Annotated in this window: 100 protein-coding genes, 1 tRNA gene, 1 pseudogene and 1 riboswitch (2 of these 103 only partly in view); of the genes and pseudogenes, 53 read left to right on the top strand and 49 right to left on the bottom strand. The window is 39.6% G+C overall.

Annotation, left to right across the window (positions count from 1 at the left end; translation table 11 throughout):
• A protein-coding gene (locus tag IEE83_RS01550; protein WP_194118884.1) for a hypothetical protein crosses the window boundary here: on the bottom strand, positions 1-415 show its 5' portion. The gene continues 152 nt to the left of window position 1, outside the view; the window shows 415 of its 567 coding nt (coding positions 1-415); the start codon lies at positions 413-415; the stop codon falls past the left edge of the window.
• A gap of 134 nt (positions 416-549) precedes the next feature.
• Here IEE83_RS01550 and IEE83_RS01545 point away from each other — a divergent pair, with 134 nt between their 5' ends.
• On the top strand, positions 550-897 hold the full coding sequence (locus tag IEE83_RS01545; RefSeq protein ID WP_194118883.1) for a winged helix-turn-helix transcriptional regulator: 348 nt from the start codon (positions 550-552) through the stop codon (positions 895-897).
• Positions 898-1,116: 219 nt separating this feature from the next.
• Positions 1,117-1,998, top strand: a complete 882-nt coding sequence (locus IEE83_RS01540) for a DUF808 family protein (RefSeq protein WP_194118882.1) — start codon at positions 1,117-1,119, stop codon at positions 1,996-1,998.
• A gap of 48 nt (positions 1,999-2,046) precedes the next feature.
• Here the strand turns inward: IEE83_RS01540 and IEE83_RS01535 are convergent, their stop codons facing one another.
• From IEE83_RS01535 to IEE83_RS01525, 3 genes are all read right to left on the bottom strand, one after another.
• The gene (locus IEE83_RS01535; protein ID WP_438821031.1) at positions 2,047-3,030 is read right to left on the bottom strand and encodes an ISAon1 family transposase; all 984 of its coding nucleotides are present in this window, start codon (positions 3,028-3,030) and stop codon (positions 2,047-2,049) included.
• A complete protein-coding gene (locus IEE83_RS01530) occupies positions 3,026-3,397 on the bottom strand; it encodes an ISAon1 family transposase N-terminal region protein (RefSeq protein ID WP_194118881.1) in 372 nt (123 codons plus the stop codon). Before IEE83_RS01530 ends, IEE83_RS01535 begins: the two co-directional genes overlap by 5 nt.
• Positions 3,398-3,612: 215 nt before the next feature.
• Positions 3,613-3,684, bottom strand: a tRNA-Glu gene (locus IEE83_RS01525).
• Positions 3,685-3,940: 256 nt separating this feature from the next.
• Between IEE83_RS01525 and IEE83_RS01520 the strand changes: the two genes are divergently transcribed.
• Positions 3,941-6,430 (top strand): M14 metallopeptidase family protein, encoded by a 2,490-nt coding sequence (locus IEE83_RS01520; protein WP_194118880.1) that lies wholly within the window; start codon positions 3,941-3,943, stop codon positions 6,428-6,430.
• A 7-nt stretch (positions 6,431-6,437) separates the two neighbouring features.
• On the opposite strand, the gene aroQ is transcribed toward IEE83_RS01520, so the two are convergent.
• Entirely contained in the window at positions 6,438-6,854 is a 417-nt protein-coding gene (gene aroQ, locus IEE83_RS01515) for a type II 3-dehydroquinate dehydratase (protein ID WP_194118879.1), read from the bottom strand.
• A gap of 49 nt (positions 6,855-6,903) precedes the next feature.
• Here aroQ and xerD point away from each other — a divergent pair, with 49 nt between their 5' ends.
• A complete protein-coding gene (xerD, locus tag IEE83_RS01510) occupies positions 6,904-7,800 on the top strand; it encodes a site-specific tyrosine recombinase XerD (RefSeq protein WP_194118878.1) in 897 nt (298 codons plus the stop codon).
• A gap of 66 nt (positions 7,801-7,866) precedes the next feature.
• Here the strand turns inward: xerD and IEE83_RS01505 are convergent, their stop codons facing one another.
• Both IEE83_RS01505 and IEE83_RS01500 read right to left on the bottom strand, forming a co-directional pair.
• Positions 7,867-8,070: a hypothetical protein gene (locus IEE83_RS01505; protein ID WP_194118877.1), complete on the bottom strand. Its 204-nt coding sequence runs from the start codon at positions 8,068-8,070 to the stop codon at positions 7,867-7,869.
• Positions 8,070-8,579, bottom strand: coding sequence for a SixA phosphatase family protein (locus IEE83_RS01500; protein WP_194118876.1), 510 nt, complete (start codon positions 8,577-8,579; stop codon positions 8,070-8,072). Before IEE83_RS01500 ends, IEE83_RS01505 begins: the two co-directional genes overlap by 1 nt.
• Positions 8,580-8,790: 211 nt before the next feature.
• Here IEE83_RS01500 and sppA point away from each other — a divergent pair, with 211 nt between their 5' ends.
• Entirely contained in the window at positions 8,791-10,557 is a 1,767-nt protein-coding gene (gene sppA / locus IEE83_RS01495; RefSeq protein ID WP_194118875.1) for a signal peptide peptidase SppA, read from the top strand.
• A gap of 108 nt (positions 10,558-10,665) precedes the next feature.
• Here the strand turns inward: sppA and IEE83_RS01490 are convergent, their stop codons facing one another.
• The gene (locus IEE83_RS01490) at positions 10,666-11,583 is read right to left on the bottom strand and encodes a YihY/virulence factor BrkB family protein (RefSeq protein ID WP_194118874.1); all 918 of its coding nucleotides are present in this window, start codon (positions 11,581-11,583) and stop codon (positions 10,666-10,668) included.
• Positions 11,584-11,656: 73 nt separating this feature from the next.
• On the bottom strand, positions 11,657-13,462 hold the full coding sequence (locus tag IEE83_RS01485; protein ID WP_194118873.1) for a hypothetical protein: 1,806 nt from the start codon (positions 13,460-13,462) through the stop codon (positions 11,657-11,659).
• Positions 13,463-14,108: 646 nt separating this feature from the next.
• Between IEE83_RS01485 and IEE83_RS01480 the strand changes: the two genes are divergently transcribed.
• From IEE83_RS01480 to IEE83_RS01470, 3 genes are all read left to right on the top strand, one after another.
• Complete coding sequence (locus IEE83_RS01480; RefSeq protein WP_194118872.1) at positions 14,109-14,609, top strand: hypothetical protein; 501 nt, start codon at positions 14,109-14,111, stop codon at positions 14,607-14,609.
• 699 nt (positions 14,610-15,308) lie between these two features.
• Positions 15,309-16,118, top strand: coding sequence for a sensor histidine kinase (locus IEE83_RS01475; RefSeq protein WP_194118871.1), 810 nt, complete (start codon positions 15,309-15,311; stop codon positions 16,116-16,118).
• A 33-nt stretch (positions 16,119-16,151) separates the two neighbouring features.
• Positions 16,152-16,808, top strand: a complete 657-nt coding sequence (locus IEE83_RS01470) for a response regulator transcription factor (protein WP_194118870.1) — start codon at positions 16,152-16,154, stop codon at positions 16,806-16,808.
• A gap of 83 nt (positions 16,809-16,891) precedes the next feature.
• On the opposite strand, the gene IEE83_RS01465 is transcribed toward IEE83_RS01470, so the two are convergent.
• From IEE83_RS01465 to metH, 3 genes are all read right to left on the bottom strand, one after another.
• The gene (locus tag IEE83_RS01465) at positions 16,892-18,130 is read right to left on the bottom strand and encodes a NupC/NupG family nucleoside CNT transporter (protein ID WP_194118869.1); all 1,239 of its coding nucleotides are present in this window, start codon (positions 18,128-18,130) and stop codon (positions 16,892-16,894) included.
• A gap of 193 nt (positions 18,131-18,323) precedes the next feature.
• Positions 18,324-18,857, bottom strand: a complete 534-nt coding sequence (locus IEE83_RS01460; protein WP_194118868.1) for a nuclear transport factor 2 family protein — start codon at positions 18,855-18,857, stop codon at positions 18,324-18,326.
• A 233-nt stretch (positions 18,858-19,090) separates the two neighbouring features.
• The gene (gene metH, locus IEE83_RS01455; protein WP_194118867.1) at positions 19,091-22,915 is read right to left on the bottom strand and encodes a methionine synthase; all 3,825 of its coding nucleotides are present in this window, start codon (positions 22,913-22,915) and stop codon (positions 19,091-19,093) included.
• A 221-nt stretch (positions 22,916-23,136) separates the two neighbouring features.
• Here metH and IEE83_RS01450 point away from each other — a divergent pair, with 221 nt between their 5' ends.
• Both IEE83_RS01450 and IEE83_RS01445 read left to right on the top strand, forming a co-directional pair.
• Positions 23,137-23,616 (top strand): Lrp/AsnC family transcriptional regulator, encoded by a 480-nt coding sequence (locus IEE83_RS01450; RefSeq protein WP_137340294.1) that lies wholly within the window; start codon positions 23,137-23,139, stop codon positions 23,614-23,616.
• A gap of 21 nt (positions 23,617-23,637) precedes the next feature.
• Entirely contained in the window at positions 23,638-24,555 is a 918-nt protein-coding gene (locus tag IEE83_RS01445) for a bestrophin family protein (RefSeq protein WP_194118866.1), read from the top strand.
• Between the two features lie 62 nt (positions 24,556-24,617).
• Here the strand turns inward: IEE83_RS01445 and IEE83_RS01440 are convergent, their stop codons facing one another.
• A complete protein-coding gene (locus IEE83_RS01440) occupies positions 24,618-25,244 on the bottom strand; it encodes a hypothetical protein (RefSeq protein WP_194118865.1) in 627 nt (208 codons plus the stop codon).
• 383 nt (positions 25,245-25,627) lie between these two features.
• Between IEE83_RS01440 and IEE83_RS01435 the strand changes: the two genes are divergently transcribed.
• The 3 genes from IEE83_RS01435 (at position 25,628) to IEE83_RS01425 (ending at position 28,898) form a co-directional block, all read left to right on the top strand.
• The gene (locus tag IEE83_RS01435; protein ID WP_194118864.1) at positions 25,628-26,242 is read left to right on the top strand and encodes an RNA polymerase sigma factor; all 615 of its coding nucleotides are present in this window, start codon (positions 25,628-25,630) and stop codon (positions 26,240-26,242) included.
• A complete protein-coding gene (locus tag IEE83_RS01430) occupies positions 26,232-27,917 on the top strand; it encodes a hypothetical protein (protein ID WP_194118863.1) in 1,686 nt (561 codons plus the stop codon). The genes IEE83_RS01435 and IEE83_RS01430 overlap by 11 nt, the downstream gene beginning before the upstream one ends.
• Positions 27,918-28,013: 96 nt before the next feature.
• The gene (locus IEE83_RS01425; RefSeq protein WP_194118862.1) at positions 28,014-28,898 is read left to right on the top strand and encodes a Ppx/GppA phosphatase family protein; all 885 of its coding nucleotides are present in this window, start codon (positions 28,014-28,016) and stop codon (positions 28,896-28,898) included.
• 36 nt (positions 28,899-28,934) lie between these two features.
• Here the strand turns inward: IEE83_RS01425 and IEE83_RS01420 are convergent, their stop codons facing one another.
• The 7 genes from IEE83_RS01420 to IEE83_RS33240 form a co-directional block, all read right to left on the bottom strand.
• Positions 28,935-29,303 carry an SxtJ family membrane protein gene (locus IEE83_RS01420; RefSeq protein WP_194118861.1) on the bottom strand — a complete coding sequence of 123 codons (369 nt, stop codon included), beginning with the start codon at positions 29,301-29,303 and terminating at the stop codon, positions 28,935-28,937.
• Between the two features lie 101 nt (positions 29,304-29,404).
• A complete protein-coding gene (locus IEE83_RS32790; RefSeq protein WP_015812275.1) occupies positions 29,405-29,554 on the bottom strand; it encodes a DUF5989 family protein in 150 nt (49 codons plus the stop codon).
• A gap of 80 nt (positions 29,555-29,634) precedes the next feature.
• Positions 29,635-30,756, bottom strand: a complete 1,122-nt coding sequence (locus IEE83_RS01415; protein WP_194118860.1) for an SGNH/GDSL hydrolase family protein — start codon at positions 30,754-30,756, stop codon at positions 29,635-29,637.
• A 42-nt stretch (positions 30,757-30,798) separates the two neighbouring features.
• The gene (locus IEE83_RS01410; protein WP_194118859.1) at positions 30,799-32,661 is read right to left on the bottom strand and encodes a carbamoyltransferase family protein; all 1,863 of its coding nucleotides are present in this window, start codon (positions 32,659-32,661) and stop codon (positions 30,799-30,801) included.
• 278 nt (positions 32,662-32,939) lie between these two features.
• Complete coding sequence (locus tag IEE83_RS01405) at positions 32,940-33,338, bottom strand: acyl-CoA thioesterase (RefSeq protein ID WP_194118858.1); 399 nt, start codon at positions 33,336-33,338, stop codon at positions 32,940-32,942.
• A 72-nt stretch (positions 33,339-33,410) separates the two neighbouring features.
• Positions 33,411-35,732, bottom strand: a complete 2,322-nt coding sequence (metE, locus tag IEE83_RS01400; protein WP_194118857.1) for a 5-methyltetrahydropteroyltriglutamate--homocysteine S-methyltransferase — start codon at positions 35,730-35,732, stop codon at positions 33,411-33,413.
• Between the two features lie 61 nt (positions 35,733-35,793).
• Positions 35,794-35,922, bottom strand: coding sequence for a hypothetical protein (locus tag IEE83_RS33240; RefSeq protein ID WP_262893214.1), 129 nt, complete (start codon positions 35,920-35,922; stop codon positions 35,794-35,796).
• 157 nt (positions 35,923-36,079) lie between these two features.
• Positions 36,080-36,279, bottom strand: a riboswitch (cobalamin riboswitch).
• Positions 36,280-36,507: 228 nt separating this feature from the next.
• On the opposite strand from IEE83_RS33240, the gene IEE83_RS01395 reads away from it, so the two are divergent.
• A complete protein-coding gene (locus IEE83_RS01395; protein ID WP_194118856.1) occupies positions 36,508-37,863 on the top strand; it encodes a hypothetical protein in 1,356 nt (451 codons plus the stop codon).
• Positions 37,864-38,145: 282 nt separating this feature from the next.
• Here the strand turns inward: IEE83_RS01395 and IEE83_RS32785 are convergent, their stop codons facing one another.
• Positions 38,146-38,376: a PIN domain-containing protein gene (locus IEE83_RS32785; protein ID WP_228101626.1), complete on the bottom strand. Its 231-nt coding sequence runs from the start codon at positions 38,374-38,376 to the stop codon at positions 38,146-38,148.
• A 449-nt stretch (positions 38,377-38,825) separates the two neighbouring features.
• On the opposite strand from IEE83_RS32785, the gene fumC reads away from it, so the two are divergent.
• The 15 genes from fumC to IEE83_RS01315 all read left to right on the top strand — a co-directional run bounded on the left by fumC (position 38,826) and on the right by IEE83_RS01315 (position 54,921).
• Entirely contained in the window at positions 38,826-40,226 is a 1,401-nt protein-coding gene (gene fumC, locus IEE83_RS01385) for a class II fumarate hydratase (protein WP_194118855.1), read from the top strand.
• A gap of 93 nt (positions 40,227-40,319) precedes the next feature.
• Positions 40,320-42,692: a glycoside hydrolase family 95 protein gene (locus tag IEE83_RS01380; protein ID WP_194118854.1), complete on the top strand. Its 2,373-nt coding sequence runs from the start codon at positions 40,320-40,322 to the stop codon at positions 42,690-42,692.
• 308 nt (positions 42,693-43,000) lie between these two features.
• Entirely contained in the window at positions 43,001-43,516 is a 516-nt protein-coding gene (locus tag IEE83_RS01375; protein WP_194118853.1) for a HEAT-like fold family protein, read from the top strand.
• 162 nt (positions 43,517-43,678) lie between these two features.
• Positions 43,679-44,620, top strand: a complete 942-nt coding sequence (locus tag IEE83_RS01370) for a D-2-hydroxyacid dehydrogenase (RefSeq protein WP_194118852.1) — start codon at positions 43,679-43,681, stop codon at positions 44,618-44,620.
• A 60-nt stretch (positions 44,621-44,680) separates the two neighbouring features.
• Positions 44,681-45,874, top strand: a complete 1,194-nt coding sequence (locus tag IEE83_RS01365) for a galactokinase (protein ID WP_194118851.1) — start codon at positions 44,681-44,683, stop codon at positions 45,872-45,874.
• Positions 45,875-45,899: 25 nt separating this feature from the next.
• On the top strand, positions 45,900-47,063 hold the full coding sequence (locus IEE83_RS01360; protein ID WP_194118850.1) for an aldose epimerase family protein: 1,164 nt from the start codon (positions 45,900-45,902) through the stop codon (positions 47,061-47,063).
• The gene (locus IEE83_RS01355; protein WP_194118849.1) at positions 47,063-47,314 is read left to right on the top strand and encodes a hypothetical protein; all 252 of its coding nucleotides are present in this window, start codon (positions 47,063-47,065) and stop codon (positions 47,312-47,314) included. The genes IEE83_RS01360 and IEE83_RS01355 overlap by 1 nt, the downstream gene beginning before the upstream one ends.
• 354 nt (positions 47,315-47,668) lie before the next feature.
• Positions 47,669-48,292 (top strand): hypothetical protein, encoded by a 624-nt coding sequence (locus tag IEE83_RS01350; RefSeq protein WP_194118848.1) that lies wholly within the window; start codon positions 47,669-47,671, stop codon positions 48,290-48,292.
• Between the two features lie 191 nt (positions 48,293-48,483).
• Positions 48,484-49,107 (top strand): PspC domain-containing protein, encoded by a 624-nt coding sequence (locus tag IEE83_RS01345; protein WP_194118847.1) that lies wholly within the window; start codon positions 48,484-48,486, stop codon positions 49,105-49,107.
• Positions 49,108-49,213: 106 nt separating this feature from the next.
• Positions 49,214-49,396 carry a LiaI-LiaF-like domain-containing protein gene (locus IEE83_RS01340; protein WP_194118846.1) on the top strand — a complete coding sequence of 61 codons (183 nt, stop codon included), beginning with the start codon at positions 49,214-49,216 and terminating at the stop codon, positions 49,394-49,396.
• Positions 49,397-49,401: 5 nt separating this feature from the next.
• Positions 49,402-50,448, top strand: coding sequence for a toast rack family protein (locus IEE83_RS01335; protein ID WP_194118845.1), 1,047 nt, complete (start codon positions 49,402-49,404; stop codon positions 50,446-50,448).
• A gap of 64 nt (positions 50,449-50,512) precedes the next feature.
• Positions 50,513-51,217 carry a M15 family metallopeptidase gene (locus IEE83_RS01330; RefSeq protein WP_194118844.1) on the top strand — a complete coding sequence of 235 codons (705 nt, stop codon included), beginning with the start codon at positions 50,513-50,515 and terminating at the stop codon, positions 51,215-51,217.
• Between the two features lie 210 nt (positions 51,218-51,427).
• Entirely contained in the window at positions 51,428-52,048 is a 621-nt protein-coding gene (locus tag IEE83_RS01325) for an RNA polymerase sigma-70 factor (protein WP_194123247.1), read from the top strand.
• A 2-nt stretch (positions 52,049-52,050) separates the two neighbouring features.
• Complete coding sequence (locus IEE83_RS01320; protein ID WP_194118843.1) at positions 52,051-53,082, top strand: FecR family protein; 1,032 nt, start codon at positions 52,051-52,053, stop codon at positions 53,080-53,082.
• Positions 53,083-53,118: 36 nt separating this feature from the next.
• A complete protein-coding gene (locus tag IEE83_RS01315; protein ID WP_228101625.1) occupies positions 53,119-54,921 on the top strand; it encodes a peptidase associated/transthyretin-like domain-containing protein in 1,803 nt (600 codons plus the stop codon).
• Positions 54,922-55,035: 114 nt separating this feature from the next.
• On the opposite strand, the gene nadE is transcribed toward IEE83_RS01315, so the two are convergent.
• A complete protein-coding gene (gene nadE, locus IEE83_RS01310) occupies positions 55,036-57,069 on the bottom strand; it encodes an NAD(+) synthase (protein ID WP_194118842.1) in 2,034 nt (677 codons plus the stop codon).
• Between the two features lie 217 nt (positions 57,070-57,286).
• Here nadE and IEE83_RS01305 point away from each other — a divergent pair, with 217 nt between their 5' ends.
• Complete coding sequence (locus IEE83_RS01305; protein ID WP_194118841.1) at positions 57,287-57,931, top strand: hypothetical protein; 645 nt, start codon at positions 57,287-57,289, stop codon at positions 57,929-57,931.
• Between the two features lie 190 nt (positions 57,932-58,121).
• Positions 58,122-59,357 carry an ABC transporter permease gene (locus IEE83_RS01300; RefSeq protein WP_194118840.1) on the top strand — a complete coding sequence of 412 codons (1,236 nt, stop codon included), beginning with the start codon at positions 58,122-58,124 and terminating at the stop codon, positions 59,355-59,357.
• 118 nt (positions 59,358-59,475) lie between these two features.
• Here the strand turns inward: IEE83_RS01300 and IEE83_RS01295 are convergent, their stop codons facing one another.
• Both IEE83_RS01295 and IEE83_RS01290 read right to left on the bottom strand, forming a co-directional pair.
• Complete coding sequence (locus tag IEE83_RS01295; protein WP_194118839.1) at positions 59,476-60,639, bottom strand: methionine aminotransferase; 1,164 nt, start codon at positions 60,637-60,639, stop codon at positions 59,476-59,478.
• A gap of 103 nt (positions 60,640-60,742) precedes the next feature.
• Complete coding sequence (locus IEE83_RS01290) at positions 60,743-61,360, bottom strand: redoxin domain-containing protein (protein ID WP_194118838.1); 618 nt, start codon at positions 61,358-61,360, stop codon at positions 60,743-60,745.
• 197 nt (positions 61,361-61,557) lie between these two features.
• On the opposite strand from IEE83_RS01290, the gene IEE83_RS01285 reads away from it, so the two are divergent.
• Entirely contained in the window at positions 61,558-63,705 is a 2,148-nt protein-coding gene (locus IEE83_RS01285; protein WP_194118837.1) for a glycoside hydrolase family 31 protein, read from the top strand.
• Here the strand turns inward: IEE83_RS01285 and IEE83_RS01280 are convergent.
• A complete protein-coding gene (locus IEE83_RS01280) occupies positions 63,698-64,189 on the bottom strand; it encodes an NUDIX hydrolase (protein ID WP_194118836.1) in 492 nt (163 codons plus the stop codon). The genes IEE83_RS01285 and IEE83_RS01280 overlap by 8 nt on opposite strands.
• 13 nt (positions 64,190-64,202) lie before the next feature.
• Positions 64,203-65,243, bottom strand: coding sequence for a LacI family DNA-binding transcriptional regulator (locus tag IEE83_RS01275; protein ID WP_194118835.1), 1,041 nt, complete (start codon positions 65,241-65,243; stop codon positions 64,203-64,205).
• Between the two features lie 278 nt (positions 65,244-65,521).
• Between IEE83_RS01275 and kduD the strand changes: the two genes are divergently transcribed.
• The 8 genes from kduD to IEE83_RS01235 all read left to right on the top strand — a co-directional run bounded on the left by kduD (position 65,522) and on the right by IEE83_RS01235 (position 73,986).
• A complete protein-coding gene (gene kduD, locus IEE83_RS01270; protein WP_194118834.1) occupies positions 65,522-66,292 on the top strand; it encodes a 2-dehydro-3-deoxy-D-gluconate 5-dehydrogenase KduD in 771 nt (256 codons plus the stop codon).
• 156 nt (positions 66,293-66,448) lie between these two features.
• Positions 66,449-67,279, top strand: a complete 831-nt coding sequence (gene kduI, locus IEE83_RS01265) for a 5-dehydro-4-deoxy-D-glucuronate isomerase (protein ID WP_194118833.1) — start codon at positions 66,449-66,451, stop codon at positions 67,277-67,279.
• 515 nt (positions 67,280-67,794) lie between these two features.
• Positions 67,795-68,139: a cupin domain-containing protein gene (locus tag IEE83_RS01260; RefSeq protein ID WP_194118832.1), complete on the top strand. Its 345-nt coding sequence runs from the start codon at positions 67,795-67,797 to the stop codon at positions 68,137-68,139.
• Positions 68,140-68,177: 38 nt separating this feature from the next.
• On the top strand, positions 68,178-68,612 hold the full coding sequence (locus tag IEE83_RS01255; protein ID WP_194118831.1) for a cupin domain-containing protein: 435 nt from the start codon (positions 68,178-68,180) through the stop codon (positions 68,610-68,612).
• Between the two features lie 48 nt (positions 68,613-68,660).
• Positions 68,661-70,574: a glycoside hydrolase family 88 protein gene (locus IEE83_RS01250; protein WP_194118830.1), complete on the top strand. Its 1,914-nt coding sequence runs from the start codon at positions 68,661-68,663 to the stop codon at positions 70,572-70,574.
• Between the two features lie 34 nt (positions 70,575-70,608).
• Positions 70,609-72,138 carry a tagaturonate reductase gene (locus IEE83_RS01245; RefSeq protein ID WP_194118829.1) on the top strand — a complete coding sequence of 510 codons (1,530 nt, stop codon included), beginning with the start codon at positions 70,609-70,611 and terminating at the stop codon, positions 72,136-72,138.
• Between the two features lie 59 nt (positions 72,139-72,197).
• Complete coding sequence (locus tag IEE83_RS01240; RefSeq protein WP_194123245.1) at positions 72,198-73,478, top strand: MFS transporter; 1,281 nt, start codon at positions 72,198-72,200, stop codon at positions 73,476-73,478.
• 73 nt (positions 73,479-73,551) lie between these two features.
• On the top strand, positions 73,552-73,986 hold the full coding sequence (locus tag IEE83_RS01235) for a nuclear transport factor 2 family protein (RefSeq protein ID WP_194118828.1): 435 nt from the start codon (positions 73,552-73,554) through the stop codon (positions 73,984-73,986).
• A gap of 433 nt (positions 73,987-74,419) precedes the next feature.
• Here the strand turns inward: IEE83_RS01235 and IEE83_RS01230 are convergent.
• A pseudogene (locus IEE83_RS01230) lies at positions 74,420-74,947 on the bottom strand (transposase); the annotation flags it as partial.
• Between the two features lie 329 nt (positions 74,948-75,276).
• On the opposite strand from IEE83_RS01230, the gene IEE83_RS01225 reads away from it, so the two are divergent.
• Positions 75,277-76,359: an alkaline phosphatase family protein gene (locus IEE83_RS01225; protein ID WP_194118827.1), complete on the top strand. Its 1,083-nt coding sequence runs from the start codon at positions 75,277-75,279 to the stop codon at positions 76,357-76,359.
• A gap of 28 nt (positions 76,360-76,387) precedes the next feature.
• On the opposite strand, the gene IEE83_RS01220 is transcribed toward IEE83_RS01225, so the two are convergent.
• The 3 genes from IEE83_RS01220 to IEE83_RS01210 form a co-directional block, all read right to left on the bottom strand.
• The gene (locus tag IEE83_RS01220; RefSeq protein ID WP_194118826.1) at positions 76,388-76,939 is read right to left on the bottom strand and encodes a hypothetical protein; all 552 of its coding nucleotides are present in this window, start codon (positions 76,937-76,939) and stop codon (positions 76,388-76,390) included.
• 288 nt (positions 76,940-77,227) lie between these two features.
• The gene (locus IEE83_RS01215; RefSeq protein ID WP_194118825.1) at positions 77,228-78,442 is read right to left on the bottom strand and encodes an ATP-grasp domain-containing protein; all 1,215 of its coding nucleotides are present in this window, start codon (positions 78,440-78,442) and stop codon (positions 77,228-77,230) included.
• A gap of 209 nt (positions 78,443-78,651) precedes the next feature.
• Positions 78,652-80,043: a leucyl aminopeptidase family protein gene (locus IEE83_RS01210; RefSeq protein WP_194118824.1), complete on the bottom strand. Its 1,392-nt coding sequence runs from the start codon at positions 80,041-80,043 to the stop codon at positions 78,652-78,654.
• Between the two features lie 175 nt (positions 80,044-80,218).
• Here IEE83_RS01210 and IEE83_RS01205 point away from each other — a divergent pair, with 175 nt between their 5' ends.
• Positions 80,219-81,616 (top strand): glycoside hydrolase family 88/105 protein, encoded by a 1,398-nt coding sequence (locus tag IEE83_RS01205; RefSeq protein ID WP_194118823.1) that lies wholly within the window; start codon positions 80,219-80,221, stop codon positions 81,614-81,616.
• Between the two features lie 129 nt (positions 81,617-81,745).
• Here the strand turns inward: IEE83_RS01205 and IEE83_RS01200 are convergent, their stop codons facing one another.
• Complete coding sequence (locus IEE83_RS01200; protein ID WP_194118822.1) at positions 81,746-83,296, bottom strand: M20/M25/M40 family metallo-hydrolase; 1,551 nt, start codon at positions 83,294-83,296, stop codon at positions 81,746-81,748.
• Positions 83,297-83,528: 232 nt separating this feature from the next.
• Here IEE83_RS01200 and IEE83_RS01195 point away from each other — a divergent pair, with 232 nt between their 5' ends.
• The gene (locus tag IEE83_RS01195; protein WP_194118821.1) at positions 83,529-83,765 is read left to right on the top strand and encodes an acyl carrier protein; all 237 of its coding nucleotides are present in this window, start codon (positions 83,529-83,531) and stop codon (positions 83,763-83,765) included.
• Positions 83,766-84,079: 314 nt separating this feature from the next.
• On the opposite strand, the gene IEE83_RS01190 is transcribed toward IEE83_RS01195, so the two are convergent.
• Positions 84,080-84,925: an AraC family transcriptional regulator gene (locus IEE83_RS01190; protein ID WP_194118820.1), complete on the bottom strand. Its 846-nt coding sequence runs from the start codon at positions 84,923-84,925 to the stop codon at positions 84,080-84,082.
• Between the two features lie 214 nt (positions 84,926-85,139).
• Here IEE83_RS01190 and IEE83_RS01185 point away from each other — a divergent pair, with 214 nt between their 5' ends.
• The 3 genes from IEE83_RS01185 (at position 85,140) to IEE83_RS01175 (ending at position 87,383) form a co-directional block, all read left to right on the top strand.
• The gene (locus IEE83_RS01185; RefSeq protein ID WP_194118819.1) at positions 85,140-86,111 is read left to right on the top strand and encodes a phytanoyl-CoA dioxygenase family protein; all 972 of its coding nucleotides are present in this window, start codon (positions 85,140-85,142) and stop codon (positions 86,109-86,111) included.
• Positions 86,112-86,237: 126 nt separating this feature from the next.
• Positions 86,238-86,432, top strand: a complete 195-nt coding sequence (locus tag IEE83_RS01180; RefSeq protein WP_194118818.1) for a DUF2283 domain-containing protein — start codon at positions 86,238-86,240, stop codon at positions 86,430-86,432.
• Positions 86,433-86,570: 138 nt separating this feature from the next.
• Positions 86,571-87,383, top strand: coding sequence for an HAD family hydrolase (locus IEE83_RS01175; protein WP_194118817.1), 813 nt, complete (start codon positions 86,571-86,573; stop codon positions 87,381-87,383).
• Between the two features lie 94 nt (positions 87,384-87,477).
• Here the strand turns inward: IEE83_RS01175 and IEE83_RS01170 are convergent, their stop codons facing one another.
• From IEE83_RS01170 to IEE83_RS01160, 3 genes are all read right to left on the bottom strand, one after another.
• Positions 87,478-88,218 carry an SDR family oxidoreductase gene (locus IEE83_RS01170; RefSeq protein WP_194118816.1) on the bottom strand — a complete coding sequence of 247 codons (741 nt, stop codon included), beginning with the start codon at positions 88,216-88,218 and terminating at the stop codon, positions 87,478-87,480.
• A gap of 336 nt (positions 88,219-88,554) precedes the next feature.
• The gene (locus IEE83_RS01165) at positions 88,555-89,829 is read right to left on the bottom strand and encodes a PQQ-dependent sugar dehydrogenase (RefSeq protein WP_194118815.1); all 1,275 of its coding nucleotides are present in this window, start codon (positions 89,827-89,829) and stop codon (positions 88,555-88,557) included.
• Positions 89,830-89,934: 105 nt separating this feature from the next.
• Positions 89,935-91,518 carry a serine hydrolase domain-containing protein gene (locus IEE83_RS01160; protein ID WP_194118814.1) on the bottom strand — a complete coding sequence of 528 codons (1,584 nt, stop codon included), beginning with the start codon at positions 91,516-91,518 and terminating at the stop codon, positions 89,935-89,937.
• 155 nt (positions 91,519-91,673) lie between these two features.
• On the opposite strand from IEE83_RS01160, the gene IEE83_RS01155 reads away from it, so the two are divergent.
• Together IEE83_RS01155 and IEE83_RS01150 are read left to right on the top strand one after the other, a co-directional pair.
• Positions 91,674-92,816 carry a DEAD/DEAH box helicase gene (locus IEE83_RS01155; RefSeq protein ID WP_194118813.1) on the top strand — a complete coding sequence of 381 codons (1,143 nt, stop codon included), beginning with the start codon at positions 91,674-91,676 and terminating at the stop codon, positions 92,814-92,816.
• Positions 92,817-93,005: 189 nt separating this feature from the next.
• Positions 93,006-94,151: a glycoside hydrolase family 88/105 protein gene (locus IEE83_RS01150; protein WP_194118812.1), complete on the top strand. Its 1,146-nt coding sequence runs from the start codon at positions 93,006-93,008 to the stop codon at positions 94,149-94,151.
• On the opposite strand, the gene IEE83_RS01145 is transcribed toward IEE83_RS01150, so the two are convergent.
• The 5 genes from IEE83_RS01145 to IEE83_RS01125 all read right to left on the bottom strand — a co-directional run bounded on the left by IEE83_RS01145 (position 94,148) and on the right by IEE83_RS01125 (position 99,842).
• Positions 94,148-95,239, bottom strand: coding sequence for a GntR family transcriptional regulator (locus tag IEE83_RS01145; protein WP_228101621.1), 1,092 nt, complete (start codon positions 95,237-95,239; stop codon positions 94,148-94,150). The genes IEE83_RS01150 and IEE83_RS01145 overlap by 4 nt on opposite strands.
• A gap of 255 nt (positions 95,240-95,494) precedes the next feature.
• Positions 95,495-96,259 carry a hypothetical protein gene (locus tag IEE83_RS01140; RefSeq protein WP_194118811.1) on the bottom strand — a complete coding sequence of 255 codons (765 nt, stop codon included), beginning with the start codon at positions 96,257-96,259 and terminating at the stop codon, positions 95,495-95,497.
• Between the two features lie 93 nt (positions 96,260-96,352).
• Entirely contained in the window at positions 96,353-97,447 is a 1,095-nt protein-coding gene (locus IEE83_RS01135; protein WP_194118810.1) for a sialidase family protein, read from the bottom strand.
• Between the two features lie 72 nt (positions 97,448-97,519).
• Positions 97,520-98,527 carry an NAD(P)H-dependent glycerol-3-phosphate dehydrogenase gene (locus IEE83_RS01130; protein WP_194118809.1) on the bottom strand — a complete coding sequence of 336 codons (1,008 nt, stop codon included), beginning with the start codon at positions 98,525-98,527 and terminating at the stop codon, positions 97,520-97,522.
• Between the two features lie 127 nt (positions 98,528-98,654).
• Positions 98,655-99,842, bottom strand: coding sequence for a PQQ-dependent sugar dehydrogenase (locus IEE83_RS01125; protein WP_194118808.1), 1,188 nt, complete (start codon positions 99,840-99,842; stop codon positions 98,655-98,657).
• A gap of 82 nt (positions 99,843-99,924) precedes the next feature.
• On the opposite strand from IEE83_RS01125, the gene IEE83_RS01120 reads away from it, so the two are divergent.
• Together IEE83_RS01120 and IEE83_RS01115 are read left to right on the top strand one after the other, a co-directional pair.
• On the top strand, positions 99,925-100,365 hold the full coding sequence (locus IEE83_RS01120; protein WP_194118807.1) for a hypothetical protein: 441 nt from the start codon (positions 99,925-99,927) through the stop codon (positions 100,363-100,365).
• Between the two features lie 69 nt (positions 100,366-100,434).
• Positions 100,435-100,791, top strand: coding sequence for a nuclear transport factor 2 family protein (locus tag IEE83_RS01115; protein ID WP_194118806.1), 357 nt, complete (start codon positions 100,435-100,437; stop codon positions 100,789-100,791).
• A gap of 163 nt (positions 100,792-100,954) precedes the next feature.
• Here IEE83_RS01115 and IEE83_RS01110 read toward each other — a convergent pair whose 3' ends face one another.
• From IEE83_RS01110 to IEE83_RS01075, 8 genes are all read right to left on the bottom strand, one after another.
• Positions 100,955-102,319 (bottom strand): alkaline phosphatase family protein, encoded by a 1,365-nt coding sequence (locus tag IEE83_RS01110; RefSeq protein ID WP_194118805.1) that lies wholly within the window; start codon positions 102,317-102,319, stop codon positions 100,955-100,957.
• A gap of 255 nt (positions 102,320-102,574) precedes the next feature.
• Positions 102,575-103,774, bottom strand: a complete 1,200-nt coding sequence (gene eboE / locus IEE83_RS01105) for a metabolite traffic protein EboE (RefSeq protein ID WP_194118804.1) — start codon at positions 103,772-103,774, stop codon at positions 102,575-102,577.
• A gap of 48 nt (positions 103,775-103,822) precedes the next feature.
• The gene (locus tag IEE83_RS01100; RefSeq protein ID WP_194118803.1) at positions 103,823-104,998 is read right to left on the bottom strand and encodes a 3-dehydroquinate synthase; all 1,176 of its coding nucleotides are present in this window, start codon (positions 104,996-104,998) and stop codon (positions 103,823-103,825) included.
• Between the two features lie 72 nt (positions 104,999-105,070).
• The gene (gene eboC, locus IEE83_RS01095) at positions 105,071-105,940 is read right to left on the bottom strand and encodes a UbiA-like protein EboC (protein WP_194118802.1); all 870 of its coding nucleotides are present in this window, start codon (positions 105,938-105,940) and stop codon (positions 105,071-105,073) included.
• Positions 105,941-105,942: 2 nt separating this feature from the next.
• Positions 105,943-106,974, bottom strand: coding sequence for a TatD family hydrolase (locus tag IEE83_RS01090; RefSeq protein WP_194118801.1), 1,032 nt, complete (start codon positions 106,972-106,974; stop codon positions 105,943-105,945).
• A complete protein-coding gene (locus IEE83_RS01085; protein ID WP_194118800.1) occupies positions 106,952-107,836 on the bottom strand; it encodes an EboA domain-containing protein in 885 nt (294 codons plus the stop codon). Before IEE83_RS01085 ends, IEE83_RS01090 begins: the two co-directional genes overlap by 23 nt.
• Positions 107,837-108,035: 199 nt before the next feature.
• Positions 108,036-108,665 carry an MgtC/SapB family protein gene (locus IEE83_RS01080; RefSeq protein ID WP_194118799.1) on the bottom strand — a complete coding sequence of 210 codons (630 nt, stop codon included), beginning with the start codon at positions 108,663-108,665 and terminating at the stop codon, positions 108,036-108,038.
• A gap of 78 nt (positions 108,666-108,743) precedes the next feature.
• Positions 108,744-110,033 (bottom strand): aminopeptidase P family protein, encoded by a 1,290-nt coding sequence (locus tag IEE83_RS01075; RefSeq protein ID WP_194118798.1) that lies wholly within the window; start codon positions 110,031-110,033, stop codon positions 108,744-108,746.
• A gap of 179 nt (positions 110,034-110,212) precedes the next feature.
• Between IEE83_RS01075 and IEE83_RS01070 the strand changes: the two genes are divergently transcribed.
• Together IEE83_RS01070 and IEE83_RS01065 are read left to right on the top strand one after the other, a co-directional pair.
• Positions 110,213-111,736 carry a S8 family serine peptidase gene (locus IEE83_RS01070; RefSeq protein ID WP_194118797.1) on the top strand — a complete coding sequence of 508 codons (1,524 nt, stop codon included), beginning with the start codon at positions 110,213-110,215 and terminating at the stop codon, positions 111,734-111,736.
• A 60-nt stretch (positions 111,737-111,796) separates the two neighbouring features.
• Positions 111,797-112,102 (top strand): phosphoribosylpyrophosphate synthetase, encoded by a 306-nt coding sequence (locus IEE83_RS01065; RefSeq protein ID WP_194118796.1) that lies wholly within the window; start codon positions 111,797-111,799, stop codon positions 112,100-112,102.
• A gap of 116 nt (positions 112,103-112,218) precedes the next feature.
• Here IEE83_RS01065 and IEE83_RS01060 read toward each other — a convergent pair whose 3' ends face one another.
• The gene (locus tag IEE83_RS01060; RefSeq protein ID WP_194118795.1) at positions 112,219-113,856 is read right to left on the bottom strand and encodes a Na+/H+ antiporter; all 1,638 of its coding nucleotides are present in this window, start codon (positions 113,854-113,856) and stop codon (positions 112,219-112,221) included.
• Between the two features lie 274 nt (positions 113,857-114,130).
• Between IEE83_RS01060 and IEE83_RS01055 the strand changes: the two genes are divergently transcribed.
• Positions 114,131-115,343 carry the 5' portion of a Gfo/Idh/MocA family protein gene (locus IEE83_RS01055; RefSeq protein WP_194123243.1) on the top strand. The gene runs 56 nt beyond the window's last position, so only the first 1,213 of its 1,269 coding nucleotides appear in the window; the start codon lies at positions 114,131-114,133; its stop codon lies off the right edge, out of view.

Here is a 115,343-nt window from a genome sequence, read left to right as displayed (position 1 = left end):
CAAAGGGCAAAAATGCTTTTTTGAAAATACTCTGAGCGACATTCACTTCCCAGGTATTGAAATCATTTGTGGCCAGTTTATTCAGCACATCAACAAAACCGGAATTCTGCGGCATTACTTCGTAGGACAAATCTGCCGTAAAATCCACTTTCTGAGCTCCGTCGGCAATCGGGTGCTCACCACGCCATGTTACATGTCCGGCGATTTGCATTTTGGCCAAGGCTACTTTGCCAAAAGCGTCAGCATAATTAATGATTTCAAGTTCAAAAGTTTCGTCCGCATTATACTTAAAATGTCGGCTAAGATAAAAAGGTTTTAATGTGCCATCTTCATTTTTCAGAAAGCTTGGACGTATTTCCGGCGCAATACTTTTCCATACGCCTTCAATATTTTGTTTGATTTGTTCTACTGTCATATGCCACCGAAATAGTTTGAATAACCAATTGTTTGTTAACCGTTTCAATAAAAGTTAAGGGTATAAATCTATTATCTTTGTCTGTATTAAACGATTAGGCAATAAAAAACTACCTGGTACAATTTTATAGACTAATGGCTCAATCACGAAAAAACAAAGATTTCAATCCCAACAATTGTCCGGTAACACATTTTCTCAACAAAATTGGCGGGAAGTGGAAAACACTTGTGCTTTACGCTATCAGCAAAAACTACAACCGGTTTAGTATGTTGCAGAAAGTCATACCTATGATAAGCAAGCAAATGCTGATTAATCAACTCCGGGAACTGGAAGAGGATGGGATTATCGAGCGCACGATTTTCGCAGAAATTCCGCCTCGGGTAGAATACAAACTAACGGATTATGGACAATCTCTAATGCCTATAATTTTAACAATTCAGGATTGGGGAATAAAGGATTTGCAAATGCAGGCAAAGGGATAAGATTGTTTTGTGCAATTTGTCTGGTGGGAATAAAAATCTAATCTAAAAAAGTAAATTCCAAAGGTTTGGCGGTCTTTATAGTTCTGGTTTAATTGTTTTTAAGCTATAATGTAACCTGTTTTACATTATTTTATTTACGTATCAATCCAATTTGCAGAATTCTCATTAACATTACCGTATCGAATTTTATTCAAATTTTTCTTACAAGTAAAATAACACATGGCATCAGGATTTTTTGCGATTTTAGATGATATAGCATTTTTAATGGATGACGTTGCTTTGGCAACAAAAGTAGCAACGCACAAAACCGCGGGTATCCTGGGCGACGACCTGGCCGTGAACGCAGAAAAAGCCACTGGTTTTTTATCCGAAAGAGAACTTCCGGTATTGTGGGCCATCACAAAAGGATCGTTACTCAACAAGCTTATTATTGTCCCCCTGGCTTTGCTATTAAATGTATTCTTTCCGATAGCCATCAAATTTACGCTGCTCTTAGGTGGACTTTATCTTGCTTATGAAGGAGTCGAAAAAATTGTAGAATATTTTTTTCATCATCCAAAAAAGGGACATGAAGTAATCGAACAAAGTGAGCCGAAATCTGAAAGCACCACTTCTGATAATGAGAAAGGAAAAATCAAATCTGCGGTAACGACCGACTTTATTCTGTCAATCGAAATCGTGATTATTGCTTTGGGGAGTGTTATTGATGAAAATTTGACGGTTCAGATCATTACTGTTTCCGTAGTGGCAATTCTCGCCACAATTGGTGTTTATGGTATTGTTGCACTTATCGTAAGAATGGACGATGCTGGATTTAGGCTGATTCAAAAATCATCTGATAAAGGATTTTTTTCAAAACTGGGTCACCTGCTGGTTAAAGCTCTGCCTGTCATCATCAAGATTTTAGGTGCGGTGGGAACAGTTGCTTTAATTTTAGTTTCAGGTGGGATTTTTGTTCATAACATTGAATACTTACACGAACTTTTCCCACAGCTTCCGACTATGATCAAGGAATTCGGATTAGGTTTGGTTGTCGGTTTGATCGCTTTATTGGTCATTACAGGTTCAAAGAAAATATTTTCCCTGGTGAAACGAGCTTAGAAAAATTCAGCATTTAAAAAATGGATCAAGCTAAATTCTTGGGGGTAGTTAAGCATAAAGTTTAGTCAGCCTGAATAAGAAAAACGGAATATCTCTCACACCTCTTGAAGATGCCCTAAATGCCTTGATTTTAGCATTGAAAGATTCAGCAGAAGCATCCGTACTTCTGTTGTTAAAGAAGTTTAGGATGTCCAAATAGTGGGTTTGAATAGATCTTCCGACAGTTTTAAAAGAATCAAGCGCGCAATCTTCGACAATATTATACCAAAGTGCCAACTTCTTGAAGGCTTGTTCTTTGGTTTTACCAGTCCGGAAAATCGTCCCTAACCCTGTTGCTAACTGGTAGGCTTGATTAATAAGTGGATAACGCTCAAACAGCAGTCTGGAACGCTGAATTTGCGAAGCAGTCCACTTGTCGTAATGCTTGAAAAGTAAGTACCGGCTTCTTACCAATAGTTGTTTAAGCGTATCACCATTGCCAAGAATTTCAGGTTGATAAGGCAAATTAGCTTGCTTTGCAGCTTCAATAGCTTGATTTTCCTGATCCAATGCCTCCCATCTGTATTTGATTCTAACTTCCTGAACCGCATCATAAGCCAATTTCTGGACATGAAAACGGTCAATAACCTTTGATGCTTTCGGGAAACATCTACTTACGATCATTCCCATATTGGCGGCCATATCCAAGGTTACTTCACGTACTTTACTGCGAATGCGCCTGGGTATTTTTCGCAAAACCTCAATCACTGATGCCGCTTGCGTACCCTTTACCATTGCTAACAAAGAACCTTTTCTGCCCTTTGCGGCCTTATTAGTTACAATTGTATATAGTTCACCATTGGAAAGTGACGTTTCGTCGATGCTTAAATACGGACCGGCATTTTCAGGGTACAAAAGCCATTCTGCCGCATGTTCGCGTTGATCCCAATCCTTATAATTGCTGATATGATTTTTGTACTGCTCTTGAAGTTGTTTACCATCTAAATGGAAATATTTGCCTAGCTGAGAACAACTTACAGGATGATTATCAATACATTGCTTTTAAAAAATCAGCGAACTCTTTAGTCATCCGAGTCCCCTGCTGCACCAAATTCCAATCTCTGCTGATGATCCCGCCAGTAGCTTTGACCTCCCAGCGACGACGCTTAATACAGAGCGTAACTTTTTGATTACGAATCGGAAAGTCCTGAATGTATACTTCCGGCAAAAAGCCCTTGGACTCTAGTTTTTGATCATTGTATTCGGTAGGAGGTAAGTTTTTTTCTTCTAAATAAATGTTCAGTCCCGTAAGACCTTCCACGATTTTAGAAAGTTCGAAGTAATCCAAGATACCCTCGGGTAACAGGAAGCGAACTAGGGCTTGGTAAGACTCTTGCAATGCGTTCAATATTTTATCCATTGCAAAACAACTACTTTTTTTTCTGCCCCCCAAGTTTTAGGACTGATCCAATATTTTCCCTGGTGAAACGAGCTTAGAAAAATTCAGCATTTAAAAAATTCCGCGCCGGAAAGCCGGACCTAGACCAAAAAAAGAAGCCTACTTTTCAGTAGGCTTCTCAAATAACTTAACTCGATTATAATGTGATTGAAAACTATTACTCTCACACGGTTTTGTGACCCATAGGGGAATCGAACCCCTGTTTCAACCGTGAAAGGGTCGTGTCCTAACCGCTAGACGAATGGGCCGACTGGTCTCCTACTTCGTATGCGAATCGCACTTTTCTTTCGTTTTACAACTCCGTTTCCGTTATCGTGGTGCAAATATGCACGGTTGATTTTTTATATCCAAATGGTTTAGAAAAATAAATGAAAGATAATTTTTACCAGACTGATTTTCAGACACTTTTATCTGAAACTTTTTTTTTAATTATTTCAACGTAGCTGTAAATTCCCATTACTTATTAAATTTGGGAAGGCTTACTTTCTAAATCTTCACTCCATCATGATAAGATACATTTACGGTCTTATATTATCTTTTGTATTACTTAATGCCAGTGCTCAAAATAAAACGCCGGAACAATTTCTGGGCCATCCGCTGGGCAGCAAATTCTCTTTCCACTATCAGGTTGTCGATTATTTCAAAACTATTGCCGCCCAAAATCCTAATCAGGTTAAGGCTGTGCAATATGGTAGCACCAATGAAGGCAGGCCGCTGATGGTTTTCATCGTCGCCTCGCCTGAAAACTTTGCACGCCTAGAAGAAATTCGGCTTGACCATCTTAAAAGCACAAAAAATCAATCTGTAAAAACAGACGATAAAACGCCGGCCATTGCCTGGCTAAGTTATAATGTCCATGGAAACGAAGCGGTATCTTCCGAAACTTCCATGAAAGTGATTTATGAATTGCTGAATAAAAACAACCGTTCGATGCAGGATGTTTTGAAAAACACAACTGTGATTCTGGATCCCTGCATCAATCCTGACGGTCGCGACCGCTATGTACAATGGTATAATCGCGTTCAAAACGAAGTTTCTGACGTTACGCCTTTTGCTTTGGAGCATAACGAACCATGGCCGGGAGGAAGATTTAACCATTATCTCTTTGACCTGAACCGCGACTGGGCCTGGCAGACACAAAAAGAAACGCAGGAACGCATTGTTCTGTATAACCAGTGGATGCCGCATTTGCACGCCGATTTCCATGAAATGGGACCGAACAGAAGTTATTATTTCCCCCCTGCCGCAAAACCTTTTCACCAGGATATTACAAAATGGCAGCGCGAATTCAATGAGATTTTGGGAGCAAACTGCCGGAAATATTTTGACCAGAATAACTGGACTTATTTTTCTAAAAAAGAATACGATTTATTCTATCCAAGTTACGGTGATACCTGGCCAACTTATAATGGAGCAATCGGGATGACTTACGAGCAGGGCGGTGGTGGTCGCGCAGGATTGGCCATTGAGCGCCCGGATGAAAATGATACGCTGACTTTAAAAAGCAGAATTGAACATCATTATGTAACAAGTGTTGCTACGCTTGAAACCGTTTCTACCAATAAGGATAAAATGGTTTCCGAGTTTAATAGCTTTTATGAAAATGCTATGCAAAAGCCGATTGGCACTTTTAAGACTTATCTGATCAAATCACAAGGGAACGAGGAACGTGTCAGATCTTTCACAGAATGGCTTGCCAAACAAGGTTTTGAATATGGTATCGCGGGTAAAAATCTTGCCGTTAAAGGAACAGAATTAACCACGCTTTCTGATCAGAATATTAAAATGGAAAGCAATGATCTTCTGATCAGCGCTTATCAACCGAAATCCAATCTGCTTAAAATTCTTTTTGAAACAAAACCGGTTCTTGAAGATTCTATTACTTATGATATCACCAGCTGGGGAATATCCTATTTGTATGGAATTAAAACTTTTGGCTTGAAGGAAAAATACGTTCCGGCAGCATATCAATCTGAAAAAATTGAAAACAAAATTCCGGCTGCAACGCCTTATGCTTACATCGCAAAATGGAACAGTGTAAATGACGCCGTTTTTCTTTCTGAATTGTTGAAAAGAAAAATTCTGGTACGCAGTTCCAATATTCCTTTTGAAACGAATAAAATGTCCTTCGACGCCGGAACATTGATCATTACGAAAAAGGGAAATTATGTAAGCAATTTTGACAGTCTGGTTACGGCACTTGCCACAAAACATTTTGTAAAACTTGTTCCGGTAACAACTGGTGGCGTAACAGCAGGGGCCAGTTTTGGTTCGGATGAAGTGGTTACCATTCGTCCGCCAAAAATTGTGACATTGGTTGGAGATGGTATTTCACCTACGGCTGTTGGTGCGGTATGGCATTATTTTGAACAACAAATAAAATATCCGCTGACATTGATTTCTCAGGATAAACTTTCACAACTTCCTTTTGATCAGGTTGATGTTTTGATTTTGCCAAGCGGAAATTATTCCAATATTCTGAATGAAAAATTGCTGGCAACTTTGCAGGATTGGGTAAAAAAAGGCGGAAGACTTATTGCGCTCGAAAATGCCAATGAAGCGTTTTTGAACAAACCCGGATTTGATCTGACTAAAAAAGTAACGACGCACAAAAAAGACCAGGATACTTTTAAAAAGTTTGGTGAACAGGAAAGAGAAGAAGCCAGCACGACATCGCCGGGCAGCATGTTCCAGATAACGCTTGACGCTACACACCCACTTTCATTTGGATGCAGCAAGGATTATTTCACGATTGTACGCAATGCCTACAACATGGATTACCTGACGGATGGCTGGAATGTAGGTTACCTGACGGACACAGCGTACAAAGCCGGTTTCGTTGGAAACAAAGCAACTGACAAGCTAAAAAATACTTTGATCATGGGCGTTCAGCAAATGGGACAGGGAAAAATCACGTATTTGATGGATGATCCTCTTTTCCGCGGAATGCTTTACAATGGCAAAATACTTTTTAGCAATGCAGTTTTCAGATAATTCGATTCTATAAAAAATATCTTAGCGCAAGCTCGTAACCTTTTAAGCCTAAACCGCTTATCATTCCTTTGCATCGATCAGTCAGATAGCTGTGATGACGGTAAGATTCGCGTTTGTAGATATTCGAAATATGAACTTCAACGGCCGGCGTAGTAACTGCGGAAAGTGCGTCGGCCAACGCTACCGAAGTGTGAGAATAACCGCCTGCATTCACAATAATTCCGTCGAAAGAAAATCCTACCTCATGGATTTTATCAATTAAATCCCCTTCATGATTGGACTGATAATAATGCAGCTGGACTTTTGGAAACTCGTTTTTTAAACCTTTAAAATAATCTTCGAACGACTGGTTTCCATATACCGTAGGCTCACGGGTTCCTAAAAGATTGAGATTCGGACCGTTGAGAATTAAGATTTTTTTCATAAAAAAGATTCGGGCCTTACATTTATAAGATTAAACAACCAGTGAAACTATGTGGCAAAGCTACATCAAACATTTTAAAAATTACCTGCGCCTGGAAAGGTCATTTTCCGACAATTCCGTTCAGGCTTATATCCGGGATGCAGAAAAACTTGCTGAATATATCGAACTCGCCGGAATAAACGTCTCTCCGGTAGAGACAAAAGAAGAACATCTTTTAGCTTTTTTAAAATATTTGTCAGAATTAGGATTAACAGCGCACTCCCAGGCAAGAATGCTTTCCGGAATTAAGGCATTCTACAAATACTTGTTACTTGAAAACGAAATCACCGAAGACCCGACTGAATTAATTGAAGCACCGCGCTTGCCAAGAAAACTTCCCGATGTTTTGTCTTATGACGAGATCGAACAAATGCTCAATGCCATTGATCATTCCACGCCGGAAGGCACCAGAAACCGGGCCATTATTGAAGTTTTGTACAGTTCCGGATTACGGGTTTCAGAGCTGATCGGATTGCAGTTAACGTTCTGTTACTTTGATATAGGATTTATCCGGATTTTGGGAAAAGGTGATAAAGTAAGACTTGTGCCGATTGGAAAAGAGGCGATAAAGTATGTTGAGCTTTATCTTGAACATGTTCGAAAAGAAATTGAAGTCAAAAAAGACAGTGAAGATATTGTTTTCCTAAACCGTCGCGGCGGACAACTTTCCCGTGTCATGATTTTCCTGATCATCAAAGATGTGGCAGAAAAAGCAGGAATCTCAAAAAACGTAAGTCCACATACCTTCCGTCATTCTTTCGCCACGCACCTAATCGAAGGCGGCGCCAGTTTAAGAGCCGTCCAGGAAATGCTGGGCCACGAATCCATCACCACAACAGAAATCTACACCCACCTCGACCGCGATTACCTGCGCCAAATCATCACCGAATTCCATCCCCGTTCATAATTGCCGTGACAATTCTTGACCATTTCCTGACCAAACCTGACAACAAATTACAATCTCCTGACAATCCTATTTCACCTCCTTCAAAAGCGAATCAATCCCCAAGGTATCCTTCTCCGGAAGTTCCCCCGGCAACGCCCGTTCCAGCTGCTTCGGTTTATTCCAGGGAGCCGTAGTCCGGCTTGACATGTCGTAAGAAATGTAGATAAACAATGCCACGAAGAGTATAAAGACGGTGATAAATATCCGTCTGTTACGATTTGGAGTTTCCATTACTGAATTGAGTCACGCAATTGTTTGGGAGATTGGTATAAAATAAAAGTCCCGGTTTTAGCAGAAACTTCCGCCCATTCCAGATTATCGAATTCAATGATCACAAGACTGCCTTTGGACATCGATTCCAGATCAGCTCCCGACAAATACTCGGCGAAATAAGTTATATCCGGATTATGACCGAACAGTGCAACCACTTCACTTTCCGCAGGAATTGCATTCACCACGGCCAGATAACCACGTGCGCCGCCATCGTACAAGATATCTTCCAGAATAATATCTGCCGCCTGGTAATGAAGCTGATCACCAATAATCACGGCCGTTTGTGCCGCCCGTGCAGCGCGACTTGAAATGAATCGGTCAGGATAAATATTTTTTGAGGCCATCCATCGTCCCATTGCAGAAGAATCCGTTTTCCCCTTTCCAACCAGTTCACGTTCAAAATCCCGAACCATCAATTTCTGGTCTTCGGCAGCGGCGTGGCGCACAAGTATGAGTGTTCTTTTCATTGATATAATTTGTACAAAAATAATGAATCTGATCGAGCCAATCCGAGGATTTCCTCTGAAATAAAAAAGAAAGAATTACTGACATGAAAATATAACCATTCATTTCACTAAAATTGCCTTCGGACATTATTTGTTAACCTACCTGGCACAATAAATACTTAATTTTGTTAAATGAATAACTGAGAAACTCAATCATTGCTATATATCCATTATGTTACAATTCTTTAAATACGTCTTCGCAACCCTCGCCGGTATTCTGGTTTTCTTTATACTGTCGTTTTTTCTTCTTGTCGGTATAGGTTCGGCGCTTTCCTCGGATGAGAAAGTTGTTGTAGAAGATAAATCGGTCTTAAAGCTCGATCTCAATAAGCCTATTGCAGAAGTTGGTGTTGAAAATCCGTTGTCAGAACTTGGCGGACCTTTTTCCGGAAATGAAGATGTTACCGGTTTGAAAGACATTAAAGACGCTTTGAAAATTGCTCAGAAAGATGACAAGATTAAAGGGATTTATCTTAAAGTAGAAAATCCACAGGCAGGCTGGGCTACGCTGGAAGAGATCAGAAACCAGCTTCTGGAATTCAAAAAATCTAAAAAGTTTGTGGTTGCCTATGGCGAATCCTTCTCTGAAAAAGGTTACTACCTGGCTTCATTATCAGACAAAATATACCTGAATCCGGCCGGAGGAATGGAATGGAACGGGATGTCAGCTGAATACAGCTTTTACAAAGGAACATTTGATAAACTAAATATCAAGCCTGAGATTTTCCGCGTTGGTTCTTTCAAAAGCGCGATCGAGCCATTTATTCGTGAGAATATGAGTGATTCAAGCAAGAAACAATCAGCAGAATTGATCGGTGCGATCTATGGTAATTTCCTTACCAATATTTCCAAATCTCGTGGTATCGAAGTTCCGGTATTAAAAGGTTTTGCAGATTCTCTTACCATTGACAATCCAAAAGCGGCCCTGGCTCACAAACTGGTAACACATTTGGGATATTGGGACGAGTTTGAAAACAGCATTAAAAAGGAATTGAGCATCGAAGACAAGAAAAATGTTTCTTACATCGGTGTTGATAAATATATTAAATCGGACGTTACGCCGGAAGACGGTGATTACAACAACCGCGTTGCTGTTATTGTAGCGGAAGGTGAAATTAATTCAGGTGAAGGAAGCGACGAGTCAATCGGATCTGATGATTTCATTAAAGAATTGAAAAAAGCACGTGACAATGACAAGATCAAAGCGATTGTTCTTCGTATCAATTCTCCGGGTGGAAGCGCGCTTGCTTCGGATGTAATGTGGAGAGAAATCCAGGTAACATCTAAAAAGAAACCAATCATTGCTTCCATGTCAGATGTTGCCGCTTCGGGTGGATATTATATGGCGATGGGTTGTGATAAAATTGTTGCGCAGCCAAATACCATTACCGGTTCTATCGGAATTTTTGGATTGATTTTCAATGTAAAAGATTTCATGAACAACAAACTTGGTGTTACGTTTGACGCTGTAAAAACCAGCGAACACGCCGACTGGCCAACTGCAACACGTGACATGACTGAATTTGAAAAGTCGATGATCCAGAAAAATGTGAATGAAGGTTATGCTAATTTCACTTCAAAAGCAGCAGCGGGCAGAAAAATGCCTGTTGAAAAATTGAGAAGTCTGGCACAAGGACGTGTTTGGTCAGGAACGGAAGCAAAAGCAAACGGACTTGTTGATGTTTTGGGTGGAATTGATGATGCCATCGTTATCGCAGCAAAAGCAGCAAAATTAGACGAAGGAGATTACCGCGTTCGTTACTTCCCTGAAAAGAAAAAGCCTTTTGAAGAATTGCTTGGTAAAATGATGGGTGATTCGGAGGACAAAGTACTGGACAGAAATCTGGGTGAATTATCTTCTTATGTAAAGATGTACAAAAAACTGATGAACATGGGCGGAATGCAAACCAGATTGCCCTACGAATTGATAATCAGATAAGTTGAAAAGACATAAAAAAATCCCTGATCTAAATTCGGTCAGGGATTTTTTTATGACATACCTGTCAAAATCCATTGTGAAAATTCGTGTATTCGTGGCAGAAACGAATTAAACAACTTTCCCGGTTTCTTCATCAATTTCTTTTCTCACAACTAAAACCGCATGCTGATTAGGAGCAATTCCAACACCATCCAGTTTGGCATAAACCTTTGTAAATTCAGCACCGAAATACAAAATAATTGAAGAATAATAGACCCAGGTAAGCAGGATTACAATGGAAGCAGAAGTACCATAAGTTGCTCCCAAATCTGCTTTACCAATATAAAAAGTGATAACAAACTTACCAACCAGAAAGAGAACTGCTGTAAAACCTGCGCCTACCAGACACTCTTTCCAACGTAAAAATCCATCCGGAAGCACCTTGAAGATTACGGCAAAAAGTGAAGTAATAATCGCAAGCACCACAGCCAGATTGACAATATAAAACAGAATTACCGACGCTTCTGAAAAGTATTGCTGCAATCTTGAACTCAACAGATCAACCATCGCATTAACGCCCAAGGAAACCAGCAGTAAAAATCCAAGTGTAAGAATAATAGAAAAAGAAAGCAGTCTGTTTTTCAAATATTGCAGCCAGCCTTTTTTCGGTTTGGATTTGATTGACCAGATATAATTGATAGAATCCTGAATTTCAGCAAAAACCCCGGTTGCACCGACTAATAAAGTACCAATTCCAATAGCGGCAGCCACACCGGATTTATTTGAAACCTGCGCATTTTTCAAAATTTCCTGTAACTGTGCTGCTGCATTATCGCCTACCAATCCGCGGATCTGGTCAAATAATTCGCCCTGGATAGCATCCCTTCCGAAAAATATACTGAGCACCGAAATGATCACCAAAAGCATTGGTGCAAGAGAAAAAACGGTATAATAAGATAACGCAGCACTCAGTTTGAGTCCATTGTCATTCATAAATTCACTGAAACTGTCGGATAATAGTTTGAAGATGAACTTGATTTGTTTCATAGGAGGTTTATGGTTTGATTATTTTTCGCGTGTGATTTGGGTGCGAATATAATCGTGCCACGGGTGACTATCATTATCTATGAATCACTCCTAAACTTTTTTTCACTCCAATTTTCACTATGGTGAGTAGCTTATCATTTGTTTGAATTATATTTCTCCCCCAACTTCCCGGAATAATGAAATTTATATCGGCGTAAATACTTAAACCTCCCGTCTTAATATCGGATGCTGCCGTTCCAGGTAATAATAAGAATCTTGCTCCAAAATCTCCAAACCAATAGGAATTCTTATTTTTCACCTTTAAGTATCGATCATACTGAGAATGAAAATTACTGACATTATCTATAAAACTGAGCCAACTTGCATTGACATATACACTCATACGCTCCTTTACAATTACTTGCTCAAAACCACCTTTAAAATGAGCGACAAAATTGTTTAAATCATCACCAGATTTAAACAAACTGTCTATAAGTATTTTTTTATTTAAAAGGTTAACCTCGAAGTTTAACCCTTTATGATTCAAATAACTGTTGTTCCCAAAATTACTACGTGTCTCCCATCCAACAGAATACTTAACCTGAACACCGAAAGAACTTATTTCAGGTATAAAAAGTGATCTTGGATTAATTAATTCCTTAGGAATTGTACCGGTGAATAAACGGGTCTCAAAACTCGTTCTGATGGTATCGTTTGAAGTTGAATACGAACCAAGGACACTTATATTTAAATTTAATGCTCTTGTTTGACCTATCAATTGAGAAATACTTGGAAGAGCTCCAAAATCCATTTCGTCACCTTTATCTCTGGTTTTCTTCTTTAATTCTTTAAATCTTCTTTTCTGAAAATCTTCAAAAAGTTTAGAATTTCTATTATACTCTTTATATTGATACAAATACCGCTCTATCAACTTTCTGTATTCCTTGTCACTCTTAACAAGACCTAATTTTGTTTTGACCTGATTGTCAATAATGTCGATAGAACTTTGAATATTTTTCAATAAACTGTCCTGCTGAGTCAAAATAGCTACATCTTTTAGATCAACCTTACGATTCACCAATTCGAACAGAGTTTTTAACCTCGATTGTAGATCTTTAATATTTATAGCCCTGTCATCACGACTAGTCATTTCTTTTTCAACATCTTTTAATAAATCTGTCGCATCTTGATTTAAAATCTGATAGTTTACACTAATATCCGATAAACTATCATTAATCTCCTGTCTTGTTTTAAGGCTAAACGAGCTATCAAACAGGGTGTGCATACTTCCCAGGACAAAAATATTCTTACCTAGTTTTGTTCTCAAATCCGGTATTAACTTCTTGCTTAATATTTTCAGTGAATCAGACAAGTTATTTACAGAATCTAACTTTAAAAGATTGGATTGAAGCGAGTTAATACTTGAGTTAATAAATGCAGCTTTACCAGATAAAACAGTAAATATTTTGATCTGATTTTCCAGATTTTTTCTGGCTTCATCCGCAATTTTTTTTAGTTTTTCCGCTTCATCAGCTTTTTTTGCGGCGTAGTCTTTTTGAGCTCTAATCTTTTTTAATTCCCCATGTATTTTTACAGAATCCCTTTTAAATTCATCAAATTTCAAAAATATTTGTGATGACTGTACATTCAGGGATTTCAATGAATCTTTTGTAACACCAGGTTTGGCAAAATCTTCATTGGAGAATTTTAATACTGTCTTTGAAGAATTTGTAAACGCATTTAATTCGGCCGGTTTGATATTAAGTGAGTCTATTGAAACTTTTTTTAGCTTCAAATTTTCTGTTAACCCCGTGTTTTTTGCTGAATTCATTAAAACTTCTTGCGCCTTAACAGATAAACCTAAGACTGTAAGAAGTCCTATTAGATATAAAATTCGCATGGTATTGAAATTTAGGTGAGTTTGATATTCACAAAATTCAGTCAAACGCCAGCCCTGTTCAAGAAGAAAAATACGCTAACTCATCCCGTATTTTAGCGGTAAAGTGGTTGGGATAATCTCCAATTTTAAATTTTGAAATCATCCCATCGGAGACCCAAACATTAGTCTTTTGAATTATCGAAAGAATCCAATAAAACTGGTTTCAGTCAAGTGGAAAGATCTAGGAAAGGAGCCATCTTTGATATTAGAGAATGGCATAGACATATATTTCATTACCCATTTTAAAATTTTTGTTATTTAGACAATATAGTTTTTAAAGCTAAATCAATACCGAATTTGGCAGGTCCCCGTATTTTGATCAATCATAATAATTTGAACCTAAGTGCAGGATTTTGAAACATTAAATAAAGTGGTTAATTCATTACTCCTATGTGAAGAATAAGCCTGACGAAAGAAAGAAGCTGATATAAATTGATTGAAAAGTATCAAAAAATAAGAAGATCTAAATATTGAAAACATAGAATTTTTCAAATGGGTAAAAATACGGTCAATAAAAGGGTCTTTTCCTTCTTTTAACAAATTGAGACAACAAAGATTTTTGCAAAAAGCCTTATATAACTATTCTACCACCCTAAACAACTTATTTATGCCAATTACCATAGTAAGCGACGAAAAGAAAATTGATGGACACGGAATCACGAAAAAAGAAATTCAATCGCTTGTGGACAATTTCCGTGAAACATTTAAGAAGAAAAGCGATGCCGGGGATTTTCAATGTTTGAGATCGGAATATGATTCTAAATCAGTCTCTTTTACTATTCAAGAAGTATTGGATTTACTTAAAGCAAATAACTTTGATTGGCGTACTCCTGACAAATATGAATTAAGAATCTATTTTGGGGCACATAGTAATATACCTCAGGAGCTAACCGCTATGGGTGTTCCCAAAGAAGATGTCTTCCTATATTTAAGACAGCAAACTGCTATTCTAGTACTTGCCGAACCAATAAAAGATCATGACGGCGAACACAGAGAATGTCTAGATGATAAAGACGCAGTAAGCGTTGGAGGAATACGATCAGATGAAGGATTAGAGGTCGGATCTTTATGTCCTCCGAAATGTCAGCTGAATGTTGTTATTCATTAACTTTTAGCTAAAATTGGTAAAGATCCAATTAGCTATCAAAAATGGTAATTTTAGACATTGTAATTTTTTACACTTATTTAGGAATTGTTGCAGCTTCTCTGATAATTGGATGTGTTCGATATAAAAACTTGTCGGAAAATCATTATAAAAATATCGTTTGGCTGTTACTTATTATTTTGATGATAGAAATATATAGCCGCTATTGCATTATAATTCAAAAATCAAATAACGCCTGGTCAATAAACATTTATTTGTTAATTGAGTTTACAATTATCTCCTTTATTTATTACCGTTCATTTCAAATAAAAACTGCACAAAGGCTATTGGCAGGATCTTATCTCCTATCAATAGCTTTTGGAATTTGTAATTTTTTTCTGGTTCAAAAAATATCCGAATTCAATTCTTACAACTTTATTCTATTTAGCCTTCTAATAGTTTTTTACATTCTGGAATTCATTCGCCAGTCGTTGATTGCGGATAAGTTCTCTTTTAAACATGATGCGTTATTTTGGTTCTCGATCGGAGGATTACTTTTCTTCACAGGTAACATTATAGTCATAGGATTTATTTCGGAATGGATCAAGATCTCAATGAAATTAGCATCAGACCTTTATTTAATTAATCGATTCTTAAATATTATTTATTATTTCTTGGTCGGGATCGGACTATTTCTCGACAATAAAAGTTCCAAACTCTCTTATGAGCAATGATAATGTAGCATTAATGGTGATTTCGTTGACTGCAATTTTATTGCTGCTTGGTACCTACATTATTATCTTTTTATTTATTTTCCGAAGACGTCAGATGAATAATGATCTGGAAAAAGCAACCCTCCAAGCCCAATTCTCCCAGGAAATCCTCAAATCCCAAATAGAAGTCCAAAACTCAACCCTCCAGCAAGTTGGCGAGGAATTGCATGATAATATTGGCCAGTTACTTTCTGTTGCGAAGATCAATCTCAATATTCTGGAGGGAATTGGTATAGAACCGGAAAGCCAGGAATATATTCAACAAACAAATGAAATCATTGGTCAGTCAATTCAGGATCTACGCTCGCTAACCAAAAGTCTGGATGGTGATTTTGTGCAACAATTTGGCTTGCAGGAAAGCATGACGCATGAATTACAGCGAATCCGTAAAACTAAAAAATTTGAAACAGAAATTACTTTAACCGGAGAGTCGTATACTTTGGGTTATGAGCGTGAAATAATTTTGTTCCGTATTTTTCAGGAATTTCTAAATAATTCGCTCAAACATTCAGAGGCTAAGAATATTATTGTGAAATTGAATTATGGCTTGGCACATTTCAACCTGACTTTATCGGACGACGGAAAAGGATTTGATTATGAAAAAGTTACAACGCACAACCTCCTTAATTCAGGAGCCGGCCTTCGTAATATGGCTCGGCGTTGTGAGCTGATTGGTGCCAAATGCAATTTGGAATCTTCCATTGGAAAAGGCACATTTCTTGACATTGAAGTACCAATAAAGAATAGTGTTAACACCTAATTTAAGACAACACATATTAAGTACATTCCTAACATGAACATCACAACAAAAACTATTGCTATTGTTGACGATCATGAATTGATGGCAAAAGCACTTTCAGGGTTAGTGCAGAAATATGAGGAGTATGAGGTACTGTATGAAGTATCCAACGGCAAAGAACTAATTCACCGAATCAAGCTTAAAATGATTCCGGACATCGTATTGCTGGATATCAATATGCCTGAAATGGACGGCTACGAAACGGCTTCATGGCTTAAAAATAACTATCCGGAAATCAAGATCCTTGCTCTTTCGATGAATGATAAGGAAGAATCCATCGTCAAAATGCTTCGGAATGGTGCACGTGGGTATCTTTTGAAAGGCTGTAAACCGCATGAATTAAAACAAGCGCTGGATTCAATTGTTCAAAAAGGTTTTTATTACACAGAATATATAACAAGCCAACTGATCAAAAGTCTGAACCCTGATTCTTTACAAAGTCCATTGGACAAGCTTGGCCTGAATGAACGGGAAATTAATTTCATCACGCTTTCATGCAGTGACCTGACTTACGTTGAGGTAGCCGATAAGATGTGTGTAAGTCCCAGAACTGTTGACGGCTACCGTGAATCTGTTTTTCAAAAAATGAATGTCAAAAGCAGGGTTGGGATGGTTTTGGAAGCAATTCGGTTGAAGTTGGTAGAAATATAATTAATCTCACGAATCCCAAAAAAGAAAAAGAGTCAGCTTTTGAAAAGCCAACTCTTTCAAGAATTTCAATAAGTTAATAACGATTACAAAAGCAATCCCGCCAAAGTCGCCGACATATAAGAAGCAAGCGTTCCGCAGATTAGAGCCTTAAAACCCAGACGCGCCAAATCTGCCCGGCGTGATGGAGCCAATTCTCCAATTCCTCCAACCTGAATCGCGATTGAACTAAAATTGGCAAAACCGCACAATGCAAAACTGGTGATCACGATTGTTTTGTGATCCAGCGTTTCTTTCATCTTTACCATATCCAGATAAGCAACAAATTCATTGATTACCATTTTAGTACCCATCAAAGAACCGGCCGCTTCGATATCTTTCGAAGGAACACCCATCGCCCAGGCAAAAACAGAAAATATTTTACCCAGAACGAAATTGAAACTTAGTTGTGGGAAAGAAAAAATACCTCCAATTAAACCCAACAAATAATCAAGAAGCGCTACCAATGCGATAAACCCGATCAACATCGCAATAACATTGAATCCAACTTTCAAACCTTCACCCGCTCCTGCTGCAATTGCGTCCAGTAAATTAGCGTGGGATTTCTTAATTTCAAGTTTTACAGCACCTTTTGTATTCGATTGTTCTGTTTCAGGAAATACGATTTTGGAGATTACCAATGCTCCTGGAGCAGCCATTAAACTGGCCGCAATTAAATAGGGAGCAGGCACGCCAAGAGAAATATAAACCGCCATAACACCACCAGCGATACAGGCAAAACTTCCTGTCATTGAAGCCAGAAGTTCCGAATTCGTCATATTTTTCAGGTAAGGCTTGATCATGATCTGCGCCTCAACCTGACCCACAAAAGTACTCGCAACATTGGAAACTGCTTCCGCACCACTCACACCCATCAACCAATATACGCCGCGCGCCATGATGGAAACTACACGCTGCATAATGCCTAAATGGTAAAGCATATTGACAAGAACCGCCACGAAAATAATGGTCGGAATTACTTTGAAGAAAAACACAAAATCATTTCCTGGTCCAAATGCCTTCTGCATTAAATCAGGACGAACAAGCGTACCAAACACGAAATCAGCACCTTTATCTGAAAAAGAAAGTAATTTTTGAACCTTTGCTCCTAACCACTGAAAAATGGCCTGACCCGTATCGGTGCGGAGAATAAATACTGCGAGCCCAAACTGGATTGCCAGACCAACACCAACAGTACGATAATTTATTGCTTTACGATTGTTTGACATTGCGAAAGCAATCCCCAAAATCAATGCAATACCAAACAGACCAGTAAATCTTTCCATGAAAATTATTTGTTACCCACAAAACCAAGATGCAAAATAACAAACTATTCTTATGTAAGTTACAGGTTATGCGAAATAAGATATTGAGTTTTTACCGATCCCGGATAAACAATAAATTTTTCACTTAATATCTTATAGTTTTCCTACAAGAAATTAATGAAAATAATATGTGGTAATACAAGAGTCCGCTTTGTTATTTGTCGGAGATATTAGTTGCCTGGCGTGCAGCAAGTTTCCAGGTACTTCCGTCTTTCATCCAGATATTGGAAAATCTTCTGTTGATATTTTTTTCTTTAAACTCCAAAGCGTTTGAAGTTATGGCATTTTCATGACCCATTACGATAGCCACATTATCATTTATAGTAATCTTTTCAATAATCCGATCGAAAGCTGGAATTGACTTTGAGGACTTTGAAAAATCGTTTTTGATATCAGAAATCGTTTTTACACTGTTATCTGGATTTGTCACAATAAGATTTGGGGACCATAAGCGGGAAAGCGTAACCGTATCTTTTTTAATATATGCTTCCCGTTCCTGATTATCAAGACTTCTAATTTCATCATTTTCCGTTTTTACAATTGTAACGGGATCATTCGATGAATCTGCCGTTTGCTCGATAAGTACTCTTGAATCCGGGTTCAAAATACCTGCTTGTGTTTTAGACCTGTACTTAAAAGAAGTAGCGGCTAAAATCAGAAAAACAAAAATTAAAATATTCCTTTTCATGATGATGTGTATGCTGGTGTTTCTTAAATTTTTCCTGGCTATAAATACAAACGTTGATACATCATAAACAGTATCAGCATCTTACAAAGGTTTTAAATATTTTTTACAAAAAATAGCGTAGTAATACCCAATATCTGTACGTACATCTACGTGAAAAGTAACGATTCGGATTACGACAAAAAAAAGAGAGCCGGCTTCCCGACTCTCTTCTGCAAAATTGAACCTTACTACTATTAATAGCCTAAAACCGGAGCAAGCCATTTTTCAATTTCTTCCAGCGGCATATTTTTTCTTCTTGCATAATCTTCAACCTGGTCTTTAAAGATTTTCCCAACCGGGAAATACCGACTTTCCGGATGTGAAAAATACCATCCGCTCACGCTGCTCGCAGGATACATGGCATAACTTTCGGTTAACGTAATCCCCAGTCTTTCAGCTTCAAGCAAATCAAACAACATACGTTTTTCAGTATGGTCTGGACTTGCAGGATATCCTGGCGCCGGACGAATACCGGTATACGCTTCTTTGATCAGCTCTTCATTCGTAAAATCCTCTTCCGGAGAATGTCCCCAGATTTCCTTTCGCACACGTTCGTGCATCAGCTCAGTCAGGGCCTCTACCAAACGATCGGCCAAGGCTTTTACCATGATACTGTTATAATCGTCATGATCAGCTTCAAATTTTTCAATTAAAGCTTCAATCCCGATTCCGGCAGTAACGGCAAAACCTCCTATATAATCCAGATGACCGCTTTCCAGTGGTGCTACAAAATCAGACAAACAATAATTGGCCAAACCTTTCGCTTTTTCCGTTTGCTGGCGCAAATGATGTAACACTTTCATTGTATCATTCACCAATTCGCCGCCGTTCACCTGTTCAAGCGTGTGCTGACTAATCTTGTATTCAATATGCTCATGCGAACCGTGACGTTCACACGAAGTTTGTTTTACTTCTTCTTCGTAATGATGCAAAACGATATCATCACCAATAGAATTCGCCGGCCAGAAACCAAGTACTGCACGTGCTTTCAGACTTTTATCACGAATAATTTGTCCAAGAAGTACGGCTGCATCTTCAAATAATCGTGTTGCTTCTTCTCCAACGACCTTATCTTCAAATATTTTAGGATATTTCCCATGCAGCTGCCAGGTTTGGAAAAATGGCGTCCAGTCAATATATTTTGATATTTCAGCAAGATCATAATCGTCATAAACACGCATTCCTAAAAACTGAGGCTTGATTGCCTTGAAATCTTTCCAGTCAATCTTTACCTTATTCTCACGCGATTTCTCAATGGAATGATGCGCTTTTTCTCCACCTCTCTTTGCATGATCATCACGAAGTTTTGCATATTCTCCTTTGATATCAGTCAAAACCTGCGCCTGGCTCAAATCACTCTGAATCAATTTCCCGGCAACCGGCACTGATCTTGAAGCATCCAGCACGTGAATAACAGCGCCAGAATAATTCGGATCGATTTTTACGGCTGTGTGAATACGGGAAGTCGTTGCACCGCCAATCAAAAGCGGCATTTTAAAATGACGGCGTTCCATTTCTTTTGCAACACCAACCATTTCGTCCAGTGACGGTGTAATCAATCCGGAAAGACCTATGATATCAACATTGTGCTCAATAGCAGCCGCCAGGATTTTGTCCGTTGGTACCATTACGCCAAGATCGATGATTTCATAATTGTTACAGCCCAGTACAACACCCACAATATTTTTTCCAATATCATGCACGTCTCCCTTTACGGTAGCCAGCAAAATCTTTCCTGCGAAAGACGATCCTTCCTGTTTTTCTGCTTCTATATAAGGTTGTAAAAATGCCACCGCTTTTTTCATTACACGGGCAGATTTCACAACCTGGGGAAGAAACATTTTTCCTTCTCCAAACAAATCTCCGACAATACTCATCCCGTCCATCAGCGGACCTTCGATGATTTCCAAAGGACGCGAAAACATTGGAAGACATTCTTCAACATCTATCTCAATATACTCAGCATTGCCTTTTACCAAAGCATGGCTGATCCGCTCTCTCACTGGCAATTCTCTCCAGCTAAGATCCGGGCCGGTCGCTACTTTTCCTTTGTCTTTTACCGTTTCGGCAAAACTTACAAGTTTTTCAGTTGCTTCTGCATTGCGGTTTAAAAGTACATCCTCAACCAGTTCCAGAATGTCTTTTGGAATTTCATCATAAATACCAAGCTGACCGGCGTTTACAATGCCCATATCCATACCGGCTCTGATGGCGTGATATAAAAAGGCCGTATGAATTGCTTCACGAACCAGTTCATTTCCACGGAAACTGAATGATACGTTGGAAACACCACCGGAAACTTTTGCATAAGGCAGGTTTTCTTTAATCCATTTGACAGATTCAATAAAATCTACCGCATAGTTATTATGTTCCTCCATCCCCGTCGCAACGGTCAGGATGTTTGGGTCAAAAATGATATCCTGTGGCGGGAAACCAACTTCATCCACCAGAATTCGGTAAGCCCTTGAACAAATTTCTTTTCTTCGTTCGAGATTATCCGCTTGTCCGATTTCATCAAAAGCCATCACCACAGCAGCAGCGCCGTAACGCAAAACTGCTCTTGCAGATTCTTTAAATTTCTCCTCTCCTTCTTTTAATGATATCGAGTTAACAATGGCTTTTCCCTGGGTACATTTCAAACCAGCTTCAATCACTTCCCATTTCGAGGAATCGATCATGAGCGGTACGCGCGAAATGTCAGGTTCAGCAGCGATCAGGTTCACGAAAGTTTTCATTGCTTCCACGCCATCAATCATACCCTCATCCATGTTGATGTCAATAACCTGCGCACCGTTTTCTACCTGATCACGGGCAATGGCCAAGGCTTCATCAAACTTTCCGGTACGGATAAGTCTGGCAAACATTTTAGAACCCGAAACATTACAACGCTCACCAATATTGACAAAATTGGTCATTTTGGTAATGTCCATCGGTTCCAGACCAGAAAGCTTTAATGTTTTTTCAGATTTTGGAATTTCTCTTGGCTTGTATTTCCCGGCAAGATCCGCAATCACGCGAATATGTCCCGGCGTAGTTCCGCAGCATCCTCCGATAATATTGATAAGGTTATCCCTCAAAAACCCGTCAATAACTTCACCCATTTGTTCCGGTGATTCATCGTATTCACCCATTTCATTTGGCAAACCTGCATTGGGGTGAGCCGAAGTATAAAAAGGCGAATTGTTTGCCAGAATTTGTACATAGGGACGCATCAAGTCAGCACCCAAAGCACAGTTTAAACCAACCGATAAAAGCGGTAAATGTGATATTGAAGTCAAAAATGCTTCCGTAGTTTGTCCCGAAAGTGTACGGCCCGAAGCATCTGTAATCGTTCCGGAAACCATGATAGGTAAAAATCCGTCGGCACCGGTTTTCCAGCTTGGTAAAACTTCTACCAATCCGTTTTTGGCATCCGTAAAAAATTTATCAATCGCAAAAAGCGCTGCCTTTGCATTCAATGTATCAAAAACAGTTTCAACCAGAAGAAGATCGCAACCTCCATCCGTTAAACCCTTTATTTGTTCATAATAGGCAGTCACCAGCTGATCAAAAGTAATCGCACGGTAACCAGGATTGTTTACATCAGGTGATAAGGAAGCGGTCCGGTTTGTTGGTCCGATAGAACCGGCAACGAAACGCGGTTTATCCGGTTCACGTTCTGTAAAATCATCAGCAACTTCACGCGCAATTCTGGCTGATTCAAAATTTAATTCGTAAACCAGTTCTTCCATACCATAATCTGCCATGGCAATGGTCGTTCCTGAAAATGTATTTGTTTCAGCGATATCCGCACCGGCTTCAAAATAAGCGGCGTGAATTTCCTTGATCACATCAGGGCGCGTTAATGAAAGCAAATCATTATTACCTTTCACATCATGACCCCAATCCTTGAATCTTTCTCCGCTGTAATCGTAATCTTCTAATTTATAGCGCTGAATCATCGTACCCATTGCACCATCAAGCACAAGAATACGTTCTTTCAATATTTCACGAATGTCAAACTTCTGAGCTGTTATCATTATATCTTAATCGTAGTCCGAAAAAATAATTTCGCCATTTTCTTAATCTGCAAAACTTCATACGACGCTGGCCGCAGGAAATCCACAATACAAATTTACGTTGATAGATGTTTTATTCAAAAAATTGAAAAAAAATAGACGCTTAGTCTGCTTTTTCAGCATCGGGTAAATTATTTATCTACATTTGAAGTAAAAAATGGAATTGTAAAGATAATCTATCTATGTATAATCTGGACGATACGGATTGCAAAATACTCCACTATCTGCAACAGGATGCTACGTTGAAAACGCGTGAATTGTCAGAAAAATTAAATCTTTCATACACACCTGTATATGAGCGTATACGGCGACTGGAAAAAGAAGGCATAATCAAAAAATATGTTGCGCTGGTTGATCGTGAAAAAGTTGGCAAAAAACTGATGGTTTTTTGTAACATCGCTCTGAAAGAACACTCATTGACGATGGGTGAAAAGTTTGTCAAAGCGGTTTTGGCAATGCCGGAAGTAATGGAATGTTTTAATATTTCAGGAGATTATGATTTTCTGTTAAAAATCGTTGTGAATGATATGTCGCAGTATCAGCATTTCCTGATGCAAAAACTTGGATCGCTGGAAAATATCGGAAGTTCCCACAGTTTATTTGTGATGGGAGAAATAAAAAATACTTCTGAAATTGAAATGCTGGATTCCAAAACGAAATAATTAAGAGTCGCTGAATTTAAAATGATCATCAGAAAAAAACTCAACTGGTTCAGGATGCTCTTTGTATGGCGAGGCTCTGTATTGCCAGAAATCCTTCCCCGGTTAATTGCACTTTTTCTTCTCTCTTCAACTGTTGTCTATTTCCATGGAGAATTATTTCATTACAAAATTCCTTTAAATATTGCTCCTTTTACCTTAATTGGTCTGGCACTGGCTATTTTCCTGGGATTCTGTAACAACGCCAGTTATGACCGGTTTTGGGAAGCCAGAAAATTGTGGGGAGGCTTATTGATCGATGCACGCTCTCTGACCAGACAGGCATTAACCTTGGGCGATGCAGAAAAAAATCATGCGGATATTCAGGATTTTGTAAACCTGATTATTGCCTTTGCCTATGCATTAAAACATCAGCTTCGCCAGACAGATCCGGGCGAGGATTTTCAGCGTTTACTAAAACCGGAATTTGCCAAATCGCTGGAAACTGTAAAATTCAAGCCTGCCATCATTATCAGAGAACTGGGCCAGTGGATTTACAGAAACAAAAAGGAAGATAAAATCGATACCATTGTGCAGGTTGCTATTGATAATAATCTGAACCGGCTTTCTGATATTCTGGGTGGCTGTGAACGCATTTCCAATACGCCCATTCCCTATACTTATAGCGTCGTTTTACACCGTACTATCTACATTTATTGTTTTTTGCTGCCTTTTGGGCTGGTTGACAGCATCGGATGGATGACGCCGCTGATCGTCACCTTTATTGGTTACACATTTATTGCACTTGATGCTATTGTAACGGAAATTGAAGAACCTTTTGGTGTTGAAAAAAATGATCTGGCTTTAAACGCAATCTGTCAGACAATTGAAGATTCTTTGGGAGAAATGATGGGCAAAAAAATTGAGAAAAAGCCTTTGGATAATCTTTTAATTATTGACTGAAAAAATAAATACGGAACCAGAAGATCCGGCCCCGTATTCCAACTCACCCCTAACAAAATTCTTTAATGCTTTTTCGGTCCTCCTTTGGCTGGTTTGTCCAACTCCTTATTGAAAGTACCATCTGCGTTGAATAGTAATACTTTAACTTTACTGTCAAGTACTATCCCCACAAAATATTGTCCACCCGCATTGGTACCAGCTTTCTTGATTTCAGCACCTGCATAGTTTGTTGTAATGTATGATGTTATAGCAGCCGGAAGATTTGCCACAGCTACTTCCGTCAGTTTTGCTTTATTTTCAAAATGCTTTAATTCTTCTTTAAATGTACCATCTGCGTTGAATATCAACCCTTTTGGTGTGGTTCCGTCCGCTAAAAGTATCGTTACAACAATCTTGCCACTCTGATCTGTCGCCGCAAATTTAATAGTCGATGACGGGTAAGTCGTTGAAATATAAGTTGTAATTGCAGAGGCAAGATCCGCTACCGCAACCTCCGTCAATTTGCCTTTGCAGACATGCGTCGTTACTGAATCAGACTCTATTGCCAAACGAGCGGCCGTTGTGGCAACAGTTTCCAGACTAAAATCCGTACTGGCATCAGTCGTTGGACTCATACCCGAATTATCCTTGCTACAGGAAGCGATAAATATACCTAATGACGCGACAAGCAATACAACTACCCTTCTCATAAATCAATTTGTTTAATCGTGCGACAATAAAACATTTGCTGGTTTAAGGGTCATTACGCCGCGTCAGTGCGGATTGTTGCAAAAATGAAGTTTTAATTTAAAACTTTTTTACGATCACCACATTGTTACCTCTGCATTTTACAATTTTATGTAATCATTAATTATCCGACAGTTACATAATCTGATTTTTTAAAACTTTTTTAATCTGACTATCAATATCATAACGCCCGGGAAATGCGTTAATGCATGATTAGCTTTTGCAGCAAAAATATTATCTTAGCAAAGATATTTTCTCAAAATAGAAGATCTTTTGCAACAGACTGGCTGGCTTAGGCGTATCAGTTAATACAAATTCATATCCTGACAAATTTGACACCCTAACTTTGCTATTTGGTAAAAAATCTTCTTTCGATGAAAACGACTTCGGAACGGTCGTTTCTGCATGTGTAGCTGGTAATAACCAGGCGCAGAGGTATTTATATAAGCATTTTTTCAGCTATTCGAAAAGTATCTGCCTGCGCTACACATCGACTGCTGAAGAGGCTGAGGAAGTATTAAACGAAGGTTTCCTGAAAGTTTTCAACAATATGGATAAGTATGACTCTGCGCATCCTTTCAAAGCGTGGCTTCGTACGATTATGGTGAATACGGCAATCAGTTATTACCGAAAGCATAAGAAGCATCATGAAGATATGGTGTCGCTTGAAGACGCGCCCTATCCACGTTTTGATGATGACATTGTAGGACAAATAACAGCGGATGAAATTTTAAAACTGATACAGGAAATAAAGCCAATATATAAAAACGTCTTTCTTCTTTATGTGGTAGAAGGATATAACCATCGCGAAATAGCTGATTTACTGCAAATTAATGAAGCTACGGTACGCTCGCATTACGTTCGGGCAAGAGCACGGTTACAACACTTGATCAAACAATACTATCCTCATCTCTTTCCCAGCGATTGGGGCATAAAGTCATTCAAAAGCAATGAAAACTGATAAATTTGAAAAAACTATACGCCGGAAACTAGAAAGCATTGCGCCCGAATTTCATGAAGATGACTGGACGAAAATGCAGAACTTTATGCAAGCCAACACGCCTCCAACGTTTTGGCAGCAGTACAGTTCGTGGTTTGGTTATGCGGCGGCGGCAGCAGTTTCTTCGGTCATGGTCTTTTTATATGTGAACCAGCTTTCACAGAATAATGCTTTGCTAAGTGATGTAAAAACTTTGCAAAACCAGATTGAAACGATAAAAAATACGCCAACTATTGTCCATAAAACAGATACGATTTATGTTGTTCAGCAGCAGCAAGTTGAAAAACCATCTTATGAAAATCAAACTGTAAATCAGGAAGAAGAAAGGTTTGCTCCGCAGCAATACAGAAATCAGGAATCATTGGCAGGTACTGATGAAAATCAGAGCGTCAATGAAGGAAACAGCACAAAATCTGATAGCAGAATTGTTGAAGAAGAAACTTCAAATCCTTCTTTGAATAACAGAAGTGAAGCTGTGGCGATCAACAATCAGTCGGATAACATTAAATTTTCTAACAAAGGAAAATCCGATTCTGCTGCTAAAAAATCTTTCGAGCCTGTTACAGGATCGAATTCTACTGTTGCTGTTAATAATAAGGCCGCAGTTGCAAATAATAATTATTCAGGTAATAACAACTATTCGGGCAGGAATGGAAATAATCCGGTTTCGGGAAATTCTGGCAGAAATTCCGGTTTTAACGGTAATGGAAATTCCGGAAATGGCGGCTCTTTTGCCAATGCTAATTCCGGCAATCAGACCAATGTGATCCTTGCTTCTACTAAGACGCTTGATGAAAAATTCGATCAGCTGGAAGTTAAGTCTTCTGTCGGTCAGACTAATTTTTCTGCACTTGCGCGTAAAATGAATTATGGTCTTGTTCACCGCATTTCTCCTAAACAGGTGAGAAATGTATTGCTGGCAACCAATTCACCTAAAACTCAGGAAGAAGCAAAAAATGTTGAGTCGACCAAAAAAGTGGAGTCAACTAAAAAAGCGGAAACTGCTATCCCTAAACTCAATTTGAAAGTGCCATACCGTTTTGGTTTTGCACAACAATGGGAAGGTAAAAATCAGGTTAGAACCGTTCTGGGCGAAGTATTAATTTCTAAAAATTTTTCAATTTCCACCGGATTTAGCTGGGTTAAAATAAAACCGGAAGATTTTTATTCAGAAACGATATATAACCAAAGAAACCGCACCGATTTTAAGAAAGATCACTTGCTCCCTATGGCTTTGAAAATCAGTAATCTGAATATTAATTCTTCACTGAAACAGATTCCATTGAATGTAAATTTCAGACAAAATCTGCCACATAACTTTGCTTATTTTGTAGGAGCAGGTACAAATTTCACAGTCGCTTCAAAGAGAGACATCACGTATGAATGCGTCTACAACTTCGGTCCGCGTCCTGGTCCTGATCCATTTCGTACTATACAACAGGCTTCTGAAAAAATTGACCTGAAAGTTATCAATTCATTAAACTTTTCTGCGGGAATTGAAAAAAGCTTCCATCCGGTTGTCGTTCAGGCCGAAGGATATCTATACAGTTATTTTAATCCGCTTTCTCTGCAAGCATCCAAAACCGGACCCGGTTTCAAAATTAAGCTGTTATACCAGATAGGCAAAAAAATGTAAATACCTTTGTCCGGACAATTCCGGACATTTTTATGAAAAGATGTTCGTGAAAAGCCCTATTTTTGGTTTTTATTACACCTTTATTATAGTTCGCTTTTGAAATTCGCTGCAATAGATATTGGATCCAATGGTGCCCGCATGCAAATATCATCGGTATTGCATGACGAAGGAATCACTCGTTTAAAGAAAGTTGAGTACGTACGTTTTCCGCTCCGCCTTGGACATGATGTGTTTACGGAAGGACGAATTTCGCCTTTGAGCGAAGATCGTATGATCAAACTGATGCTTTCTTATCAGCTCTTGATGGAACTTCATGAAGTAGAAGATTATATGGCCTGCGCAACTTCTGCCATGCGTGAAGCTGAAAATGGCTATGAAGTTCGTGCGCTTATTGAGCAAAGAACCGGAATTCATATACAAATTATCGACGGACAACGTGAGGCAGAACTTGTTAATAATGTCGTGGTAAAATCCCTTGATAAAGGACAATATCTGCACATTGATGTGGGTGGCGGCAGTACTGAACTTAACCTTTACCAGGATTGCCAGAAAATAGTTGCCAAGTCATTCAAACTTGGTTCTGTGCGTTTACTTGAAGGAAAAGAATCTAAAACTGCTTTTCAGAAAATGCAGGAATGGATTCTCAAAAATGTGGATCACACCCAACCTATTGAAGCGGTAGGAACAGGTGGGAACATTAACAAGTTATTCGATTTGTCATCCAAGTTAAGCGAAAGCTCAACGAGCCTTGATGAAATCCTGCGTATGCGTGACTATATAGCGCAATTTTCACTTGCTGAGCGTATCAATAAACTTCAATTGAATCCGGACCGCGCCGATGTAATTGTCCCGGCCGGTGATATCTATACTTCTGCCATGAAATGGGCCGGAGCCACGGTTATTCATGTACCGGATGTTGGTTTGAAAGATGGTATGCTGCAATTACTTTATGACCGTGCATGCAGAAAAAAAAGGGTCTGAAACAGACCCTTTCCAACAGCGTAAGCTGATATATTTTTACCAGACCTGTTCAAGATCTTTGGAAGTGTATTTATGATTCCGATCAATAAATACACTTTTTTTGCTTTCACGTTTTAAGGCTAGCGGATTTTTCTTTCCAAGTTTAGCCATAATCGCTACTGGTACAAGAACAATAAAAAATACAATTGAAAGTAAAATTTTACCATTTATCGCTCCAAGTACTTCTGCAAATTTATACCAGCCTTTTACGATCAGATCGCCTGCAACCGGAATTGCGATACTAATTACGCCAACAGCCGCTGCTGCAATCAATAAATATGGATAACGTGATTTAAAGATAAAATATAGCACTACCAGTCCGGTTACGATCACCAGTTGGGCTTTGGATTTTTCTGATTCACTCATTTGTTTTATATAAGGGATATAATAATCTGACTTCCTACTGATAAAAAGTCATAGCAATTATAAAAGCCATCAGCATAAATGCCGATGGCTTTTATTCAAAACTAGAATAATGTATAAATGAACGGCGCAACTGCTGAACCACCGCCAATTACAATTAACACACCAATTAATAATAACACAATGATAACAGGAGCTAGCCACCATTTCTTGCGCTCCTTCATAAATGCGAATAAGTCTGTTAAAAAATCCATTTTAATTTTCTTTTAGGTTATAATTTCAAGATCCAGTAATGTGTTCGTACAAATTTCGGTAAAATAAATCTTATTTGATGTTATGGTTTTTTCATCACATCAAAAAGTCTGTCTGCAATTAGCGTATTCAGTATTTTACTGCCATGGCCATCATTTTTTCCAACAACACGTTCTTTCTCAGGTATTTTGGCGATTCCGTCATTGATCGGAACAACCGTTACGCCTTTTGAACGTAGATAATCTTCAACAGGCTTGGTGTAAGACGCGCTCTTATCCAGTTGAAATAAAAACGGGATAAAAACGGCGTACATTTTTGCGCCGGTACTATCCCGGTAAGCAATCATGTTTGACAGATCCTGCAAATGCGAATTCAAAATTGTTGTGTCGGTATAGGCAGTCTGTACAAACTTTTCGAATGTGCTGAATGAGGCGTGAGGTAATTGCCAGTAAATAAAGTTTGGCAGATAAAAACGTTTTACCAGACTTGCCATCGGTCCCTTCAAATCTGCATAAGGAGCGGTTCCGGACAGCGACAAACCTTTTTCTCTCCCTACTTTTTCAATATCATTTGGGAAATACTGAAGGATAATCACATCAGGTTTTACAGGAAATTCTTTCAATCGTTTATATTCATCTCTTGTGTCTGCACCAGAAACGCCGAGATTGTAAACTGTATATTGAGATTTGCCAAGCTTTTCTTCCAACTGATCTGAAAAACGTTCAGAAACATTTTCCAAACCGTGTCCGGCTGCAAAAGAATCGCCAATAACAAGAATTTCTTTTTTTCCTGTTGATTTTGCCACTTCTTTATCGTGATATCCCAAAGTATTAACGGGATTCCAATATTTTTCCCACCATATCTGTGACGCTTTTGAAAGCACACCTTCATGACTTTGGGGTACAAACATGAAAATGATTTCCAGAAAAATAAGCGTGACCAAAAGTGGGACAACCAGTGTAACAACGTTGGCCAAAATACTTTTCGATTTGCTTTTGACAACTCCGTAATAAAATATACGCAGGATCTCTATAATCAGTAAAAGCCAGAAAAAAGTTTTTGTCAGGCGGATGTACCAGTTATCACTCTGCGGTGCTCCCGGATAGTCAAATTTTACGTGAAAATGTTCAGGATAAAATAGAAAAACGAATAACATGCCCAGGAGACCAATCCTGATCAGGCTCGTAACAATTTTTGACGTCATAAATTTTGCAGATAGCGGAATGAATAAATAGCTGTTTTCATTTTAATCAAGAACAAATTCCTCTTGCCAGTTATCTTTTTCCATCCACTCAGGCTGCAACTTCTTATCAAAAATATGGTTCCCGACAACTAAATAATCCATTTCCGTTCGCATGAAACAGCGATATGCATCATTTGGAGTACAAACGATCGGTTCGCCGCGAACATTAAAGCTTGTGTTTACAACTACGGCATAACCCGTAAGATCTTTGAAAGAATTGATCAGTTCATAATAACGAGGATTCGTTTCCTTGTGAACTGTCTGGATTCTTGCAGAATAGTCAATATGTGTAATTGAAGGAAGATCTGAACGTTCAAAATATAGTTTTTCACGCAAATCCATTGAATCGTAATTCGCCGGAACAGGTTTTCTGCGGCCTTCCGCCACCGGATGTACCAGTAACATATAAGGTGATGTTCCGTCATAATCAAAATAATCTGCGCAATCTTCGGCCAGCACAGAAGGTGCAAATGGACGGAAAGATTCACGGTATTTTATTTTAAGATTCAATTTTTTCTGCATCTCAGCATTCCGTGGATCACCCAGAATACTTCTTCCGCCCAATGCACGTGGACCAAATTCCATGCGTCCCTGCACCCATCCTACTACATTTCCTTCGGATAGTAACTTGGCCGTAGCATCAGCCAGGTCTTTGAAATTTTCGTGATAGGTAGAAACGGCCTTATATTTTTTCCCTGTCAGTTCTACTTCAAGATCAGAAAAAGTGGGACCCAGATAGGAACCTCTCATCGCATCCGCTTTCCAGGTTACTTTCCGTTCCTGACCAAAATAAATATGATAGGCTGCCTGCGCAGCTCCTAATGCTCCACCTGCATCACCAGCAGCTGGCTGGATAAATATTTCTTTGAAAATATTGGCTTTTTGTAATTTCCCATTTGATACGCAATTCAAGGCAACTCCACCCGCCATGCAAAGATAATCTGCACCGGTAAGACGTTTTGCTTCTTTTGCCATCCGGATTACTGCCTCTTCTGTAACATTTTGAATCGCAAGTCCTAAATTGCAATGTACCGATTCTAGCGCATCTTCCGGTTTTCTGGTTTTAAATCCGAACAGTGCTTCCCACTTATCTTCATTCACCATTTTTAGTCCTGTGGCATAATCAAAATAATCCTGATTTAGCCAAACAGAACCGTCTTCCTTCAAATCAATTAAATCTTTAAGAATGATTTCCTCATACCTGGCAATATCCGGTGATGAGGGATTTCCGTAAGGCGCAAGCCCCATCAATTTATACTCTCCTGAATTGACACGAAAACCAAGAAAATAGGTAAATGCTGAATAAAGTAAACCTAAGGAATGTGGGAATCGCAGCTCTTTTAAATTGGTTATATCTTTTCCTTCACCCAAACAAATGGAGGCTGTTGCCCATTCACCAACTCCGTCGATTGTCAGAATTGCTGATTTTTCAAATGGTGAAGGATAATATGCACTGGCTGCGTGCGAAAGATGGTGTTCCGGGAAAAGAATCTTTACCGGTTTCTTTTTGTCGTAACCAAGTTTGACAAGCTCTTCATTAATAAGACGCTTCAAAAACATTTTTTCCTTGATCCAGACGGGCATCGCTGTAAGAAAGGATCTTATACCCTTTGGAGCAAACGCGTAGTATGTTTCAAGCAATCTTTCGAATTTCAATAGTGGTTTGTCGTAAAAAACAATTGCATCTAATTCATTCAAAGTAATACCTCCGTATTCAAGACAAAAGCTGACTGCATTGGATGGAAAACCCGGATCATGTTTTTTACGTGTAAATCTTTCTTCCTGTGCCGCTGAAATTATTTCCCCGTTTTCAATAAGCGCTGCGGCTGAATCGTGGTAAAAGGCGGAAATTCCTAAAATTTTCATTTAAACTCAATTAGTTAACCAATTCTGTGTGATCGAAGTAGCGGTCAAAATAGCAAAAAGTTGGGCAATAAATAATTAGTTGCTCCGTATAAAATCTTTATACCTACGTTTATATCTATTAAACGGTCACTTCAATCAGGCATTATTATTCTTAAATTAATTTCCTGTTAAATCGGCAAGGATATTAAACCGTTTATCTAGTACAAATTCTATGCCAATGCTATATATACGTAGAATTTTTCTTTTGAGATTTAACTTTTGATCATTTTTTTTAGAATTTATTCAACTTCTTTACTCAAAACCCTTACCGGCTTATTGTGCTCATCCAGAGCGACAAATGTAAACATGCCCGAAACAGCTTTCTCCCGTTTCTGTTCATACATTTGTTCTACGAAAATATCAACCCTTACTTTCATACTTGTGTTGCCAATTTCTACAACAGTTCCCACCAGTTCGATGATAGTGCCTGCCGGGATTGGATGCGTAAAATCAATGCGGTCTGAGGAAACGGTCACGCATCTTAAACGGGTAAAACGCGTCGCTGCTATAAAAGCGACTTCATCCATCATAGACAAGGCCGTTCCACCAAAAAGTGTATCGTAATGATTTGTGTTATTTGGAAAAACAGTTTTAAAAACACGGGTTTCCGACAGTCTGATCCTTTCTTGTAAATCCATAATTATTGAAAAAAGAAATCTCCCGGCATCAAAGATAACCGGGAGATTCTATATAATATTGATATAGTTTTATTACTGGGTAATTGTGACCGATTCGCGCAGCAAGTTAGCCGCAGCAATCATATTTCGCAAGGCCGCTTCTGTTTCAGGCCATTTTCTGGTCTTCAAACCGCAGTCTGGATTTACCCAAAGATTACGTGCCGGAATTACGTTCAAAGCATTTTCCAGCAAAGTCATAATCTCCTCAACAGTCGGCACGCGCGGCGAGTGAATATCGTAAACACCCGGTCCGATTTCGTTTGGATAATTGAAATCAGCAAATGCATCCAGCAATTCCATTTGCGAACGTGAAGTTTCAATCGTGATCACATCGGCATCCATCGCAGCGATGGAATCAATGATATCGTTGAATTCCGAGTAACACATATGCGTATGAATTTGTGTTTGATCGGCCACACCGGCAGCGCTTAAACGAAAAGCATCCACAGCCCATTTCAAATACGTTTTCCAATCAGATTTGCGCAGCGGCAAACCTTCACGGATGGCAGGTTCATCAATCTGAATTACTTTAATTCCAGCTTTTTCAAGATCAATCACTTCATCACGAATCGCCAGACCAATCTGGAAAGTGGTATCTTTTCTTGGCTGATCGTCGCGCACAAATGACCATTGTAAAATAGTAACCGGACCGGTTAACATTCCCTTTACAAGTTTTTCAGAATTTGCCTGAGCAAAAGCAGACCAACGGATTGTCATCGGTGCCGGACGTTCCACATCTCCGAAAATAATCGGCGGCTTCACGCACCGGCTACCATAACTCTGCACCCATCCATTTTCTGTGAATACAAATCCGGAAAGTCTTTCTCCGAAATATTCCACCATATCATTACGCTCAAATTCTCCATGCACAAGCACATCGATACCCAGCTCTTCCTGCCAGAGAATTGAGCTGATCACCTCTTCTTCAATTCTGCTTTCGTATTCTTCAAAAGATAAAGTGCCTTTTTTTAGACGCGCACGCAATTGACGAACATCATCTGTTTGCGGAAAAGAACCGATGGTTGTGGATGGAAAAAGTGGAAGTTTCAGTTTTTCCAATTGAATATTTTGGCGTGTTGGAAAGGGACTCACACGTTCAAAATCAATTTCTTTAATCGCATTGACACGATCTTTTACATTCTGCTTATGGATCAATGCGGAAGTACGGCGACTTTGTATTGCTTTTTGGTTTGTTATAAAGGCTTCGTCAGATTTATAATCGGTACCAGCCAGTTTTGCCAAAACAGAAACCTCATGCAATTTTTGTTTTGCAAAGGCCATCCAGTTTTTAATTTCCGGCGTTAAAACCGCTTCGTTATGTTCCAGATCGAGGTCATGCGGACTGTGCAACAGGGAAGAAGATGGCGCAACTAATATGCGGTCAACTCCTAAAACATTTGAAGCCTGATGAATAAAATCAAGTGATTCCTGGTAATTGTTTTTCCAGATATTTCTTCCATCAACAATACCTATTGAAAGCAGTTTTGAGGAATTGACAAATTCCTGATTTTGTAAAATTTCAGGCAAACTTTCAGCACCACGAGTTACATCAATATGCAAAGCAGCAACTGAAAGATTTGCAGCGAGCGAAAGATTCGTATTAAGTGCTCCGAAATAAGTAGCCAGCAAAACTTTTAAATTCGGGACAGACTGTTGAATTTTTTGATAAGCAAATTTCAGTGCTTCCTGTTCTTCCTTACCCAAATCCAGAACAAGACATGGTTCATCCAACTGAACCCATTCCGCACCGCGTTCTGCAAGTTCTTTCAAAATTTCTATATAAACAGGAAGCAGTTTTTCCAACAGAGAAATTCTGCTGAATCCCTCTTCCTTTTCTTTTCCCAATACTAAAAAAGTAACCGGACCAACCAATACAGGTTTGGTCAGAATTCCTTTTTGCTTCGCATCTTCAAATTCAAGAATAACTTTATCTGAGTACCGGTTGAATTCCTGACTTTTCACAAATTCTGGTACGATGTAATGATAGTTGGTATCAAACCATTTTGTCATTTCCATCGCTTTAATATCCAGCTCGTCGCGCTGAACGCCACGTGCCATTGCAAAATACAAATCCAGTTCACGGTTGGATTTTCCGTCGATTAATTGCTGATAACGTTCTGGAATTGCACCAACCATCAGGGAAGTATCCAAAACCTGATCGTACAATGAAAAGTCGTTTGACGGAATTAAATCAATTCCCGCTTCATTTTGAAGCTGCCAGTTGCGGTGACGGATTTCACGTCCGGTTTTTTGCAATTCATCTTTGGTAATTTTTCCAGCCCAGAATTGTTCGCTGGCTTTTTTGAGTTCTCTTTGGCTTCCTACACGAGGATAGCCCAAATTGTGTGACAACATAAAACATGTGTTAAAGAGTTAATAAAAACCCTTTGGAATGCCCTACCCGTCCTGATTTAGTTCAAAGTGTATAGTTGAGAGTTGAAAGTGAATCCTGCCCGGAGGCTTGACTTTCAAAGAATCCGATCATTTCATTAACCTCGCTGATCAAATCATTCACTATTTCACTAACCGCTGTGGCGGCTACCATATCAGTACGTTTTGTTATCAGATATTGATCAAAATTGTCAGATACAAAATTGATCAAACATATCTTCGAAAATAAATTTGAAGATAATTGACTGACAGCAATACATTTGTAAAATCAATGCGTGACAAAACCCCAGACGTGAGGGAATGGCCATTGAGGGTAAAGGCAAGTCTCCTGGCTTGTACCATTTTTACCGCCCTTCTCATCATAAAATATGACAATGGGTCGCGAGGGTAAAAACTTTCCTGATTGTTCAGGACGGCACTTACAGTAGCACGACTGCCCGTGAATTTCACACGGTTCCTTTTTAATTTCTGCTAGTATGGCTGAGGGAACCAAAAGCGAAAACCATTACCCCGATTGACGGGCGTTCACAAAGAACGTTACAAAGATAATAGCGTAACCGACCAGATGTGTCTGAACAAGTCAATTAAGTGAAAAGCTTAAAAAATGAAATTTGAAAAAGATAAATTATCTGATTTCAAGAAAAAATTCGCAGTGGCAAAGTGAGATTTTGTAACTTGTAAATGACTTTGCCTCGCTTGAAAATTTCATTACTCACTTTACTCATCTATCAGCGTTAAAATGAAAAAATCACTTTACCTCGCCTTATCCTTTGCGTTGTGTTTTGTTCAATGTAAGGAGAAAAAAGATGTCAATCCGGTTAATGTCGTTAAAGAAATTGATGTCATTTCGTTTTCTGTTCCCGGAGTTGATGAAAAGAATATTGTTGTTGGAAAAGATGTCATTGTGGTCAATTTACCAGAAAATTATGCCGGAGGTAATTTTATCAAACCAGATATCAGGCTGGCAAAAGAATATACCACGAAGTCAGAGCTGCTTAACGGTTTCAATTTTGAAGATAAAAAATTAAGTCTGCAACTTGAAAGTGTAACAATAGGTGCGAGGTCTTATGCGATTTGCGTAGTTCCTTTTCATCCAATTCAATTAACTGAGCCTGTAAAAGACTATAAAATTACGATTGAACAGGATGCCAGTATTACCGTACCGATTGTTTTCAAAAGCACGTCACAAACGGTCAGTGACAGTGGGAAAGTTATTTCTGAGCCGGCAATTATTCTTACAGACAAAATCACTGGTCTGGTTTCGTCCAAGATTTATGGTATCCAATCTGATGTGAACGGAGTAAAAAATTTCAAATTTACCTTTCCAGCCACAGTTATTCCGGGCCAATACAAGGCGGAAATAGAATGGGGAATGAAAAAAGAAATTTTGTCAAATCAAATTGCCGTTCAGGCAGGAAAATTACAGCTTCGCCCAGGATCCTGGAACATGTTACCAGAAGACAAGTACTTTGAAGTTTCAGGTTATAACATTTCAAAAACTGCCAAATATGAATTGATTATTAAAAATGATTTTATTGAGGATCGCACAATTCCACTGACTTTCAAAGACGCAGGTACATTATCAGGAAATCTTCCTTCAGATATTCTAACGGGTAATTACAAGGCAATTTATTTGGAAAATGGGACAATAATCAAAGCGACCGATTATGAAACCGGAGTTTTGAAGTACATGGGAGATGATAATTTTTATATACGCAATCACAGCAATCAACCGGTTTTAAAGATTGTAAGCCAGCCTTCTTTATATAAATCATTTCGTAGCAATCAGGGCTATTTCCTTGATTATTTTGAATCTACGCAGGAAATTTCAAGAGACGAAAATTTGCTTGCCTACATTCAAAGGACAGGTGCATTTCCAAATAAAAATGACCTGATCCTTGTTGATGTGGATTCAAGAAAGGAATATACACTGAATTATTCCGGAGACGCCTATGGAATTTTTAATGGCTTCGTCGCCTTTTTAGGTTATAAAATAGGTAGTAATATTCCTGATGGAAAGTATGAAATCTATGCGGTGATCGGGGCGAATAATGAAAAAAGCGAAAAGTATAGCCAGATTATTTCGCTTAAATAAATTGAAAATCAGTTGTTTATAAAAATATCATTTTGGTAATGAAATACGATCTACTAAAATGATATTTTATCTTACTATTAAGTATTTGCGGTAAAAACCGTTTCAACCATCAATCCAGTTTTCAAGCTTAATTTCATTTAGATTAATAAATCTTTTGTGTTTCTGGTGACCAATATTAAATCATTCACAATGGCAGTGGCCCCAATTAACAAATCAAACTCTCCAACGCTTCGGTCAATTCTTCCTAAACTTGATTTCTGCCGTGCATATTCATAAAAACAATCACCAATAAGGATAGTCGCCCGGAAAAAGATTTAAAAATTCCTGAGCATTCTTTCGATTTTTCTGTCTTTGAGACTCTGAACTATTCGCAACACCAAATAACAATTCTGCAATAGTGATTTCTGAGATATAGCAAGACGATGAGCCAACATTTTTTATTTTTTCTGCTAGGCCACATTGTCCTTTAAGAAAGTGAATACAAATATTTGTATCAAGCAAATAAAGACTCATAACTGAATATCACGGGGATTATCATTTCGGGCAGAATGGATTATTGCAGCCAGCTCATCACCGGATTCATCACTTTCCCAACTTCCAAAAAGTTTCAATAAAGAATCTTCTTACGTCATCAAGAGCTCCTCCGTATGTCTTTCAGCGACTGGTAAACCAAGCCGATTTGCTAGTCCCTTCATTAGCTTAAAATCCTTTTCATCTTTTGTTTCTATATTGATTGTGTGTGTCATGGCTGCTTGCTCTGGTATTTAAGTATTTACAATATAGTTACCAATTTAAACTGTTTTTATTGAGAAAGCAACTTAATCAATTCTAGATCATCGAGTCTGTATTATTTCCTTTCCAAAACATTTATCCACAAAAAAATACTAAAAACTCAGCATCCAACCCTAACTTTACCATCCAAATCTGATTCATTCATTTTACATTAATATTACCGTTATAAAATGGAATACCGCATAGAAAAAGACACCATGGGCGAAGTGCAGGTACCTGCTCATGTATATTGGGGCGCTCAAACGCAACGCTCTATCCAGAACTTCCCGATTGCGCAGGACATCAATAAAATGCCGAAAGAAATTATCAGAGCATTTGCTTATTTGAAAAAAGCGGCTGCCATTACAAATGCAGAAGCAGGTGTACTTCCACAAGAAAAAAGTGATCTTATAGGAAAAGTTTGTGATGAAATATTGACAGGCGGACTGGAAGATCAATTCCCGTTGGTGGTTTGGCAAACAGGTTCAGGCACGCAGTCAAACATGAATTGCAATGAAGTTATCGCCTACCGCGGACACGTTTTGCAAGGCGGCGATCTGGCTGATAAAACTAAGTTTTTACATCCAAATGATGATGTGAACAAATCACAATCGTCAAACGATACTTTCCCGACTGCAATGCATATTGCAGCTTATAAAATTCTGGTTGACGTTACGATTCCTGGAATCACCAAATTACGTGACACGCTGAAAGCAAAAGCAGAAGCTTTCAAACATGTTGTGAAAATCGGCCGTACTCACTTTATGGATGCTACGCCTTTAACACTTGGACAGGAATTTGGTGGTTATGCTTCTCAATTAGATCACGGTTTACGCGCCATTTACCATACACTTTCTCACCTTTCTGAACTTGCTTTGGGTGGAACTGCGGTTGGAACTGGTATCAATACGCCGGAAGGTTATTCTGAAAATGTTGCCAAACATATTGCACTTTTAACGGGTCTGCCTTTCATCACAGCTGAAAATAAATTCGAAGCCTTGGCTGCTCATGATGCGATCGTGGAAGCGCACGGTGCTTTGAAAACTGTTGCAGTAAGTTTAATGAAAATCGGAAATGATATCCGTATGTTGTCTTCCGGACCACGTTCAGGAATCGGTGAAATCCATATTCCGGACAACGAACCGGGAAGTTCGATCATGCCGGGAAAAGTAAATCCAACGCAATGCGAAGCGATGACAATGGTAGCGGCGCAGGTTATGGGAAATGACGTAGCGATCAGCATCGGAGGCTCAAACGGACATTTTGAATTGAACGTTTTCAAACCTTTAATGGCTTACAATTTCCTTCATTCTGCACGTTTAATCGGTGACGTTTGCGTTTCATTTAATGATAATTGTGCAGTCGGTATCGAACCATTGCATGAAAACATCAAAAAACATGTGAACAACTCATTGATGTTGGTAACATCTCTGAACACAAAAATCGGTTATTACAAAGCTGCCGAAATCGCTCAGACTGCGCATAAAAACGGTACAACTTTGAAAGAAACCGCCGTTGCTTTGGGTTATGTTACGCCTGAGGAATTTGACGCCTGGGTTAAACCGGAAGAAATGGTTGGCGAGATCAAATAATTTCGATTGATATCAGGAATATTATACTGGCCCTGCGCATTTGCGTGGGGCTTTTTATTTACTTTGTGCTACAAATTCCTAAAATCCTTATTTATGTTATTTCCTTATTCAAGACCTTTTCTGCTCGTCATTTTGTTTTCCCAGATTTCATTTTCTGTTTTTTCTCAAAAAACAGAAAAGCAAAAGGTGTTGAAACTCTGGTATGACGCTCCCGCAACCGACTGGATGACGCAGGCATTACCGATCGGAAACGGATATCTGGGTGTTATGTTTTTTGGCGATCCGGCGGAAGAAAGACTGCAATTTTCAGAAGGGAGTTTGTGGGCAGGAGGCAAAGGTGCCAATGATGAATATAATTTCGGATTAAGGAAAGATGCTTACAAAACGCTTCCAAAAGTAAGAGAGCTACTCGCTCAGGGAAAACTGGAAGAAGCGGATAAACTTGCCAGCGCAGAAATGACTGGCATTATCCACGAAAAAAAGGGAAATACGCCTTCAAGTGATTTCGGTGCCCAGCAGACGATGGGAGATCTGTATGTCAGCGTTTCCCATACCGGCGAAGTAAAAAATTATCGTCGAGAATTGGATATTTCGACCGCGACAGGAAAAGTTAACTATGAAGTTGGAAAAGAAAAATTCGAACGGACTTACTTTGGAAATTATCCTTCAAGAGTGATGGTTTACAATTTCAAATCAACCTCGGCTGAAACGTATTCTATCCGTTTTACTACGCCACACAAAAAAGAATATGAGAAATTTGAAAAGAACCAGTACATTTTCGGCGGAAGTTTGAAAGATAACAAACAGGAATTTGAAACGACTTATCGGATTGATACGGATGGAAAAATAAGTTATGAAGGCGGAATTGTCACTGTAAAAAATGCCAGAAAAATTACGCTGATCCATACCGCAGCTACCGATTACACTTATCAATTTCCGAATTATAAAGGCAACGATTATAAGAGAATAAATCAGCAAGTTATTACTGCGGTTATTGGTAAAAATGAAATCGTACTTCAAGCAGAACAGCAAAAGGATTACAAAAACTTGTTCGACCGCGTTTCTCTAAATCTTGGTACTGACAAAGCAAATTCACTTCCAACCGACAAAAGACAAATTGCTTATTTCAAGGGTACGCCTGATCCAGTTTTTGAAGTTTTGTATTTTCAATACGGACGGTATCTGATGATTTCTTCCACGCGCCCGGGCACTATGCCGATGAGCTTACAGGGGAAATGGAATGACAGTACAAATCCGCCTTGGGCAAATGATTATCACACCAATATCAACATGCAAATGTTGTACTGGCCGGCGGAAGTTACGAATTTATCAGAATGTTATCTTCCATTATCCGATTTCACCAAATCAATTGTTGAGCCTGGAAAATTGGCAGCCAAAGAATTTTTCGGCACCCGTGGCTGGACAGTGAATACGATGCTGAATGCTTATGGATTTACTTCTCCCGGTTGGAGTTTTCCATGGGGATTTTATCCGGGAGGCGCAGGTTGGCTAAGTCAGCATCTTTGGGAACATTACGCTTTTACCAACGATGTTAATTATCTAAAAAATACAGCTTATCCGATCATGAAGGAAGCTTCGTTATTCTGGATCGATTATCTGACCAAAGGGAAAAGCGGCTTTCTGGTTTCGTCGCCTTCCTATTCTCCTGAACACGGCGGAATTTCTACCGGCGCATCCATGGACCATCAGATTGCCTGGGATGTACTCTCCAATACCATTCTTGCCAGTAAAGTTTTAAAAACAGATGCAGATTTTGCCAGTGAAGCGCAAAAAGTAAGAGATCAGATCCAGCCACCGCAAATTGGTAAGTGGGGACAATTGCAGGAATGGAATGAAGATGTTGACGATTCAACGGATAAACATCGTCACGTTTCACATCTTTTCGCCTTGCACCCCGGACGCCAGATTTCCCCGACTGCCACACCAGAATTTGCCAAAGCCGCCCGAGTAACATTGGATGCGCGTGGGGATGAAGGAACCGGTTGGTCGCTTGCCTGGAAGGTGAATTTCTGGGCCAGATTGCAGGATGGAAATCGCGCCTATTCATTGTTCAAAAGAATCCTTCGTCCGGTTGGTGACAAAACAGAAAATATGATGAATGGAGGCGGATCTTATTCAAATTTACTATGTGCCCATCCGCCTTTTCAATTGGATGGAAATATGGGCTCAACGGCTGGGATCGCTGAAATGCTTTTGCAATCACAAGCTGGTGTCATTGAATTATTACCCGCCTTACCAGATTCATGGCTAACCGGCGAAATAAAAGGTTTGAAAGCGCGTGGAAATGTTACGGTTGACGAACAATGGAAAAATGGAAAGTTGGTTTCGGTATCATTAGTTTCAGGGAATTCGGGGAAACAAAAATTAAAATTGGGTACGAAAACATTGGAGGTTGATTTGATTAAGGACCAGAAGAAAGTTGTTTTGGCGGGATTTTTTCAATAGAGATTTGTAGTGTAGTTTATGTTTGTTTCAATTTGAATTAATAGGAATAATCATGATTTAAAATCAATTATTCGCGTAGGTTATGTCACACTTTCAGGGTTACGCCATAGTTGTCAAACGGCTTTGCTATGATAATATCATCCCTTCGGGATTGTGGAATATTCGAAATCCCGAAGGGATGACATTATTGTAGAAAGGAGCTGGGTATACCCATTTCCCAACCCCAACGGGGTGACATAACTTTATCCACAAATTGATTTTAAATCAACATTTCAATCTGTTTATAAAACCTTGGATAACCAAAACTCATGAACATCCGGGAAGAACTTTTAAAACAACAAATCCACTTCAAAAAACACGCACTAAAAATCACTGAATTCGCGGTTTCTTCTGATAAAAATTTCAAAGAACTTATCAAATGCTTTTTATCAAACGATATTCGTGTTGCGCAGCGGGCGGCTTGGAGTGTAAGTTGGGCGGCTCAGAAAAAGCCGGAAATTGTTCAGCCTTATATCAGGGTCCTGGTGGATCAACTGAAAAGAAACGATGTACACAATGCAGTGATCAGAAACAGTTTACGTATTCTGGAAGATTTGATAATACCAGAAGAATTTCATGGCGAAGTCATGGATGCTTGTTTTCATTTTCTTCAAAAACGGGAAACTGCCATTGCAATCAAGGCTTTTGCGCTGACAGTACTTTTCAATCTTTCAAAAATATACCCGGAAATCAAAAATGAACTTCGTATTATTATTGAGGAAAATATGGAATATGAAACGGCAGCATACCGATCAAGGGGAAAGAAAATTCTGGCACGATTGTAAGATTTCACTTGAATGAATAAAATGCAGTTTGTCCGTTACCTTTCTTAATGTAGCTTTAACGATTAATTATAAATCATTCCCGGCATGTTATAAATTGTTGAAAAGATAATTTTAAAATTTACAGGTAAAAACGGGAATTTTTCTCTCTTAAAATAAAACACAATGATCATATACTGTCATTCAAATTTTGACGAAGCACTGCGAAACAGATTAACAGAGGCCCTTTCGGAAAAATATACAATTCATTTTCAATCTGACACGCAATCGAAAACAGAAGCACAAAATTTGTTTTATGAAGCCGATTATATTCTGGGAAACCCACCACTGGACTGGTTTTCTGAACCTTTAAATAATTTGAAATTCTGGCAGCTTGATTCTGCCGGTTTTGATCAATATGCTTCGGTAAGATTAAACGGGCAAACGAAAGTGGCCAATATGGGCGACTGGTTCGCGCGTCCATGTGCTGAATCGATCGTTGGTGGCGTGCTGGCACTTTATCGCGGCCTTGACAAACTTACATTATTAAAAGAAAAAACAGAATGGGTTGGAACGCCATTAAGAGCTGAATTACGTCTGCTTTCGGGACAGGAAGTTGTGATACTTGGTGCAGGAACAATTGGCAGTACGGTTAAACTTTTATTACAAGGATTTGGCTGTACGCTGCATTTAATGGCCAGAACTTCACCAGAAGCAGATCTTCACTCCAAAGAAGATTTGCTGAATGTTTTACCAAATACTGATCTGGTAATTAATACTCTACCTGGATCTGCCGCTAATTTTGCTGATCAGGCTATGTTTCAGGCAATGAAAAAAGGCAGTGTTTATGCGAGTGTTGGTCGTGGAAGTACAACCGATGAGAAGGCACTTATTGAAGCGCTTAATTTAAAACATCTCGACGGAGCCGTTTTGGATGTTACCGAAGTTGAACCGATTCCGAATGATAATCCATTGTGGAAAATGGAAAACGTTATTTTGAGTCAGCATACCGGTGGCGGACATGCGGATGAACATGTCGGGAAAGTGGACTTATTCCTTAACAATATGATGACGATAGAAGGTGGCGGTTCACCGATCAATGAAATTAACCTTGCAAAAGGATATTAAAAGCATAAAAAAAACGATTATCATGCCAATAGCTGGTTGATAATTCAAACAAAAAAATAAATGACAAGTACAGAATTGAGCACGGCAGAACGTATCCGTGAAAAATATATTGAGCATTTTGGTGATAATGCCGGCACAGAAAATTTCAGACTATTTCGCTCACCGGGAAGAATTAATCTGATCGGAGAACATACCGATTATAACAATGGATTTGTACTGCCGGCCAGCGTAGACAAGGCTGTCTATTTCGCCATTTCTCCACGAACCGATAATCAGGTTGTTCTCTATGCGGTTGATTTAAATGAAACCTACACTTTTCAGGTTGATGATATTTCAAAACCAGATCAGAAATGGACTTATTTTCAATTAGGTATCATTGAGCAGATCTATAAAAACAACTTAAATATTGGTGGATTTCAGGCTGCTTTTGGCGGGGACGTACCTCAGGGAGCCGGAATGTCTTCTTCTGCTGCTTTGGAATGTTGTTTACTATTTGCGCTGAATGAAGTTTTCAATTTAGGACTTGACAGGTTTTCTATTGTAAAAATGTCTCAAAAAGCGGAGAACGAATATGTTGGCGTTCAGTGTGGAATTATGGATCAGTTTGCTTCCGGTTTTGGGAAAAAAGAAGCTGTGATCCGTCTGGATTGCCGCTCACTGGAATACGAATATTTCCCTTTTCCAATGGATGAGTACATGCTTGTGCTTTGTAATACGCTGGTTGAACATTCCCTTGCAAGTTCAGAATATAACACCCGTCGTCTGGAATGTGAAATGGGCGTTGTGATTTTGCAAAAACATCATCCTGAAATCAAAAGTCTGCGTGATGCTACGCCAGCATTAATAGAAGCGCATAAGGACGAAATGAGTGATGTCGTTTATCGTCGTTGTAAATACATGACAGAGGAAATTGAACGCGTCCAGGTTGCCTGTGATTTCCTGACGGCTGGTGATCTTATCAGTTTTGGCAAAAAAATGTATGAAACGCACCAGGGACTTCAACATGAATATGAAGTAAGCTGCGACGAACTTGACTTTTTGGTAGATCAGACATCGGACGATCCGTCTGTAATCGGAGCGCGGATGATGGGTGGAGGCTTTGGCGGCTGCACGATCAATCTGGTAAAAAAAGACGCTGTTGAAGCTTTTGAAGCAAAAATGAAGAAAGCTTATGACGATAAATTTCAAATAAAATTGCCGTGCTATCGGGTGCAGATCACTGATGGAACCGAGGAAATTGTATTAAACGCTTAACCTTAATAATTCCGGAAAATACCCCATGAAAAAACGATCACTTATATTCGCTGCGCTGATTGGCATTGGTCTGATGAGCTGCTCAAAAACAAAAAAGGAAAAGGAAAACGAAAACGAAAGTAAAACAATGACCAGTACGATTTCGAAAGAAGTATTCGGAGACCTTCCCGATGGTAAAAAAGCGGATCTTTACACGCTGAAAAATGCCAACGGAATGACAGTAAAAATCACCAATTTCGGTGGTATTATTACTGAATTAACAGCGAAAGATAAGAGTGGAAAGTGGGAAGATGTAGTATTGGGCTTTGACTCATTAGCACCGTATATCGGAGAAAATCCGTTTTTCGGTGCGCTCGTTGGTCGTTATGGAAACCGCATTGCCAATGGGAAATTTACGTTGGACGGCAAAACATATAAGTTGCCAATTAACAACGGTCCAAATTCCTTACATGGCGGTATTCAGGGTTTTAACAAAAAACTTTGGGATGCTACTGAGATCAAAAAAGACTCACTTGTTGGTCTTGAATTGAAGTATGTAAGTAAAGACGGAGAAGAAGGCTATCCTGGAACATTAAATGTGAAAGTGACTTATACACTTTCAAACGATAACGGATTGCGCATTGATTACGAAGCGACTACTGATAAAAATACAGTTATTAACCTTACAAACCACTCTTATTTCAATTTGACTGGTCTGAAACGTGATATTTTAAATCATGAGGTTTATATCAAATCAGACAGCATGGTTCCGGTAAATGCAACTTTGATTCCAACAGGAAAATTAAGAGCTGTAAAAGGAACGCCATTTGATTTTAACGAGCCTACATTGGTAGGAAAAAGAATCAATGATGTTGCTGATGAGCAAATTAAAAATGGCGGCGGATACGATCATTGCTGGGTGATCAGCGGCGCCGATAAAAGTTTCGCTCTTTTCGCCACTGTAAAAGATCCGGAAAGCGGCCGTTTTATGGAAGTTTACACAACTGAACCTGCTGTTCAATTTTACACAGGGAATTTCCTTGATGGAAAATTGACTGGAAAAGGCGCAACTTATGCAAAACGCTACGGTCTGTGTCTGGAAACGGAGCATTATCCTGATTCACCAAATCAGCCACAGTTTCCGACTACGGAATTGAAGCCGGGAGAAACTTATAAAACGTCAACGGAATATAAGTTTTCGGTTAAGTAATGATTGAAAAATTTTTAGGAGCTGCCGGAGATTTTATCCCTGGCAGCTTTTTTGTTTGTAGATATTTGAGGTATCAGGCTTTGGCTAAAGCCGGAAAGATTGTTGCTCCTCGCCCACCCAAGGTTGAAACCTTGGGTAACCAGAACTACGAGCAAAGCCAGGCTTTAGCCATCAACTTTAACCTGAAATCAAAACCGAAAATAAATATTTCCTCAGCCAATTCACTAACCCAAGGTTTTAACCTTGGGTAGCCAAGCCTCAGAGTGAGCCAGGCTTTAGCCATCAACTTCAACACAAAATCAAAACGAAAACAAGATATTTCCCCAGCCAAATCACTAACCCAAGGTTTTAACCTTGGGTAGCCAGGCATCAGAGTGAGCCAGGCCTTAGCCATCAACTTCAACACAAAATCAAAACGAAAACAAGATATTTCCCCAGCCAAATCACTAACCCAAGGTTTCAACCTTGGGTAGCCAAGCCTCAGAGCGAGCCAGGCTTTAGCCATCAATTTCAAGTCCACTCACTCAAAAAGTAATTTGTTAACAAGATAATCCTCATGATGAATTATCTTTGCATCACAAATATTTAGAATAAATACCATCAACATGCTTAGCAGAACCGTAAAAATCAGCAACGTTACCAACTTGTCCGACGCCCGTTATTGTGCTGGTATGGGCGTGGAAATGCTTGGTTTTTCCATAGATGAAGATTCTCCAAATTATATATCTCCAAAAAAATTCGAAGAGATTTGTTCCTGGTTGGCTGGTGTACAGCTGGTTGCTGAAACAAGTCAGACTGATCCGGAATTGCTGTTAAAGGCGTTGGCTGATTATCCGGTACATTTTGTTCAGGTTGAATCACCAGGGCTTTTAACTTATTTACAAAGTGAATTAAGTTTGCCGCTGATACTTCGTGTCAGCGTGGATACTTATGATACGGACGATATTTTCTCGATTTTCAGCCGCTACGGTGATACAGTTGCTTATTTTCTTTTGGAAAGTGACGCCAACACAGATCTGAATCAGGACTGGAATAACGCACTTTCCCAGCTTGTAAAAGAATATCCGATTTTGATCGGTTTCGGGTTGGATGATGAAATTACTGTTAATAAATTAACCGAAACTTTTCCCGAAATTGGTATTGCCCTGCGCGGAAGTGAAGAAATAAGACCTGGCTATAAAGATTTTGGCAGTATGATGGATATTCTTGAAGCTCTGGAAGAAGAATAACCGAATTCTATCGCCTTATATTCCTCAGCATCATTGATAAAATCATGAAATTTGGTAAAAATTAAAATCAGATTGTCAGAAATCATTTAAAATTACCATTTAACACGATTACTAACCGATAATAAACTTCCTGCTTGCAGTATCTTGTATAACCCACTACCTTTGATTACAACATAAACGTAAACAACGAAATGGAAAAGAAATTGCACCGCATACCTGATCAGGCCGTATTTGGAGGAGTTGCTTCCGGTATTGCTCAATACTTACAAATAGATGTAGTAATCGTTCGTGTTTTATTCGTAGTGATGTTGTTCCTGCCGATTCCTCCGAGTTTTGGATGGACAGGGATTCTGTACATTATTTTATGGGCAGTACTTCCTACCGGAACTGCGGATGCTCATAACTTTGATACCATAGCAAACAAACCACACGATCCGGAGGCCGACAAAAGACGTTCCGACCAAACTGTCAAAATTCTTGGTGGCGCGCTGGTACTTTTTGGTATTTTTATGCTGGTTGATGATTTTCCGATCTGGTATGAAATTAAACCATATTTCTGGCCGGTAGCTTTAATTATTGTGGGCGCATTTCTTATTCTTCGTCAGAGAGATAAGGAACATGAAGCAAATACAACTGTTTATCCGACAACGCCACCGCCGACAGAACCGATCGAGCCGGAACCATATACACCGACTCCTGATCCGCAGCCATATACGCCATTTGGAACAACAGAATCCACACCGCCCAATACATTCCCACAGGATCCAAACAATCCAAAGGAAAATGGAGACGATGATATCATAAAAGTGAACTAGGAAAATTTAATTGAAGAGATTCTGAATAAAGCCGTAGCTCTGCTACGGCTAAACTTTCAACCGCGCGGCGGCCGCTTTCCATTTTCCACGCTCAACCATTTCAGCCATGAACTTTAAAAATATTTTCTGGGGTATCATCCTCATTATCATGGGAACTTTGTTTCTCGTTGAAGAACTTACCGGTTTTGATTTCAAAGGTTTTTTCTGGCCTATTATTCTGATCATTTCAGGAGCATTATTACTGCTCAGAAATTATATAAACTCCGACACTAACCACTCAAATATTTAATTGCCATGAAAAATTCAAGAAGTATTTTCTGGGGTGGAATGCTCATCATTATTGGTATCTTCTGGCTTCTACGAAAGCTTGATATCTTTTTCTTTCACTGGGATGCTATATTACCTTACTGGCCTGTGCTGCTTATTTTGGCTGGTATTTTACTGATCCTGACGAATAAATATACAGCTGCCAGAGGATTGGTGGGGCTACTGATTGTAATTGCAGTTTTCGGTGGCTTGACAAGTCGTACCGGTCGTGTTTTTGACCGTCACCGCGACAACTGGAATTTCAACTGGAATGATCATGACAATGATTGGGATCATGATGATGATAACGACGACGACGATGATGAGGGTGATAATGACGACGATAAAGACAGCGACTACGAGGAAGACAGTAACAGACAAGAAGAAGGCAGCTACAAAAAACCGGTAAACAACTCCTACCAGTATGAAATGGAGGACTTTATCCAGAAAGCAAATTTCAATCTGGAAGGCGGTGCCGGTTCTTTTACGGTAAAGGGAAATACTGATAAGCTTTTCGAAGCTGATACGCGTTCTTCGGTTTTAGGTTTCTTATCAAATACTTCCATCAACAAACTTGCAAACTCGGCAACGGTTAACCTGAAAATGGAAGATGGAAATGTTAAAATTCACAAAGGTGAATTGAGCAATAAAGCTGATATTGAACTTAATATAAAACCAATCTGGACAATAGATTTAGGCCTGGGTGCCGGAAGCGGAAATTTTGATTTGAGTAATTATAAAGTTGAAAATCTGAAAGTTAGTACCGGAGTCGCTGATCTGGATATTCGTTTGGGAGATAAACTTGATAATTCAAATGTTAAAATCGATGCTGGTGTTGCTTCTCTTGGACTGGAAATTCCAAAAACTGTGGGTTGCGAAATTAAACTGGATGGTGCGCTGAATTTGACTTCTTTTGACGATCTGGAAAAGATTAATGACAAACTTTACCGCTCTCCGGGCTTCGACAAAGCGACGAAAAAAATCATGATTAGTTTTGACGGAGGCTTATCAAAAGTCAAAATAAAAAGATATTAATATTAAAAAATCCTCCATTTTCACGGAGGATTTTTTAATTAACAATTACACCGGATTGAGGTTTATGCAGGTTTACAAAGTTCTTTTGGGCATTTTTATTTTTTCAATTCCATTTTCAGTTTCAGCTCAAAAAAAACAGTCAGATAAAATTTCACCTGTTGAACAAAAAATACTCGATCAGGGATTAGTGAACATTCAGACTGTAAACCCTGAAATCCTGGTTGAGCTCAAATACGCAACTCCGGATAACTTCATGAAAAAGAATGTTTACGGAGAACTGACTCACGCGTATCTTCAGCCCGAAATGGCTAAAAGACTTTCCCAGGCCAGCATTTTTATCCAGCGTGAAAATCCGGGCTATCAGTTACTTGTTTATGATGCCGCGCGCCCGAATTCTGCCCAATACAAACTTTGGGACGCATTGGATGATCTCAAAATTCCCGCACGCTCAAAAACCCAATACGTGGCCGATCCTAAAATCGGTTCAAATCATAATTTCGGTTGCGCCATCGATCTTACTGTTGTAGATCAAAATGGAAAACCACTGGACATGGGAACTCCCTATGACTTCTTTGGTCCCCTCGCCTATCCCCGTTCCGAACAGGAAATGTTAACACAGGGAAAACTTACTTCAAAACAAATCGCGAACCGCAATATTCTGCGAAAAGCGATGGTTAAGGCCGGCTTTACCGTTAATACCACGGAATGGTGGCACTTTGACGGCATGTCAAAAAAAGCAGCGCGTGCCAAATATGGTATGATCAAATAAAAATTTCATGGCTAACAGATTACGGAAAACGATTAGTATTCCGCTTTTAGATTAAGACAATACACTTTGACTTTCCCCCTATTCAATAAAAATATTTATCTCTCATAGGGGTAAAACAGATCCCGCTTGTCATCGTTAAAAGAAACTTTAACTGTGGCAGCAACCGCTCTTCTCAATCCGGATTTTATAATCGAAAGAGATTATCTACTTTTGGCCGAAAAACAAAAGAGGAAAACTGTGCAAACTTCTGATCCGGAAATTGTTCAAGCTATAAGACGCGGAGATGAGGCTGCTTTCGAGCGGACTTTCCGTTTCTATTATCAGCGTTTATGCAATTATGCGAGTTCTTTGCTGAAAGATGCCGAGGATGCGGAAGAAATTGTACAAACCGTTTTTATCACAATTTGGGAAAAAAGAGAAGACCTGGAAATTACACTTTCTTTAAAATCATACTTATACCGCGCCGTCCATAATCACTGTCTGAACCGCTTTAAACATGCGGCCGTGAAAGACGCTTATCGGGAATATTCAGTAAATTATTTGCCGCAGTCGTATGAATCGGTAACCGAAGTTATTCATGCTGACGAGCTTTCCGAACGTATTGAAAAAGCGATACGCAAATTGCCCGAGCAATGCCAGAAAGCATTTCGCATGAGCCGGTTTGACGAACTGAAATATCAGGAAATTGCTGATCAGCTGAATATTTCAATAAAAACAGTTGAAAACCAGATCGGTAAAGCACTCAGAATTTTACGTACAGAACTGGCCGATTATCTGCCTTCTTTACTTTTGCTTGTTTATTTTTTACATCAACAGTTAATCCAACCGTAACCATGAACAATTCTCATGACAACATTTCGGATGAGCTGTTAGCACGCTTCCTGGCCGAAACTGCTAATGAACAGGAAATTGCAGAGGTAAAAAACTGGTTGGACAGCGCTCCCGAAAACAAGAAACAACTTGCTGATTTTGAATTAATTTGGGAGAAAACTTCAGAGTTAAGCAGCAATCATATTACGGTCGATACAGATGCCGCCTGGGATAAAATCCGCATGCAAATGAAGGCAAAAAATCCTGCACCTGAAAACCTTCCGGATTTAAAACAGGAAACAATCACAAGAGAATTACCGGTAAACAAAAAGTTCTCCTTCCCGGTATGGATCGCAGCTGCTGTCTCTGTTACGATCCTGGCTTTCGGCTGGTTTATATTTAAAACACAAAGTGATACGCCTGAACAAATTCAGATTGCTACAACCAATAATACTGGCGAAACCACTTTACCGGATGGAACCAGGGTATTTTTAAATTACAATTCATCAATAAGCTATCCTGAAAATTTTTCGGGAGATATTCGTTCTGTCGCATTAAAAGGTGAGGCATTTTTCGATGTAAAGCCAGACGCCTCTCACCCCTTTGTAATCGATGCGAATGGAACTATGGTCCGGGTTTTGGGTACTTCGTTTAATGTTAAAGCCTACAAAAAAGAACTTGTCAGGGTGGATGTAAAAACCGGGAAAGTGAGGGTTTCTAAAAACAACAAAAAAATTGAACTCACAAAAGGAGAAAGCGCGGAAGTGCTGAATGATACACTGAAAAGTATGCGTGCCGATGCTAACATTATGAGTTACAAAACGCAGGTTTATGATTTCAATTCTACAAATCTGGGAGATGTTGTAAATACATTAAGGGAAGGATATCACTCGGATATTCGCCTGTCGAACCAAAAACTTGCCCAGTGCAGATTAACGATCAGTTTCCAGAAAGAACCGCTTGATACCACCTTGTCGGTAATTGCCGAAACACTGGAATTGCATTTGAGGAAAGAGGGAAAAACATATTGGCTGGAAGGAAGCGGTTGCCAGTAAGGGCTGCCTTTCTAACCGAAACTAATTCCGGATGCCTTGAAAAGAATTTACTATATATTCTCCCTGTTTTTTATTTGTTCCCTAATCTCGTTTTCCCCGCAGGTTCAGGCTCAGGAATTATTGGAAAAGCGTATTTCTATCCGGGTTACCAATCAGCCGCTGGATAACGTTTTAAGACAAATTGAAAATCTCGGCGGATTTAGTTTTTCCTACAATCCTGATATTCTTGAAATCAAAAGCCGGGTTTCTGTTAATGCTGCAAATCAAAGTGTGCGAGAAATCCTGAATGAATTATTTAAGGGGAAAGTTATTTTCAGAGAACGGCACAGGTATATTATCTTACTTAAAAATACAAAAAAGGAAGAAGGGAATCCACTCAATTTCAATTTGAACGGATATATCATCAATAAAAAAACTGGCGAAAAATTAGCTAATGCCAGTATTTATGAGCCTGTTACGTTGGCTTCTACCATTAGTAATCAATACGGATATTACCGCATTCGTTTACCAACAACCCCGTCATCCGTACGCCTGGAAGTCCGGAAAGATCAATACATTGGAAAATCGGTGGTCATATCAAACCGGAAAAATACTTATTTACCAATATTATTAAATCCCGATACACTTAAAGCGCTGTCATTCCGAAAGCTGAATATCATTACCAAATCCGACACACTCAATAGCCCAAAGATAGAAATCCCTCAGTTTGAATATACAACAACAACTTATGTGTCGTCTGATACCATTATAGAAACCGATTCTCTTCGTTTTCAAAGTAAATTAAGAACTACCTATCAGCGTGTCCGAAAAGATTTTAGCAGCGCTTTTGCCTCTGCGAAACAAGCTATTAATACCAAAAATATCACGGATACTTTATACCGGCCGGTTCAATCATCGATCCTGCCTTTTATCAGTACTAATCGCGAACTTAGCGGAAACGTTGTAAATGATTTTTCATTCAACGTTTTTGCCGGTTATTCGTTAGGAACTAATAAGCTGGAAATTGGCGGATTATTTAATGCAGACCGCGGACATGTAAAAGGTGTCCAACTCGCTGGAATTGGCAATTTCGTTGGCAATAATGTTACGGGTTTTCAGTACGCATCCGCTCTTAACGTGGTGATGGGAAATGTCAGAGGACTGCAATATTCTACATTATTAAACTTTACTGCGGGTAATTTTAAAGGCGTCCAATGGGCCGGTATAGGAAATGTGATGCTGGGAGATTTACGTGGCTGGCAAATTTCAGGAGCCTACAATTTCGCCAGGACGGTCAAAAGCGGACATCAATTTAGCGTTGTAAACTATGCTGATTCCTCGGCGACAGCTTCAATAGGCATTTTTAACTACATCCGAAAAAACGGTTACCGCAGATATGAAATTTCAACAGACGAATTTAATTACTTCAATACCACGTTTAAAACGGGGATGAGTTCATTTTACAATGTTTTCACTTTGGGTTTCAATTGGAAAATAGCTAATAAACCATTTGGAAGTATTGGTTACGGATTTGGAACAGCGGTTAAATTGGGACGTGGCTGGATGTTTAATGCAGATATCACAGCCAACGCGGTTGCGCTCGATAAAGTAAGTTTAAAAAGTCACAATGCCGCAGGATTATTCCGACTTACTACGGGTATTGAGAGAAAAACCGGAAAACGCTTCTCTGTCGCCTTTGGGCCTTCTTTAAATTTATTAACTGGGAATGAATTAGGAACCTCCTATGATACCCGGAAACTTCTGTCAACATTTTGGCTTGGAGGAAAACCTGATCATACCAAGAAAAACTATGGATGGATTGGCTTTCAATTTGCGGTTAGATTCCGGGATAGGATGTAAAGGTTTCACGCAAAGCAAAAAAGCGGACGCCGCGCGGATAAAACGCAAAAGGCGCAGAGTTTTAATCTCAGCGCCCTTTGCGTTTTTTAATCTTTGCGTGAAATCGTGAAACCTTTAAAATCCTATTCTTCCTCTCCCATACCTTCCTCTGTTTCCATCCGCATAATACCGCAGCTCTTCAAGTTCTTTCTCAAATCCTCCTGAAAGAATCGGGAAACGGCACCAGGAGCGTGGATCAAGATTTAAATCGTCCAGATGGAAGGATGGCGCATATCGCTCACGTTTCCACTGATTCCGGCTCCAAAGTTTGAAAAAACGTTCTGTCCAGCCCAAAATCTGAGATTCTGAATAAACTTCCTTATAACGAACCAGCACATTTTTGTAACAGTCAACCGGCGATTTTTTATCACGGATAGCCACTTTTTCCAAAGCGTTCAGAAAATCGTATGGCATCAGATCAGCTTCGTCTGTCTGGTTTAATTCCAATGGACGAAGTTCCGCCGTTGGCTGTAAGGAATTTACTTTTTTCAACCCTTCAATCCGGATATGTTTTCCTTTTACTTCACAACCTACCGTTTCCAGCCAGCGCAGCCACTGACGCAGATAATGTTTGTCAATCCCGGCAAGCGGACTGATACTTCCGGCAGTATCACCATCCATCGTCGCATAACCCACAGCAACTTCCGAGCGGTTTGATGTTGCCAAAAGTAAATGATTCGACAAATTGGTAATCAGCCAGACGCCAGGAGCACGCACCCTCGCCTGAATATTCTGCAAAGCGATATCATCGGTTTTCCACGATAATTGTCTGCCGATCTGTTCTTCGATCAAACTTTTATACGTTTCAACCAATCCGTTTATGTTAATATTATAAAACGTTGAACCAATTGATTCCGCAAGTGACTGAGCCGATTCCAGCGTATCAGTTGAACTGTTCTCTGTTCCCTGATAAATATTATGAACCAAAGCAAGCGCTAAATCTTCCTCCGTTTTCGCCGACTGGATGTCTTTGATATAGGAAAGTTTTTCCTTGAAACGCTCCAAACCAATACTTTCATCAGCCAGGCGAATCATCAAACCACATAAAGCTGTACAAGCGCAGGAATCAGCACCGCCCGAAAGAGAAATTGTAAATCCGTTGGACCGGCTTTTTCTCAGATAATCAAAAAGTCCGAGTGATACTGCTCTGGCAAATTCCTCTTCTTTCAACGCTCCACCTTTTTCAAAAGCTTCCAATTCTGCAACTTGTTGTGGAACAGGATCAATTTCAGGAAAATCAAAACGGGCTGGAACTCGCCAGGTTTTATCTTTTATGAAAGATGAGATTTTATTTTGAAGCTGATTTAAGCGTGTATTATCGGTATCAACAACCGCAGTAATAATCAGATGATCTTCATAACTGAAACGATCACTGGTTACCAGCATTTCACCGTTTGACGCAATCATTGCATCACCATCATAAATTGCTCTTCCGGCTTCATTTCCCAATAAATTGGTATAAACATAACTGCAACCAAAAGATCTGGAACCATCCAGAACGAGCCTTTCACGGGTCAGAAATTTATGGAAAGCAAAGTGACTTGCACTTGGATTCAGAATAATATCAACGCCTCTTTCATAATGACGACGGCCAGGACGGTTAGAAACCCAGGCGTCTTCACAAATCTCAAACCCAATTCTTACACCAGAAAGATCAAAAATGATATCACCAATAGGATATAACATCTGATCAATTTCAATGCTTTCTACCAAGCCAACTGGCCAGGGACGAAACCAGCGGGCTTCATAATGAATCCCGTTATTGGCCAGATTTTGTTTACAATAAAATCCAATAATCTGTTTATTGGCAATGAGACAGGCTGTGTTATACAAACTATTATTGTGACGAACCGGTAACCCTACGGCAACAACAATTCCGGCAGTTTCATTAACGATTTCATGAAGACATTTCAACGCTTGTTCGGCCAAATCAGCTGCGAAAAAATAGTCTTCACAGCCATAACCGGAAATACATAATTCAGGTAAACATATCAAACTCACATCCTGCTTTTTTGCCTCATCAATCGCCTGAATAATATGTTTGGTGTTGGATTCCCACGACATTGGCGTCTGGTTAACTACACCCGAAGCTACTTTTATAAATGACATAATCAATAATCCGGTTTGTGATCTGCAATTTGGGTTTTACAATTCTAATTCTCTGCCAACATAACAAAAAAAAGATGAGAAGAATTAAACAGGAAGCGATGAATTGCAAAATCCCATTAGGACGAGAAACCATTTAATAGAAATAATCATAATAAATAAAATAATAATTACAAAATGTTTATTTTTATGACTGTCAATTCACCAATCAATCACACTTATGAAACCATCATTATGTTTACTTTACATTTTGTTTTTTTTGAGTGTAACGCTTTCGTGCACTAATGAGAAACAAGAACCAGAATTAAAAAAAGCCGCATTAACGAAGGAAGAAGCCCTCAATTTGGTTCAGTCGCAAATCCTTTACGTAACCAAAATTGAAAGAAAATCCGGCAACGAAACCGTTGATTTAACAAATTTGCCCGCATTTGATGCCTACCGGAAAAGTGTATTTTTTCTTTTTCGACAAGGATATATTCTGATTTATTCGGGTAGCGAAATACCAAACACTAAATTCCCTTCGACCGCAAAAACATTTTCTTTCTCAGTTAAAATTCCACTGCCTCTGAATCTTGAATATTATTGGGACGACGTGGCTGGGACCATTGTAACCAAAAGTTATGTGGGTTCAAGTACGATCCCTATTCCGTTTGAGAACCCTGCAAAACTTGATCTCGCAAGCATTATCAGCTATACCACACTCGAGGCAGCCCAGGCAGCCCCTACACCACCAAGTTTAAAATTTACGGTGGACCTCACAGATCCAAAACTTGGCCCCGTTACTTACTCATATACTTTGAAACCAGTTTGGTCGTATGAAAAAGTTGGTGACATATCAAACTATTATAATTTCGTGGTGTTTTAAAAAAACTTGATTCTTTTGATAATCAAATATTGTTTTGATAAAATTGAGATCAGCCAACGAAGGCTGATCTTTTTTGTGCAAATCATTTTTATTTTCTACACAAAAAGTCACCGATCACAGACGCCGTTTTCATCACGGTATATTTTTTACCTACTTTTGCAGATAAATCAATTTTAACCAGTCCGATTCTTTGCAATTTCCTTCCTTTATCGCCAAACGCATCCGGAACAATGAAGCCGGTTCATTTTCAGCAACGGTTTCACGTATTGGCGTGGCCAGTATTGCGATTGGCGTCGCAGTCGGGATAATATCTTTTGCAGTTTTAATCGGTTTTAAGAAAACAATTCAGGAAAAGGTTTTCCTCTTTGGCGCTCATATCAACATCACAGCTTTCGCGCAGGGAAATACCTATGAAGAAGGCGCGATGAATGTAAAAAATCCCGTTTCTGACGCTTTAAAGACAATGCCGGAAATAAGTCACTGGCAAGCCGTAGCGCATAAATCCGGAATTTTAAAAACGCCTGATGAAATAAAAGGTGTTGTATTGAAAGGAGTAGGAAAAGATTACGACTGGAGTCTTTTCAAACGTTCATTAATAGAAGGAAGATTGATCGGCTCAAAAGATTCTTCTTCAATCAAATATGGTTATTCTTCTGAAATTTTGATCAGTCGGAAAATTGCTTCACAGCTTAGGTTAAAACCTGGGGATGACGTAATTATGTATTCTTTGCAGGATCCGCCGAGGCCAAGAAAACTCACCGTTACCGGAATTTATGATACCCAAATGGAGGAATTTGATGATCGTCTGGTTATTGGTGATCTCAGACTTGTGCAGCGGCTAAATGGCTGGGGTGCAGATTCCATTGGGACTTATGAGATTTATTTAAAAGATTTCAAACAACTGGATCAGGTCGCGCTTCAATTAAAAAGAATTCTTCCTCCGGCCGTTTATCTTCAAAAAGTTACGGACACATTTCGTCAGTTATTTGACTGGCTTTATTTGCTGGATAAAAACACAGCCGTTTTCCTAACCCTGATTTTGTTTGTAGCCTGCTTCAATATGATCTCCATTTTATTGGTAATGATCATGGAAAGGACACCCTTAATCGGGCTTTTGAAAACACTCGGTAGTCCCAATAAACAAATCCGAATGGTATTTTTACGCGTAGGTTTGTATATGGTCAGACAAGGATTATTGATCGGAAATATTGCGGGATTATCTTTCTGCTGGCTGCAGCACCATTATAAAATCATTCCGCTGGATCCTGTAAATTATAATATGGATACGGTCCCAATAGATTTTGACTGGCCAACTTTTGTGTTGATCAACGTGACCACAATCATCGTTTCCGCACTCATACTGATGATTCCAACACTGATCATCACAAGAATCCAGCCCATAAAAGCATTATTATTTAAGAAATAATTTTTGGTTTACACGGAGAACCACAGAGATTAAAAGAGGAACACAGAGTTTTTATTGAATCAAAAATAACTCTGTGCCCCTCTCATTTTCTCCGTGGTTCTCTGTGTAACCTAAAAAATCACCAGATTACTTTATTCAATAACTCAGCAGCTCTCAGAAGCGTGTCGTCGTTTTTGGCGAAGCAAAATCTTAATACACGGAAATTCGTTTCTTCACCATAAAATGCGGATAGTGGAATGGATGCAACACCTGCTTCTTTTGTCAATCTTTCAGCCAAAACCAGGTCATTTTCCTCCGACAGGTTTTTATAAGATACATTTTGAAAAAAGCTCCCTTCCGACGGTTTCAAAATAAATCCAATATCCTTTATCGCCTCGTTAAAAATATTTCTTTTCCTTTCATAAAACGCGGAAAGCGTTTGATAATGCTCCGGTTGTCTCAGGAATTCTGCGATAGCAAATTGAAAAGGCGTGATCACACTGAAAACCATAAACTGGTGTATTTTCCGAAACTCAGCCGTAAATTCTTTGGGTGCCAGACAATAGCCAACTTTCCAGCCGGTAACATGGAATGTTTTTCCAAAAGAGCCACATAAAAATGTTCTGGACGCTAAGGAAGGAATTGAAGCAGCAGAAACATGTTTTAAATCATCAAAAATGATATGCTCATAAACCTCATCGCTGATCACAAAAAGATTATTTTTATCAGCCAGGAAATCCAGTTGTTTTAAATCGAATTCCGTCCAGACTTTCCCAGTTGGATTATGCGGTGTGTTTATAATGATAGCCCTGGTTTTATTCGTCACTTTTGATTTTACAATTTCCCAATCGATGTATTCATATTGCGGGTCAAGCGTTACGAAAACCGGGATTCCGCCATTCATTTCAATCGCCGGAACGTAACTGTCGTATGCCGGTTCAAAAACAATCACCTCGTCTCCCGGATTTACAACCGTCGAAATAGCCACATAAAGCGCTTCTGTTGCACCGCTTGTTATGGTAATTTCTGATTCCGGATGATATTCGGTTTTTGTTGCGGCAAAAACTTTTTGTGAAATCGCTTCCCTTAATCCCATCACACCAGCCATCGGTGCATACTGATTTTTCCCCTGATCAATATATTTATCAACCAGTTTTTGCAATTCCGGTGAACAATCAAATTCAGGAAAACCCTGTGCCAGATTTATTGCCTTATGATCTTCGGCAAGTCTGGACATGCGGGTAAAAATGGTAGTGCCGACTTTGGGTAATTTTGACTGAATTGCTGATTTAGCAGAAGGCATAATGTTGATGGCTGATTGATTAGAAAACAGAACCGGCAATCCGGCTGGTTCAAATATAATTGAAACAGTCAGATCGCCGGTGCCGGAGGAATATTTTGATGCGTTATTTTTTCTCTTTCCAGTTATAAACGGATTTCAGTAATTCTTTACGATCAGGTGTTCCGTCAAAATTTTCATCAACAAAAACGTAAGATACTTTTCTATCTTTTCCGATCACAAACAAAGAAGGCGTAAAAACTTCTTCTGAGATTCCTGCGATACGATCCCAGATTGGCGAAGTTTCTGAATATACTCCGTACGATCTTGCTACGTTAAAATCCTTATCGTGAATAATCGTAAAGTCGAGATTCAATTTTTTGGAAATCCTTGAAATTTCTTTGGGAGACTCATTGGTTAATACTAAAAGCTGTCCACCAAATGCTTCAATCTTCGGTGCAAGTTCCTGCAACGCTGCCAAATGCTTCGGCGCGTAACTTCCCCAGCATGGACAATAGAAACTCAAAACCAATGGATTGTAAGCAATCAGTTCCATTAATGATTTGGAATCATCGGCAACAGAAAATCCTGAAACGGAAGTAACCTGAACGCCGTCTGCCGATTTAAGATAGAAAATAGGAGCAAAATCACCAGTTTTCAGTTCCTCCACACGCTCATCCAATTCTCTTTCTTTTAGCTGAATGGTAGAAATATTACCCAGCTCATCTTCGATTTCGTAATACATAATCGTTAGGGTGTTGTGTACCTGTTTGAGTTTCTAAGTACAAATATATTATTAATCTATTTAATCTACAATATTAATAGACTTTTAATTTGCAAAGTTTTTTTCTAGTAGAAAGAAGGGGCATTTTTGTTTACTTAATATTATGAACATTGGCTGATGTTTATACCCAATATACCCTTTGATCTGACCCAACTATTATGAAACGTAAATTTCTACGACTCTCGTTTTTCGTTATTTATCTTTCATTTTCAAGCCATTCCCAATCTGTAAACTGGCGGGAAATTTATCCGGGTGTCTGGAAGGGTGTTGTGGGTAAACCCGATGTTTATAACTTATTAAATGCTGCGGATGTTCAGCCATCGCCTGCATTGCAAAAACTTCAAAAAGCAGCTTTTCCACTTAATAATACGGATATATCGGTTGAAGTAAAAAATGGAAAAACCTATTTGCGTTTTCCTCTGCAACGAAATGAACAGTTATATGGCTTCGGCCTGAATTTCCAGACGATTCATCAGCGAGGCAGAATTATGCAGCTTCATGTTGATCATTATGGAAAGTCGGATAACGGGCGAACCCATGCTCCCACCCCATTTTACATTTCCTCGCTGGGTTATGGCGTTTTCGTTAATTCTTCAAAATATATTGATGTTTACGCAGGTTCCTCAGTCAGAAAAGACAGCAAAAATCCTCCGGAAGTACAAGACCGAAATACTGATGACAGTTGGAGTGCGCATCCATATTCTGATGCCGTGGAAATGCTGGTTCCGGCGGAAGGTATTGAAATGTATGTATTCGCAGGTCCAAAACCGGTTAATGTCATTGAGCGGTTTAATTTGCTGAGCGGAGGAGGTTGTCTGCCTCCAAGATGGGGTTTAGGATTTACCCAACGCGTAAACCGTTTGTATACCGACGCTCAGGTAAAAGCCGAAGCCAAGGCATTTTCTGACAAAGGTTTCCCGCTGGATTTTATCGGGCTGGAACCGGGCTGGCAAAGCAAATCTTATCCCTGCACATTTGAATGGGATAAAACTCGTTTTCCAAATCCTGAGAAAGTTGTAAAAGAAATGGATGAAGTCGGTGTAAAAATCAATTTGTGGACAAATCCATACGTTTCGCCGGATGCTGAAATTTATTCCGCCATAAAACCTTTTACAGGTTCTCATACAGTCTGGAATGGTATCGTGCCAGATCTTTCAATGCCCGAAGCCAGAAAAATTTTATTTGACCAGTTTGAAAAAGAACATGTGAAAATTGGCGTGAGCGGGTATAAAATTGATGAAGTCGATGGCTATGATTCTTATGTCTGGCCAGATGTTGCTACTTTTCCATCCAGACATACTTCTGAACAAATGCGACAGACTTATGGCTTGCTGGTTCAGAAATATTCCTATGAAATGTTCAGGAAAAATAACCGACGGACTTATAGTTTAGTCCGTGGCTCAAATGCAGGCGGTTCTTCGTTCCCATATGTGATTTACAACGACAATTATAGTCACGAAGAATTTATCACTGCATTGATCAACAGTGGTTATGCAGGGGTACTTTGGACGCCGGAGGTACGTGCATCAAAAACGAGTGAAGAATGGCTGAGAAGATTTCAAACCGTTTGTTTTTCGCCCATGGCGATGATCAATGCGTGGGCAAGCAGTACGCAGCCCTGGACTTTCCCGGAAGTAGCGGAACAGGTGAAAGAAGTTGCGCAATTACGGATGCGGATGATGCCTTACTGGTATTCTACTTTTGCAAAATATCATTATGAAGGAACGCCGCCTTTCCGTGGAATGAGCCTGGAAGATGGATTTGGCAGCGATTTGACAAAAGAAAAAACCGCAACAAATCTGGAAGAAAATCCATACGAAGAAGCAACTTCCAGAGAAGTAAAAGATCAGTATATGGCCGGGGAATACTTGCTGGTCGCTCCGATGTTTACCGGGCAAACTTCAAGAAAAGTAATTTTACCAAAAGGAAAATGGTACGATTTCTATAACGGAAATTTTGTTGGCGACGGTCAGGTTATTACCATCACACCCGGACTTGCCAAGATTCCAGTTTTTGTAAAAGAAGGAGGAATTATTCCTTTAATGCCGCCGCTGTTACATGCGCCAAAAGCAGGAGAAAAAGTTGATCTGGAAATTCGGGTTTATGGTAAAAAACCTGCTGTTTCAAGATTATATGATGATGATGGTGAAACTTTCGCTTATGAAAAAGATCAGTATTCGTGGCGGGATTTGATTGTTGAAGAAAAAAACGGCGTTTTGAAAGGGCGTATTTCTGAGGCTGAAAACGGAAAACCTAATAATTTCGGAAGGGTGAAATGGCACTTCATTACCAAATCAATTAAATGACATTCAGATTTTTAAAATTTTGGGTGATATGCTGAATTGACGAAGTATTGAGGAGTAAATCTTTGGTAATAAATTCCGGATATATGCTTCCGGGATTTATTTTATCAATTTCTTCCCAATGAAATAACAGCTCTGTTTCATCTTCTGTCACAATAAAATCATCCTGGTTTTCAAGATCAGAAATCTCCATTTGGTAATAAAACCCGATTTCATGATGTTTGATATTGTTGTATTCGAAGAAGTTCTCAACCACCCAGAGAAGATTACCAACGCTAACCGTTTTGCCAATTTCTTCCAGCATTTCACGTAAAAGCGTTTCTCTGGAAAATTCAAACAGATCAACCCGCCCGCCCGGAAGGCTCCAGAAATTATCAGTTGGCGTTTTGTGCAGAAGTAATTTTCCGTTATGCATAGCAACACCAGCTACCCGGAAGTTAAAAAGTGAATTTTCAACCGGCAGACAAATCGCAGAAGAACCGTTCATGAATTATTGAATACTAGGAAACATTTACAGTTTTACCGGCAGTAGACTCCCGGATCATCAAAGAAGTTTTTAATGATCTGCTTTCAAAAATAGTAGGTTTTTTAGGATGTTCAATCAGTTTGATCAAAAGTTCAGTCGCCTGGTTTCCCATATCCATGGCAGGTTGAACGACTGCTGTTAATGGCGGATTTAGTAATTCAGCAACACCAATATTGGTAAACCCAACAATGGCAATTTCTTCGGGAATGCGGATATGTTTTCGGTGTAAAACAGAAAGACAACCCGTTGTGATTCTGTCGCTGGCTGTGAAAATAGCATCCGGAACTTCCTCCATATCCAGTAATTCCTGCACAGCAGTTTCATTTTCACTCACAACCATACCGCCGTGGTGACAATATTTTACATAAGATTCATCAAATGGAATACCATGATCTTCCAAAGCTTTTCGATAGCCTGCAAGTCGTTCCATTGTGATCGACAAATAGATCGGGCTGGTAATATGCGCAATCTTTCTTTTCCCCGTTTTGATCAAATGCTCTGTGGCCTGATAACTTCCACCAAAATTATCCGCAACGATTTTATGTGTATCAACTTTTTTGGGAACACGGTCGAAGAAAACAATTGGAAGTCCTTTATCGAGCAATTCCTCAAAATGCGATATATCCGTTGTAAGGCTCGATAAGGATACGAGCAAACCATCCACTTTTCTCGAAACAAGATAATTGGTGTTGGCAACCTCCCGCTCGTAAGATTCATGACTTTGAAAAATCACAACATGGTAGCCCATATTGTAAGCGATGGATTCAATGCCATTAATAAGCTGAGAGAAAAAATTATTGGCGATTTCAGGTAAAATTACACCGATGGATTTGCTCTTACTGTCCCGTAAACTCAACGCAATCGGATTAGGCCGGTAATTCATTTTCTCGGCATATTCCAAAACGAGTTTCTTGGTTTCAGTATTGATCTCATAACTATTCCGCAACGCACGGGAAACCGTGGAAGTGGATAAATTTAAGGCCCGGGCAATATCTTTTATGGTAATCGTTTCCAAAGAATATATTTGTTTATTGCAATTTATTCCTGAATTAACTCTACAAATCCTTCCAATGAGTGAAGATACAAAATTCGACTACAAATCTGCAACGATCCGCTGGCAAACTTCAAACTTGAATGAATGGTAACGTTCCCGATAACGATTGCACAAAAAAAGGCCGGGCATTGTTTGATGTTTCTGATTATTAAATCTAAACTCGTTAAAATTCATATTTGTTTTCCGGCACATTCTTTTTTATTGATTGAAATACCGGAAAAGCTACAAGAACCATTTAGATGAATAGTACAAATTTATTCGACCTGACCGGAAAAACTGCGCTGGTAACAGGTTGCAACCGGGGAATAGGTAAAGCAATGGCCGAAGCTCTGGCAGAGGCAGGCGCAGATATTATAGGCGTTTCGTCCTCCCTTCCCGCTACTGAAAGTGAAATTCAAAAATCCATTACAGAAATAGGACGGAAATTTTACCCGTATCAGGTTGATTTGGGGGATCGTGAAAGTCTGTATTCTTTTATCAAAAAAGTAAAAGAAGAACATCAAACGATTGATATTCTGGTGAATAATGCCGGCATCATTTTACGCCAACCGGCTGCCGAACATTCAGATGAATACTGGGACCAGGTTTTAAACATTAATCTGGACGCTCCGTTTATCCTTTCGCGTGAATTTGGTAAGGAAATGGTCACCAGAGGTTATGGTAAAATTATTTTCACCGCTTCATTATTGACTTTTCAGGGTGGTATTAATGTTCCCGGATACACGGCGTCTAAAAGTGCCATAGGTGGTTTGGTAAAGGCGCTGGCCAATGAATGGGCTGGAAAAGGTGTTAATGTAAATGCCATTGCTCCGGGTTACATCAATACTGATAATACCGAAGCGCTTAGAAATGACCCGGTCAGAAGTAAATCCATTCTCGACAGAATTCCTGCCGGAAGATGGGGTTTGCCGGAAGATTTTAAAGGCCCGGTTTTATTCCTTGCTTCGGATGCTTCCAATTATGTTAATGGAACCACTTTGACGGTGGATGGTGGATGGATGGGGAGGTAATTTTGATTGAGTGAATGATAGAATGAGTGAATGTTGGCTCGGTCAATTTTGAATGATAGAATGTTGGCTTGGTTGAAGTAAAAGATATTGGAATTATATAAAGTGCTGTTTTGTGAAAAGCTAACCGTTAATCGCTAACAGCCAAAAGCTAAAATTATGGAAATCAGATTTGAGAGTAGCCGTAAAGAAGTTTCCCAGATGAATACTGAAACTTTGCGTGAGAATTTTTTAATTGAAAATATTTTTGAAAATGATAAAATCAGCTGGGTTTATTCGCACTATGATCGTGTAATGATCGGCAGTGCAATTCCGGCAACTTCTCCTCTGACTTTGGAAACTTTTGATTCGCTGAAAAGTAATTACTTTTTAGAGAGACGGGAAATTGGTATCATCAATATTGGTGGAGACGGAAAAGTTACGGCGGATGGAGAAGAAATTGCGATCAGTAAAATGGGTTGTATTTATGTTGGAAAAGGTACTGAGAAAGTGGTTTTTTCTAGTGACGACAGTGCCAATCCGGCAGCATTTTATTTATTATCTTCCCCTGCACATCATACTTATCCAACCCGTTTATTTACCAAAGAAGATGCAACGCCTGTAACAATTGGAAGTCCTGAAACTTCCAATCACAGAACGATTTATAAATATATTCACCTGGACGGAATTCAAAGTTGTCAGCTTGTAATGGGTCTTACTGTTTTAAAAACAGGAAGCGTTTGGAATACTATGCCGTCGCATGTACATGACAGACGAATGGAAGCCTATTTATATTTTGACGTTCCTGCAAACCAGCGCGTTTTACACTTAATGGGAGAACCTTCGGAAACCCGTCATTTATGGATTTCTGACCGCCAGGCAATCATTTCTCCACCTTGGTCGATACATTCGGGATGTGGAACTTCAAATTATTCTTTCATCTGGGGCATGGCCGGAGAAAATAAAGATTATACCGATATGGACGCAGTCGCGATCAGCGATTTGAAATAATAATACAAAAATGGAGGGAGTTTGGAAAGTCTGCTGGCTTAACCAAACTCTTTTTTATTGGTTTAATGCTAAATGAATTTCACTGGATTTGATAACCAGACCCGCAAAGAATCAAACTTCCTGACTGTTTAAGGTCAAATTTTAAACCCCAGCAATAAAATTTGCCGACTGGCAACGTTCCCGATAACGATTGCACAACAAAAGACAATTTTTTATTTGATAATTATAATTAATAGCTCTAAACTCGTCTTGTTCGATTGATATCTGTTTTCTGTTTTATATATGATTTATCAAAAAAAGTCAATTATCAAAACTGGTGCGGAGCACCGAAATAATTGTAGAAGAACAAAGAAATAGAATAATTCAAAAAGGTGCGGAGCAACGAAATAATTGTAGAAAGAACATACATATCGGATAATTCAAAAAGGTGCGGAGCACCGAAATAATTGTAGAAACTAGCAATAAACTTCTCAAATCAGAAAGGTGCGAAGCAACGAAATATTCAAACAGCAACGATGGACCAAAAAGGAAAACAATTTATTGCCGATTCTGATATAGCATGGGAAGATTTAGGCGGCGGCGTTAAACGAAAAATAATGTCCTACGATGAAAATGTAATGATGGTAAAAGTTGCATTTGAAACCGGCGGAATAGGTTCGTTACATAATCACGTTCACAGACAAATCAGCTATGTAGACAGCGGCATATTTGAAATCACAATTGAAGAAAATAAGAAAATACTAAAACAGGGAGATGCATTTTTCATCCCTCCCAATCTTGTCCACGGCGCTTTATGCATTGAAAAAGGAACATTAATAGACATTTTCACACCGTTCCGTGAAGATTTCATATCGAAATAAATTAAACAAAATACTACTCAAAAACTTGACATTCCTCGATGAAATACATTAGCCAGATTCTCAAAATATCATTTTTCTGCTCCATTCTTTTTGTTTCAGCCACACACACATTCGCTCAAAATACCCAGGCAAAAGCGGCTAATGGGAAACAATTCATTGTGGATGCAGACATTCCATGGCAAGACCTGGGTGGTGGATTAAAACGTAAGATCATGTCCTACGATGAAACGATGATGATGGTAAAAATTGATTTCCAAAAAGGCGGAATCGGGACACCACACAAACATGTACATACCCAAATGAGCTACGTTGTCAGCGGCGTTTTTGAGGTTACGATTGGAGACAAAAAACAGGTTTTAAAACAAGGAGATGGCTATTATATTCCTTCCAACATCATGCACGGCGCAGTTTGTCTGGAACCCGGCGTTTTGATCGATATGTTTACGCCGATGCGTGAAGATTTTGTAAAATAAAAACCCTCTTCTTATATCTGATTGAAGATCAATACTATTCCTTTCCGCATGAAACCAACGATCGCTTTTCTTCTTTTCTGTTTTCTGTCTATCGCTGCAAAAGCTCAGGCTCCGTGGTCAAGACGTATGGCAGATTCATTTATTGCCCGTAACAAAGATTCCATTCTGGTAGGAAAAAGCACGCTTACACGCTGGGATTATGAACAGGGATTGATGTTGAAAGCAATAGAAAAAGTTTGGTATCGAAGCGGAGAAGGAAAATATTTTGAATATATCCGAAAAGATCTGGATCAGTATGTGAAGGAAGACGGAAGTATCAGAACATACAAACCGGAAGATTTGAATCTGGATAATTTACCTCCCGGAAGAGCTTTACTAACTGCCTATCAACAGACGCAGCCAGACAAAGAAAAATACAAAAAAGCGGCTGATCTGCTTTGGAAACAACTGGAAGAACAGCCAAAAACCAAGGAAGGGGGTTATTGGCATAAAAAACGTTATCCAAACCAGATGTGGCTTGACGGACTTTTTATGGCCGAACCATTCGCCGCAGAATACAGTCTTTTGTTTAATCATCCTGAACATTTTGACGACATCGCCAGACAATTCGAGCTGATAGAAAAATATGCCGTTGACCCAAAAACAGGTTTGATTTATCATGGTTATGATGAAAGTAAAGAACAAAAATGGGCTGATAAAACGACAGGCGTTTCACCACATTTCTGGGGACGGGCCATTGGCTGGTATGCGATGGCTTTGGTGGAAGTGCTGGATTATCTCCCGAAAGATCATCCCAAACGCGCTGAACTGATAAAATATCTTCAAAGACTGGCTCCGGTTTTGGCAAAATATCAGGATAAAAATTCCGGCTTATGGTATCAGATTGTCGATCAGGGAAATCGCAAAGGCAATTATTTTGAAGCGTCCGCATCCTGCATGTTTGTTTATGCTTTGGCAAAAGGATCTCGTCTGGGATATATTCCTGCCACTTACGCATTAACCGCCAAACGTGGATACGAAGGAATTCTAAAATCGTTTATTGTCAAGGAATCCGATGGATTGATCAGTATTGACAAAACCGTTAGCGTAGGCGGACTTGGCGGTACGCCTTACCGTGACGGCACCTACGAATATTATTTAAGCGAACTGATTCGGAAAAATGATTTAAAGGGAGTCGGGCCGTTTATTATGGCCAGTGTTGAAATGGAAATCGCTGCGGAAAATAATATTGGAAATGGTAAAAAAGTTGCCTTGGATTATTATTTCAACCATGAATTCAGAAAAAATGCAGCAGGTCAGCAAGAGCCATTCCACTATACCTGGGAAGATCGTCAGCATTCAGGATTTTGGCTTTGGGGAAATATTTATCATGATTTAGGCGCACAAACGGTGTCCATTCCTGCCGCTCCAACGGCTGAGAATCTTAAAGGAATTGATGTCTACATCATTGTTGATCCTGATACAAAAAAAGAAACCGCTACACCGAATTTTGTTCAACCAAAAGACATTGCTGAAATTGAAAAATGGGTGAAAGCCGGTGGTGTTTTGATGCTGATGGCTAATGATACTTCAAACTGTGAAATCCCTCATTTCAATGAACTGGCCAAAGTTTTTGGTATTCAGTTTACGAATAAAAACAGGAATATGGTGCAGGGAACGCAATTCGAACAAGGGCGGATTGATGTGACCACAGACAGGAATATTTTCACAACGGCCAGCAAATTATATATCAAAGAATTATCTCCCCTTGCCTTAACAAATAATGCAAAATCTGCACTGACAGATCATGGAGATATTATTATGGCGGTTTCCAAATATGGAAAAGGAACCGTTTTTGCGATTGGTGATCCCTGGATTTATAACGAATACCTGGACGGAAGAAGAATCGATAACAGCTTCCAGAACTTCGATGCAGCCAAAGAACTTTCAATCTGGTTGTTGAAACAAGCAGCAAAAAAATAAAAGTGCCGGCTATCATGATCAAGATTTACAAATTATGAATTACCTATTTCGTGAACATTTACGGCGGCTTCGGAATAATCCGGACGTGATCGTGCCGGACGATTCCATTTTTCAATTGCCTGAAAAAATAATTCAATTCGGAACCGGCGCATTTTTGCGTGGATTGGCAGATTATTATGTTGATAAAGCAAACCGTCAGGGGATTTTCAACGGACGAATTGTTGTCATAAAATCAACGGATCAGGGTGATTTAAAAGCTTTCGAGCGGCAGGATAATTTATACACGCTGGCTATGAAAGGCGTACAAAATGGAAAACTGGTTGAAGAAACGATTATTTCTTCTTCTATCAGTCGGGTCATATCTGCCAAAAACCAATGGTCGCTTGTGCTTGATTGTGCAAGAAATCCTGCTATTAAAATTGCATTTTCGAATACAACCGAACTTGGTATTCAGCTAGTTCAGGATGATATTTATCAATGGCCGCCCGTTTCATTTCCGGGAAAATTGCTCGCTTTTTTATATACACGTTTCAAAGCTTTTGGAGGAAATCCGGATGCCGGTTTGGTGATCGTCCCGACTGAATTGATTTCTGATAATGGCAAAAAACTGGAATCAATTGTTCTGGAACTGGCTCATAGAAATGGTCTGGAAAGTTCGTTTATCGATTGGCTCGAACAATGTAATTCCTTTTGTAATTCTCTGGTTGATCGCATCGTTCCCGGCCGGCCCGACGATTCAATTAAAAAAGAAATCGAAGAGCAGCTTGGCTATAAAGATGATCTCATGATCATTTCAGAATATTATGGTCTCTGGGCGATTGAGGGGGATAAAAAAGTAAAAGAAATTCTATCATTCAGTCAGGTTGATGCTGGTGTAATCATTGAACCCGACATTGAATTATACCGTGAATTAAAACTTCGGATACTAAATGGCGCACATACCTTGGGATGCGGATTAGCGTATTTGAGCGGCTTTCCAACAGTTGCAGAAGCAATGGAAGATGAGTTGTTTTCTTCTTTTATTAAGAATTTAATCCAGAACGAAATTGCTGTTGCTATTCCTTATCCGGTTAGTACCGAGCGGACACAAAAGTTCAGCAAATTAATTCTGGATCGTTTCAGAAATCCTTACATCGGCCACAAATGGATCAACATTACACATAATTATTCAGCCAAAATCAATTCCAGAGTTATCCCCGCATTTCTTGAATTTCACAAAGAATACGGCGTCGCACCTGAATACATGACTTTTGGTTTTGCGGTATATATCTATTTTATGAAATCCACCAGAAAAGATGGTGACAATTATTACGGTTTTTCCAATGGAAGCAATTATTTGATTCAGGATCAGCGAGCCGCTTATTTTCACCAAAAATGGCAGCTTTCATCCTTAGCCGAAATGGTACATCTTATACTGAAAGATCCCTTTATTTGGGGAACAGACCTGACAAAATTGGGGGTATCAGAGGATAATGTCGTCCATTATCTGGAATCGATGATCACGCTTGGAACTGCTCAAACGCTCGCCGATTTCCTTACAAAAGCCGAATATGCCAAAATATAAATTTCAAACTCCGGTCACTATATCCCGTCGCGATTATGCTAACAACTGAAATTCCAAAAATGGAAACCCAAATGACGAAATACCGCTGGCGTATTGTAGCTCTTTTGTTTTTTGCAACCACAATTAATTATCTGGACAGACAGGTTTTAGGTTTGTTAAAACCCGCATTAGAAGCAGATTTTGCCTGGACGGAAAAAGATTTCAGTCATATTGTAATGGCTTTTCAGGCTGCTTACGCCATTTCGTTGATTGGTTTTGGAGCTATTATTGACAAAATCGGCACCAAGCTTGGATACATTATTTCAGTCGTAGTTTGGAGTATAGCCGCCATTTTACATGCTGCCGCCTCCGGAACATTGAGTTTTGGCTTTATGCGTGCGTTGCTTGGATTAGGTGAAGCTGGAAATTTCCCTGTTGCGATTAAGGCTACTGCTGAATGGTTTCCTAAAAAAGAACGCGCTCTGGCTACGGGAATATTTAATTCCGGAGCTAATATAGGTGCGGTTGTTGCCCCCATTATGGTTCCCTGGTTATTGGGTTCATATGGCTGGCAGGAAGCATTTTTGATCACTGGCGCGCTGGGTTTTGTCTGGTTAATTTTCTGGTTCAGGTATTATGAAGTTCCGGCAAAACAAGCAAGAATCAACCAGGCCGAATTCGAGTATATTCACAGCGATAACGAACCGGATACGAGTAAAGAGGCCCCCGTAAAGTGGCTTGATCTTTTCAAAGTGCGCCAAACCTGGGCTTTTGTTTTTGGGAAAATGCTGACGGATCCAATCTGGTGGTTTTTCCTTTATTGGCTTCCATCTTATTTTGCTGAGGCTTTTAAACTGAATCTCTCAAAACCAAGTTTGGAATTAGTGATTGTTTACACCGCAACAACCATCGGCAGTATCGGCGGTGGTTATCTTTCCGGCGCCTTGATAAAAAAAGGCTGGCCAATATTTCGTGCTCGAAAAACTTCGATGTTTATTTTTGCCATTCTTGTCACTCCAATTATGTTGGCTCAGTATACAACCAATATCTGGCAGGCTGTATTTTTGATCAGTTTGGCCGCAGCTGCTCATCAGGCCTGGAGTGCCAATATTTTCACAACGGCATCCGATATGTTTCCCAAAAAAGCTGTAAGTTCTGTGGTGGGAATTGGCGGAATGGCCGGATCAGTAGGTGGGATACTTTTTCCGCTTATGGTAGGTATTATTCTTGATAATTATAAAACAGCAGGAAATATTGGTGGCGGTTATAATATCATTTTCATCATCTGCGGTTTTGCTTATCTGCTCGCATGGACGGTAATGCACTTTTTTGCACCAAAAATGGAACAGGTGAAAATTTAATCTGGCTGTCGGCGATCGGCTTTCAGTTCTAAGTTTGAATACATCTTTAATGACTTAATTATTTAGTGAAATTATGAAAAGAACATTTTTTGTTGCCGCCTTTTTTTTACTCACAAATCTGATATCCTTCGCACAAAGTGCTGACGAAAAAGCGGTTGGCGATGCGGTTGAAAAATTAAGAAAAGCAATTGTTGACGCGGATGGAACGACATTGACAAAACTTACTTCTCCCCTTTTATCTTACGGCCACTCAAACGGAAATCTCGAAGATCAAAAGGAGTTTGTTCGGGCTATAACAAGCGGTGAATCACATTTTACTCGTATTGACCTTTCAGATCAGACAATTTCAATTTCGGGAGACCTGGCCATCGTTCGTCATAAATTGATGGGCGATACGCATAACAAAGGAAAAGATCCTGCTCCGGTTAAACTGGGCGTGCTTTATGTTTGGCAGAAGGTGAAAGGGAGTTGGTTATTGCTGGGGAGACAGGCGTTTAAATTGCCTTGATTTTTTTAAGAAGAAATAGGAACATTTTAAATAATAGAAAAGGGCAATCGTTGGGCTCCCGTTGGGGCAATCCCTCGTGGTTGCCCTTTTTCTATTATCCGGGAATTATTTAGGGCTAGTATTTTACTATCAAAAATATTTGGATGGCGGATTTATTAGTGATTAACAACATTCCGGTGATTTTCGGGCGATTAATAACATTCCAAATAATTCGGCGATTAATAACATTCCGGATAATTCGGCGATTAATAACATTCCGGATGATTCTGGATGATTAATAACATTCGGGATAATTCCGGGTGATTATTAACATTCCGGATAATTCCGGGCGATAATAACATTCCGGATAATTCCGGGATTAATAACATCATGGATAATTCCGGGCGATAATAACATCCTGGATAATTCCGGGCGACCACAAGGGTCGCCCCTACCTGAACCTATCCTCCTGCCATCTTTTTGGGTTTTCTATGATGTAATTGGCGATGTTATTTAATGAAATTTCATTTCTGATAATGTGTTCGTAATAATTTCGCTGCCATAATTTCTTATTGAATTTCTTCCAATTGGAGGTTTTAACGGCTTGGATGTACTTTACTGTGGTAATGGATTTGAAGGCGGAAATTATATCTCCGATGGTTGGGGCTTTCGTTAGGATAATCGTTGAGGCATTCGTCGGGATATCCGTTGGGGTATCCGTTGGACAATCCGTCGGGGTATCCGTTGGGGTATCCGTTGGGGCAATCCCTTGTGGTTGCCCTCTTTCAATTATCCGTAAACTATCTAGGGCTCGGAGCTCCTCCGGGTCTTGGGCGACCACAAGGGTCGCCCCTACGATTTCCACAATCCCATGAAAATGGTTTGGCATCATGATAAATTCGTGCAACCGTATATCAATGAAACGATCAGACAAACTCAACCATTCTTTCTCAATCATTTTTCCAGCTTCGTTCAATATCATTTCTCCATCTGTTATCTCGCCGAAGAGAGGTTCGCGGTCTTGACAACATCATGTGATAAAGTATAATCCTTCTTTTGAATAATCATACCCGTCTAATCGTATGGATCGACGGTGATGAATTTCCGGATCGTAGTAACTCATAACTTTTGCAATTCGAAAGTATAAAAGTTACTGACGCAGATTTTTCAAAAAGTAATCACGGGCTAAATTGCAGACCCAATATTCACAATATCATAATGCACTTTTAGGAAGGTAAAATGGCCTTTACAACCAAAAACAAGGTAGTATGTTTAGCACATTCCTAATGATTTTTATCTTCAAAATAAACAATGAAAAAGTTACGGCTTCCAATATTTCTTCTATTGTCAATTGCCAATACTTTCTCACAATCCCGAAAAACGGAAAATCTGATTGTGGTGGTCCTTGATGGAATGCGGTGGCAGGAAATATTCGGAGGAGCCGATTCTCTCATTATCAACAATCCGCTTTTCACCAAAGACAAAAACCGGATTCAAAAACAGTTTTGGGATAACGATCCAAGCAAACGAAGAGAAATGTTATTCCCATTTCTTTGGAAAACATTGGGAACGAACGGGCAGATATATGGAAACAGAAATCTGAAAAATGAAGTTAACGTTAGTAATCCGTTTCAGATGACTTATCCTGGTTTTAGCGAAATGCTGACTGGCTATGCAGATCCGGCCATTAGTTCTAACAGACTGATAGTAAGCAAATCAGATAACGTTCTTGAATTTATTAATAAACAAAAAAACTATGAAGGGAAAGTGGCAGTGTTTGCGACTTCGGATTTGTTTCCTTATCTGTTAAATCGTCACAATAGCAAATTGTATATCAATTCAGATACCGACACGCTGGGTTTCAACTCAAAAGAATTCAATCTGTTGAATGAAATGCAGAAATTAACATCTAAGCCAACAACAGAAAGACCTGATTTGCTTACCTATTTCGCCGCAAAAGAATATTTGAAGGCTTACAAACCCAAAGTGCTTTACCTGGCTCTCGGCGAAACGGATGCATTTGCACATCAGGGCAATTATGATCAATACCTGGAAACCGCCAAAGCTGAGGATAACATGATTGCGAAATTATGGAAATTAGCCCAGTCAATTCCTCAATATAAAAACAAAACGACATTAATATTAACCTGCGACCATGGACGTGGTGATTTAATTAAAGAACAATGGACAGCTCATGGACCAAAAATCCAGGATTCAGGACAAATCTGGATAGCGGCCATTGGACCGGATACCAAGGCCTTGGGAGAAGTGAAAACACCGGAAAAATTATTTCAGGCTCAACTTGCAGCGAGCATGGCCGCGGTTCTGGGTTTTACATATCTGCCCAAAACACACGAAGCCATGAAACCTGTTTTTTCAATATTCACAAAATAAAACGATGGTCCTGCAAAGGAAATAATTCCTACTTTTCATCATAAATTTTCAAACCCCCTTTGTAAAATCCAGTCAGTGATTTCCCCGCCAGATCTTCTTTGCAATCGAAAGTGATGGTATAATCGGTTCCGTCTTTTTTAACAGTAACTTTCCCCGACATGATTTCATGAAATTCGCCTTCCGAGGTGGAGTAATTTGCGTTAAAAACGGTATAAGCGTTACCAAAAGTTTTGGCCTGATAAGTATAATAAGGATCAAAATTGTATTCTCCATCACCCAACACTGTCGAAGCCGGACTGAATATTTCCAGATAAAGTGTGTGACCGATTCCCGATGTTGAATCAATTTTACCGCCACTTTCATGAATTTTTATTCCTGAGGAATGCAGGAATAATACTTGTGCATTTCCCTGAGTTGAAGATAATTGCCCAAAATTTAAGACAACCCCGCCCGACAGTTCAAATTCGGTACCATCGTAGGTCATTATATTTTTGGGAACTACCTCTTCATCTTTTTTACATCCAAAAAAGAGAAAAGTGATGATGGCAAAAAGATAATGTGATTTAGTAAAGTGCGACATAGCAATGTGGGTTAGAGATGAGAAATGGCAAGCGTACTGTTAAACATTTATAAAAATGAATTCTTTAAGTACTGCACTTATTCACCTTCTGACATTTTTGCTTCTAAATTCTGCGCTCTTACCCAAATGCTCGGAGATGTAAAAAAGGCATTCAGATTGTTATAAATAAATACAATCTGAATGCCTGAAAACTGTTTACATGAAATAATATCAATGAATTACTATTCTCACTAATATACTCATTTACAAATTATTAATATTACTACATACTATTTCAAAATCAAAATATTAATGTGAAGGTCGATCCGGAGCAGGCGCAGAAGCGTGATAATCGTTCTGAATTATCTCTGCGTATTTATCTAAAAGTTCAATCACTTTGTCGCGGTGCTTTGAACGGACAACCAGGCCGACATGATATTCCTCATCCATTCTCCATACAATTTCGGGATCATTGAAAACAGACATATCCGGCCATTGCTGGCGGGTTAGGGAAATGATAATCCCGGAATATTCTTTACGAACTGGCGGCAATTTAAAATTTTCGCCATTCGCTTCTGCCGTTTCCATTTTCGCCCATTCCTTCCACAAATTAATTCCGGAAGAGGCTTCCACCATTTCTGATAAATGCGCTCCTCCAACTCTTGAAGAAGTTTCAAGAAAATAATATTTTCCATCATCTTTCGAGCGGATCACTTCTGTATGGGAAGCGCTGTGTCTCAAACCAAAAGCTTTCAAAACATCAATAGAAATCGTTTCTAACGCATGTGCTTCTGATGAATCAAAAGGAACAGTTACTGAACGAAATATTCCACCGCCATGGGCTACATCAAATGGAGGAGCAAGATATTTGCTGTTCCAGGAGAAAATAACTCTGCCGTTCATGGATAGCGAATCAACGTGATACACGTCGCCCGGTTTGAATTGTTCAACCAGATAGGCGTGGCGCTTGTCGCCAAGTTCATGGATTGTCTCCCACAATTCTTCGCGGTTGTGCATTTTTTTTATCCCCGTAGCTGACGCTTCCGAACGTGGTTTGATCATCCAGGGTCCCGGATGTTCATCTATAAAACGGTTGATAAGATCATCATTAAAAAGAGCGCAAAAACCTGGGACTAAAATTCCGGACTCCAGTGCCTTGGTACGCATCGCCAGTTTGTCGCGAAAATATTTTCCTGTGGTTTGTCCCATACCGGGAATCCGGAAATATTCACGGATCAATGATGCTTTTTCAACATCAAAATCATCCAGTGCCACCACCCGATCGATCATCCGGCTGCGCATCACATAGGCAAGGCCGGTTACGACCTCATCCATATTGTAAGTTTTGTCCTCTCCTTCTTCTATGTAAAAAAACTCGTCAACCGATTCACGTGCCCAAGGTTTCTGATCCAGTTTTTTGGCCGTCAACAAGTAAACCGTATTACCTGCATTTTTGCAGGCTCTCAGAAAATCATTCCCTTTGAAATAGGTGGAAATACATAGAAAAGTTAAAGGACGCGCCATAAAAGTAGATTAATGTGATAGGTATGTATGTCAAATTTTCCCGCCATGAAAAACTGTGCCCGGAAAACTTCCTTTCTCAAATCTAACAAAAACAAGCTATTAATCAAGTAAAGCCTGAGTTAAATTTATGTCACATTAAAATTTAGAATAATAGCCCGAAATAATTTAAATTAAAGCAAGCTATTATTCAATTTGAAAACAAATGGCTGTTATAAAGCTGATAAATAATCTCTTAATAAACGGATTCCAAAAGCAGTTCCGGCTCTGCCCGGAGCAAATTCGGCCTCACCAAAAGCCATTCCGGCAATATCTAGATGCGCCCATTCGGGATGTTCATCGGTAAAAACTTCCAGAAATTTGGCTGCAACAATGGCGCCGGCGAAGGGTTTTCCGTGATAATTTTTCAAATCAGCAATATCCGAAGAAATTTCTTCTTTGTATTCATCCCAAATCGGTAAACGCCACAAACGCTCTCCCGTATTTTCACCTGCTTTTATCAAATCCGCAGCAAGATTATCACTGGAAGAAAAAAGTCCGGCTGCTTCATATCCAAGTGTTTGAATCACACTTCCGGTTAAAGTTGCCAGGTCAATAACTACATCAGGATTAAATTCCCGAACCGCATAACTTAGTCCGTCAGCCAGAATTAATCTTCCTTCCGCATCTGTATCAATGACTTCAATTGTTTTTCCTGCATAGGAATTTATGACGTCGCCCGGTTTCATGGAAGTTCCATCCACTGAATTTTCGGTAGAAGGAATAATACCAATAATCCTGACTGGCAACTTCAATTGCGCAGCCAATTCAACCATTCCCAAAACTGCTGCCGCACCGCCCATGTCACTTTTCATCAAATGCATATTGGTGGATGGTTTTATTGAAATTCCACCAGTGTCAAAAGTTACACCTTTTCCAACCAGCGCAATTGTTTTTTGGTAAGATTCAGGTTTATATTCGCTCACGATCATTACTGGCGGAACATCACTTCCTTTACTTACAGCAAGCAGGGCTTCCATCCCAAGTTCTCCCAGTTTTTCCTGATCAAAAACAGTTACCTTATATCCGTTTTTTTCACCGGATTCAATTGCCCAGTCGCCTAGAATTTCCGGTGATTTGTAATTTCCCGGTGCGTTCATCAAATCCATAATACGGATTTGGGTTAATGCTGTTTTATGCGCGAGATTTATTGCAGTCTCATTCTCGTTTGAAACTTGATCAACCAAAACGAAAAGTTTACCGCTTTCATTAAAAAACGTACTGAAAACTTTCGGCTCGGATTTATAAAGCTGAATGTTATAGCCACCCAGCATCATTCCATTTACAGCTGCTTCAATCCACTGCGTAGATTTGCCTTTTGCATCCAGAACAATTTGCTCGGGCCAACGGTCTTTACGTTTAAAGAAAAGTGACCGGAAGATTTTTAGAATAGCAGGAATTTTCGGCGTTTTTCCTAATCCCAGCCATATTTCACTTTCCGAAGGCCACCAGATCTCTCCTTTTTCAGCTTTAAAAACCTGCTGATTTTCCGGCTCCGAACCCGATTCAAAAGTGCGAAGTAGAAGTATGTTGCCTTGTGCTTCTATGGTTTGTAACAAATGCATATCATTCAATTAATAGTTTGGCATTAATTCAAAGCTAAGCATAGTCCGCGCTTAATTTAAATTTCGTATCAATTTATTGAAACAAACAGGAGAGTACGGGAATGTGAAGAAACTTTAAAAGATCATATTTGTGATAAGCAATAATACCATTTCTGACAAATAATCCAGACAATATATGTTCGTAAAACGTCTATCAAAACAATTTATATATCAGGGAATTATCCTCTCTTCATTATTGGTCGTACAAACACAAAATGCTGATGCCCAAAGAAATGAAACAAAAGCAAACGATTCCAATACACCGCTTCATTTGTTGCAGCCGGATTATCCGGTGCCTTATGGTTTGGTAAAAAAAGAAAATATTATCAATGATTTAAACCGTATTCATGCGTATTTAAACAAGGTGACGCCCACTGCTTTTGTCGATACAAAAACTGGAAAAACAGTTACGGATCTTACCAAAATTGATCAGAATACAGCTTTACAAAAAGGTGATTACCGGATTGTGAGTTATGAGTGGGGCGTTACTTATTCTTCCATGCTTCTGGCAAGTCAGGTTACCGGCGATCCAAGATTTAAAGAATATGCGGACAAGCGACTTCAATTTATAGCAGAATCTGTACCTTTTTTCAAAAAGATAAGTGCAGAACATGCTGATTGGGGAACAGCAGGACCCTTGAGAGGATTAGTAAATCCACATGCGCTGGACGACTGCGGTGCCATGTGCGCAGCCATGATCAAAGCAACCAGAGCCGGAACAACCGGGAATTTCCGTCCGCTCATTGATAGTCATATTGATTATATTTTAAACAAAGAACATAAGTTAAAAGACGGTTCTCTTGCCAGGAACAGGCCTCAGCCAAATACGATCTGGCTGGATGATTTATTCATGGCAGTGCCTGCTTTGGCACAAATGGGAAAACTGACGGGTGATAAAAAATATTATGACGAAGCTGTAAAACAGGTTTTACAAATTTCCGGCAGAATGTTTGATAAAAGTAAAGGTGTATACATGCACGGTTGGGTCGAAGGCATGACCGAACATCCTGAATTTCACTGGGCGCGCGCAAATGGCTGGGCCATTTTAACAAAAGTAGAATTGCTTGATGTGCTGCCAATAAATCACCCCGGACGACCAAAAATTTTGGAATTACTAAAAGCGCACGTTCGAGGCTTGGCTTCGTATCAATCAGGTTCAGGTTTCTGGCATCAGTTGCTGGACAGAAATGATTCTTATCTTGAAACTTCCGCCACAGCGATTTATGCGTATTCGATAGCAAAAGCAATTAACAACGGCTGGATTGACGGTCTGACTTACGCGCCCATGACACTTTTGGCGTGGAACGCCGTTTCAACAAAAATCAACAAAGAAGGACAAGTGGAAGGCACCTGCGTAGGAACCGGAATGGGCTTTGATCCGGCATTTTATTACCACCGCCCAATCAGCCCATTCGCTGCACACGGCTATGGACCCGTAATTATGGCCGGCGCAGAAGTGATTACTTTGCTGAATAACAAAGCCTTTGAAATCAATGACAGTTCTGTCCAGTTGGTGCAAAAAAAAGCAAATTGATAATAAATTAGACATCTGAAAAAATATTGAAGAGGAGCCTGATCATAAACCTGGCTCCTCTTCAATAAAAGAACAGTTAACAAATATTTCGAGCTAATTCATTAACAATTAACCCTTAACAATTAACAATTATTCAACCCCGCCTTTCCGCGTAGGACTCTTAACCGCAGGCCAAACACCCGGTTCCCCCTTTGCATTGGAGGGAAGAACACTTTTTTCACGGGAAGTTTTAGCCGGATCCTCACTCGCCTGATAAGCCATAATGGCGGCTAAAATTGCATTGCTGCGGACATCATCGAAAACAATTTTGTCATAAGTATCACGGTTGGTATGCCAGGTATAATTTCCGTATGACCAGTTTAATGAGCTCAGAGAAAATGCAGGAGCACCAGCCGCTACAAAAGAAGCAAAGTCAGATCCCCCACCACCAGGAGCACCAGGAAATCTGGTTTCAATCGGCGCCTTGATCGCATCAGGAACTTTGGACAACCAGCGTCCCAGATAATCATAAGCATTCAAAAATCCTTGTCCTGAAAGATTTACAACACGTCCTGTTCCATTATCCTGGTTGAAAACAGCCTGAATATTTTTAACGATTTCCGGGTGATCTTCAACAAAAGCACGTGATCCGTTCAATCCCTGTTCTTCACTTCCCCAGTGTCCAACCAGAATTGTGCGTTTTGGATTTGGATAAACTTTTTTCAAAATACGCATCGCCTCCATCATCGTCAAAGTACCTGTTCCGTTATCTGTTGCACCGGTACCGCCGTCCCATGAATCAAAATGCGCGGAAAGAATTACATATTCTTCCGGATTCGTGCTTCCTTTAATTTCAGCAATGGTGTTGAAAGTTGGCACCAGACCATTTTCCTTCGAATCTGCTTTTACGCTTATTTTCGGTGTGTGACCTGATTCAGCCAAACGATATAACAATGCGTAATCTTCCAGCGCGATATCAACCGTTGGAATCTTTTTCGTAGACGCTCCGAAAATTTTATTCACTCCAAATCCTTTTGACCAAAGTGAGCCAACAACACCTGCTGCACCTGCTTTTTCCAAAGCTGCCGGAAGTGTGCGTCCGTTATAACCCGTTTTAGCAATGCGCTTTGTCCAGGCTTCCGTCTGGGCATCACGTTCTTTTTTCATTTTGTCAAATGATTCCTTGGTTGCAAATTCCTGCCAGTTGTAGTCAGGACGACCCGTTGGCTGCAACATACTGGTCATTACAAATTTGCCTTTTACAGACGGTAACCATTTTGCAAAAGCAATAGAATCAGCAAGATCCGGAATGATGATCACCTCAGCAGTAACCGTTTTTCCTCCTGTTGACGGGCTCCATGCCAGTTGTGTTCCTTCCAAAGATTTTACGCGTGGGTAAACCATATCAATGTGCGAAGCGCCTCTTTCCCAGCCTCTCCATTCGCCCCATTTTTCATTTTTTGCAGAAATGCTCCATTCCTTATATTTCGCTACTGCCCAGTCATTTGCCTGCTGCATTTGCGGCGAACCAACCAGACGCGGCCCGATTACGTCAAGTAATTCATGTGCAAGTTTTTCCAGTTGGGAATTTTCAGTTGCTTCTTTAACAATTCCTTCAACGACAGGATCTTTGGTCTGTGCCTGCGTTAAAGTGGAGGTAATTAATAGTAATCCCAGTGAAAGCCCGGATAGTTTTTTCATGCTTCGTAATCTTATGGTTTTGGTTTATGTTTCTAAATTAGGAATATTGTTTCAACAAATAATTTAATCGCCAAATATTCTATTTTAGTCTTCAAATAACCTTATTAATAGTTTTCAATCTCAGACTACAAATATCTCTACTTAAAAATATTGCGAAAAAAGAGATGAGGTTGCCACAAAACGGGCCAATACATAGTATTCTTTTTATATCATAAACAAAATGATTTCTACTATGAAAGAGCAAATCAGGACATTACTGGCAACCAACTCCGGACTCCCATTTCAATCGATAACGGACGACGCAAATCTTTCACGCGATCTTGGACTCGACAGTCTGGATACAGTCGATTTGATATTACAAATGGAAGATCAGTTCAAAGTCTCAATTCCTGACGAAGATTATCCTAAACTGCAAACAGTGAAGGAGATCAGTGAATATTTGCAAAATAAAATGGCTGTTATTGCATGATATAGTTGAGGCTTACTTAAATTGGGTAAGCCTTTTTTGTCGAAAAAAATTGGTGATTTAATTCAAAAAGGAATTAGAAAAATAAATCCTATTTCATCAATTTCGTATTAGGAAGACGGCTTAGCCGTCATTTGTTTATAACTGGAATTTCTGAGCTAACCAAGTTTAACTCCGTAGGAGTTTCCTTGAATATTTTACCGAATTCGAAAATGTCAATAATTCCAGGAGGCTCCGACGGAGGCAGGAAACAATATCGCATTGTCGTTTTTTCTATAAATAGGAAGCTCCTAAGGAGCTGCAAAACTGTTTAACTATTATTTCAAATACCTTTTCTTAAACTCCGACGGATTTTCACCTTCCACTTTCTTAAACAATTTGTTGAAATAAGACAAACTCTCAAAACCGACTGCAAAGCAGGTTTCTGAGACTGTTTTATCTTGTAATAAATAATTCTTTGCCTGATTAATACGATATTGATTTACAAAATCTGTAAAAGTCATCTTCACATTTTTCTTAAAAAATCTGCAAAATGCGGCCGTGGTAAGATTAACCTGCTCTGCAATAAAATTGACATCCGGTTTTTGATCAAAATGCGTTTCGACATACTTGTAGATCGAATCCATTCGAAATTGTTCTTTTTGAAGTGATTTATTTCCTGCTGGTGTGTTATTCAAAATACTCACCTCCTCAGAGTTTGCCAATATTCTTAAAATTTGCAGCAGCGATATAAGCTGATCGAAATGGTTAAGTTCAGGCAAAGCTTTTAACTTTTCTCCTACCATTTGTTTTGTTGAACCTGAAAAAGAAAGTCCGAAATGGGATTGATCAAACAGCTTTTTAACTGCTGATAATTCAGGAATTTCAAGAAAATCCTTTCCAAGAAAATTTTCTTTCATTTGAATAATTACCTGTTCACATTCCGTTCTGACACCATAATCGAAGTTCAAATGTGGAATATTCGGACCGATAAAAACCAGATCGCTGCCCACATAAATTGATGTATGATCTCCCACGTGACGAGTCCCGCTCGTACCTTCAACGTAAACAATTTCATATTCCGGATGAAAATGCCACAGAAAAGTATCATTCAATCCGGGTGTTAGCAGGACTTTAAATGAACTTCCCTGATCAGGAGCAATTTCTTCACGAATAATTTTCATTGTTAGGGGTTAGCTGTTAGGGATGCCGGAATAATCTTGCTTAATAATAATCTGTATTTAAATTAATCAATTCTTGACTATCCTTTGCCCTTTCCAGAATTTTATTTACTAAAAATATCAATACAGAGCAAATAGTGGATATTGGAGCGGTTGAAATGGCGAGGCTCCACAAAGTAACTTTGTCCTATTAAATCACGCAAAAATATCATCTATTATGGAACATCAAACCATGGCTCCAACGATGGCGCCAACAAACGCTCATAAAGATATTCCCGGAAATCCTTCCACTGCAAAATCAAGTAATGTAAAACTGAACGACCGGAGTAATGGAAAACCGCTTGGATTGCTGACCGAAGAAGACTGGCAATTCTGGATCACAAACGGATATATTGTGATTAAGGATGCCGTTCCAAAGGAGCAGGTGAAAAAGCTTGCTGATTTTCTGTGGGAATTTGAAGAAAAAGATCCGAACGATCAGGAAACCTGGTATGCGCCGCCGCGTGCAGAAATGCAGATGAAAGAACTGACAAATACAGGAATGGTGGAAGTTTATAACCATCAATATATGTGGGACAACCGCCAGTTTCCGAAAGTGCATCAGGCATTTACGGATATTTGGGGCACAGAAAAATTATGGGTAACCATTGACCGTGCAAATCTGAATGTGCCGCTAAGACCAGGATTTGATTATAAAGGATTTATCCACTGGGATTATGATCCGGAAACAAAACCACAAAATGTCCAGGGCGTTTTGGCTTTGGCAGATCAGGATGATGAAAATATGGGTGGATTTCAATGTATCCCGGAATTGTTCAGAACCTATGATACCTGGAAATTGACGCAACCAGAGGACAGAAATCATTTTAAACCGGATACAACTGGTTTTGAATTGGTAAAAGTAAAAATGAACGCAGGAGATTTGCTGATTTTTAACAGTTCTCAGCCACATGGAATCCGCGCAAATCGTAGCGAAAACAAAGTGCGTCTGGCTCAATATATTGCGATGATGCCGGCGCAGGAAGACGACGAAGAATTGCGCCAATGGCGGATTAATTCCTGGAAAGAAAGACAAGCTCCGGAAGGTTATGCATTTCCAGGCGATCCCAGGAATTGGGAAAAGACGAAGTACGAGACGGCGGAGTTGTCGGAATTGGGGAGGAAATTGTTGGGGTTGGATAAGTGGTGAAAGGGATATAAAAAAGAAAGACAGGCTATTGTTCATAGTCTGTCTTTCCTTAATTTCAGTCCTTCGCGTTAACCATTAACACCACAGTATGAAAATGCAATAGCTTTACATTTATTTAAGATACAAATGAAAATCAAATACGATAAAGAAACCGATATTTTATACATCAAGCTAAGTGACTTGGCAATAGCAGAATCAGACGTTGATAAAAAAGGAGTGATTCTGGATTATACTGCGGATGGACAATTGGCCGGCATAGAAATATTAGAAGCATCCAAATCTACCATTCAGCCTTCAAAAATAGAATACGAATCTGTTTAGATTCAATACTGCTTTGTAATATTCTCTTCGCAAAGCAGGATAATCAAATTTCAGACACAAATACTTAACCTACATTGGGAATTATTTATTCCTGTGACCGTTCTTTGTATAAACTATTGATTCAGTAAAAACATCAAAATGTCAGATATTAAGCTGGTTGCAACCGATATGGATGGTACGCTTCTCAATTCGAAGCATGAATTAAGTGATTCTTTTTTGCCTGTTTTCAGAAAATTAAAAGATAAGGGAATCATTTTTGTCGCAGCGAGCGGTAGACAATATTACAATCTTTTGAAAACGCTGGATGAAGTAAAAGACGAGGTCATTTTTGCAGCTGAAAATGGAAGTTATGTCGTTTATCAAAATGAAGAAATCCATGTTCAGGATATGGATCATCAGATTGTAAAAGATCTGATCATTAAATCCAGAAATATAGGTGGTGCTTATGCGGTGATTTGCGGGAAGAAAAAAGCGTATGTGGAAAGCAACGAACCTGAATTTATCGATCACCTGAAATTATATTTTGAACGCTATGAAGTCGTTGAGGATTTGTTAAAAGTGGAAGACGACCAGTTTTTGAAATTTACATTATGTGATCTGGCAGGTTCGGAAGGTAATAGTTATCCGCATTACAAATATTTGCAGGATACGTTGCAGGTGAAAGTTTCTGGTCCGATTTGGCTGGACATTTCTCATAAACAAGCCAATAAGGGAAAAGCAATGGAAGTTTTGCAGGCGAAATTTGGTGTAACTTTTGAAGAAACCATGGTTTTCGGTGATTATTTCAACGACCTTGAAATGCTTCAAAAAGGCTATTATTCTTACGCAATGGCCAATGCCCATCCTGATATCAAAAACGTTGCCAGATTTATTGCTAAAAGCAACGATGAAAATGGCGTGGTGGAAGTGCTTTCAACTTTGGTTGATCATACCATTACGACAGAAGAGTAATCCAATTTTATAAGAAAATCCGTCAGATTTAGCCAGTTTTTGATTTTTATCAACGGCTGAATCTGACGGATTTTTATTTGTTAAAACTTATAGATCAATTAGGATTCATCGCTGCCAAAGCATCTGCCGGTGATGCGTGAAATAACTTAAAGATGTCTGCAGTCCTTCCTACATGAATTTCGTAAGTATCAGATTCCAGCGCATTGATCAAATCTTCTGCTACAATCACTGGCGATATACCATTAGCTCCACCAATTTCCTGAGAAAAATCGGTATTAACCAATGGAGGCATCAGTTCAAAAACTTTGATACTTGTCGATTTGGCCAAGGCAATCCGCAGCGACAGGCTGTATGAATGTAAAGCGGCTTTTGTAGCTCCGTAAGTTGCCATCACATGATTTGGCACAAAAGCTACAATGCTGGAAACATTCACGATTGCAGATTCTTTCTGAGCACCTAGCAGCGATAATAATTTTTCATTGATCCGAAGAACAGAAAGGTAGTTGGTCAGCATTTCTTCTCCGGCTTTTTGGAAAATATTTGCATTTTCACTCAGTTTGGAAATGTGAGCTTTCCCGGCATTATTAATCACGATATTAAGTGTTGGAAATTCACTCGTTAACTTCTCAACAAGCTGATCTACATCCTCCTCTTTCGTAACATCATAGGCATATCCTGTTACACCCGGCAGTTTTGACAAAGCATTGTCAAGTCTTTGCTGATCCCTTCCTGTAATGATTACTTTGTTTCCTTTTTCTGAAAATAATTTAGCAATTTCAAAACCAATTCCAGCACTTCCGCCGGTAATTAAAACCGTATTATTTGTCGTTTTCATTTTATCAATTTTTAATATATACTGATCGGTATATGTAAATTCAAAAAAATAATGCTACTCCTGAATTGATTTAATAATTGATCCAAGAATAACGATACAAAAATATACCGATTGGTATTATAATACAAATTTTCGAGCATTTTTTTTCTATTTATTATTGATGTCAATTTCCGGTTACCGGTTTGTTTTCCAGAGAATAAATTCCCTGGCTACAATGTCGGTCCGGGGCGCGTAGCCGTGCCTACGGCATTTTACCAAGTTATCCTAATTTACCCATAAAAAAGGCCTGATTCATTAGAACCAGGCCCATCTATTTTATTCTTCAAAGCTAATTTCTTATTTGGCACTTACCCGCCAGATTGTATTTCCGGCATCGTCATTTACTAATAAAGAACCATCTTCTAAAACAGCAATTCCAACAGGACGACCATAAACTTTATCTTCATTTTCAATAAAACCTGTTAAAAAATCTTCCGGTTTTCCAGATGGTTTTCCATTTTTAAATGGAACAAAAACAACTTTATATCCGGAGATTTTCGATCTGTTCCATGAACCATGCTGACCAACAAATGCACCGTTTTGATATTTTGCAGGAAATTTTGTTTTGTTATAAAACGCAAGTCCAAGAGACGCTGTATGCGCTCCAAGTGGTACATCCGGAACGATTGCTTTTGCTACCAGATCTTTTCCCTCACCTTTCATTCTCGGATCAGGATGATTACCAAAATAAGAATATGGCCAGCCATAAAAACCACCTTCTTTTACACTGGTCAGATAATCGGGAACCAGTTCGTCACCCAATTCATCGCGCTCGTTCACTGCTGTCCAGAGTGTATTGGTACCTGGTGCCCAAGCCATACCTACCGGATTTCTTAAACCGCTTGCAAAGATTTTCTCTCCCGTTCCATCAGGATTGATCTGCAAAATATTGGCTCTGCGTTTTTCATTATCCATTCCATGTTCGGCCACATTACTGCCTGAACCTACTGAAACATATATTTTGGATCCGTCTGCATTTGGCAGCAAATTCCTTGTCCAGTGGTTGTTGTAACCACCAGCAGGCAATTCCAGGATTTTTTCACCTTTACCTGTAATTTTGGTATCTCCCGTTTTATATGGATATCTTGTAATGCCGTCAGTATTTCCAACGTAGAAATAATTTTTAAGGATCAACATACCGAGCGGTTGTTTCAACTTTTCCATAAAAATCTCACGCATTTCCGGAACACCGTCTTTGTTTACATCACGAAGAATTGTAATTCTGTCCGCACTTTTCTTGGTTCCGGATTCCGCTACAAAAACATCTCCATTTGGCGCAACGTACGACCAGCGTGGATTATCCAGTTTGTCGGCGTACTTTGTTACCACAAAACCTTCCGGCGCTTTTGGCATTTGTCCGTCTTTCCAGCCTTCCACATCTGGTCTTTTTTCAGTAGATTTTGTGGCAAAAGGTGCAGGTAATTCAACCTCTTCAACAGCAGTTCCAACTTCGGTTTTAACGGTATCAGCGCCTGATTCAGCTACCTGTTTTTCTTCTTTTTTACTACTGTTACAGCTAAATAATGTAAATCCAGCCAGTGTACAGAGTGTTATAAAGTGAATCTTTTTCATAAGTTGATGATATGTCCTGAAAAATAAAAGCATCAGTCATAACTGACCGATGCTCCAATGCTTTAAATAATAATGCCAGAAAAATTTTTTATTATAATCAGCTCATTAATTTCCTTTTAAAACCGGACGCTGATCTTTCGTTTTTGTCAGAATTGCCAGACTTCTTTGGAATTCTGTCTCAATTCCTCCTTCATCAAATCGGCATTTTACTACTTCATAATGTGCTGATTCAATAAAACGCCAGGTCATTTCGAAAGTTTTATCATCTGTCCATGCTCCGCTTGCGGCAATTTTCGTTTTGGTTTCTCCTGGGATTACCGTTGCGGTAAGTTTTAGAGGAAGAATATTTATATCGGTAGTACCTAATTTCCACTTATTAATCCCACAGCTCACAACATGTTCGCCTTGTGCATCTTTCATTTTAAAATCGCAGCCATCTTCCTTGAAAGTCAGAGAAACAGCACTGACGGCAAGAGAATTTTCCCCGATATTAAAACTTTTACCACTTATCGAACTCGCTAGTTGAGATGATGCTTTTCCTTTATCCAGCGGTACTGCCAATGTTGATAATTTTTGTTTCAAGGCGCCGGCTGCCTGTTTATTGGCAGTCAACGCAGCACTTTTTACACCCGGCAAAATATGATTCCAAACCTGATCCAAAATTCCCTGCATATCTCCCGTCTCGCTGGTAATAGCCACTACAAGATCTTCTTTGGGTAAAACAATACAATACTGACCAAAGGCTCCGTCTCCGCGATATCCGTCATGCCTGCAACGCCAGAATTGATATCCATATCCTTGCAACCAGTCGTTTTCTTCTTTTGGACGAGATCCGCCTTTTGACTGAACTTCAAAACTGGTAGCATCTTTTATCCAATCTTCCGAAATTATTTTCTTTCCATTCCAAATACCTTTTTGTAGATACAACTGCCCGAATTTGGCAATATCTTCTGTTTTCAAGCGCAAACCCCAGCCACCGGTATTGATACCGTTCGGATCCACTTCCCAATCCGCGCCTTCTATATTTAATGGTTTAAACAATCTCGGTGTTAAATAAGCCAAAACCGTTTGTCCGGTAAGTTTTTGAACAATGGCGGAAAGCATATAGGTTGCGCCGCTGTTGTATACAAAAAATGACCCCGGCTCATGATCAACGGGAAGGGCAAGAAAACTTTTCACCCAATTCGTCTCTGGTGCATTTCTCAAAGACGGCGTACTATCCGTATCGTGACCGGTTGACATGGTCAATAAATCTTTCACGCGCATCGCAGCAAGATTTGGACTTATCGTAGCCGGAACATCTTTTGGAAAGAAAGAAACTACCTTATCCTCTACTTTTAATTTTCCTTCTGCAACCGCCAAACCTACGGCCGTCGAAGTAAAACTTTTACTAAGCGAATAAAGCGTATGTTTAAGATCTGGTGCATATGGCCCCCACCAACCCTCAGCTACCACATTTCCATGGCGGACAACAATGATACTGTGCAGATTCAGATTGTCTTTTTCAACTGCATTAACAAAATCAAGAATTCCTGACGAGGCGACGCCCTGTGCTTCCGGCAAGCTCCTTGGCAATTGTAAACCCGGAACTTTGGCTGCCCAGGACGACATCGGAAGCTGACTAATCAGACCTACCGAAAGGGCACCGAAACCTAATTTTTCTAAAAATTCTCTGCGATTTAATTCCATGATTTTAGGAAAGTAAAGTCTGATTGATATTGGTTTTCAACGTTTTAATCTCTAGTCGACCGGACGATTTTCTCAGTTTCGAAAGATGATAGCCTGCTTATTGGTATATTTGCACCGGCCCGAGGGCCTTTTATCTTAACAGTCCAGAAAATCATATGTCTTTCCAAACGCTCGGCTTATCCGAACCTTTATTAAAAACCATAGCAGAACAAAATTATACTCAACCGTATCCGATTCAGCAGGAAGCAATTCCGGCTATTTTAGGGGGGAAAGATATTTTGGGAATTGCTAAGACAGGTTCCGGAAAAACCGCAAGTTTTGTTTTGCCGATTCTGGAAATGTTTCAGAAAAAAAGTGCTCCGAAAAACCGCTTTATTACGGCCCTAGTTTTAGTACCAACCAGAGAATTAGCAGTACAAATTGGCGTTGTTTTTCAAACTTTTGGAGAAAGAATGCCAAGAAAAGTGAAGTCGCTGGCTGTTTATGGCGGGGTATCTATTAATCCACAAATGATGGCTTTGCAAGGCGTTGAAATTCTGATCGCGACGCCGGGAAGATTACTGGATTTATTATCTTCAAAAGCATTAAATATTACCGAAACGGAAATTCTGGTACTCGATGAAGCTGATAAAATGCTGAATCTGGGTTTTGCGGATGAAATGAAAGATATCTTTTTTCTTCTTCCTAAAAAGCGCCAGAGTATTTTATTTTCCGCAACTTTGGGTGATGAAGTTGAAAAAATTCACAAAAGCATTCTAAGAAATCCGGTTACGATTGAAATTGAGGAAGAAGAGCAAAATCTGGACCTGATTAAACAGACCGGTTATTTTGTTGATCCGGAAAGAAAAGGTCCGCTGCTTCGCTATCTGATCAAAACCGGGGAAATGAAACAGGTTCTTGTTTTTGTGTCTTCAACAAGAACGGCGGATAATCTGGTTGACAAACTATCCAAAAACGGAATTCAGGCTGCGGCTATGCACAGTAAGAAAAGCCAGGGAGCCAGAACGGAGGTTTTGAATAAATTCAAATCAGGAAAGCTGACGGTTATGGTTGCGACAGATCTGGTTTCCAGAGGAATTGATATTCAGTTTTTACCATATGTGATCAACTTTGAATTGCCTCGTTCACCAAAAGATTATATTCACCGTATAGGCCGCACAGGTCGGGCCGAAGCAACGGGAGAAGCCATTTCTCTGATCATTCCGGAAGATGCGCATCACTGGAAAATCATCCAGAAGAAGATGGGGAAACGGGTTGAGATGAAGGAAAGTTTTGATCTGGAATTGATGGGATACTGATTTGGCTGTCAGCGGTCGGCTATCGGCTGTCCGATTGAGCCTAAGAGATATTTGTCTCCTCACTTCGATTGCCGAAAGCTGAAAGCCGACTGCCAATGCAGGAGAGCGCAGGAATGTCAGCTTTTACACCTACACTAACTTTGCGTCTTGATAATATCTTTGTCCATCAATTTTAATAGTTATTCGATTATGGAAAGACGTAAAGCGCTTGGAATATTACTGGCTGGAAGTGCGCTGACAAATGTGTGGGCACGGGAAACTGGTTCTTCCAAAATTGATAAAAAGCAGCTATTAAAATCTCTCCGTCTTGCGAATAATTACTTCGTAAATAAATGGCCGGATACCGGAAAATCCATCATTACCAATCGTGAAAGGCCAAGTAATATCTGGACGCGCGCAGTGTATTATGAGGGATTAATGGCGCTTTACCAAATTGATCCACAAAAAAGTTATTACGATTACGCAGTTTCCTGGGGTGAAAATCACAAATGGGGATTGAGAAACGGCATCCAAACCAGAAATGGGGACGATCAATGCTGCGGTCAAACTTATATCGATCTTTATCTAATTGACAAAAAAGAAGAGCGGATTAAAGATATCAAGGCATCCATTGATCTTATGGTAGCGTCAGAAAAAGTCAGCGACTGGACCTGGATTGATGCCTTGCAAATGGCTATGCCGGTTTATGCCAAACTGGGTACCATCTACAAAGACGACCGCTATTTTGAAAAAATGTATGCGCTTTATATCCATACAAAAACAAAGGAAGGTGGCAACGGTTTATACAATCCGGAAGAAAAATTGTGGTGGCGTGATAAGGATTTTTTGCCTCCCTATAAAACGCCCGCAGGTAAAAATTGCTACTGGTCTCGTGGAAATGGGTGGATTGTCGCTGCACTGGTACGCGTGCTGGAAATTATGCCAAAAGATGCTCCGCACAGGGCAGAATATCAAACGATGCTGCTGGATATGTTGGCGGCATTATTGCCATTACAACGAACTGATGGCTATTGGAATGTCAGTTTAACCGACCAGACTGACTTTGGAGGCAAGGAAGTAAGCGGAACTTCTTTGTTTATTTACGGAATGGCCTGGGCAATTAACAACGGTTTGGTAAAAGCAAAAACCTACAATGCAGCCATTGTGAAAGCATGGAATGCCATGCAAACCGAATGCCTTCATCCTGACGGATTTCTTGGATTTGTGCAAGGAACAGGTAAAGAACCAAAAGACGGACAACCGGTAACCTACGATAGCAAACCTGATTTTGAAGATTACGGCTTGGGTTGCTTTTTATTAGCCGGGACTGAAATTTATAAAATGAAATTAATTTAAAAAGAACCGCGGCGTATCATATAAAACGGATTTTTGACTTTCACTTTTTCCTTATTCAAAATCGCCTCCGCAGCTGTGCGGCCCATGGTTTCAAAATCAGTTGTGATCACCGTAATTCCCAGCAATTCTTTGAGCGTTGTCTCATTGAAAGAAATAATACCAATTTCTTTTCCCAAAGTAAGAGAAGCAATTCTCGCTTTTTTTACCAATTCAGCAAGATCATTTTCTTCCAGCACAACATAACCCGTACCCTGTGCCAGCGCTTCATTTCTTGTACTTTCAATTACATCAAATGCTTTGTGATAATTGATACAATAATTCTTGAAACCTTTGACGATTTCCCGTGGATAATTTTCATCAGGAGGAAAAACGAGAACCAGCTTTTCATACTTCACCATCAATTCATTAGCATCTTCAAGTGCTGAGAAAATGTCTTTATCGAAGCTTTGGTAAATACTGGAAACGGGTTGCATTAATTCGGGAACATCCTTGTCTAGCAAGGTTAATTGAGAGGAGGGAATATTTCTTAAAGTGGTCAGATAATCCTCTTCTTCCAAAAGATTAAAATGAGGCATCACTACGTAATGATTATACTTTCCTAGATTTTTTTCAATGATCTCTTTAAACCGTTTTACACTGTAATGATGAATTTCCAGATCAACATCAGCATAGTCACCCAAGGCATTTACGAGGGAATAGTAGATTATTTTTTTGTAAGAACTTAGTTTATTGAAAATCAGCAAAACTTTCGCTTTTTTATCATTTGCAGATTGAACATAATAGCCTTTACCCTGCACAGACGTTATGTAACCCTGATTTCGCAAGGCTCTGTATGCCTTTTCCACAGTGTCACGGGCAAGCAAATAATCCACACTCAATTCACTGATGGAAGGCAGCTGTGTTCCTTTTTGTAAAACACCTCTTTCAATATCCGTCTGGATAGAATGGATAATTTGTTTATACTTTGGAGTCTTGTTTTCCGGATCAAACTGCATAGGAAATAACTCCTTTTCATCAGGGAAATGAAGATTTTTAAATACAAACTTATTGTCACCAAGACTGGTCCGTGCAGCAGAATATCCTGTCATCACTCGTATCGGATTATTGAATTTTTCTAATATAATATTCCATAGGCGTTTCTTGTAAACAGTGAAACGCTATGTATATTAGTCAATTAATAATTCGTAAAATTCAATTTACACGACTTTTTTAATGCAATCGTTATCGGGAACGTTGCCAATTATTTTCCAGTCAGGATCTGTTTGTACTATGAAAAAAATAAAAAACAAGAATTATTACCAGAAGAAATTCTCCGGCTTTGGTAAATTATAAAAATCAGCAGATTACTTTTTACGGGAAGTATTCATTGTCAGGCGTACTCCCAGACTAATACTTACATATTCTCTATCTATACCACTGGCATTAAACATGGCAACCGAAGGCGTATAACTGACATAACCCTTTACATTTTTCCCTCCGCCACTAAACCTGAAAGTGGGTTCCCAATAGGCTGAAAACTGATCAAGATTATTCATAAGATTTCCTGAACGGTACCATCCATCATCAACATTATCAATTAGGTTTGAGTAACCAAGGGAATGACTTACTCCTGAAAATCGCGAACCGATACTGAATTCAATGTTTGTATTCGGGTGGGTAAAACTTAGCGATGGTTGAATGAAATATTTTTCAAGATTAACCCGGGCAGTCTGATCGACTGTGTAAAAGATTTTGTAATCACCTTTTCCTGCTCCGGCATAAACTTCAAAAACCCAGTTATTGCTCTCTTCGAGTTTGGTGAAATAGCCAAGTGCCGCTTCCAGATATTTGCTTCTTGATTCTCTTCTGCTGATAAACGAATTTTCTGCTGAACTTATACTGCTTGTTAATGCCCCATTAACCATAACGCCAACGTGGTTCAAAGGCGCATAAGCCAGTTGCATATCCGCACCGCGCATAACCAGACCTCCACCTAAACCTGCATCAAGACGTATATCGTTTCTTTTCCTGATATTAGGGACGTTGCCTTTATTTGGCGAGTAATAATAAGGAGAACAACTGCACAACATTACAGTTGCACAGCCAATTAGGGTGGTAATTATTTTCATGGCTATTGTTTATATCAGATCAGAGGTAGTATTCTCATCAATCTAATATAAACAATATGTCACCATAAAATACAATTAATGATCGAATTTATTTTATTTCTTGACGGTCGCCAGTTTTTTGATATCGTTTTTTGTTCCCAGCCAAACAGCAATTTTTTGTCTGTTCCAGGTATAACTTACTGCCACGGAATCTCCCCAGCTGATGATGGCAGGATAAGAAAATTCATCTGTTTTTTTTCCGGTTTCAATATCAATTTTTTCCGGCCAGGTTTTTCCATTATCAAATGACAGACCAAGTGAAAGCGGAGAACGTGAGCCCCAGTCCTTTGCATCCGGATTGTAAGCCAGAACCAGCGTCCCGTCTTTTATTTTTGTCACATCGATACCACTATTTGGATTAGGAAGTTTAGAGCTGACAATCGTAGACCAGGTTTTTCCATAATCTTCCGAATCGCTGCGGCCGATTATCCCACCGGTTGTACGGACTAACATGTGGACTTTCCCCGGTTTTGTTTCCCAAAGTGTCGGCTGAATCGCGCCTTTTCCTTTGATCTCGGTTGTATCAAGTTTAAGATGCGGAGAAGCGATCCAGGTTTTCCCTTTGTCCTCGCTTCTGTCAACAAAAACTTCCCAGCGTTTAAACTCATTGGAGGCTCCAGCAAGCCAGGTTCCGTTTGAAAGTTCGATCAATTTATCTTTAACAGGTCCTCTGCCGCCTTTGTCGCCCGGAACAAGTTCATAAGCCTCAGACCAGGTTTTTCCACCGTCAGTAGATTTTTTAACCCAAGTTTCCCAGTAAGGAATCGTCTTTCCAACTTTGAAATACAAATAAACGGTACCATCCGGAGCATTTTGCAAAACAGGATTCCAGTGCGCATCTTCTCTTATTTTTGCTACTTCAACTGGCGCACTCCAATGGCCAGGACGACCTTTTGAAAGCCATATTCCTACATCAGGATTTTTCTCTTCTGTACCGCCAAACCATGCTACCAGAAATTGCCCGTCTTTCAAACGAATCAACGTGGAAGCGTGGCATTGAGGAAAAGGACGGTTATCTCCGAAAACAAAATCTTTAACCGGTCCTGCCTTTTTATCCGATTTATCCGATTCTTTTTCTTTCTGATTGCAGGCAATAAATATGGAAAGCGTAAGAAATGACGCAGCAAATAAGTTTTTATACAAAGTCATGACGTAGAAATAAAGTACGAAATCAGGTGAGTTATCTCTTTGAAAGTACCCGGTTTGAAATAAAATGGACTACTACCTTAATGTCTTTTTCAATTCTTCAATCACCAGAGAAGGCGATTCTTCATCGTAAAGTATACGGTAAACTGCTGTGGTGATGGGTAATTCAACGTGCAGCGTTTTATTCAATTCGAAGATACTTTTCGTTGCATAATAGCCTTCTGCGATCATTTTCATTTCAAGCTGAGCGGCTTTTACGCTATATCCCCGACCAACCATATTACCAAATAACCGGTTTCGGCTGAATTGAGAATATGCTGTCACCAATAAATCTCCCAGATAAGCGGAAGTGCTTAACTGACGTTCACGGGGATCCAGAGCCGTTACAAATTGACGGATTTCCTGCATGGCATTGGATACCATAACAGCCTGAAAATTGTCCCCATTTCCCAAACCATGGGTGATTCCGCAGGCCAGTGCAATAATATTTTTCATGACGGCCGCATATTCCACGCCGTATAAATCAGCCAGTGGATGTGCCGTAACAAACCGGCAAGTCATTAATTTGGAAAAATCTTCGGCACAAACGGCGTCGGTAGAAGCAATAGTAAGGTAAGATTGTTTTTCAAGCGCAACTTCCTCTGCATGACACGGACCGGCGATCACGGCCATATCTTTTAGCGGCACACCAAATTTTTCAGAAACCCAGTCTGTCACCAGAATATTTTCTTCCGGAATCATTCCTTTAATGGCAGAAACGATCCGTTTGCCGTTCAGATGTGATTCGTTGAGATCTTGTAATGATTCCTGAACAAAGGCGGCCGGAACCGCAAGAATTACAAAATCAGCACCTTTGACAGCATCACGGGTTTTCTCGTAGACTTTTACTTTTTTAGGGGACAAATAAACATCACTCAAATAACTCGGATTGTGATGAAATTTGCGAATATGTTCAATATCCTTTTGGTTTCTAAGCCACCAGCGAATTTGAATATTAGGCTGTTCGCATAAGATTTTGATAAGCGCCGTAGCCCAACTTCCTCCCCCTATTATTGTTATTTTGGTATTATTTAAAAAACTCATGTTTCCGTCGAATACTATTGATTCCTTTTCTGAATGAAAAAGAATTAAACCAGAACCTTACTCTTGACAGTTTGTTAAAAGTAAACATCAGCCAAAAGTAAGGCTTTCTTCCAATTCGAAAACAATCTTACTGCACACCAAGCTTCATAATCTTTCCGCTGGCGTAATTGGCAAAGTAGACTTCGCCCCTGGTATCCTGTCCGAAAGTGGAAATTGTACCGCTTATTTTCATTAAAAGTGAATTGGTTTTCGCCGTATTTCCATCCAGCTCCAAGGCCCAGATACGGCCGCTGGCATAATCTCCATAAATATATTTTCCTGCCAGACTGGCGATTGTTGAACCTCTGTAAACATAACCGCCGGTAATCGAGATATCGCCATCTGCTCTGCCATAATCCAGTACCGGCTCGGTCAAACCGGTTGCATCGCAATTGGAGGACGGGCTATAACAATCTTTTCCTTCTTTGATCTTCCAGCCGTAATTTCCGCCTTTCGTGATCAAATTAATTTCTTCTTTGTTGCCTTGACCAACATCTGCGGCAAAAAACCGGTCTGACCCCATATCAAAACTTGTCTTCCATGGATTTCTCAAACCGTAAGCATAAATTTCTTCAAAAAAGCCTTCTGTATTTCCAACAAATGGATTGTCTGCAGGAATTCCGTAATTGCCTTTTGTCGTGGCGTTCACATCAATACGCAATATTTTCCCAAGAAAAGTTTTCTTGTTCTGCGCGTTGTTTAACGGATCACCGGCACTTCCGCCATCTCCGGCAGAAATGTATAAATATCCGTCTTTCCCAAATTGTAAAGAGCCGCCTTTGTGATTTGTGTAAGGCTGATTGTAGGTCAAAAGAATGGTTTCATTGGAAGCGTCTGCGCTATTTCCTGAAGCTGAATTCACCTTATACCTCGCAATCACGGTTTGTAACGGATTGCTTTTAGTGTAATTCACGTAGAAATAACCATTCGTTTTGAAATTCGGATGAAAAGCCAAACCCAAAAGTCCAAGCTCCCCACCAGAATTAACTTTACTTTTGATATCAAGAAAAGTTGTACTTGAAGAGACAGCACTATTATTATCAAAAACTTTGATAACGCCGGCCTGTTCAACGACAAAAATCCTATTTGAAGAATCTGCCGGCGCCTTTATTTCAACCGGCGAGCTAAATGTAAGCGCGGGAAATGCGTCAATGGCCGCAATCGTATTGTCCGGCCCGTTATCAACTTCCGTGACTTCCTTATCCGAAGACGAACATCCGATAACAAATCCGGTGAACGCTAATGCAAATGTTAATGAGATGTGAGTAATTTTCATGACGTTACTTTTTCCTTATTGAACGTCATGAAGGTGGAAATGTTTTGGAAACCATCAATTAGCTTAATCATACTTTATTAAAATGCTAAAACAGCTTGCAATTATCTTCTCTTCGCTTTTACTGATTCTTTTCTTTTGCTTCGAATTTTTCTTTTTCCCTACACCTTTTATTGTCGGGAAATTTGGAGACAAATTTAAGGTGGTCGAGATTTCAAGAGATACTGTGTTTCGATGGGATAGATTCAGCCCTTTCATAAATCGACTAAAATGGAACACTGTGGGTTTCGGCGTGCCCTTTACTATATCCGCAATAGGTGATATAGACGATTCAGCAAAAGTACATTTTCAATATGTTGGCCATCCGGGTAATTCATCTTATTCCTGCATACTGCCAAAGGGTAGAATTGATACAGTCTTCTACGGAGAAATTTATGCGGATGAATGTGAAGTAGTGTATTCGCACGGAAATGTAAAAAACGGAAATCTGAAGGTAAGTTTTGAACTGGGGCGTCATAAGAAATAAGATATCCTTTACTAGCAAAAAACTAACATATAAAGTAAATTACATTCATTCACCTTAAACTACAATACCATGACAACCAAAGAAGTAGCTGACAAACTGGTAGAACTTTGTCGCCAGAACAAAATTGACGAAGTACTTGAAACGCTTTATGCAGACAATGCAAAAAGTATTGAGGCAAGTGACATGATGGGGCCTCGGGAAGTGGAAGGTCTGCAAGCCATTAAAGCAAAATCAGCAGAATTTCAGGCTGATGTCGAAGAATTTCATGGTGCTACTATATCAGATCCAATTATAGCCGCTAACAGTTTTGCACTAATCTGGACATTAGATGCGACTTTTAAAGGGCGTGGAAGAATGACGATGGAAGAGGTTTGTGTTTATCAGGTGAAAGATGGAAAAGTTATATTAGAGCAATTCTTTTATTGAAGTATGCTAACACCGATTTGCAATCGGTGTTGCCTGGTTTAGCGTTTGCAACGCGTGTCTAAGAACGCAAAATTAAGAACTCGCGTTAAAAACGCTAAACCATATCTACCTACGCGGGCCGCCCGAATGCAAATCGGTGCGAGCAAGCTAAGTTTGGCATAAGCTATTGCACCAAATGTTTCCAAATCACATCATAAACATCCACAGCCTCAATTTCTTTTGTCTGCGCCTCATCTGTAACCAGAATTGGGAAATATTCCCGCGGAACATTTACACTTCCATGTGAGCCTTTTACCAGCGTAGCGTCTAGTGGAATAACATCCATTAAATATCTGAAACCTAATAATTTCCTTCCCAATTTATAACCAGCGCGAAGTTTGATAAATGGATTTTTCGGATCCATAAACATTTCAACAGGATCGTAACCTGGCTTTTTAAAGATTTCAACCAGATGTGCAAAATCAGGCGCTTTTGCATCATCGAGCCAGTAATAATAGGTAAACCAGCTGTCCGGTTTCGCAACAGCAACGATATCTCCTGAACGATCATGGTTTAAATGATATTCTTTTTGCTGCTCTTTATCAAGAACCAGATCAATTCCCGGCGTTGCTTTCAAAACCTTTATGACCTGATCTTTTACACTTGGATCGTTCAGGTACACATGAGAAATCTGATGATCCGAAGCTGCGAAGGCTTTTGAAGCACCGGCATCCAGCAGTTCGTACCAACGCTCCGTTCTTACCGAAATCAACCCTTCTTTTCTTAAAATCCGGTTGATATCAATATGATTGCTGACCGGATTAATCCCGTATTCGGACAAAAGAATAATGCTGGCATTTTTCGCTTCGTAAAATGTTACCAGATCTTCCACAATCTTATCGATTTCACCAAGTTCTTTACTGATCTTTGAAAAATCAGGACCGAATTTTTGAAGGCAATAATCCAGGTGCGGAAGGTAAATAAGCGTTAGCGTTGGATTGTATTTATCATCAACATACATGGAAGCATCCGCAATCCATTTTGTTGATTTAATATTGGCATTGGGTCCCCAAAAATTGAAAAGTGGAAATTGGCCAAATTTAGCTTGCAGTTCATCTCTTAATTCCGGTGGGTACGCATAACAATCCGGTGCTTTTACGCCATCTGCGTGATATTGGGGACGTGGTGTTACTGAAAAATCGGCCGTAGAATACATGTTGTACCACCAGAACATTTTCGAGCAGGTAAAAGTCGGATCAGCCTTTTTTGCGGCATCCCAGATTTTCTCAGCCTGGACGAGTTTGTTTGATTGTTTCCAGAATTTTATTTCGGAGTCATCTTTATCATACCAGCCATTTCCGACAATCCCATGATCAACCGGCCATTTTCCGGTAATATAGGTTGATTGAGAAGTAGTGGTAACTGCGGGAAGAACAGGCTTTATTGAAGTAAGATGACGTTTTTCAACATACTTTTTCAAAAACGGAGTATGTTCTCCAATCAGATTAGCACTAAGCGCAACGATATCAATGACAACAGTTTTTTTCATTTTGATCTTAACTTCGAAGTTAATTCAGTAACGAATATATTAGTAATGCAAAGCCCAAAACAGGAGGCTCCGAAGGAGCCAGGAAAATTTTGGGATAGCATTTATTTCTATAAACAGGGAGCTCCAAAGGAGCTAAAATAGCCAAAGAGAAATAATATTTAGAAATATAAACAAGTAGTCGAAAAACAAAAACCCGTTCAATATTGTAAACCTCCCTACTCCATCATTAACAATTAATCGCACCGGCGACCCGGCCTAAACAATTAACAATTTTTTCACCCATTCCATTTCCCGCACAATCGAGTCTCCAATAGGTTTTTGAATATCTTCCGGTAAAACTCCCCAGGTATAAGTTTCCACTTCCAGACAAGGAGCGAAAGGCGTTTTTTTATGAATGGCAAGCGTTTTCACAATTGCATTTTGTGTTGAATCAAGTGCGCCATAAGAATCGATAAACAAAGGAACATGAAAATGTACGCGCCATTCTTTTTGTTCACCTTCTTTATAATCTTCCAACGCTTCCGGAAGATCAGGATAGTATTTTTTACCGTCATTCGTTTGCGCTACGACCTGATGCAAATAAACCGGCTCGTCAAACGCTTTGATGGCTTCGAATTTTGTTTGCGGATCGGTTGAAAAATCAACCTTTAAAGCAGAGCTAACCTGAATCCTTCCCACTTTTATACCTATTTCATCCAGACGATTCAAAATATCTTCCGGCTCTTCAAAAGCAACAGCCGCGTGACAGATATCATAGCAAAGACGGATATAATGCAAAATCGTCTCTTTGCCTTTGTCTTCCGAAAAACCGTATTTTTCTTTTAAATAAGCAATTCCGGTTGGAAGAAGATCATCACGGTACCAGTTTACGAAATCAACTGTATTGTCCAGAATTCCATCTGGTTCCGGTTCAATGTGCAGATGCATTACCTTCCCGGATTCCTTTTCGATTGAAATCAGATGATCTACAACGGTCAGGATATTTTTGGTCGCAATATCAATCGTATTACGCTTTGCCTCTTCCGTTTTCCACCACAAAAGATAAGATAATGGAGGTGTAGAAACGCCGCCTTCTGTATTTTCCGGTAAAATTTGAGAAAGAATTGTGAAAAGGCGTTTGGTATATTCTACGCGATCTGAGGTTGTCCAATCCGGTGTATGCACGTCATCTTTTACACGCGTTGCATGAAAACCGCCGTAGGGAAAACCATTGATAACGGTGATATAAACATTATTTTCGGCAAGCCAGCTTTTGAATTCTGTCAGACGTTCCGGTTTTATCAACTCAATAGAAGCATCATTCGCTAATCTTAATCCCAATGCAAAAGATTCGCCCGGAGAAAGTTGTTGCCTGATGTAAGGAATATTTTCCTGTAAAGCTTTAAAATGGTCATCCCATTTTTCGCCGGGATGAATATTGCTGCAATAAGTTAAATGGCCGAATGGAGTAATCATATAATAGGGTTTAGGAAGTATTGGAAAATTAGAAAATCACGGAGGCTTTTATCCTTCCGTTAATATTTTCTTTTCCGAAATATTTCTTTCCAAAACATCCACAGATTCAGCGATGATATCCGGATCCATTTCATGCACTTCAACTCCTTTTCCTATTTTCTCCAAAAGCATAATGGTAAGACGTCCTCCCAAATGTTCACGGAATTCCTGTAAGCCATTTCTGAGATTAATTTTATCATTTTCAGCAAGTTTGGCATGATAAAGATCAAAACCAAGTTTCACCAAAACGTTATATATTCTGTCCAGATCGGCATCAGAAAGCATACCAATTTTATTTGCATAGATACAATCCAGCGCTATACCGATGGCCACAGCTTCTCCATGACGGACTTCAAAATCTGTAAGATATTCCAGCTTATGCGCAGCCCAATGCCCGAAATCCAACGGACGGGAAGATCCAAATTCAAATGGATCGCCGCTGCCAATATGTTCTGTATGCATTTCTGCACAACGGTGGATCAAATGCGACATAATCGCTTCATCCCGCTGCGCAAGAGCCGTCACATTTTCTTCAATCCAATCAAAGAAAGAGGCATCTTTGATCAGGGCAACTTTTATAGCTTCCGAAATTCCTGAACGCCAGTCCCGGTCATCCAGCGTATTCAGAAAAGTAAGGTCATTAAATACAGCCACAGGCGGTGCAAATGTTCCCAGGAAATTTTTCTTTCCATGAAAATTGATACCGTTTTTAACGCCAACACCTGAGTCATTCTGGGATAAAACAGTTGTTGGAATACGGATCAACTTGATACCTCTGTGCGAAACTGCTGCTGCATAACCAACCAGATCCAGCACCGCTCCTCCACCAATCCCAATCACAAATGAGTGACGGTCAATTCCATATATATCAACGGCTTGCGCCAGTTTTTCAAATAAATCAGGATCGTTTTTCGATGCTTCTCCACCAGGCACAACAATCACATCTTTTGCCAGCTGGATATGTTTTACCTGCGTTGCAAAGTAATTTTTGATGTTATCGACCAATCCCGGATGAAATGAAAGAAATCCTCCGTCTACCACAACCAGTACTTTACGCTGAAATCCCTGTTCTGTGTAAGTGCTGAAAAAATCACTTAACAGGTTATTCGTCTCCTCAAAAAGGTTATTGGTAAAAAAAATAGAATAGTTATACTCTACTTTGAAGCTTTGTTTTATGGTTTGCATCTGTAAAAAACAATAATGAATGACCGAATGCCAGATAGACTTATTTTCCGCCTTTTTCCCTGCATTCTATATTTATGTTACCGCAAAAACGCGGGCTAAAAGTATTGATAATGGCAATAAAGCCAACACTGCTAACCCCACTGGCAATAGACCAAAAGCTACGCACCAGGAAGCATTCATCACAATTAAGGAAATAACACCTGCTTTCACCGCTTTACCAATCAAAGGTCCGACCGGATTTTGAATAGCGTTGTACAAAGGCCGGCCGATTAACCAGGCATGTAACAGAACGAAAGGAAGCGCAAAAAGAATATTTCCTTTCGACTGAGCTATAAACAATTGTGCCGATAAAACGACCAAATATAATAGCACAGCAATGTAAAGTGTCCGCCTTTTCCCGCCATGCACTTCATCCTGACTAATCAGCGTAATGGCTCCGATATAGGCAATTGGTAAAAGTGCCACAAAACCCCATTGTTGAAACGACTCCGGTAAAACGCTCATACCCAGCAATAAATTTCCTCCACGGCACATCCCCATCGTCAAAGGCCCAAAGAAAACATGATGTTTGGCAAAACGGTTGTACAAAACGGTCAATGCTGCAACAACAACTGCGATCATCCCACTTTGAAAACTAAAAATCGCGGCAGCTGCGATACCAATTAACAGCAATGTAATTCCCAAAATAGTTGCCGATTGCAAAGGTACTTTTCCACTTGGAATCGGACGTTCGGGTCTTTCGATTGCATCCAGTTTTGCATCAAAAACATCATTCATCACGACGCCGCCGCCATAAAGCCCAAGTGTAGAAACTACCAGCAAAGCGGGATCGAAACTTGAAAAAGGAAATCCTGCAATTGCCATCCCGGCCAGAATATCCGCTATGGCAGTTACCAGATTGGCTGGTCTTGTTAATTGTAAATAGGGTTTGAGTTCAGCCACGGTTATTGAATTACTAGGGAATCTTTGGAAACATCAGGTTGCTGACCTCCACGCAAAATTGAATTACCGTGAAACTTCTCCGTTTTTTCAACAGAAAGTCCGCCTTCAAAATCAGAAACATCGATCTGGCCGCTTTTTCCAAATGCATCAATCGCATTTTGATAGGTTACCAAACGAATCGCTTCATCAGAAATTCCACGCATTTTCATCAATGCAGCCGTTTTTGGAAGTGCAAGAGGATCAGAAATTCCCCAGTCGGCAGCGGAGTTAACCATGATGCGTTCGGGACCATATTGTTCCACAACCTTTACCATTCTTTCATTACCCATTTTTGTAAAAGGATAAATTGTGAAGGCTGCGTAAAATCCTTGATCCAAAACACTTTTCACCGTTTCTTCATTATTATGATCGATGATGACCCAGGAAGGATCTAGTCCATGTTCCAGCGCAATGGCCATACTGCGTTCTGTCCCCCGTTTTTTGTCGCGATGCGGCGTATGGATTTGCACAGGAAGTTTTGCTTCTTTTGCCAGTTCCAGCTGCAAACGGTAGTATTTTTCCTCGGCCGGCGTCTGGTCATCAAAACCAATTTCACCTATGCCGACAACACCTTCCTTATAAATATATAAAGGCAGGATTTCCATCACCTGTTCTGCAAGCGGCTCATTATTTGCCTCCCGGGAATTCAGCCCCATTGTACAATAATGTTTGATACCAAATTGCGAAGAGCGGAAACGCTCCCACCCTACCAGACTGCTGTAATAATCTTTAAAACTCGAAAGTCCTGTCCGTGGCTGGCCAACCCAGAAAGAAGGCTCTATCAAAGCTACAATTCCTGCCTGGCGCATTGCCTGGTAGTCATCCGTGGTACGGGAAACCATATGGATATGCGGATCAAAAAACCGCATTCCCTGAATCAGTTCGTTATATTCACTCCATGCCATTTCCTTGTGAGCAGGAGAATTTGCCAGCCCATCGCCTTCCTCGAAATGCGATGGGTTGGGCGCGCTACTATCTTTGCAATGTTGGCACATATGTATTTAAGTCTGTAAATTCAAGATTGGACCAGGTCAGTGCGCCTTCATCAATTGATTTTTCAAATTCAGGATAGCTTGACAATAATGCTTTTGCAGGCGCATAATCCGAATCGTAACAAGCCAGCGCGGCGGCCTCCTGATTTTGTGTCTGACGTGATTCAAACAAATGTTTCATGTCAGATAAAAGTTGCTCATTCATGAATTTACTCACCAAACGCCATACATTAGGCGCTACCGAACGACCGGCGGCCCAGCGTTCATGAGCAAAATCGGAAAGAATAAGTGCCAGATTTGCGTTTTCTCTTTCTTCCAGTCCGGTAATAAAATGAACTGGTTTGTCATTGAAAATCGTTTTTAGCACAAGCTGGTTCCAGGCCAGTTCACTGAAATATTTTGCAGGAAAAGGGTTGTGTAAGGCAATCGCATCAAATACAAATCCCATGTTGGAACGAACTGCATCCGTTGCTCTGAAAAGCCATTGTTCAGGATATGCCAAAACTGGTAAAGCTGAATAAAGCGCCACCAGTTCGTTCATTTCGGCTGTATCAAAAAGCGTTTCAATATTTTTAATAAAAGTCTCTTTTTCAGTTTCGTCCAGTTGTGTCAAAAGCCAGACTCTTGACAAACGAACGAGGCTCCATCCATTAACCGAAAACCCGGCAACAGCATCCGTTAAAGCCTTTTCCTCCTCTATTTCAACATTGACTATTTTTTTTGATAAAAACCGTGGCGACGCAACAAAAGCAGTCATTAACTCGATGGGTGAGGCTTTTCCTTTCTCAGTCAACCATTCCGACTCGGTGTCAGAAGTATTCTGGCTGATGATTTCCCAGAGCGTTTTATCTATCAGGTGTGACATAATTTTATTTAAAAGTCAGTTCGGACAAATTACATCTCAAACTGTTTAAGAAATGGGTTATTGGTAGCGGTATTTTTTCAAACACCAATTTTTTTATACTGGTTTAATGATAACGTTTTTATTTATGGATGTGTCCCACTTTTTACGTGAATTGATAATTTCTAAGCAAAAATTAATACTATAAAGTGACTATCAGTTACTAAAAGTCAAATTCTACTATATCAGTATCATTCAACAAATATTCCGTCAATTTTTCATGCATTTCATGAGAACCCTGCAACAACCAGTTTCCGGTAATATGGCTCCCCGACCGGTTTTGTTCTGCACCCAGGATCGTTAAACCATAAACCTTGAAAAGCTCTTCATAATCTTTAAGTGTTTTCTTTTGATATACACTCATCAGACGATAACTCCTGATCTGGTTTTTGTTTCTGATCCATTTTTGAATCGGCGATAAAATAACCAGACACATACCGGCCACAAGAAAAGCGTAGATCGCAATCACATAAAATCCGGCACCGATTGCCATTCCCAATGCCGCAGTTACCCAAACAATCGCGGCTGTTGTAATACCAACAACCCGGTTGTTTTCACGAAAAATAATTCCCGCACCGATAAAACCGATTCCGGTGACAATATTAGCCGCAACCCGACCAGCGTCTCCGCTAATCCGGATAGAAACCAAAGTAAAAAGCGTGGAACCTACGGCAATTAAAATCAGAGTTCGTAACCCCGCCGACTTACTGCGATATTCTCTTTCAGCCCCAATAATGGCGCCCAGCACAAAAGAAAAAAGCAGTTTGTAAAGGTCTTCGGTATAAAACTCCATTATTTATATTATTCTTTTATTTGAATGAAAAGCCGGAAGAATGTAAAATCTCCCGGCTTTTCATTCAAATTTACGATGCTAGGCATTCATGATTTCTTCAATTTCCTCAGCTTCGATCGGAATATGTCCCATCAGGTCAATGTTGCCGTCGGCTGTGATCAGAATATTGTTTTCCAATCTGATGCCCAGTCCTTCTTCTTTGATATAAATTCCCGGCTCACAGGTGAAAACCATTCCAGGTTCGAAACGACGGTATTTGTTTCCAACATCATGAATATCCAGTCCCAGGAAATGTGAGTTTCCGTGTGGGAAATATTTCTTGTAAGCCGGCCATTCAGGATCCTGTTTTTCAATATCATGTTTTGTAATTAGTCCCAAACCAAGTAATTCACTTTCCATAATCTTACCAACTTCCACATGATATTCATCCCAAAGTCCGCCTGTAACAAGCATACTTTTTGACGCTTTAAAAACACGTAAAACGGCTTCATAAACATCACGCTGACGTTTTGTAAAACGTCCGTTTACCGGAATGCTTCTTGACAAATCCGAACCATAATTGGCATATTCAGCAGCCACATCCAGAAGAATTACATCGCCATCTTTACAAGTTTTGTCATTTTGAACATAATGCAAAACGCAGGCATTTGCGCCGGAAGCTATAATTGGCTGGTATGCAAATCCTTTGGAACGGTTTCTTATAAATTCGTGCAGCAATTCTGCTTCAATTTCAAATTCTTCAACACCGGGTTTTACAAATTTCAGTAATCTCTCAAATCCAAGTTTTGTTATATCACAAGCTTTTTGCATCAAAGCAATTTCCTGCGGTTGTTTGATTGCACGAAGCTGATGCATCACCGGTGCTAATCTCAACAGCTGGTGCAAAGGGTATTTTTCCTTAAATTCAGTAATGAAACGCAAATCACGGGTTATCACAGGCGAATCATTTCTTGTATGTTCGTTTGAATTCAGATATACATTTTCAGCTTCATAAACGATATTTCTGAAAACGGTTTCATATTGATGCGTCCAGTAAATATTCTGGATTCCGGAAACTTCACGCGCCTGCTCTTTCGACAATTTCTCACCTTCCCAAACGGCGATCAGTTCATTGGTTTCCCGCACAAACAAAACCTCCCTGAATTTTTCGTCCGGATGGCCTGGAAAAACCAGCAAAATCGTTTCTTCCTGATCCACACCCGTTAAATAAAAAAGGTCCGTATTCTGACGAAAACCCATAGAACCGTCTGCATTCGTCGGCATAATATCGTTGGAATTCAGAATTGCCAAAGATTTTGCTTTTAGCAAACTTGAAAGTCTGCGACGATTTTCAATAAACAGGTTTTTATCTATGGCCGAATAACGCATAAGCTTTAAATTTTTGTAACTGGTAATTTAATTCGTAAAATTACGTTTTACTTCTTAAATAATATAGAAGATAAGTCAAAGTAATCCATGAGTAAGGTCATTCGTGAAGAAATTCAAAATAACCTGTTATCTTGGAGTATCATTAATACGCAGGCAACCTAACAACTTTTAAAGACTCAATGAAGCGAATTTTCCTACTGGCACTTTTATGTGTGCCTGCATTACTGTCTGCGCAGCCTAAATATTGGATATATCTTAAAGATAAGAATTTAGACAACTCCCCTGCTGTTTCCCAGTTAACGCTGGAAACCCGCCAAAAATTTGGTCTGGCTACTGACGATACAGACTTGCCTGTCCGTGCAGATTATCAAAATCAACTGAAAGATATTTCCGTAAAAATTGCCAATCGTTCCAAATGGCTTAATGCAGTTTCCGCGGTGCTTACTTCTGAGCAGGCACAGGAAGTTCGTCAGCTAAGTTTTGTAAAGGAAGTGGTACCAATGACATCCGGTTTTTACATCGCCCAGACAAAACCTGTTGAGCGCGTACAGATGGCGCAGGTAATGTCGCAGGTTCAGGCCAATGCTTTTCAAAAAGCAGGGATTAATGGAAAAGATGTTACCATTGGCGTCATTGACGCGGGATTTTATGGAGCAGATTCTTCACTTTCGCTTCAACATATTTTTTCAAATAAAAGAATTTTAGGTATTCATGATTATGTAAAACCTGGAAGATCCGGACAATTGCTTTTCAGTACCGCAGAATCTTTTTCAGATATGCACGGAACAGAAGTTTTGACCGCCATTTCTGGGATTGATAATCAGGATCAAATGCAATATGGTTTGGCTTTAAATTCCAAATTTTATCTGGCCCGTACCGATTATTCCTTGCGTGAATGGCGTGGAGAAGAAGATAACTGGATTGCGGCGATGGAATGGATGGATAGTCTGGGCGTTCGTTTGATCAATACTTCACTGGGTTATGCCAAAGGATTTTCGGATCCATCAGAAAATTACAAACCTTCCCAAATGGATGGAAAAACCAGCGCTATTACCCGTGCTGCACAAATTGCAGCGGATAGAAAAGGTATCATGATCGTAGTTTCAGCCGGAAATGAAGGTGAAGATAAAAGCTGGGGAATTATTTCTGCTCCGGCGGATGCACGTGGCGTTTTGTCAATCGGCGCAACCAATGCTAAACTTTGGAACCGGATTGGTTATAGCAGCGTCGGACCGGAATTTTTAAATTATGTCAAGCCAAATGTTTCCTGTTTCTCACTATACGGCACATCACTTTCTGCACCAGTAATCACCGGATTTGCTGCTTGTATGATGCAGGTAAATCCAAAACTTTCGAATAAAGAAGTCATTGAACTGATCGAAAAATCGGCGCATTTATATCCTTATGGAAATAATTATGTTGGTTACGGTGTGCCACTTGCTTCCCGTGCTTTGGCTTTGGCAAAGGCTCCTTATTTACCAAATCATTCCAAACTGATTACAGCAACGGGAAGAAATTGTGAAGTGGATGTAACTACGGATGAAAACCTGGTAGCGATTTACAGAAAGAAAAACAGCAAAGACGTTTTGTCGCAGCAGACTGCAAAAGTACAGAACGGAAAAATATCATTAAGACGCCAAAACGGAGAGCATTTCACGACGATCGATTTGAAAGAATACGCTGTGGAAGTACAGTGGAACTAAGGAGATTTTAGAATATAATTTGTACCTTAACCATTCGATACAAACTAAACTCTATCAGTTATGGAATCTTACAATACATTGGTTGAGGCGTTAGAAGGATTGGAAAAAGAAGGTTATTCCGAAGAATTCAATCTTAAACAAGATTATCTGGAAAGCAGTAACGGTAAGTTTCAAATCCGTCATCATGAATTTGAAATTGATAAATTCTTCCGTTTCGAAGGTGAAACTGATCCATCAGACGAATCGATTGTTTATGCAATTTCTTCTGCAAAATATAATTTGAAAGGTGTGTTGGTGAGTGCTTATGGAATTTACAGTGAGCCTTTGGTTGATGAAATGATAAAAAAGTTTTCGTTTGCGAAGTAGGTGTTGGCGATTAGCTGTTAGGTGGATAAAGAAATATCCAGGATAATCAATGATTTCAGGATTAAGAAATTAATTAAAAAGCTCCTTCGAAATATTCCGAAGGAGCTTTTTAATTTTTATGGTGAATCTCTCAGACGGGCTTCTTCAAAATCCAGTTCTCTTTCCCGGGCTTTGAGTATTTCATCAGAATAGATTCTTTCCCTTCGCAATTTTTGTAGTTCGTCGCGCTTGATTGAAACAATTTCAACTAACATACGTCTGTATTTTGGAAGAAAATCCGCGTTTGCGCCCTTATTTTCTTTTTCTACCAGACGATTATTTGCATTATCGATCATCCGTTCATAACGTTCTTTTAACCGGCTGAAAGCATCAATCATCTGAACTTCTTCACCATAAGTAGACTGCATATGACTAAGACTGGCAGTTGCCAAACGCAGACGAACGGCAATTTCCTGCTCTTCTTCATTTCCTCCGTCATCCTTAATATTCAGCCATTTTATCAAATACGGCAAACTCAATCCTTGAAGAACTAGTGTAAAGAGTATCACAACAAATGTGATGAAAAGAATTAGGTCACGTTGTGGAAAGGCGGTTGAACCATTTGTTAAGGTAAGCGGCACCGCCAAACCGGACGCCAGCGACACAACACCACGCATACCGCTCCAACCAACAATAAAAACGGTTTGCCAGGGCGGTCTTGCTTCATTTTCCCGAACTTTTCTGCTTAAAATATGCGGTAAATAAGTACTTGGAAAAACCCAAAGCAGACGAATTACGATTGTAACAATACTAATGACAACGGCATAGGTAATAGATTCCATGACAGAGTTTTTACCCAACCCTTCAATAATATCCGGAAGCTGCAATCCTATTAAAATAAAGACAATACCATTCAGCAGAAAAACAACCGTCTCCCAAACGTACTGAGACTGCATCCGGGAATTGTAAGAGAGAATTTCATTAGAGCGGTAACTCAAAAATAAACCTCCGCTGACGGTCGCTAAAACACCGGAATAATGAAAATGTTCTGCACCGATATACATCAGATAAGGTGCAATAAATGTCAATGCTGTATCGATACTTGAATTTGTAGGAAAAAAACGGTGGACAAGATAAAGTATGTGCGCAATGGCCAAACCTATAATAATCCCCATGATAGACACCGTAAAGAAATCCAGTCCCGCTTTCCAGAAAACAAATTGCCCGGTTAACAAAGTCGACAAGGCAACCCGAAAAACAATCAGCGAAGAAGCATCATTTACCAGACTTTCACCTTCCAGAATTGCAACAACTCTTTTAGGAATTTTCAATCCCTGCAAAACAGATGTAGCCGCAACAGCGTCTGGTGGAGAAATAATTCCGCCCAAAACAAAACCCATAGCCAAAGTAAAATCCGGAATCATTGCATTAGACAAATACGCTACGGCAGTCGCAGTAAAAACGACAAGTCCAATTGCTAAAAGACCTATTGGCCTTTTATATTGCCAGAAATCTTTCCACGACGTATTCCACGCAGCGAAGTACAAAAGCGGCGGTAAAAAAAGCAGAAAAACCCAATCGGGTTCCAATGAAATATGTGGGATACCGGGGATAAAACTGATTAACAATCCGGCGATTACTAAAAAAATAGGATAAGAAATTCGCAATTTTTCGCTCAGCATTGTGAGCATGGAAACAACAAACAGAAGCGATATAACAATTAATAGATTATCCTGAATATTATCCTGAGCCATGAGCCAGATAGATGTTTTCATTTTAAAGGTTAAAATTCTACAAAGCCAAAGAAATGTATAATTTACGAAATTTAAATTATTTGGTCCCCATTTTTTCCCATGCTAAATTTGGATTTTAGTGGTTTTGCCGAACGTTTTTTGAAGTTAGTTGGCATAAAACTAAGAGAATTATTTATCTTTAAACCTTTGCATAAAATATAATGACGAGTTGTAAAACTCTAAGATTTTATGTGATTCTATTATTTAAACCTAATCCCTTTTTAACATGAATGCTTCTCGTAGAGATGTTTTGAAAATGGCAGGAGTCGCGCTGGCTGGCAGTGCATTACCCGCTATCACGATTCTTAAGCCAAACAAAGTTTATGCCGGAACCAATGCTGACACGCTGAAAGTCGGTTTGATCGGTTGCGGAGGAAGAGGATCGGGAGCTGCCAACCAGGCTTTGAAAGCTGACCCAAATGTTGTTTTACATGCCATGGGTGATATTTTCCCTGATAAATTACAGTCTTCACTTGAAAACCTGACGAAGGTACACGGTTCAAAAGTTAAGGTTGATGACGGTCATAAATTTATAGGTTTTGATGCTTATAAAAAGGTACTGGAATCTGGTGTTGATGTTGTATTGCTTGCAACGCCTCCACATTTCCGTCCGGAACATTTAACAGCGGCAATCAATGCAGGAAAACACGTTTTCTGTGAAAAACCGGTGGCAGTTGATGCGCCAGGTGTTCGTAAAGTTTTAGATGCTGCTAAATTGGCAAAGCAAAAAAATCTTTCTTTGATGTCAGGTTTCTGCTGGAGGTACCATGAGCCAAAACGCGCCAGTTTCGGAAGAATTCTTGACGGAGCAGTAGGTGATATTTCTGCAATTTATAATACGTATGATACAGGTACATTGTGGTCGTTCCCACGTGTACAAGGCTGGACAGATGCGCAGTATGTATTGCGTAACTGGACTTACTATACATGGCTTGCAGGAGATCATATTGTTGAGCAGGCTGTTCACAGTATTGATATGATGTCATGGGCTATGGGTGGTAAATTGCCAATTTCTGCCACAGGAACAGGTGGCCGTCAGGTAAGAACTGAGGAGCTTTTTGGAAATATTTTTGACCATTTCGCTGTCACTTACGAATATGAAAATGGCGTAAAAGGCTTCCACCATTCAAGACAACAGGCAAACTGCGAAAACAGCTACCTGGTTGAGACAATCGGTACAAAAGGAAGAGCGATGGTAAACTGTGCCCGTAACGTTCATGAAATTTACGGCCAGAATCCTTGGAAATACGAAGGAAAACAAAATGATATGTACCAAACGGAACATGATGAATTGTTTGCTTCAATCCGTAAAGGAACTCCGTTGAACGACGGAGAATTTATGGCGCAAAGCACACTTTTGGCGATCATGGGAAGAATGGCTGCTTACACGGGAAAAAGAGTAACATGGGAAGAAGCGATGAATTCAACAGAAAAACTGGGACCTCAAAGTTCAGCTGATTTCAGCTTTG

Source organism: Dyadobacter subterraneus (assembly GCF_015221875.1).
In the GTDB taxonomy this organism is placed as follows: Bacteria; Bacteroidota; Bacteroidia; order Cytophagales; family Spirosomataceae; genus Dyadobacter; species Dyadobacter subterraneus.
This window is presented reverse-complemented; position numbering and strand designations above follow the sequence as displayed.

What these genes read in the sequence shown, in the direction of transcription:
- IEE83_RS01545 (WP_194118883.1), top strand. Translation starts at nt 550, where the DNA reads ATGGCTCAATCACGAAAAAACAAAGATTTCAATCCCAACAATTGTCCG.
- IEE83_RS01540 (WP_194118882.1), top strand. Translation starts at nt 1,117, where the DNA reads ATGGCATCAGGATTTTTTGCGATTTTAGATGATATAGCATTTTTAATG.
- IEE83_RS01530 (WP_194118881.1), bottom strand. Translation starts at nt 3,397, where the DNA reads ATGGATAAAATATTGAACGCATTGCAAGAGTCTTACCAAGCCCTAGTT.
- IEE83_RS01520 (WP_194118880.1), top strand. Translation starts at nt 3,941, where the DNA reads ATGATAAGATACATTTACGGTCTTATATTATCTTTTGTATTACTTAAT.
- aroQ (WP_194118879.1), bottom strand. Translation starts at nt 6,854, where the DNA reads ATGAAAAAAATCTTAATTCTCAACGGTCCGAATCTCAATCTTTTAGGA.
- xerD (WP_194118878.1), top strand. Translation starts at nt 6,904, where the DNA reads ATGTGGCAAAGCTACATCAAACATTTTAAAAATTACCTGCGCCTGGAA.
- IEE83_RS01505 (WP_194118877.1), bottom strand. Translation starts at nt 8,070, where the DNA reads ATGGAAACTCCAAATCGTAACAGACGGATATTTATCACCGTCTTTATA.
- IEE83_RS01500 (WP_194118876.1), bottom strand. Translation starts at nt 8,579, where the DNA reads ATGAAAAGAACACTCATACTTGTGCGCCACGCCGCTGCCGAAGACCAG.
- sppA (WP_194118875.1), top strand. Translation starts at nt 8,791, where the DNA reads ATGTTACAATTCTTTAAATACGTCTTCGCAACCCTCGCCGGTATTCTG.
- IEE83_RS01490 (WP_194118874.1), bottom strand. Translation starts at nt 11,583, where the DNA reads ATGAAACAAATCAAGTTCATCTTCAAACTATTATCCGACAGTTTCAGT.
- IEE83_RS01485 (WP_194118873.1), bottom strand. Translation starts at nt 13,462, where the DNA reads ATGCGAATTTTATATCTAATAGGACTTCTTACAGTCTTAGGTTTATCT.
- IEE83_RS01480 (WP_194118872.1), top strand. Translation starts at nt 14,109, where the DNA reads ATGCCAATTACCATAGTAAGCGACGAAAAGAAAATTGATGGACACGGA.
- IEE83_RS01475 (WP_194118871.1), top strand. Translation starts at nt 15,309, where the DNA reads ATGAGCAATGATAATGTAGCATTAATGGTGATTTCGTTGACTGCAATT.
- IEE83_RS01470 (WP_194118870.1), top strand. Translation starts at nt 16,152, where the DNA reads ATGAACATCACAACAAAAACTATTGCTATTGTTGACGATCATGAATTG.
- IEE83_RS01465 (WP_194118869.1), bottom strand. Translation starts at nt 18,130, where the DNA reads ATGGAAAGATTTACTGGTCTGTTTGGTATTGCATTGATTTTGGGGATT.
- IEE83_RS01460 (WP_194118868.1), bottom strand. Translation starts at nt 18,857, where the DNA reads ATGAAAAGGAATATTTTAATTTTTGTTTTTCTGATTTTAGCCGCTACT.
- metH (WP_194118867.1), bottom strand. Translation starts at nt 22,915, where the DNA reads ATGATAACAGCTCAGAAGTTTGACATTCGTGAAATATTGAAAGAACGT.
- IEE83_RS01450 (WP_137340294.1), top strand. Translation starts at nt 23,137, where the DNA reads ATGTATAATCTGGACGATACGGATTGCAAAATACTCCACTATCTGCAA.
- IEE83_RS01445 (WP_194118866.1), top strand. Translation starts at nt 23,638, where the DNA reads ATGATCATCAGAAAAAAACTCAACTGGTTCAGGATGCTCTTTGTATGG.
- IEE83_RS01440 (WP_194118865.1), bottom strand. Translation starts at nt 25,244, where the DNA reads ATGAGAAGGGTAGTTGTATTGCTTGTCGCGTCATTAGGTATATTTATC.
- IEE83_RS01430 (WP_194118863.1), top strand. Translation starts at nt 26,232, where the DNA reads ATGAAAACTGATAAATTTGAAAAAACTATACGCCGGAAACTAGAAAGC.
- IEE83_RS01420 (WP_194118861.1), bottom strand. Translation starts at nt 29,303, where the DNA reads ATGAGTGAATCAGAAAAATCCAAAGCCCAACTGGTGATCGTAACCGGA.
- IEE83_RS32790 (WP_015812275.1), bottom strand. Translation starts at nt 29,554, where the DNA reads ATGGATTTTTTAACAGACTTATTCGCATTTATGAAGGAGCGCAAGAAA.
- IEE83_RS01415 (WP_194118860.1), bottom strand. Translation starts at nt 30,756, where the DNA reads ATGACGTCAAAAATTGTTACGAGCCTGATCAGGATTGGTCTCCTGGGC.
- IEE83_RS01410 (WP_194118859.1), bottom strand. Translation starts at nt 32,661, where the DNA reads ATGAAAATTTTAGGAATTTCCGCCTTTTACCACGATTCAGCCGCAGCG.
- IEE83_RS01405 (WP_194118858.1), bottom strand. Translation starts at nt 33,338, where the DNA reads ATGGATTTACAAGAAAGGATCAGACTGTCGGAAACCCGTGTTTTTAAA.
- metE (WP_194118857.1), bottom strand. Translation starts at nt 35,732, where the DNA reads ATGTTGTCACACAATTTGGGCTATCCTCGTGTAGGAAGCCAAAGAGAA.
- IEE83_RS33240 (WP_262893214.1), bottom strand. Translation starts at nt 35,922, where the DNA reads ATGGTAGCCGCCACAGCGGTTAGTGAAATAGTGAATGATTTGATCAGC.
- IEE83_RS01395 (WP_194118856.1), top strand. Translation starts at nt 36,508, where the DNA reads ATGAAAAAATCACTTTACCTCGCCTTATCCTTTGCGTTGTGTTTTGTT.
- IEE83_RS32785 (WP_228101626.1), bottom strand. Translation starts at nt 38,376, where the DNA reads ATGAGTCTTTATTTGCTTGATACAAATATTTGTATTCACTTTCTTAAA.
- fumC (WP_194118855.1), top strand. Translation starts at nt 38,826, where the DNA reads ATGGAATACCGCATAGAAAAAGACACCATGGGCGAAGTGCAGGTACCT.
- IEE83_RS01380 (WP_194118854.1), top strand. Translation starts at nt 40,320, where the DNA reads ATGTTATTTCCTTATTCAAGACCTTTTCTGCTCGTCATTTTGTTTTCC.
- IEE83_RS01375 (WP_194118853.1), top strand. Translation starts at nt 43,001, where the DNA reads ATGAACATCCGGGAAGAACTTTTAAAACAACAAATCCACTTCAAAAAA.
- IEE83_RS01370 (WP_194118852.1), top strand. Translation starts at nt 43,679, where the DNA reads ATGATCATATACTGTCATTCAAATTTTGACGAAGCACTGCGAAACAGA.
- IEE83_RS01365 (WP_194118851.1), top strand. Translation starts at nt 44,681, where the DNA reads ATGACAAGTACAGAATTGAGCACGGCAGAACGTATCCGTGAAAAATAT.
- IEE83_RS01360 (WP_194118850.1), top strand. Translation starts at nt 45,900, where the DNA reads ATGAAAAAACGATCACTTATATTCGCTGCGCTGATTGGCATTGGTCTG.
- IEE83_RS01355 (WP_194118849.1), top strand. Translation starts at nt 47,063, where the DNA reads ATGATTGAAAAATTTTTAGGAGCTGCCGGAGATTTTATCCCTGGCAGC.
- IEE83_RS01350 (WP_194118848.1), top strand. Translation starts at nt 47,669, where the DNA reads ATGCTTAGCAGAACCGTAAAAATCAGCAACGTTACCAACTTGTCCGAC.
- IEE83_RS01345 (WP_194118847.1), top strand. Translation starts at nt 48,484, where the DNA reads ATGGAAAAGAAATTGCACCGCATACCTGATCAGGCCGTATTTGGAGGA.
- IEE83_RS01340 (WP_194118846.1), top strand. Translation starts at nt 49,214, where the DNA reads ATGAACTTTAAAAATATTTTCTGGGGTATCATCCTCATTATCATGGGA.
- IEE83_RS01335 (WP_194118845.1), top strand. Translation starts at nt 49,402, where the DNA reads ATGAAAAATTCAAGAAGTATTTTCTGGGGTGGAATGCTCATCATTATT.
- IEE83_RS01330 (WP_194118844.1), top strand. Translation starts at nt 50,513, where the DNA reads ATGCAGGTTTACAAAGTTCTTTTGGGCATTTTTATTTTTTCAATTCCA.
- IEE83_RS01320 (WP_194118843.1), top strand. Translation starts at nt 52,051, where the DNA reads ATGAACAATTCTCATGACAACATTTCGGATGAGCTGTTAGCACGCTTC.
- nadE (WP_194118842.1), bottom strand. Translation starts at nt 57,069, where the DNA reads ATGTCATTTATAAAAGTAGCTTCGGGTGTAGTTAACCAGACGCCAATG.
- IEE83_RS01305 (WP_194118841.1), top strand. Translation starts at nt 57,287, where the DNA reads ATGAAACCATCATTATGTTTACTTTACATTTTGTTTTTTTTGAGTGTA.
- IEE83_RS01295 (WP_194118839.1), bottom strand. Translation starts at nt 60,639, where the DNA reads ATGCCTTCTGCTAAATCAGCAATTCAGTCAAAATTACCCAAAGTCGGC.
- IEE83_RS01290 (WP_194118838.1), bottom strand. Translation starts at nt 61,360, where the DNA reads ATGTATTACGAAATCGAAGATGAGCTGGGTAATATTTCTACCATTCAG.
- IEE83_RS01285 (WP_194118837.1), top strand. Translation starts at nt 61,558, where the DNA reads ATGAAACGTAAATTTCTACGACTCTCGTTTTTCGTTATTTATCTTTCA.
- IEE83_RS01280 (WP_194118836.1), bottom strand. Translation starts at nt 64,189, where the DNA reads ATGAACGGTTCTTCTGCGATTTGTCTGCCGGTTGAAAATTCACTTTTT.
- kduD (WP_194118834.1), top strand. Translation starts at nt 65,522, where the DNA reads ATGAATAGTACAAATTTATTCGACCTGACCGGAAAAACTGCGCTGGTA.
- kduI (WP_194118833.1), top strand. Translation starts at nt 66,449, where the DNA reads ATGGAAATCAGATTTGAGAGTAGCCGTAAAGAAGTTTCCCAGATGAAT.
- IEE83_RS01260 (WP_194118832.1), top strand. Translation starts at nt 67,795, where the DNA reads ATGGACCAAAAAGGAAAACAATTTATTGCCGATTCTGATATAGCATGG.
- IEE83_RS01255 (WP_194118831.1), top strand. Translation starts at nt 68,178, where the DNA reads ATGAAATACATTAGCCAGATTCTCAAAATATCATTTTTCTGCTCCATT.
- IEE83_RS01250 (WP_194118830.1), top strand. Translation starts at nt 68,661, where the DNA reads ATGAAACCAACGATCGCTTTTCTTCTTTTCTGTTTTCTGTCTATCGCT.
- IEE83_RS01245 (WP_194118829.1), top strand. Translation starts at nt 70,609, where the DNA reads ATGAATTACCTATTTCGTGAACATTTACGGCGGCTTCGGAATAATCCG.
- IEE83_RS01240 (WP_194123245.1), top strand. Translation starts at nt 72,198, where the DNA reads ATGGAAACCCAAATGACGAAATACCGCTGGCGTATTGTAGCTCTTTTG.
- IEE83_RS01235 (WP_194118828.1), top strand. Translation starts at nt 73,552, where the DNA reads ATGAAAAGAACATTTTTTGTTGCCGCCTTTTTTTTACTCACAAATCTG.
- IEE83_RS01225 (WP_194118827.1), top strand. Translation starts at nt 75,277, where the DNA reads ATGAAAAAGTTACGGCTTCCAATATTTCTTCTATTGTCAATTGCCAAT.
- IEE83_RS01220 (WP_194118826.1), bottom strand. Translation starts at nt 76,939, where the DNA reads ATGTCGCACTTTACTAAATCACATTATCTTTTTGCCATCATCACTTTT.
- IEE83_RS01215 (WP_194118825.1), bottom strand. Translation starts at nt 78,442, where the DNA reads ATGGCGCGTCCTTTAACTTTTCTATGTATTTCCACCTATTTCAAAGGG.
- IEE83_RS01210 (WP_194118824.1), bottom strand. Translation starts at nt 80,043, where the DNA reads ATGCATTTGTTACAAACCATAGAAGCACAAGGCAACATACTTCTACTT.
- IEE83_RS01205 (WP_194118823.1), top strand. Translation starts at nt 80,219, where the DNA reads ATGTTCGTAAAACGTCTATCAAAACAATTTATATATCAGGGAATTATC.
- IEE83_RS01200 (WP_194118822.1), bottom strand. Translation starts at nt 83,296, where the DNA reads ATGAAAAAACTATCCGGGCTTTCACTGGGATTACTATTAATTACCTCC.
- IEE83_RS01195 (WP_194118821.1), top strand. Translation starts at nt 83,529, where the DNA reads ATGAAAGAGCAAATCAGGACATTACTGGCAACCAACTCCGGACTCCCA.
- IEE83_RS01190 (WP_194118820.1), bottom strand. Translation starts at nt 84,925, where the DNA reads ATGAAAATTATTCGTGAAGAAATTGCTCCTGATCAGGGAAGTTCATTT.
- IEE83_RS01185 (WP_194118819.1), top strand. Translation starts at nt 85,140, where the DNA reads ATGGAACATCAAACCATGGCTCCAACGATGGCGCCAACAAACGCTCAT.
- IEE83_RS01180 (WP_194118818.1), top strand. Translation starts at nt 86,238, where the DNA reads ATGAAAATCAAATACGATAAAGAAACCGATATTTTATACATCAAGCTA.
- IEE83_RS01175 (WP_194118817.1), top strand. Translation starts at nt 86,571, where the DNA reads ATGTCAGATATTAAGCTGGTTGCAACCGATATGGATGGTACGCTTCTC.
- IEE83_RS01170 (WP_194118816.1), bottom strand. Translation starts at nt 88,218, where the DNA reads ATGAAAACGACAAATAATACGGTTTTAATTACCGGCGGAAGTGCTGGA.
- IEE83_RS01165 (WP_194118815.1), bottom strand. Translation starts at nt 89,829, where the DNA reads ATGAAAAAGATTCACTTTATAACACTCTGTACACTGGCTGGATTTACA.
- IEE83_RS01160 (WP_194118814.1), bottom strand. Translation starts at nt 91,518, where the DNA reads ATGGAATTAAATCGCAGAGAATTTTTAGAAAAATTAGGTTTCGGTGCC.
- IEE83_RS01155 (WP_194118813.1), top strand. Translation starts at nt 91,674, where the DNA reads ATGTCTTTCCAAACGCTCGGCTTATCCGAACCTTTATTAAAAACCATA.
- IEE83_RS01150 (WP_194118812.1), top strand. Translation starts at nt 93,006, where the DNA reads ATGGAAAGACGTAAAGCGCTTGGAATATTACTGGCTGGAAGTGCGCTG.
- IEE83_RS01145 (WP_228101621.1), bottom strand. Translation starts at nt 95,239, where the DNA reads ATGACAGGATATTCTGCTGCACGGACCAGTCTTGGTGACAATAAGTTT.
- IEE83_RS01140 (WP_194118811.1), bottom strand. Translation starts at nt 96,259, where the DNA reads ATGAAAATAATTACCACCCTAATTGGCTGTGCAACTGTAATGTTGTGC.
- IEE83_RS01135 (WP_194118810.1), bottom strand. Translation starts at nt 97,447, where the DNA reads ATGACTTTGTATAAAAACTTATTTGCTGCGTCATTTCTTACGCTTTCC.
- IEE83_RS01130 (WP_194118809.1), bottom strand. Translation starts at nt 98,527, where the DNA reads ATGAGTTTTTTAAATAATACCAAAATAACAATAATAGGGGGAGGAAGT.
- IEE83_RS01125 (WP_194118808.1), bottom strand. Translation starts at nt 99,842, where the DNA reads ATGAAAATTACTCACATCTCATTAACATTTGCATTAGCGTTCACCGGA.
- IEE83_RS01120 (WP_194118807.1), top strand. Translation starts at nt 99,925, where the DNA reads ATGCTAAAACAGCTTGCAATTATCTTCTCTTCGCTTTTACTGATTCTT.
- IEE83_RS01115 (WP_194118806.1), top strand. Translation starts at nt 100,435, where the DNA reads ATGACAACCAAAGAAGTAGCTGACAAACTGGTAGAACTTTGTCGCCAG.
- IEE83_RS01110 (WP_194118805.1), bottom strand. Translation starts at nt 102,319, where the DNA reads ATGAAAAAAACTGTTGTCATTGATATCGTTGCGCTTAGTGCTAATCTG.
- eboE (WP_194118804.1), bottom strand. Translation starts at nt 103,774, where the DNA reads ATGATTACTCCATTCGGCCATTTAACTTATTGCAGCAATATTCATCCC.
- IEE83_RS01100 (WP_194118803.1), bottom strand. Translation starts at nt 104,998, where the DNA reads ATGCAAACCATAAAACAAAGCTTCAAAGTAGAGTATAACTATTCTATT.
- IEE83_RS01090 (WP_194118801.1), bottom strand. Translation starts at nt 106,974, where the DNA reads ATGTGCCAACATTGCAAAGATAGTAGCGCGCCCAACCCATCGCATTTC.
- IEE83_RS01085 (WP_194118800.1), bottom strand. Translation starts at nt 107,836, where the DNA reads ATGTCACACCTGATAGATAAAACGCTCTGGGAAATCATCAGCCAGAAT.
- IEE83_RS01080 (WP_194118799.1), bottom strand. Translation starts at nt 108,665, where the DNA reads ATGGAGTTTTATACCGAAGACCTTTACAAACTGCTTTTTTCTTTTGTG.
- IEE83_RS01075 (WP_194118798.1), bottom strand. Translation starts at nt 110,033, where the DNA reads ATGCGTTATTCGGCCATAGATAAAAACCTGTTTATTGAAAATCGTCGC.
- IEE83_RS01070 (WP_194118797.1), top strand. Translation starts at nt 110,213, where the DNA reads ATGAAGCGAATTTTCCTACTGGCACTTTTATGTGTGCCTGCATTACTG.
- IEE83_RS01065 (WP_194118796.1), top strand. Translation starts at nt 111,797, where the DNA reads ATGGAATCTTACAATACATTGGTTGAGGCGTTAGAAGGATTGGAAAAA.
- IEE83_RS01060 (WP_194118795.1), bottom strand. Translation starts at nt 113,856, where the DNA reads ATGAAAACATCTATCTGGCTCATGGCTCAGGATAATATTCAGGATAAT.